General features: G+C 71.9%; 87 protein-coding genes, 4 tRNA genes, 2 pseudogenes and 1 riboswitch. Of the genes and pseudogenes, 30 read left to right on the top strand and 63 right to left on the bottom strand.

Annotated elements, in window-relative coordinates; translation table 11 throughout:
* Window positions 1-279: 279 nt before the first annotated feature.
* A pseudogene (clpX, locus tag ACH0A8_RS12485) lies at window positions 280-1,559 on the bottom strand (ATP-dependent Clp protease ATP-binding subunit ClpX).
* 196 nt (window positions 1,560-1,755) lie between these two features.
* Here clpX and ACH0A8_RS12480 point away from each other — a divergent pair.
* Complete coding sequence (locus ACH0A8_RS12480) at window positions 1,756-2,478, top strand: YcnI family protein (protein WP_251154786.1); 723 nt, start codon at window positions 1,756-1,758, stop codon at window positions 2,476-2,478.
* Window positions 2,479-2,543: 65 nt separating this feature from the next.
* Window positions 2,544-3,167, top strand: coding sequence for a copper resistance protein CopC (locus ACH0A8_RS12475; protein ID WP_406907298.1), 624 nt, complete (start codon window positions 2,544-2,546; stop codon window positions 3,165-3,167).
* Window positions 3,168-3,281: 114 nt separating this feature from the next.
* Here the strand turns inward: ACH0A8_RS12475 and ACH0A8_RS12470 are convergent, their stop codons facing one another.
* From ACH0A8_RS12470 to ACH0A8_RS12450, 5 genes are all read right to left on the bottom strand, one after another.
* Window positions 3,282-3,941, bottom strand: a complete 660-nt coding sequence (locus tag ACH0A8_RS12470; protein WP_066653125.1) for an ATP-dependent Clp protease proteolytic subunit — start codon at window positions 3,939-3,941, stop codon at window positions 3,282-3,284.
* Between the two features lie 26 nt (window positions 3,942-3,967).
* Window positions 3,968-4,594 carry an ATP-dependent Clp protease proteolytic subunit gene (locus ACH0A8_RS12465; RefSeq protein ID WP_066653123.1) on the bottom strand — a complete coding sequence of 209 codons (627 nt, stop codon included), beginning with the start codon at window positions 4,592-4,594 and terminating at the stop codon, window positions 3,968-3,970.
* Window positions 4,595-4,752: 158 nt separating this feature from the next.
* Window positions 4,753-6,096 carry a trigger factor gene (tig, locus tag ACH0A8_RS12460; protein WP_066653120.1) on the bottom strand — a complete coding sequence of 448 codons (1,344 nt, stop codon included), beginning with the start codon at window positions 6,094-6,096 and terminating at the stop codon, window positions 4,753-4,755.
* Between the two features lie 36 nt (window positions 6,097-6,132).
* Window positions 6,133-6,209, bottom strand: a tRNA-Pro gene (locus ACH0A8_RS12455).
* A gap of 53 nt (window positions 6,210-6,262) precedes the next feature.
* Window positions 6,263-6,586 (bottom strand): hypothetical protein, encoded by a 324-nt coding sequence (locus ACH0A8_RS12450; RefSeq protein ID WP_311205901.1) that lies wholly within the window; start codon window positions 6,584-6,586, stop codon window positions 6,263-6,265.
* Between the two features lie 55 nt (window positions 6,587-6,641).
* Here ACH0A8_RS12450 and ACH0A8_RS12445 point away from each other — a divergent pair.
* A tRNA-Gly gene (locus ACH0A8_RS12445) sits at window positions 6,642-6,715 on the top strand.
* Between the two features lie 75 nt (window positions 6,716-6,790).
* Here the strand turns inward: ACH0A8_RS12445 and ACH0A8_RS12440 are convergent.
* The 9 genes from ACH0A8_RS12440 to ACH0A8_RS12400 all read right to left on the bottom strand — a co-directional run bounded on the left by ACH0A8_RS12440 (window position 6,791) and on the right by ACH0A8_RS12400 (window position 21,662).
* On the bottom strand, window positions 6,791-8,503 hold the full coding sequence (locus tag ACH0A8_RS12440; protein ID WP_406907297.1) for a glycosyltransferase: 1,713 nt from the start codon (window positions 8,501-8,503) through the stop codon (window positions 6,791-6,793).
* Complete coding sequence (locus tag ACH0A8_RS12435; RefSeq protein ID WP_406907296.1) at window positions 8,500-9,666, bottom strand: hypothetical protein; 1,167 nt, start codon at window positions 9,664-9,666, stop codon at window positions 8,500-8,502. The genes ACH0A8_RS12440 and ACH0A8_RS12435 overlap by 4 nt, the downstream gene beginning before the upstream one ends.
* A gap of 137 nt (window positions 9,667-9,803) precedes the next feature.
* Window positions 9,804-12,995 carry a GH92 family glycosyl hydrolase gene (locus ACH0A8_RS12430; RefSeq protein WP_406907295.1) on the bottom strand — a complete coding sequence of 1,064 codons (3,192 nt, stop codon included), beginning with the start codon at window positions 12,993-12,995 and terminating at the stop codon, window positions 9,804-9,806.
* A 13-nt stretch (window positions 12,996-13,008) separates the two neighbouring features.
* Window positions 13,009-13,971 carry an endo-beta-N-acetylglucosaminidase H gene (locus ACH0A8_RS12425; RefSeq protein WP_066653112.1) on the bottom strand — a complete coding sequence of 321 codons (963 nt, stop codon included), beginning with the start codon at window positions 13,969-13,971 and terminating at the stop codon, window positions 13,009-13,011.
* A gap of 86 nt (window positions 13,972-14,057) precedes the next feature.
* Window positions 14,058-17,087 carry an alpha-mannosidase gene (locus ACH0A8_RS12420; RefSeq protein WP_400427678.1) on the bottom strand — a complete coding sequence of 1,010 codons (3,030 nt, stop codon included), beginning with the start codon at window positions 17,085-17,087 and terminating at the stop codon, window positions 14,058-14,060.
* A 66-nt stretch (window positions 17,088-17,153) separates the two neighbouring features.
* Complete coding sequence (locus tag ACH0A8_RS12415; RefSeq protein WP_400427680.1) at window positions 17,154-18,533, bottom strand: glycosyl hydrolase; 1,380 nt, start codon at window positions 18,531-18,533, stop codon at window positions 17,154-17,156.
* Window positions 18,533-19,498: a carbohydrate ABC transporter permease gene (locus ACH0A8_RS12410; protein WP_200884135.1), complete on the bottom strand. Its 966-nt coding sequence runs from the start codon at window positions 19,496-19,498 to the stop codon at window positions 18,533-18,535. Before ACH0A8_RS12410 ends, ACH0A8_RS12415 begins: the two co-directional genes overlap by 1 nt.
* Complete coding sequence (locus tag ACH0A8_RS12405) at window positions 19,495-20,367, bottom strand: carbohydrate ABC transporter permease (RefSeq protein WP_058727596.1); 873 nt, start codon at window positions 20,365-20,367, stop codon at window positions 19,495-19,497. The genes ACH0A8_RS12410 and ACH0A8_RS12405 overlap by 4 nt, the downstream gene beginning before the upstream one ends.
* The gene (locus tag ACH0A8_RS12400) at window positions 20,367-21,662 is read right to left on the bottom strand and encodes an ABC transporter substrate-binding protein (protein WP_406907294.1); all 1,296 of its coding nucleotides are present in this window, start codon (window positions 21,660-21,662) and stop codon (window positions 20,367-20,369) included. The genes ACH0A8_RS12405 and ACH0A8_RS12400 overlap by 1 nt, the downstream gene beginning before the upstream one ends.
* Window positions 21,663-21,765: 103 nt before the next feature.
* Here ACH0A8_RS12400 and ACH0A8_RS12395 point away from each other — a divergent pair, with 103 nt between their 5' ends.
* From ACH0A8_RS12395 to ACH0A8_RS12385, 3 genes are all read left to right on the top strand, one after another.
* Complete coding sequence (locus ACH0A8_RS12395; protein WP_251159824.1) at window positions 21,766-22,824, top strand: LacI family DNA-binding transcriptional regulator; 1,059 nt, start codon at window positions 21,766-21,768, stop codon at window positions 22,822-22,824.
* Between the two features lie 48 nt (window positions 22,825-22,872).
* Window positions 22,873-23,190, top strand: coding sequence for a hypothetical protein (locus ACH0A8_RS12390; RefSeq protein ID WP_066653100.1), 318 nt, complete (start codon window positions 22,873-22,875; stop codon window positions 23,188-23,190).
* A gap of 100 nt (window positions 23,191-23,290) precedes the next feature.
* Window positions 23,291-23,443, top strand: a complete 153-nt coding sequence (locus tag ACH0A8_RS12385) for a hypothetical protein (RefSeq protein WP_158407736.1) — start codon at window positions 23,291-23,293, stop codon at window positions 23,441-23,443.
* A 36-nt stretch (window positions 23,444-23,479) separates the two neighbouring features.
* On the opposite strand, the gene ACH0A8_RS12380 is transcribed toward ACH0A8_RS12385, so the two are convergent.
* From ACH0A8_RS12380 to ACH0A8_RS12365, 4 genes are all read right to left on the bottom strand, one after another.
* Window positions 23,480-24,367, bottom strand: coding sequence for a DMT family transporter (locus ACH0A8_RS12380; protein WP_081984730.1), 888 nt, complete (start codon window positions 24,365-24,367; stop codon window positions 23,480-23,482).
* Between the two features lie 22 nt (window positions 24,368-24,389).
* Window positions 24,390-25,052: a response regulator transcription factor gene (locus ACH0A8_RS12375; protein WP_271825946.1), complete on the bottom strand. Its 663-nt coding sequence runs from the start codon at window positions 25,050-25,052 to the stop codon at window positions 24,390-24,392.
* 60 nt (window positions 25,053-25,112) lie between these two features.
* Window positions 25,113-26,738, bottom strand: coding sequence for a sensor histidine kinase (locus ACH0A8_RS12370; protein ID WP_406907293.1), 1,626 nt, complete (start codon window positions 26,736-26,738; stop codon window positions 25,113-25,115).
* 94 nt (window positions 26,739-26,832) lie between these two features.
* On the bottom strand, window positions 26,833-28,239 hold the full coding sequence (locus ACH0A8_RS12365) for a serine hydrolase domain-containing protein (RefSeq protein ID WP_406907292.1): 1,407 nt from the start codon (window positions 28,237-28,239) through the stop codon (window positions 26,833-26,835).
* A 33-nt stretch (window positions 28,240-28,272) separates the two neighbouring features.
* On the opposite strand from ACH0A8_RS12365, the gene ACH0A8_RS12360 reads away from it, so the two are divergent.
* Together ACH0A8_RS12360 and ACH0A8_RS12355 are read left to right on the top strand one after the other, a co-directional pair.
* Window positions 28,273-28,926 (top strand): FMN-binding negative transcriptional regulator, encoded by a 654-nt coding sequence (locus ACH0A8_RS12360; RefSeq protein WP_406907291.1) that lies wholly within the window; start codon window positions 28,273-28,275, stop codon window positions 28,924-28,926.
* Window positions 28,923-30,401, top strand: coding sequence for an amidohydrolase (locus tag ACH0A8_RS12355; RefSeq protein WP_406907290.1), 1,479 nt, complete (start codon window positions 28,923-28,925; stop codon window positions 30,399-30,401). Before ACH0A8_RS12360 ends, ACH0A8_RS12355 begins: the two co-directional genes overlap by 4 nt.
* Window positions 30,402-30,447: 46 nt before the next feature.
* Here the strand turns inward: ACH0A8_RS12355 and ACH0A8_RS12350 are convergent, their stop codons facing one another.
* From ACH0A8_RS12350 to ACH0A8_RS12340, 3 genes are read right to left on the bottom strand one after another with little or no spacing between them, the layout of a single operon-like run.
* The gene (locus ACH0A8_RS12350) at window positions 30,448-31,377 is read right to left on the bottom strand and encodes an Fpg/Nei family DNA glycosylase (protein ID WP_251154770.1); all 930 of its coding nucleotides are present in this window, start codon (window positions 31,375-31,377) and stop codon (window positions 30,448-30,450) included.
* 18 nt (window positions 31,378-31,395) lie between these two features.
* The gene (locus ACH0A8_RS12345) at window positions 31,396-31,884 is read right to left on the bottom strand and encodes a ribose-5-phosphate isomerase (RefSeq protein WP_251154769.1); all 489 of its coding nucleotides are present in this window, start codon (window positions 31,882-31,884) and stop codon (window positions 31,396-31,398) included.
* A gap of 10 nt (window positions 31,885-31,894) precedes the next feature.
* A complete protein-coding gene (locus tag ACH0A8_RS12340; protein ID WP_406907289.1) occupies window positions 31,895-32,548 on the bottom strand; it encodes a helix-turn-helix domain-containing protein in 654 nt (217 codons plus the stop codon).
* On the opposite strand from ACH0A8_RS12340, the gene ACH0A8_RS12335 reads away from it, so the two are divergent.
* The gene (locus ACH0A8_RS12335) at window positions 32,547-33,074 is read left to right on the top strand and encodes a GNAT family N-acetyltransferase (RefSeq protein WP_066653087.1); all 528 of its coding nucleotides are present in this window, start codon (window positions 32,547-32,549) and stop codon (window positions 33,072-33,074) included. The two genes, ACH0A8_RS12340 and ACH0A8_RS12335, sit on opposite strands and share 2 nt — an antisense overlap.
* A gap of 91 nt (window positions 33,075-33,165) precedes the next feature.
* Here ACH0A8_RS12335 and ACH0A8_RS12330 read toward each other — a convergent pair whose 3' ends face one another.
* Window positions 33,166-33,810: a DsbA family protein gene (locus tag ACH0A8_RS12330; RefSeq protein ID WP_066653084.1), complete on the bottom strand. Its 645-nt coding sequence runs from the start codon at window positions 33,808-33,810 to the stop codon at window positions 33,166-33,168.
* 120 nt (window positions 33,811-33,930) lie between these two features.
* On the opposite strand from ACH0A8_RS12330, the gene pepN reads away from it, so the two are divergent.
* The 3 genes from pepN to ACH0A8_RS12315 all read left to right on the top strand — a co-directional run bounded on the left by pepN (window position 33,931) and on the right by ACH0A8_RS12315 (window position 38,132).
* Window positions 33,931-36,510 carry an aminopeptidase N gene (gene pepN, locus ACH0A8_RS12325; RefSeq protein WP_406907288.1) on the top strand — a complete coding sequence of 860 codons (2,580 nt, stop codon included), beginning with the start codon at window positions 33,931-33,933 and terminating at the stop codon, window positions 36,508-36,510.
* Between the two features lie 81 nt (window positions 36,511-36,591).
* Window positions 36,592-37,677, top strand: coding sequence for a mechanosensitive ion channel family protein (locus tag ACH0A8_RS12320; protein WP_251154765.1), 1,086 nt, complete (start codon window positions 36,592-36,594; stop codon window positions 37,675-37,677).
* 44 nt (window positions 37,678-37,721) lie between these two features.
* Window positions 37,722-38,132: a globin gene (locus tag ACH0A8_RS12315; RefSeq protein ID WP_066657907.1), complete on the top strand. Its 411-nt coding sequence runs from the start codon at window positions 37,722-37,724 to the stop codon at window positions 38,130-38,132.
* 267 nt (window positions 38,133-38,399) lie between these two features.
* Here ACH0A8_RS12315 and ACH0A8_RS12310 read toward each other — a convergent pair whose 3' ends face one another.
* A complete protein-coding gene (locus ACH0A8_RS12310; RefSeq protein ID WP_066653078.1) occupies window positions 38,400-39,242 on the bottom strand; it encodes an NAD(P)H-binding protein in 843 nt (280 codons plus the stop codon).
* Between the two features lie 109 nt (window positions 39,243-39,351).
* Window positions 39,352-40,053: a hypothetical protein gene (locus tag ACH0A8_RS12305; RefSeq protein WP_271825956.1), complete on the bottom strand. Its 702-nt coding sequence runs from the start codon at window positions 40,051-40,053 to the stop codon at window positions 39,352-39,354.
* Window positions 40,054-40,096: 43 nt separating this feature from the next.
* On the opposite strand from ACH0A8_RS12305, the gene ACH0A8_RS12300 reads away from it, so the two are divergent.
* Entirely contained in the window at window positions 40,097-40,954 is an 858-nt protein-coding gene (locus ACH0A8_RS12300) for an acyl-CoA thioesterase II (protein WP_209683497.1), read from the top strand.
* 122 nt (window positions 40,955-41,076) lie between these two features.
* On the opposite strand, the gene ACH0A8_RS12295 is transcribed toward ACH0A8_RS12300, so the two are convergent.
* From ACH0A8_RS12295 to msrA, 5 genes are all read right to left on the bottom strand, one after another.
* Entirely contained in the window at window positions 41,077-41,559 is a 483-nt protein-coding gene (locus ACH0A8_RS12295) for a thioesterase family protein (RefSeq protein ID WP_251154763.1), read from the bottom strand.
* A 3-nt stretch (window positions 41,560-41,562) separates the two neighbouring features.
* The gene (gene ettA, locus ACH0A8_RS12290; RefSeq protein WP_400427699.1) at window positions 41,563-43,248 is read right to left on the bottom strand and encodes an energy-dependent translational throttle protein EttA; all 1,686 of its coding nucleotides are present in this window, start codon (window positions 43,246-43,248) and stop codon (window positions 41,563-41,565) included.
* Between the two features lie 216 nt (window positions 43,249-43,464).
* Window positions 43,465-44,175 carry a single-stranded DNA-binding protein gene (locus ACH0A8_RS12285; protein WP_251154762.1) on the bottom strand — a complete coding sequence of 237 codons (711 nt, stop codon included), beginning with the start codon at window positions 44,173-44,175 and terminating at the stop codon, window positions 43,465-43,467.
* Between the two features lie 117 nt (window positions 44,176-44,292).
* Entirely contained in the window at window positions 44,293-44,496 is a 204-nt protein-coding gene (locus ACH0A8_RS12280) for a hypothetical protein (RefSeq protein ID WP_081984725.1), read from the bottom strand.
* Window positions 44,497-44,533: 37 nt separating this feature from the next.
* A complete protein-coding gene (msrA, locus tag ACH0A8_RS12275) occupies window positions 44,534-45,061 on the bottom strand; it encodes a peptide-methionine (S)-S-oxide reductase MsrA (protein WP_066653055.1) in 528 nt (175 codons plus the stop codon).
* A 116-nt stretch (window positions 45,062-45,177) separates the two neighbouring features.
* On the opposite strand from msrA, the gene ACH0A8_RS12270 reads away from it, so the two are divergent.
* On the top strand, window positions 45,178-45,501 hold the full coding sequence (locus tag ACH0A8_RS12270; RefSeq protein WP_066653053.1) for a hypothetical protein: 324 nt from the start codon (window positions 45,178-45,180) through the stop codon (window positions 45,499-45,501).
* Between the two features lie 169 nt (window positions 45,502-45,670).
* Window positions 45,671-46,840, top strand: coding sequence for a hypothetical protein (locus ACH0A8_RS12265; protein WP_406907287.1), 1,170 nt, complete (start codon window positions 45,671-45,673; stop codon window positions 46,838-46,840).
* Between the two features lie 59 nt (window positions 46,841-46,899).
* Here the strand turns inward: ACH0A8_RS12265 and ACH0A8_RS12260 are convergent.
* The 3 genes from ACH0A8_RS12260 to ACH0A8_RS12250 form a co-directional block, all read right to left on the bottom strand.
* Window positions 46,900-46,972 (bottom strand) — tRNA-Arg (locus ACH0A8_RS12260).
* A 461-nt stretch (window positions 46,973-47,433) separates the two neighbouring features.
* Window positions 47,434-47,694, bottom strand: coding sequence for a co-chaperone YbbN (locus ACH0A8_RS12255; protein WP_066653047.1), 261 nt, complete (start codon window positions 47,692-47,694; stop codon window positions 47,434-47,436).
* 29 nt (window positions 47,695-47,723) lie between these two features.
* The gene (locus ACH0A8_RS12250; RefSeq protein WP_066653044.1) at window positions 47,724-48,014 is read right to left on the bottom strand and encodes a hypothetical protein; all 291 of its coding nucleotides are present in this window, start codon (window positions 48,012-48,014) and stop codon (window positions 47,724-47,726) included.
* Between the two features lie 61 nt (window positions 48,015-48,075).
* Here ACH0A8_RS12250 and ACH0A8_RS12245 point away from each other — a divergent pair, with 61 nt between their 5' ends.
* The 5 genes from ACH0A8_RS12245 to ACH0A8_RS12225 all read left to right on the top strand — a co-directional run bounded on the left by ACH0A8_RS12245 (window position 48,076) and on the right by ACH0A8_RS12225 (window position 51,898).
* Window positions 48,076-48,525, top strand: a complete 450-nt coding sequence (locus ACH0A8_RS12245) for a MarR family winged helix-turn-helix transcriptional regulator (protein ID WP_400339350.1) — start codon at window positions 48,076-48,078, stop codon at window positions 48,523-48,525.
* Window positions 48,522-49,760: an MFS transporter gene (locus ACH0A8_RS12240; RefSeq protein WP_066653039.1), complete on the top strand. Its 1,239-nt coding sequence runs from the start codon at window positions 48,522-48,524 to the stop codon at window positions 49,758-49,760. The genes ACH0A8_RS12245 and ACH0A8_RS12240 overlap by 4 nt, the downstream gene beginning before the upstream one ends.
* A gap of 928 nt (window positions 49,761-50,688) precedes the next feature.
* On the top strand, window positions 50,689-51,327 hold the full coding sequence (gene orn, locus ACH0A8_RS12235) for an oligoribonuclease (protein ID WP_066653036.1): 639 nt from the start codon (window positions 50,689-50,691) through the stop codon (window positions 51,325-51,327).
* 75 nt (window positions 51,328-51,402) lie between these two features.
* A tRNA-His gene (locus ACH0A8_RS12230) sits at window positions 51,403-51,478 on the top strand.
* 75 nt (window positions 51,479-51,553) lie between these two features.
* Window positions 51,554-51,898 (top strand): metallopeptidase family protein, encoded by a 345-nt coding sequence (locus ACH0A8_RS12225; protein WP_251154855.1) that lies wholly within the window; start codon window positions 51,554-51,556, stop codon window positions 51,896-51,898.
* Between the two features lie 133 nt (window positions 51,899-52,031).
* Here the strand turns inward: ACH0A8_RS12225 and ACH0A8_RS12220 are convergent, their stop codons facing one another.
* Together ACH0A8_RS12220 and ACH0A8_RS12215 are read right to left on the bottom strand one after the other, a co-directional pair.
* On the bottom strand, window positions 52,032-53,285 hold the full coding sequence (locus ACH0A8_RS12220; RefSeq protein WP_406907286.1) for an acyl-CoA dehydrogenase family protein: 1,254 nt from the start codon (window positions 53,283-53,285) through the stop codon (window positions 52,032-52,034).
* A gap of 65 nt (window positions 53,286-53,350) precedes the next feature.
* Window positions 53,351-54,778 (bottom strand): LLM class flavin-dependent oxidoreductase, encoded by a 1,428-nt coding sequence (locus ACH0A8_RS12215; RefSeq protein ID WP_066653028.1) that lies wholly within the window; start codon window positions 54,776-54,778, stop codon window positions 53,351-53,353.
* 102 nt (window positions 54,779-54,880) lie between these two features.
* Here ACH0A8_RS12215 and ACH0A8_RS12210 point away from each other — a divergent pair, with 102 nt between their 5' ends.
* Window positions 54,881-56,290 (top strand): MFS transporter, encoded by a 1,410-nt coding sequence (locus ACH0A8_RS12210; protein WP_406907285.1) that lies wholly within the window; start codon window positions 54,881-54,883, stop codon window positions 56,288-56,290.
* Window positions 56,291-56,359: 69 nt separating this feature from the next.
* On the opposite strand, the gene ACH0A8_RS12205 is transcribed toward ACH0A8_RS12210, so the two are convergent.
* From ACH0A8_RS12205 to ACH0A8_RS12185, 5 genes are all read right to left on the bottom strand, one after another.
* Window positions 56,360-57,001 carry an ATP-binding protein gene (locus ACH0A8_RS12205; RefSeq protein WP_406907284.1) on the bottom strand — a complete coding sequence of 214 codons (642 nt, stop codon included), beginning with the start codon at window positions 56,999-57,001 and terminating at the stop codon, window positions 56,360-56,362.
* A complete protein-coding gene (locus ACH0A8_RS12200; RefSeq protein WP_406907283.1) occupies window positions 56,994-57,800 on the bottom strand; it encodes an energy-coupling factor transporter transmembrane component T family protein in 807 nt (268 codons plus the stop codon). The genes ACH0A8_RS12205 and ACH0A8_RS12200 overlap by 8 nt, the downstream gene beginning before the upstream one ends.
* A complete protein-coding gene (locus ACH0A8_RS12195) occupies window positions 57,797-59,542 on the bottom strand; it encodes an ABC transporter ATP-binding protein (RefSeq protein WP_406907282.1) in 1,746 nt (581 codons plus the stop codon). Before ACH0A8_RS12195 ends, ACH0A8_RS12200 begins: the two co-directional genes overlap by 4 nt.
* Entirely contained in the window at window positions 59,539-60,288 is a 750-nt protein-coding gene (locus tag ACH0A8_RS12190; protein ID WP_308301832.1) for an ECF transporter S component, read from the bottom strand. Before ACH0A8_RS12190 ends, ACH0A8_RS12195 begins: the two co-directional genes overlap by 4 nt.
* A riboswitch (TPP riboswitch) is annotated at window positions 60,284-60,395 on the bottom strand. Its footprint overlaps the gene before it by 5 nt.
* A 78-nt stretch (window positions 60,396-60,473) precedes the next feature.
* A complete protein-coding gene (locus ACH0A8_RS12185) occupies window positions 60,474-60,794 on the bottom strand; it encodes a hypothetical protein (protein WP_058727630.1) in 321 nt (106 codons plus the stop codon).
* Between the two features lie 129 nt (window positions 60,795-60,923).
* Between ACH0A8_RS12185 and glgX the strand changes: the two genes are divergently transcribed.
* The 3 genes and pseudogenes from glgX (at window position 60,924) to treZ (ending at window position 67,538) form a co-directional block, all read left to right on the top strand.
* Window positions 60,924-63,344, top strand: a complete 2,421-nt coding sequence (gene glgX / locus ACH0A8_RS12180) for a glycogen debranching protein GlgX (protein ID WP_406907281.1) — start codon at window positions 60,924-60,926, stop codon at window positions 63,342-63,344.
* Window positions 63,341-65,787: pseudogene (treY, locus tag ACH0A8_RS12175) on the top strand (malto-oligosyltrehalose synthase). Before glgX ends, treY begins: the two are co-directional and overlap by 4 nt.
* Window positions 65,784-67,538, top strand: a complete 1,755-nt coding sequence (gene treZ / locus ACH0A8_RS12170; protein WP_406907280.1) for a malto-oligosyltrehalose trehalohydrolase — start codon at window positions 65,784-65,786, stop codon at window positions 67,536-67,538. The pseudogene treY and the gene treZ overlap by 4 nt, the downstream one beginning before the upstream one ends.
* 177 nt (window positions 67,539-67,715) lie before the next feature.
* Here the strand turns inward: treZ and ACH0A8_RS12165 are convergent, their stop codons facing one another.
* The 8 genes from ACH0A8_RS12165 to ACH0A8_RS12130 all read right to left on the bottom strand — a co-directional run bounded on the left by ACH0A8_RS12165 (window position 67,716) and on the right by ACH0A8_RS12130 (window position 77,068).
* Window positions 67,716-68,510 carry a polyprenol monophosphomannose synthase gene (locus tag ACH0A8_RS12165; protein ID WP_406907279.1) on the bottom strand — a complete coding sequence of 265 codons (795 nt, stop codon included), beginning with the start codon at window positions 68,508-68,510 and terminating at the stop codon, window positions 67,716-67,718.
* A gap of 45 nt (window positions 68,511-68,555) precedes the next feature.
* A complete protein-coding gene (locus ACH0A8_RS12160) occupies window positions 68,556-69,269 on the bottom strand; it encodes a class F sortase (protein WP_209683529.1) in 714 nt (237 codons plus the stop codon).
* Window positions 69,266-70,417 carry a glycosyl hydrolase family 8 gene (locus tag ACH0A8_RS12155; protein WP_209683531.1) on the bottom strand — a complete coding sequence of 384 codons (1,152 nt, stop codon included), beginning with the start codon at window positions 70,415-70,417 and terminating at the stop codon, window positions 69,266-69,268. Before ACH0A8_RS12155 ends, ACH0A8_RS12160 begins: the two co-directional genes overlap by 4 nt.
* Before the next feature lie 131 nt (window positions 70,418-70,548).
* On the bottom strand, window positions 70,549-71,397 hold the full coding sequence (locus tag ACH0A8_RS12150) for a DUF4397 domain-containing protein (RefSeq protein ID WP_209683533.1): 849 nt from the start codon (window positions 71,395-71,397) through the stop codon (window positions 70,549-70,551).
* 338 nt (window positions 71,398-71,735) lie between these two features.
* Window positions 71,736-73,724 carry a glycosyltransferase family 39 protein gene (locus tag ACH0A8_RS12145; RefSeq protein ID WP_271825969.1) on the bottom strand — a complete coding sequence of 663 codons (1,989 nt, stop codon included), beginning with the start codon at window positions 73,722-73,724 and terminating at the stop codon, window positions 71,736-71,738.
* Window positions 73,721-75,250: a glycosyltransferase gene (locus tag ACH0A8_RS12140; protein WP_144411252.1), complete on the bottom strand. Its 1,530-nt coding sequence runs from the start codon at window positions 75,248-75,250 to the stop codon at window positions 73,721-73,723. Before ACH0A8_RS12140 ends, ACH0A8_RS12145 begins: the two co-directional genes overlap by 4 nt.
* Complete coding sequence (locus ACH0A8_RS12135; RefSeq protein ID WP_235426514.1) at window positions 75,247-75,777, bottom strand: GtrA family protein; 531 nt, start codon at window positions 75,775-75,777, stop codon at window positions 75,247-75,249. The genes ACH0A8_RS12140 and ACH0A8_RS12135 overlap by 4 nt, the downstream gene beginning before the upstream one ends.
* Window positions 75,778-76,063: 286 nt before the next feature.
* Window positions 76,064-77,068, bottom strand: coding sequence for an aldo/keto reductase family protein (locus ACH0A8_RS12130; RefSeq protein ID WP_311205923.1), 1,005 nt, complete (start codon window positions 77,066-77,068; stop codon window positions 76,064-76,066).
* A gap of 659 nt (window positions 77,069-77,727) precedes the next feature.
* On the opposite strand from ACH0A8_RS12130, the gene ACH0A8_RS12125 reads away from it, so the two are divergent.
* The 4 genes from ACH0A8_RS12125 (at window position 77,728) to ACH0A8_RS12110 (ending at window position 81,531) form a co-directional block, all read left to right on the top strand.
* Window positions 77,728-78,393 (top strand): hypothetical protein, encoded by a 666-nt coding sequence (locus ACH0A8_RS12125; protein WP_406907278.1) that lies wholly within the window; start codon window positions 77,728-77,730, stop codon window positions 78,391-78,393.
* A 120-nt stretch (window positions 78,394-78,513) separates the two neighbouring features.
* A complete protein-coding gene (locus ACH0A8_RS12120; protein WP_066652989.1) occupies window positions 78,514-79,074 on the top strand; it encodes a YceI family protein in 561 nt (186 codons plus the stop codon).
* A 526-nt stretch (window positions 79,075-79,600) separates the two neighbouring features.
* Window positions 79,601-80,167: a TIGR03086 family metal-binding protein gene (locus ACH0A8_RS12115; protein WP_406907277.1), complete on the top strand. Its 567-nt coding sequence runs from the start codon at window positions 79,601-79,603 to the stop codon at window positions 80,165-80,167.
* A 380-nt stretch (window positions 80,168-80,547) separates the two neighbouring features.
* Window positions 80,548-81,531, top strand: a complete 984-nt coding sequence (locus ACH0A8_RS12110; RefSeq protein ID WP_406907276.1) for an aldo/keto reductase — start codon at window positions 80,548-80,550, stop codon at window positions 81,529-81,531.
* Window positions 81,532-81,631: 100 nt separating this feature from the next.
* Here ACH0A8_RS12110 and ACH0A8_RS12105 read toward each other — a convergent pair whose 3' ends face one another.
* Window positions 81,632-82,561: an oxygenase MpaB family protein gene (locus ACH0A8_RS12105; protein WP_066652984.1), complete on the bottom strand. Its 930-nt coding sequence runs from the start codon at window positions 82,559-82,561 to the stop codon at window positions 81,632-81,634.
* 59 nt (window positions 82,562-82,620) lie between these two features.
* Here ACH0A8_RS12105 and ACH0A8_RS12100 point away from each other — a divergent pair, with 59 nt between their 5' ends.
* Window positions 82,621-84,303 carry a long-chain-fatty-acid--CoA ligase gene (locus tag ACH0A8_RS12100; protein ID WP_406907275.1) on the top strand — a complete coding sequence of 561 codons (1,683 nt, stop codon included), beginning with the start codon at window positions 82,621-82,623 and terminating at the stop codon, window positions 84,301-84,303.
* Here the strand turns inward: ACH0A8_RS12100 and ACH0A8_RS12095 are convergent.
* From ACH0A8_RS12095 to ACH0A8_RS12060, 8 genes are all read right to left on the bottom strand, one after another.
* The gene (locus tag ACH0A8_RS12095) at window positions 84,290-85,306 is read right to left on the bottom strand and encodes a DMT family transporter (protein WP_406907274.1); all 1,017 of its coding nucleotides are present in this window, start codon (window positions 85,304-85,306) and stop codon (window positions 84,290-84,292) included. The genes ACH0A8_RS12100 and ACH0A8_RS12095 overlap by 14 nt on opposite strands.
* Entirely contained in the window at window positions 85,303-87,204 is a 1,902-nt protein-coding gene (locus ACH0A8_RS12090) for an amino acid permease (protein ID WP_406907299.1), read from the bottom strand. Before ACH0A8_RS12090 ends, ACH0A8_RS12095 begins: the two co-directional genes overlap by 4 nt.
* A 150-nt stretch (window positions 87,205-87,354) precedes the next feature.
* Window positions 87,355-88,200 carry an ABC transporter permease gene (locus ACH0A8_RS12085; protein WP_066652975.1) on the bottom strand — a complete coding sequence of 282 codons (846 nt, stop codon included), beginning with the start codon at window positions 88,198-88,200 and terminating at the stop codon, window positions 87,355-87,357.
* Entirely contained in the window at window positions 88,197-89,273 is a 1,077-nt protein-coding gene (locus ACH0A8_RS12080; protein WP_406907273.1) for an ATP-binding cassette domain-containing protein, read from the bottom strand. The genes ACH0A8_RS12085 and ACH0A8_RS12080 overlap by 4 nt, the downstream gene beginning before the upstream one ends.
* A 59-nt stretch (window positions 89,274-89,332) precedes the next feature.
* Window positions 89,333-90,259, bottom strand: a complete 927-nt coding sequence (locus ACH0A8_RS12075; protein ID WP_271825977.1) for a hypothetical protein — start codon at window positions 90,257-90,259, stop codon at window positions 89,333-89,335.
* A 221-nt stretch (window positions 90,260-90,480) separates the two neighbouring features.
* A complete protein-coding gene (locus ACH0A8_RS12070) occupies window positions 90,481-90,882 on the bottom strand; it encodes a DUF3054 domain-containing protein (RefSeq protein ID WP_209683558.1) in 402 nt (133 codons plus the stop codon).
* A gap of 124 nt (window positions 90,883-91,006) precedes the next feature.
* Window positions 91,007-91,660: a spermidine/putrescine ABC transporter substrate-binding protein gene (locus tag ACH0A8_RS12065; RefSeq protein ID WP_066652971.1), complete on the bottom strand. Its 654-nt coding sequence runs from the start codon at window positions 91,658-91,660 to the stop codon at window positions 91,007-91,009.
* A gap of 685 nt (window positions 91,661-92,345) precedes the next feature.
* Window positions 92,346-93,278, bottom strand: coding sequence for a DUF3097 domain-containing protein (locus ACH0A8_RS12060; protein ID WP_066652969.1), 933 nt, complete (start codon window positions 93,276-93,278; stop codon window positions 92,346-92,348).
* Window positions 93,279-93,373: 95 nt separating this feature from the next.
* On the opposite strand from ACH0A8_RS12060, the gene ACH0A8_RS12055 reads away from it, so the two are divergent.
* Window positions 93,374-94,426, top strand: a complete 1,053-nt coding sequence (locus ACH0A8_RS12055) for a zinc-dependent alcohol dehydrogenase family protein (RefSeq protein WP_066652958.1) — start codon at window positions 93,374-93,376, stop codon at window positions 94,424-94,426.
* A gap of 39 nt (window positions 94,427-94,465) precedes the next feature.
* On the opposite strand, the gene ACH0A8_RS12050 is transcribed toward ACH0A8_RS12055, so the two are convergent.
* The 6 genes from ACH0A8_RS12050 to gatC all read right to left on the bottom strand — a co-directional run bounded on the left by ACH0A8_RS12050 (window position 94,466) and on the right by gatC (window position 100,306).
* Window positions 94,466-94,972 (bottom strand): hypothetical protein, encoded by a 507-nt coding sequence (locus ACH0A8_RS12050; protein WP_066652955.1) that lies wholly within the window; start codon window positions 94,970-94,972, stop codon window positions 94,466-94,468.
* 35 nt (window positions 94,973-95,007) lie between these two features.
* On the bottom strand, window positions 95,008-95,754 hold the full coding sequence (locus ACH0A8_RS12045; RefSeq protein ID WP_268746770.1) for a methyltransferase domain-containing protein: 747 nt from the start codon (window positions 95,752-95,754) through the stop codon (window positions 95,008-95,010).
* Window positions 95,751-96,836, bottom strand: coding sequence for a type III polyketide synthase (locus tag ACH0A8_RS12040; protein WP_066652945.1), 1,086 nt, complete (start codon window positions 96,834-96,836; stop codon window positions 95,751-95,753). Before ACH0A8_RS12040 ends, ACH0A8_RS12045 begins: the two co-directional genes overlap by 4 nt.
* A gap of 121 nt (window positions 96,837-96,957) precedes the next feature.
* Window positions 96,958-98,463, bottom strand: coding sequence for an Asp-tRNA(Asn)/Glu-tRNA(Gln) amidotransferase subunit GatB (gene gatB, locus ACH0A8_RS12035; RefSeq protein ID WP_066652943.1), 1,506 nt, complete (start codon window positions 98,461-98,463; stop codon window positions 96,958-96,960).
* Window positions 98,463-100,010 (bottom strand): Asp-tRNA(Asn)/Glu-tRNA(Gln) amidotransferase subunit GatA, encoded by a 1,548-nt coding sequence (gatA, locus tag ACH0A8_RS12030; protein ID WP_066652941.1) that lies wholly within the window; start codon window positions 100,008-100,010, stop codon window positions 98,463-98,465. The genes gatB and gatA overlap by 1 nt, the downstream gene beginning before the upstream one ends.
* Window positions 100,007-100,306 (bottom strand): Asp-tRNA(Asn)/Glu-tRNA(Gln) amidotransferase subunit GatC, encoded by a 300-nt coding sequence (gatC, locus tag ACH0A8_RS12025; protein WP_058728900.1) that lies wholly within the window; start codon window positions 100,304-100,306, stop codon window positions 100,007-100,009. The genes gatA and gatC overlap by 4 nt, the downstream gene beginning before the upstream one ends.
* Window positions 100,307-100,592: the final 286 nt, after the last annotated feature.

The following is a 100,592-nucleotide window of genomic DNA, read 5'->3' as shown; positions in this document are numbered from 1 at the left end:
CGCCTGGCCTGGTGTGGCGGGGCGCCGCGCCGCGGCGCGCCGCCGCGGCGCCGGGCCAGTGCGTCGGCACAACCGGAAGCACGTCGCGCCGCGGAAGTCCGCGGCGCGACGTGCTTCCGGTTGTGCAGCGGCACGTCACACCGCGGATCACCCCGGTCCGCCTGCGCACCGCTCCCACGAACGCTCCCACGAACGCACCCGCACCCGCACCCCCTCCCGCACACGGCGACGGCCCGGCCCCACGCGGGGACCGGGCCGTCGGCCTGCGGGCGTCGGACGCTACGCGGACTTCTCCACGCGCTTCGCGCGGGGACGCGGCACGATCGTCGGCGCGGCGTTCTCGAGCACGGACTCGCGGGTGATCACGACGCGCGCGACGTCGTCGTCCGACGGCACGTCGAACATGACCGGGCCGAGGACCTCTTCGAGGATGGCCCGGAGGCCGCGGGCACCGGTCTGGCGCAGCACCGCGAGGTCCGCGATGGCCTCGAGCGCCCCGCGGTCGAAGTCGAGCTCGACACCGTCGATCGCGAACATCCGCTGGTACTGCTTCACGAGCGCGTTCTTCGGCTCGGTCAGGATCTGCATGAGCGCCGCCTGGTCGAGCTGCGACACCGTCGTGACGACGGGCAGACGACCGATGAACTCGGGGATGAGCCCGAACTTGTGCAGGTCCTCGGGCAGGACGTCGGCGAACAGGTCCTGCTGGTCGAGCGGGCTGTGCAGCGGAGCGCCGAACCCGATCCCGCGCTTACCGACGCGCGACGACACGATGTCCTCGAGTCCCGCGAACGCCCCCGCCACGATGAACAGCACGTTCGTCGTGTCGATCTGGATGAACTCCTGGTGCGGGTGCTTCCGACCGCCCTGCGGCGGGACCGACGCGGTCGTGCCCTCGAGGATCTTGAGCAGCGCCTGCTGCACGCCCTCGCCGGAGACGTCGCGCGTGATCGACGGGTTCTCCGCCTTGCGCGCGATCTTGTCGACCTCGTCGATGTAGATGATGCCCGTCTCGGCACGCTTGACGTCGTAGTCCGCGGCCTGGATGAGCTTGAGCAGGATGTTCTCGACGTCCTCGCCCACGTACCCGGCCTCGGTCAGGGCGGTGGCGTCGGCGACGGCGACGGCACGTTGAGCCGCTTCGCCAGGGTCTGCGCGAGGTAGGTCTTGCCGCAGCCGGTGGGCCCGATGAGCAGGATGTTCGACTTCGCGATCTCGACGTCGTCGCGGTCCTCGGCAGCGGTGATCTGCCCCTGTGCACGGATGCGCTTGTAGTGGTTGTAGACAGCCACGGCCAGCGCACGCTTCGCCGGGTCCTGGCCGATCACGTACTCCTGCAGGAAGTCGAAGATCTCGCGGGGCTTCGGCAGCTCGAAGTCCCCGCTCGTGGTGTCCTCACCCGCTTCGGCGAGGCGCTCCTCGATGATCTCGTTGCACAGCTCGACGCACTCGTCGCAGATGTACACCCCCGGCCCGGCGATGAGCTGCTGGACCTGCTTCTGGCTCTTGCCGCAGAAGGAGCACTTGAGCAGGTCAGCGCTCTCCCCGATGCGTGCCATGTCGGTGCCCTCCTTGGATGACCGGTGCAGTTCAGCGATGCAGGCTGGTGACCCGCCCGATGTGATCGACTCTAACCGCATCCGGTGACACCCACGGCGACGCCGTCCGGCCTGTCCCCACGCGTTCGCCCAGGGCGTGCACACCTGGTACCGTTGGCACGTTCCTCTACAAGTTGTAGAAAACCGGAAGGACCCCATGACGAAGCGCCTCGCCCTCCTCGGCACCGGAACCCTCGGCGTCACCGCCGCGATCGTCCTCGGCACCGCGGCCGCCGCGAGCGCACACGTCGAGGCGGATGCGACCTCGACGGCGGCGAACTCGTACACGACCGCGACGTTCTCGGTGCCGCACGGTTGCGACGGCTCCCCCACCACCAAGCTCGTCTTCCAGGTGCCCGAGTCCGTCATCGAGGTCACGCCGACCGTCAACCCGAACTGGACGATCACGAAGGCGACCGAGCCCTACACCGCCCCGTCGAGCAGCGCTGCGAGCGACGAGGAGTCCGAGGCCGGCGCCGAGCGCGTCACGAGCGTCACCTACACCGCGAAGACCCCGCTGCCCGCCGACGAGCGCGACACCTTCTCGCTGTCCTTCGCGCTGCCCGACGGCAAGCCGGGCGACCGCGTGGCCTTCCCGGTCGTGCAGACCTGCGAGCAGGGGTCGACCGACTGGGACCAGGTGCAGAAGAGCGGCGAGTCCGAGCCGGAGCACCCCGCGCCGTCGATCGTCCTGACCGCCGCCAGCGCGGCGAGCGGTGACGACGACGACGCGACGACGGCCACCGCGAGCGACACCACGACCACCGCGGCGCAGCCCGACCTGGTCGGTCGCTTCCTCGGCCTCGGTGGCCTGGTGGTCGGGGCCGTCGGCCTGGTCGTCGCCGTCGCCGCCACGCGCCGCCGGGACGCCTCGAAGTGACGCGGACCGCACGGCCGACGCGCGCCCGTCGGTCCCCGGGTGACCGGCGTCCGGTCTGGAGGCCCGTGGCCGCGACCGCCGCGACCCTCGCCGTCGCGGGCGGCGCGGTCCTCGGGCTCGCCGCCCCCGCCAGCGCGCACAACTACCTGGTGTCGTCGACGCCGAAGGTGGGCGGGACGCTCACCGAGCTCCCCGACCGCTTCGACATCACGACGAACGACCGGCTCCTGGCGATCGGCGGGTCGGACTCGGGCTTCGCCTTCCGGGTCATCGGCCCGGACGGTCGCTACCACGAGGACGGCTGCGTCTCCGTGGACGGCCCCTCGATGACCACGAAGGCCGCCCTCGGCGACTCCGGGAAGTACGAGGTCGAGTGGCAGATCGTCTCGGCCGACGGCCACACGGTCTCCGACCGGTACGACTTCACCTGGAAGGCCCCGGCCGGCTTCTCCCCCGACCGCGGCACCGCGACGCCGGCGACCTGCGCCGACGACAGCGGGGGCGGCTCGGGGGCCGCAGCGTCCAGCGCACCCGACGCCGCATCCGGTGACACCGGCGACTCGAGCGCGACCGACGCCCTGTTCATCGGCGCCGGTGGCATCGTCCTCGCCGGCGTCGTCGTCGCGGTCCTGCTGCTGCTCCGACGCCGTCCCGCTGCCCCGGCGACCGACGACCACGACGAGGACTGACACCCTCCCACCGGACCGGCACCGCGCCTCCAGGCCGGAGCCGCATCCTCGACGCCGCACCGGACACGACGAAGGCCCCGCACCGATCGGTGCGGGGCCTTCGAGCGTGCAGCGCTACTTGACGAGCGCCGGAAGGTTCTTGCGGCTCGTGAGGACCTGGTCGATCAGGCCGTACTCGAGTGCCTCTTCCGCGGACATGATCTTGTCGCGCTCGATGTCGTTGTTGACCTGCTCCGGGGTCCGGTTCGAGTGCTTCGACAGCGTCTCCTCGAGCCAGGTGCGCATGCGGAGGATCTCCGCCGCCTGGATCTCGATGTCGGACGCCTGACCGCCACCCTGCTGGACGGCGGGCTGGTGGATGAGCACGCGGGCGTTCGGCAGCGCGAGACGCTTGCCGGGGGTCCCCGCGGCGAGGAGCACCGACGCGGCCGAAGCGGCCTGGCCGAGGCAGACCGTCTGGATCTGCGGACGGATGTACTGCATCGTGTCGTAGATCGCCGTCATCGCGGTGAACGAGCCACCGGGCGAGTTGATGTACATCACGATGTCGCGGTCCGGGTCCATCGACTCGAGCACGAGCAGCTGGGCCATGACGTCGTCGGCGGACGCGTCGTCCACCTGGACGCCGAGGAACACGATGCGGTCCTCGAAGAGCTTCGCGTACGGGTCCTGCCGCTTGAAGCCGTAGGCCGTGCGCTCCTCGAAGCTGGGGAGGATGTAGCGATCGGACGGAGCCGGGACGTTCTGCGCGCCACCGAGCATGGGGAGGTGCATTCTCGTTTCCTTCTCTTCGGTGGTGGTCAGTTGGACTCGGGCTCGGCTGCCGCGGTCGGCGTCTCGCCGTCGCTCACGGTGCCGCCGCCGCCGACGACCTCGACCGACGACGCGCGGAGGTGGTCGACGAAGCCGTACTCCAGGGCCTCCTGCGCCGTGAACCAGTTGTCACGGTCGTTGTCCTTGAGGACCTGCTCGATCGTCTTGCCGGTCTGCTCCGCCGTGAGCTCCGCCATCCGCTGCTTCATGTCGAGGATGACCTTCGCCTGCGTCTGGATGTCGGCAGCGGTGCCGCCGAAGCCACCGGACGGCTGGTGCAGGAGCACGCGGGCGTTCGGGGTGATGTAGCGCTTGCCCGGGGTGCCCGACGAGAGCAGGAACTGCCCCATCGAGGCGGCGAGGCCGATGCCCACGGTGACGATGTCGTTCGGCACGAACTGCATCGTGTCGTAGATCGCCATGCCCGCGGTGATCGAGCCACCAGGCGAGTTGATGTAGAGGTAGATGTCCTTCTCGGGGTCCTCGGCGGCGAGCATCAGCAGCTTCGCTGCGATCTCGTTCGAGTTGTCGTCGCGGACCTCAGAGCCGAGCCACACGATCCGGTCTCTCAGAAGGCGGTCAAAAACACTGGGGTTCAGTGTCGCTTCGGCCATGGAAAAGCTCCCGTTCAGTTGTCGCTTGATGTCGAACTTATCGGGTGCAACGCACCACTTCGCGTCTGTTCGCTCTGGGCGGTCGGATGGTGCCGGGACGACGGACGGGAGGCACGGTGCCAGCTGGCACCGTGCCTCCCGTCCGTCAGCGCGTCGCGTTACTTCGCGTCGGCCTCGGTGACCTCGTCGGCGTCGGCCGACTCGTCGTCAGCCGACTCCTGCGCCACACCGGCGGTGAAGGCGGACAGGTCGACGGCGTCGCCGTTCGTGTCCTTGACGGTGACCTTCGACAGGACGGTCGCGACCGCCTTCGAGCGGGCGACCTCGCCGACCATGCCGGGGATCTGCCCGTTCTGGTCGATCACCTTGATGAACTCGGCCGGCTCCATGCCGTACTGCGACGCCGCCTGGATGAGGTACTGGGTGAGTTCCTCCTGGGAGACCTGGATCTCCTCCTTCTCGGCGATGGCGTCGAGGAGCAGCTGCGAGCGGAAGGCCTTCTCGCTGGACTCGGAGACCTCCTTGCGGTGCTCCTCGTCCTCGAGACGGTTCTCCTGCTCGAGGTGACGGTGCACCTCGTCCTCGATGAGCTGCTCCGAGATCGGGATGTCCACGTCCTCGATGAGCTTCTCGACGAGCTTGTCGCGAGCCGCGGCGCCCTGACCGAAGGTCTTGGACTTCGCGATCTGCTCCTTCAGGTCCGCCTTGAGCTCGTCGATGGTGTCGAACTGGCTGGCGATCTGGGCGAACTCGTCGTCGGCCTCGGGGAGCTCGCGCTCCTTGACGGCGGTGACGGTGACGGCGATCTGCGCGGTCTCGCCCTCGCGGTCGCCACCGACCAGCGTGGACTCGAAGGTGGTCGACTCACCGGCGGTGAGCGACTCGAGCGCCTCGTCGATGCCCTCGAGCAGGTCGCCCGAGCCGATCTCGTAGGAGACGCCGGTGGCCGAGTCGACCTCGTCGTCACCGATGGTGGCGGTCAGGTCGATCTGGGCGAAGTCGCCGGTCTCGGCCGGGCGGTCGACCGTCACGAGCGTGCCGAAGCGGGTGCGCAGGTTCTGCAGCTCCTCCTCGATCTCGTCGTCGGAGACCTCGACGGCGTCGACCGTGAGCTCGTACTGGTCGTACGCGGGGAGGTCGAACTCGGGACGGACGTCGACCTCGAAGGTGAGGACGAGGTCGCCCGAGAAGTCCGCGACGTTCGGGAGCTCGGCGACGTCGGCCTCGGCACGGCCGAGGATGCGCAGCTCCTGCTCCTCCACCGCCTGGCGGTAGAAGGTGTCGATGGCGTCACCGACGGCGTGGTTCAGGACCTCGCCGCGGCCGACGCGCTGGTCGACGATCGCCGGCGGGACCTTGCCCTTGCGGAAGCCGGGGATGTTGATCTGCTCGGCGATGTGCTTGTAGGCGTGGTCGATGCTCGGCTTGAGATCGTCCGGCGTCACGTTCACGGTGAGCTTGACGCGGGTGTCGCTCACCTTGTCGACGGTGCTGGTGGCCAAGGGATGTACTCCTGTTGGTTGACGTTCGAGTGGACCTGGTCGGGGCGACAGGATTCGAACCTGCGACCTCCCGCTCCCAAAGCGGGCGCTCTACCAAGCTGAGCTACGCCCCGTGACTGGGCCAGGTGACCGCGCACGCCCGAGGGCACGCACGACCGCGACGAGTCTAGCGGTCCCCCGCTGCCTGGTTCCCGGGCGGCGTGCCGCGTGTGGACGGTTCCTGCTCGGCGCTGCGCCGCAGGCCCCGTCGCCACCGCACCCCGACGGCGACCTGCACCCCGAGCGCGGCGACCACGAGCGCGACGCCGAGGACGATGCGCCAGACGTGCAGCAGGGCGTGCCAGGGCTGGGCCTGCGGGTCGCCGAAGGCCTCGGGACGGAGCGAGAACACCACGGCGGCGACGGCGAGCAGCGCGAACGAGAGCACCCGGGAGCGCTTGATCCGGCGCGTGTCGGAGCCGTCCGGCTGCGGCAGCACGTTCGATGGCATGTCGGGGGCCGTTCGTCCGCTACGATGGTGGCGCTGCGGACTGGTGCCGCAGTGCGGGGATGTAGCTCAATGGTAGAGCCCCAGTCTTCCAAACTGGCCACGCGGGTTCGATTCCCGTCATCCCCTCCACGTCCTCTTCACGGCTTCCGACCGGCGCTGCGCCGAAACTCGGTTCCCGTCATCCCCTCCACACCGTCGTCGCGATCAGGCGGTCGTCTTCGTCAGGCCGTGCTCGGTCTTCTCCCAGTAGTGCGGCCGGGTGATCAGCTGCCACAGGCCCTTGTACGCGGCGACCGAGTGCAGGATCCAGTACAGCGGGTTGAGGAGCGCCCAGCCCATCAGGTCGAACCGCCCGCGCTTGTACGGTCCCATCATCGTCAGGTAGATCATCGTGGCGTTGCCGAGCAGGAAGTCGAGCACGCAGAGCCACAGCACCGGCGCCGGGAACAGCGGCGCGGTCCAGTCGGCCGGCAGCACGAGCGTCGCGATCGTCACGAGGACGCCGGGCAGCATCCCGAGGAACGTCAGCGGGGTCCCCGCGATGAGCAGGGCGAACGCGGCCGCGCGACGCGGGCCGATCTCGCGGACGAGCGCTCGCGGCCGTCGCGCGTGCACGAGGGCGGTCTGCATGTACCCCTTGATCCACCGGGAGCGCTGCCGGACGAAGTTCGGGATCGAGGTGTTCGCCTCCTCCATCGTCGTGGAGTTGACGACGGCGACGCGGTACCCGACGGCGGACGCGCGGATGCCGAGGTCGGCGTCCTCGGTCACGTTGTAGGGGTCCCACCCGCCGAGCTCGCGGAGCAGCTCGGCGCGGAAGTGGTTCGACGTCCCGCCCAGCGGGATCGGCAGCTGTCGCGCGTCGAGGCCGGCGAGCATGTAGTCGAACCAGTACGAGTACTCGAGCGTGAACATGCGCGTGAGCGCGTTCTCGTCGGCGTTGAAGTAGCTCAGCGCCGCCTGCACGCACACGGTGTCGTCCCCGGCGCGGTCGAAGGTCAGGAACACCTTCTTGAGCTGGTCGGGGTCGGGACGGTCCTCGGCGTCGTAGATGACGACGTACTCCCCCTGCGCGATGGCGAGGCCGACGTTGCACGCGCGGGGCTTCGTCTGGGGTGACCCCGGCGGGACGATGACGATGCGCATCCAGTCCGGCGGGGCTGCGTCGATGACGGCCTCGCGGGTCTCGTGGTCCTCGGCCTCGACGAGCACCAGGACCTCGAGCCGGTCCTTCGGCCAGTCGAGCACCTCGAGGTTCCGGACGAGGTCGTGGACGATGTTCGCCTCGCGGAACACGGGCACGAGCACGGTGTAGGTCGGCAGGGCGGCGTCGTCCAGGGCGGCGACGTCCTCGGCCGAGACCTGCTCGACCAGGTCGAAGCGGGCCCCGACCATCGACACCCAGAACTTGAAGAGGATCCCGGCCAGGAACCCCAGGGAGAGCACCGCCGTCGCGACCGCGACCGTGCTGCCCGGTGCGAGGACGAGGCACACCGCGAACAGGAGCAGGGCGACCGCACCGCCGACCCGTTGTCCTCGTGAGAGGACGGTCCGTGCGGACAGCGCCGGGTTCGTCCGGGCGAGACCGTGGGCGGCGAGGTCGGCGACCTCCTCCTCGAGCTCGTACGCGATGCGCTGCCGGACGTCCGCCTCGGATGCGCTGCGGAGGACGACGGGTTCGCCGAACTCCTCGGTGAGCGCCGCCCGGAGGACGTCCGGGTCCGACCGACCGCTGGTCAGGACGAGGACGCCCTCGCGGATGCGGGCGGACGCGACCCAGCCCTCCTCGACGTGCCGCTGCACGGAGCACCGGTGCCGCGGTCGCCAGTCGACGTCCTCGCCGCGGTGCCGACCGGTCCCACCGACCACGACGGTCGGCTCGGCGTCCACCGGCGGCCGCGCTCCGACGGCGGTCACCGGAGCACCACCGCCACGACGGCGTGCATCCACTCGACGACGACCTGGCGTTCGGAGGCCGCGGCCCACGCGAGCGGGACCTGCAGGACGGCGAGGACGACGACCAGGGTGCTGGTGACCCGGCCGGCGACCGGCGGCAGGATCGCGATCGCGACGCTGAGCATCGTGACGAAGACGTTGCCGGCCGTCGCGACCGGCACGAGCCCGATCGCGTACCCGCCCACGGTCCCGACGAAGAGCGCCGCGACGAGGGCGATCGCGCCGGGCCGGCGGACGAGCAGTGCCAGGGTGGCCCCGGCGACGAGCATCGTCACCAGGAGCAGGCCGTCCGCCGAGGCGAAGAGGTGGCGCAGGCCGTCGAGTCGCTCCTCGGACACGCTGATCGTCCCGCGCAGCGCCGCGAACGGGTCGTGGAGCACCATGAGGTCGAGGACGGCCGTCGAGAGCGCGACGGCGAGGCTCGGGAACACCAGGACGAGCACGTTCGCCCGCCGGATGCCCCGCTGGTCGTGCCGTGCCAGGTCGAGCAACGGGGCGGCGAGCGCCGCGATCCCGACGTAGACGAAGCCCATCGGGTCGACCAGCGTGGACAGCATCAGCGCGAGGCCCGCGCGGAACCCCGCCTGCGTGTCCCCCCACGCGAAGAACCGCACCATGTCGACGACGGCCAGGGCGAAGAGGGCGATGCCGAGGAACGCCTGCAGGTCGTCGAGCGCGAGGAAGGCGTACAGCGGGTTGGCGCCGAGCGCGATCGTGAACGCGACGACCTCGCGCATGCGCAGGCCGCGGCGCAGCATGTCCTGCGCGAGGAGCTGGAGCAGCACGCCGGCGACGATCCCGCCGAGCACCGCGGCACCCTGCACGCCGAAGGGCATGAAGCGCAGGAGCACCCCGGAGAGCAGCGGCCAGAGCTGCCCGATGGCCGGCACCACGCCGCCGTCGAGCGCGGCCGTCGCCCGGTCGAGCGTCACCTGGTTGCCGGTCAGCCCGATGAGCGGCGTCGTCGTGATGCGCGACGCCACGAGCGCGAGGGCCACGTAGGGCAGCGCGAAGGCGGCGCGGAGCAGCCACCGGACGGCGACGGACGGCAGGGGCCGCAGCGGTGCGGGTGCCGGCACCGCACCGGTCGGCGCCGGGTGCGAGCGGGAGAGCGTGACGGTCATGCGGCTCCTCCGGGTGAAGCACGCAGGAGTGTCCTGCACCGTCCATTCCACCCCGTGTCCCCGGAGCGCGACAGCCCACGAACGGGGTACAAGCCGGTCCCCCTCGTGGCGGACCGACCAGCACCGGGTGCGCCGGGTCAGTGCACGTCGGTCCCGTCCGTGACCGTGCTGTCGGCCGCGATCAGCTGCAGCTGCGTCAGCACCACGGGTGTGGCAGCCTCGAACGCCAGCGTCCCGCCGGTCACCCCGCCCGCGAACCGGAAGACCCGGGTCTGCCCGGCCCAGGTGAACGCCGCGTCCCGCTCCTCGACGGCGTGCACCACCGTGCCGTCCGCACTCCGGAGCACCGCACGCCACGAGGCCGTCACCGGCACTGCCGCGGTCACGGTGTACAGGGACGTCCCTGCCGCGGTGACCGGCACCGTCACCGACTCCCCTGCGGCGAGCGCCACCGGGGTCAGTCCGGTGTCGTCGGTCAGGGGCGACGCCCCCACGGGCAGGACGTCGTCGGGGGTGTCCCGGAAGCCGTGCAGCTCGGACGCCGAGACCGGTCGGGTGTCCGCAGCCCACCCCGTCGGGGCCTCCGCCAGAGTGACGACGATCCGCTCCGCGGCGGCGACCACCGTGTGCGGGATGCTGATCGAGTCCCACGGCTCACCGTCGACCGTGACGGACGCGATGAACCGTCCGTCCCCGGCGGTCTCGATGACGGTGGACGCGCCTCCCGGCCGTCGCAGGACCGTCCGCCGGACCGACGGCGGGACGAGCACGTAGGTGCCGGTCGCCGGTGCCAGCGGGTACAGGCCGATCGTGGCGAGGACGTACCAGGCGCTCATCTCGCCGTTGTCCTCGTCGCCCGGGTACCCCTGACCGAGGTCGGAGCCGACGAAGAGCCGGTCGAGGCACTCGCGGACGATGCGGTGCGCGTCGTCGTGCCGTCCGGTGAACATCGGGAAGAACGGGATGTGGTGCGCGGGCTGGTTCGACAGGCCGAGCATCCCCGTGCGGACGTCGCGCGCCTCGGTCATCTCGTGGATGGCGAACCCGTAGGACCCGGACCGGTCGGTGGCGCCGGTCTCGGGCCGCTGCAGGAACCGCTGGAAGGCGTCGTCGAAGCCGGCCGGTCCACCGTGCAGGTCGACGATCCCGGCGCCGTCGTGCGGCGCGGTGAACATCGTGCCCCAGGCGTTGGTCTCGGTGTAGTCGCTCCCCCACACGTCCGGGTCGAAGTCGTCCCCGGACCGCCAGGCGCCGTCCGGCGTGCGGCCGATGAAGAACCCGCGCTCCCGGTCGAAGACGTTCCGGTAGCGGAGCGAGCGGCGTGCGAACCACTCATGCTCGGCCCGGTACCGTCGCTCGCCGCCCGCGTCACCGGTGGCCGCGGCTCGCGTGGCCATCGTGTCGGCCAGGACGGCGACGCCCCAGTCGTTGATCGCGGCGTCGAGGGTCCACGACATCCCCTCGTCGGTCGCCGTGTCGACGTACCCGCGGAGGTCACCCGGGAGGCTCCCCTTCCGCCCGACGCGTCGGTCCGGTGACGGGACGGTCGCGTTGCGCACCGCGGACCGGTACGCCTGCTCGACGTCGAAGCCGTCGACACCCTTCGCCACGAGGTCGGCGAGGACGGTGTCGCTCGTCGTGCCGGTCATCACGTCCTCGGCCCCGGGCGCACTCCACCGCGGAGTCCACCCGCCGTCGGTGAAGTGGCCGACGACCCCCTCGGCGAGGTCGGCGGCGGTGTCGGGCGTGAGCAGCGCGAGCAGCGGCCAGGCGGTCCGGTAGGTGTCCCAGAACCCGTTCGTGGTGGTGAGCGGGCCGTCGACGACCTCGGGCCCGGGCTCGTCGCGGATCGGCACGGTCAGCACGCCGCCGTACGGGGAACGGTGTCGCGGGCTCCCGGTCAGCGCGGTCTCCCCCGCCCGGGTCGGGTGGAGGAACGCCCGGTACAGGCCGGAGTACAGCGAGACGAGCTGGTCCGGGGTGGCGCCCTCGACCAAAAGTGTGTCGAGTTCGGCGGTCCAGCGTTCCTCGGCGTGCTGGTGCATCGTGTCGAAGTCACCGGCGGCGTCGAGGTTCGCGGCCGCGTCCTCGGCGGACACGGTGGAGATGCCGAGGAGCACGTCGGTGTCACCGGCGACCTCGACCCGTCCGCGGAGCTCGCCGTCGACGAACGTCGTCCGGTCGGCGAGGGCGTTCCCGATCCGCACGTGCACGTGGTGCGGCGGCGTCTCGATCCGGTCGTCGAGCAGGGCGTCGACGACCGCGGTGCCGTCCTCGATGCGGACCGTGCACGAGCGGAGGACGCCGTGGTGGTCGAGGACGATGCTGCGGACGCCTGCGAACCGCCACGCGAGGGCGAACTCCCCGGCGGTCATCTCGGCGGTGACGCCTGCGTCGAGGGTGACCCGGTAGCGGTGCGGGCCGTCGGCCTCGTCGACGTGGTCGAAGCCGAGCGCGCGGGCGGTCCGGTCGAGGTCGGGGTCGGCGAGCGGGGAGGGCATGACCTGGAACACCCCGCGGTCGGCCATCCACGGCGAGGGCAGGTGACTCGTCGCGAACGCCTGGATCGTGGGCCGGTTGTCGCTCCGCCGGTTGTGCTCCTGGTAGGCGTACGGCCACCGGCTGTCGGCAGCGTCGGTCATCGGCAGGCCGAAGACACCTCCGTGCGGGAGCCCGACGAGGGGCGCGGTGTTGCCGCGCGAGAACGTGCCGGACGAGTGGGTGCCACGCGTGGTGCGGACGTGGTCGAGCGGTCGGGCACCCTCCGGCAGGTGGCCGGTCGCGCGCCCGGCGGGTCCGATCCGGACGTCGTCGAGCCAACCGCGGACGGCGGTGCCGGGGTCACCGTCGGGCGCGGGCCGGTCCGCCCGGCCGAGCCGGGCCTCCAGACGGTCCACCGTCCGGCCGACGTGCGCCGACAGGTCGACGGTCCGCCGGTTCCACTGGTCGACCCACTGCTTGCGGGCGTCGTCCTGCGCCTCGGGGGTGACGAGGTCGCCGTACTGGTCGCGGGCGCCGCCCGCGCTGAGTCGGGTGCCGTCGGTGAAGACGACGTCGAGTGCGAACGCCGTGGCGGCCCAGAACCGGTCGAGGTCCGTGGTCGTCGGCTCGGTCCGCCCGTCGGGCAGCGACCGCTCCGGGAACCAGACCCAGGTCAGGACGTCGGTCGGCCCGACGTCGTGACCTCGGTGCCCGTCGAGGACCTGCACGGTCCCCGTCGGGTCGGTCTGCTCGATCGGGGTCGCCTGCTGCGAGACGAACCCGACCCCGTTCCGGGCCGCGACCGCGGTCACGGGGCCGGTCGGGCCGCCACGGCGTTCAGCACTCATCGGTCGGTCGTCCTCACTCGTGGGTCGTGCTCTGCCCGTACAGCACGTTCGTCAGCCCGGACACGTACCCGCTGACGTCGCCGTCCGGCAGGTTGTACGTCATGAAGACGCCGTACCCGTCGGCCTTCGAGCGCTGCGCGAGCGACACCGCCGTCGACTGCGGGGTGTTCTGGATGTCGACCGCCGCCGCCGAGAGCCGGTCCTTGCCGAGCCCCGGGATCGACGGCGCCGAGTACGTGCCGTAGTAGGGGTTCCAGGCGTAGTCGAGCTGGGAGCCGATCGCGCTGCTCGACGACGACAGGGCGTCGGACGCCGGGCCGATGTCGTAGAACGAGACGAGCTTGTCGGGCATGTCGGCGCGCAGGGCGCTGACGAGCCAGCCGATCGACTGCTGGTTCGGCTGCGGGGTGCCGTCCGTGCCGTAGTCGGAGTACTCGTCGTCGAGGTCGACCCCGTCGAGGCCGTACTCCGCGACGGTCGCGGAGACCTGGGCCGCGAAGTCCTCGGCGGCGGCCTGCGTCGGGAAGTTCGCGATGCCGGTGCCCTGGTGGTTGCCGAGGATCGACAGCGACACCTTGATGCCCTTCGCCTGCAGCGGCCGGATCTGCGTGGCGGCGTCGTCGAGGGTGCGCTGCACGTTCTCGTTGGCGTACAGCACCGCGTTGCCGTCCGCGTCGCGGTTGATGTTCGCGGCGAAGATGATCGCCACGTCGAAGGCGTTCGCGCCGTTCGCGAGCCGGTAGCGGCCGACGTTCGCGAGCTGGTCGTTGTTGACCTCGACGTAGGCGATGCTCGTCGGGCCGTCCTTCGTGGGGACGTCGTGCGGCTGCTTCCCGTGGCCGACGCCGTGGTACGCGCCGACCCCGTGGGAGAGGCCGGTCGGGGACGGTGCCGCCGACGCTGCGGCCGGCACCATCGGTGCTGCGAGCATCGCGGCGAGCGCCGCCACGATGCCGATCTTCACGGACTGCTTCATGTCACTCCTCATCGAGTGGTGGCCCGGTCGACCGGTGCCGACCGGGGACCGCCGCCGGGGATCCCGAACCCCCGGCGGCGGGGGTCTCAGGCGCGCGGGTAGCGGAAGGTCCGGACCTCGTACGCGTCGACCGGGAAGGCCGCGACACCGTCGGTGAGCGCGGCGACGCCCGGCAGGGCGTCGTCGACCTCCTCGAGCAGCGTCACCTCGACCGGGTCGCCGAAGACGCCGGGCTCGGCCACGGCGATGCCGCCGGTCCCCCGCCGCCCGCTCGGCTCGTACACGCGGACGACCAGGTCGCCCGAGCGGTCGTCGGCGAGCTTGACGCTCGACAGCACGACGTCGCCCGACACCTGCACGAGCGGCTCGAACCCGTGGGCGCCCGTGAGGCGCCGTGCCGGGGCGTTCATCACGATGCCGGCCGCGGTCGCGCCGAGCTGGTCCGTCCCGACGACGATGCCGTACCGGTGGGTCTGCACGCCCTGGTCGGTCTCCGGGTCGGGGAAGCGCGGTGCGCGGAGCAGCGAGAGCCGGACGGTGGTGGTGACGTGGCCGTCGACGGCGTCACGGGTGGTGTCGAAGCCGTGGATGGACGAGTTCACGAGGGCGACCCCGAACCCGGGCTCCTCCACCAGCACGTAGCGGTGCATCGACGTCTCGAACTTCGCGGCCTCCCACGAGGTGTTCGTGTGCGTGACGCGCTTCTGCGCGCCGAACTGCGTCTCGGCGACCGTGTGCTCGGCGCGGACGTCGAGCGGGAACGCCACCTTGAGGAACTTCTCGGTCTCGTGCCAGTCGGTCGTCTGGTCGAACTCGAGCGTGCGGGAACCGGGCGCGAGCACGATCTCCTGCGTGACGGTGGAGTCCCCGAACGAGCGCGACACGACGATGCGCGCGATCCCGGCGGCGTCGACCGATGCGTCGAGCGAGTCGACGGAGACCAGGTCCTCGACCCGGTTCCGGTAGTACCGGTCGACGTCCCACGCGTCCCACATGTTCGGGAAGTCCTGGTGCAGCTGCAGCAGGTTCGCGGCCTGCCCCGGGGCGATCGCGTCGCGTCCGGTGGCCAGGTCGACGGCGCTCGTGACGAGCCCCTGTGCGGTCACGACGATCCGCACCAGGTCGTTGGTGAGCACGTACCCGCCGTCCTGCCGGGCCAGCGAGACCGGCTCCGCGGTGGGCACGTCGGTCGCCGGGAGCGCACCCTGCGCGGGAGCACCGGCCTGGAGGACCGGGGCCGGGTTGACGACGACGGTCTCCGTCCCGGGGCCGGCGAGTGCCGACAGCGCGTCCTCGATGATCGCGGTCAGGGCTGCGGCCGTCTCCGCGTACTTCGCGACCGCCTCGCGGTGCACCCAGGCGATCGAGGTGCCGGGGAGGATGTCGTGGAACTGCTGCAGGAGGACCTGCTGCCAGAGCGCGTCGAGCTCGTCGTACGGGTACACGAACCCGGTGCGTGCCGCGGCGGTCGTGGCCCAGAGCTCGGCCTCGATGAGCAGCTGCTCGCACCGGCGGTTGCCCTGCTTCGTCTGGTGCTGGCTGGTGAGCGTGGCGCGGTGCAGCTCGAGGTACAGCTCCCCCACCCACACCGGCGGGTCCGGCAGCTCCGACTTCGCCCGGTCGAAGAACGCGTCCGGGTGCTCCCACCGGACCTTCGCGCTGCCCTCGAGGTCGGCGAGGCGTTCGGCCGTGCCGGTCATCTCGCGCGTCGTGCCCCCGCCACCGTCACCCCACCCGACCGGGGCGATCGACCCCGTGGCGAGGCGGTTCTCGCGGAACTGGCGGGAGGCCTTCGCGACCTCCTCCCCGGAGAGCCGGGAGTTGTAGGTGTCCATGGACGGGAAGTGCGAGAAGACCCGCGACCCGTCGATGCCCTCCCAGAGGAAGGTGTGGTGCGGGAACTTGTTCACCTGGTTCCACGAGATCTTCTGGGTGAAGAACCACTCGAAGCCCGCGCGGCGCATGAGCTGCGGCAGCGCCGGCGAGTACCCGAAGCTGTCCGGCAGCCAGACGCCCTTCGGCCGGATGCCGAACTCCCGCTCGAAGAACCGCTGTCCCTGCGAGAACTGCCGCACGATGCTCTCGCCCGTCGGCATCACGGTGTCGGACTCGACCCACATGCCGCCGAGCGGCAGGAAACGACCCGCCTCGACCGCGGCCTGCACCCGAGCGTAGACCTCGGGCCGGTGCTCCTTGATCCAGGCGTACTGCTGCGCGCTCGACATGCCGTAGAGGAAGTCGTCGGTCTGGTCGATGAGCTCGGTCATCGTCGAGGTCGTCCTGGCGACCTTCCGGATCGTCTCGCGGACGGGCCACAGCCACGCGGAGTCGATGTGTGCGTGCCCGATCGCCGAGATCGTGTGCGCCGAGGCCTCGGCGGGCGCGGCGAGCACGTCGGCGAGTGCGGCGCGGGCGTCCGCTGCCGTCCCGACGATGTGCTGCAGGTCGAGCCGGTCGAGGGCGTCGTCGAGTGCCTGCAGGATCCGCATCCGCCGCGGGCCGTCGGGCAGCTGGGCCTGGAGTTCGAGGAGGACCTCGAGGTCGAGCGACAGGTGGTGCACCTCGGACGCGAACACCGCGAGGTCCATCCGGCGGCTCGTGTACAGCCGCTTCGACGACGAGGTCTGCACGTCGCCCTCCTGCGTCGGCAGGAAGGGGTGGTAGTCGAGCAGCACCGGGTTCGACGCGGCCTCGACGAAGAGCTCGACGGTCTCGCCGCCCTCGGCCCGCTCGGTGACGAGCACCCACTGGTTCCGCGGGTTGATCGACTTCACCGGCGTGCCGTCGGCCAGGTACACGAGCCCCTCGCACTGGAACCCGGGCATGTTCTCGTCGAAGCCGAGGTCGATCACCGCCTCCACGCGCTGCCCGGCGTACTCCTGCGGGATCGTGCCGGACAGCCGGAACCACGTGGTGCCCCAGGCCGCGCCCCACGGCGTCCCCACCTCGTACGGCGTGAAGTCGAGCTGCAGACCGGCGGCGGGCGGGACCGGCTCACCGGGCAGCTCGTGCCAGGCGGCTCCGAGCGGCACCGCGGTCGCGTGCACCGCGGGCAGGATCCGCTCGTCGAGGACCCGTCGGGCGCGTCCGGTGGTGAGGGGGATGTCGTCGTGCATGGGGTCCTTCCGGGTGGACGGATCGGGGCGTGGTCGGGCGGGGCGGTGGGCCGTGGTGGGCCGGGGTCAGGGCATCGTCGCGGGGTGGGCGATCGACAGCGCGGTGCCGGCGAGGTCGTCCGGCACCTCCACGGTGCTCCTGATGCCCCTGGCCGCGGTGTGCGCGGTGTCGGGCAGCCGGGAACGCAGCACGACCTGGGGTCCGCGGCCGTCCGTGGCGGACTCGGCGCACGCGAGCCACGCGGCCGCGAACCGGCCACCGGGGGCGCAGTCCGCACGCACCCCGTACCGGGGCGAGCCGTCCGGGAGCACGTCGTCCAGCACGACCGCGGTGGTCGGCGGCGCCGCTGAGGCGGGCAGACCGGTCCGGGCCAGGGCGGCGAACGCCTCGCCCGCGGGCTTCAGCCGGCCGTCGTTCGTGAACAGCCCGAGGTCGTACTCGAGCTCCGGGAAGTCGGCGAGCGACCGTGCGACGTCGTGCGAGCACCACCAGGTCACCCCGAGCAGGTCCTGGGCGCCGGCGACGTGCCGGATGGTCCGGTCGGTGAACGCGGCGGCGTCGGCCGGGTCGACGACGTTCGTCGGGGCGCCGACCTCCTGCAGCCAGTTCGGTCGACCGGGCTCACGGTTCCAGGCCGCGGCGAGCTGGAGCAGGTACTCCCCGTGCCGCACCGACCCGGCGCCGAGTGCGCCGTGCAGGGCCGCGGACCCGTTGAACACCCACGAGTGCGTGACCGTCGCGTCGCCGTGGTCCGCCGCGTGGGCCGGACCGAAGGGCTGCGTGTCGTCGTACCAGGCCGCGTCGTACTGCGCGACGGTGACCAGCGGCGCAGGACGCGACCCGGGGGCGGCAGGAGCCGACGAGGCGGACGCGGGTGGTGCCTCCCGGCCGGCGGACGACCCGACCGTGGACCCACCGGACAGCCCGCGCCGCGCCGCCGCGACCATCGCCGCGGCCCACGCGTGTCCCTGTTCCGCGGTGATGTCGTGCGGTGCGGGGTGCGGTGCGTGCGCGAACTGGTTGACCTCGTTGCCGATCGAGATGCCGAGCAGGTTCGGCTTGTCGGCGACCGCCGCGGCGAGTGCCTCGACGTACGCGGCCGTCGACGCGACCACGTCCGGATCGGTGAACATGTTCCGGCGGTGCCAGCTGTCGAGCCACGACGGCACGAAGTCGAAGCTCGACAGGTGCCCCTGCAGCGCGTCGACGTTCACGTCGAGCCCGAAGGAGCCGGCGATGTCGACGACGGTGGCGACGTCGCGCAACGCCGCCTCCCGGATGAGCGTCCGGTTCGGCTGGACGACCGGCCACAGCGGGAAGATCCGCACGTGGTCGGCACCGAGCGAGGCGATCTGCTCCATGTCCCGCGCGGTGTCCGCCGGCGAGAAGTCGAGCCACGAGTGGAACCAGCCGACCGACGGGGTGTGGTTGACACCGAAGCGCATCAGCCCTTCACCCCGCCCTCTTCGACGCCCTTGAAGAAGAAGCGCTGCAGGACGGCGAAGATCACGGCGATCGGGATGAAGGCGATCATGGTGCCTGCGGCGATCATGCGCTGGTCGGTCGCGAACGTGCCCTGCAGGTACTGGAGTCCCACCGTCAGCGTGAGGTTCTCGGGCGACTGCAGCACGATGAGCGGCCAGAGGAAGTCGTCCCACGCACCGATGAACGAGAAGATCGCGATCACCGCGATGGTCCCCTGCACGGCGGGCAGGGAGATGTACCGGAGGCGCTGCATCGCGTTCGCGCCGTCCACCACCGCGGCCTGGTCGATCTCCTCGGGGATCTGCCGGAACGCGTTGAACATGAGCAGCACGTTGAGTGCGGCGATCATGCCCGGCAGCGCGACGCCGACCAGGTTGTCGGCGAGCCCGAGGTCCTTGACCGTGACGAACTGGCTGATGATCGTCGCCTCGCCCGGCAGCACCAGGGTGGCCAGGAAGAGGCCGAGCACGAGCTTCCGGAAGCGCCACTGCAGGCGGGCGAGGGCGAACCCGGCGAGGGTGGCGAACACGATGTTGCCGAACACGTCGATCGCGGCGACGAGCAGCGAGTTGCCGATGTACCGGAAGACCGGGATCGCCGCCGCCACCTTGAGGTAGTTGTCGAACGTCGGCTCGCTCGGGATGAACGACGGGTTCGCGGTGTAGATGTCCTCGCCCGCACCCTTGAGCGAGGTGGAGAACTGCCAGAGGAACGGGCCGATCGTGATGAAGAGGACGACCACGAGCAGGACGTAGCGGACGACCTTCTCACGGGTGGACATGACGCCCCAGACCCGGCGGCGCTTCCGCGGTGTCGGACCGGAGGCGCGTCCGCGTGCCGTCGCGCCGGTCACGTCCGGTGCGGGTGCGGCGACGCCGGCGGCGCCCCCGATCACGGGTTCCGTGGTGCTGGTCGTGTTCGTCACTTGTCCGCCTTGCTGTTCATGCGCGCCAGGGCGAGCATCGGCACCAGCGTCACCACGAAGAGCAGCAGGCTGAGCGCGGACGCGTAGCCGAGGTTGCCGGTGAAGCCGCGGGCGTACTGCTGGATGAGCATGACGAGCGAGTTGTCCTGCCCGCCGGGTCCGCCGGTACCGTTGGTGAGGATGTAGAGCTCGCTGAACACGCGGAGCGCGCTGACGCACACCAGGATGCCGACGAGCGTCATGGTGCCGCGGACACCGGGCATGGTCACGGACCAGAAGCGGCGGACCGACCCGGCACCGTCGAGGGCGGCGGCCTCGTGCAGGTCCTTGCCGACGTTCCCGAGCGCCGCGAGGAAGATGATCATGTAGTAGCCGAGGCCCTTCCAGACCGTCAGGCTGATCGCGCTGATGAGCAGCAGCCATCGGTCGGTGAGGAACGGGATGCCCGCGCCACCGAGCGCCTTCACGATCTCGTTCACCACGCCGCGGTCGTCGAGGATCCACGTCCAGATGAGCCCGACCACGACGGCCGAGGCGATCACGGGCGTGTAGTACGCCGTACGGAAGAACGCGATCCCGGGGAGCTTCTGCTGCACGAGCACCGCGATGAGCAGCGGCAGGACGGTGAGCAGCGGCAGGCAGATCGCCATGTAGATGACGCTGTTGAGCAACGCCTCCCACACCTGCGGGTCGGCGAGCAGGGTCTGGAAGTTGCGGACGCCCACCCACTGGCTCACGCCCCCGAGCGGGCTGGCGTTCGTGAACGACAACCGGACGGTGTTGATCGACGGCCAGAGGCTGAACGCGAGGAGCCAGACGAGTGCCGGCAGGACGAGCAGCCAGGGCGTGAACCAGCGGTTGGCGCGCATCAGCCGTTGGCCAGGAGCGAGTTCATCTTGTCCTGCGCGGTCTGCAGGGCCTTCTCCGGCGAGACCTGCCCCTTCATGGCGAGGGCGATCTGCTGGTCGAGGAAGTCCGTCATCGCGGAGTTCGCCTCGACCGGGTTGAGGACCTTCGCCTCCTCGAGCGCCTCGTTCGCGAGCACGCGGGCCTTGCCGTTCACGGTGCCGTCGTCCTTCGAGAAGTACGGGTCGGCCTGCGACGAGACGGTCGACGGGAAGATGTTCACCTGGTGGGCGAACGCCTCCTGGTTCTTCGCGTTCGTCATGTACTGCGCGAACGCCTCGGCGGTGGCGAGGTGCTTCGACTTGCTGGACACCGACAGGCCCTGCACGTACAGCGGCGGGGTGTCGAGCGCCGGGCTGACGGTGACGTTGCCCGTGAGCGACGGGTTGCTCTTCTCCATGTCGGCGAGCGCGGTCGCACCACCGGTGGTCCAGGCGACCTTGCCCTGGGTGAAGAGCGTCGAGTTGCCGAGGTAGTCGCTGTTGAGGACGTTCGACGGCATGTAGCCGTCCTGGTACGCCGTCCTGTACCGGTCGATCAGGTCGGCGGCCTTCGACGAGTCCGCGAACGTGAACTTCGTCCCGTCCCCGTTGACCACCTTGACGCCGGCGAGCGTGAAGTCGCCGAGCCCGGGCTTCCGGCTCATCAGGTAGTCGTCCGGGCAGTTCTCGTGCATGGTCTTCGCCTGCGTGAACAGCTCGTCGGTGGTCTTCGGCGGGTTGTCCGCGTCGAGCCCGCACTTCGCGAACATCGTCGAGTTCCAGTAGTCGACGTCGGTGTTGAGGTACCAGGGGTAGCCGTAGGTGCCGTCGAGTCCCTTGTACTCGTACGAGTCCAACGCGCCGGCGACGTACGTGCTGCTCAGCGTGCTGTCGTCCTTCGAGACGTCCTGCAGGAACCCGCGCTTCGCGAGCGGCAGCGCGATGTCCGGCGGCAGGTTGATGACGTCCGGCAGCGAGTTCGACGACGCCTGGCTGAGCACCTTGTCCGCGTAGCCGTCGCCCGGCTGGTCCTGCAGCTTCACCTTCGCGTCGGGGTGTTCCTGCTCGAAGCCGTCGATGACGCCCTGCAGGTAGTCCGTGTAGGTCGGCGTGAGCGCCCAGGTCTGCAGGGTGATGGTGCCCTCGACCTTGCCGTTCCCTCCGCCGGTCGCGCCGCTGCTGCCGCTCGAGCAGCCGGTCAGGACGAGGGCGGTGGCCGCCGCGGTCGCGAGCAGCGCTGCCGCGCGGCCCCTCGTCGGTCGTGGTGTGGTCCTCATGGCGTTGTGACTCCTTCGTCATCCTGCTCAAGCGGTTCAGCCGTCGTGTGCTGCAACCGGGTTGCGTGCCACTGTGCGGGACTAAAGCGTTATAGTCAACCCCGTGCAACCGAAGCGTCGGACGACGATCGCCGACATCGCCGCCCGAGCCGGCGTGTCCATCAGCGCGGTGTCGTTCGCGCTCAACGACCGACCGGGCGTCTCCCCGGAGACCCGTCGACGGGTGCAGGAGATCGCGCGCGAGCTCGACTGGCAGCCGCACACCGCGGCGCGCGCGCTCGGTGGAGCCCGGGCGGGCTCGATCGGGTTCGTGCTGAACCGGCCCGCACGCACCCTCGGGACGGAGTCGTTCTTCGGCGACCTGATCTCCGGGATCCAGCTCGGTCTCGCGGGCACCCACGTCGGCATGACCCTGCTCGTGGCGCGGGATGCGGACGAGGAGCTCCAGACGTACCGGGACTGGTGGCGAGGCCACCGGGTCGACGGCGTCGTCGTGATCGACCCGAGACAGGACGACGACCGCCTGGCCCTGCTCGCCGAGCTCGGGATGCCGGCCGTCGTCGTCGGGTCCCACCCGTCACCGGCGGGTGCGGCGCCGAGCGTCTGGATCGACGACTCCGACGCCACCGAGACCGTCCTGCGCTACCTGCACGCCCTCGGTCACCGCCGCATCGCCCACGTCGCCGGTCCTCCGGAGTTCGAGCACACGGCGATGCGCACGGCGCGCCTCGAGACGTTCGCCGCGACCGAGGGGCTCGAGCGGACGGTGTCGATCCCGACGGACTACTCCGCGGAGGCCGGCGCCCGTGCGACGCGGACGCTGCTGTCCGGCACCGACCGGCCGACCGCGATCGTGTACGACAACGACGTGCTCGCCGTCGCCGGCCTCGGCGTCACGAGCGAGATGGGGATCGCGGTCCCCCGCGCGGTGTCGATCGTCTCGTTCGACGACTCCGCGATGATCCGCCTCGTGCGACCCGCGATCACGTCCCTGACCCGCGACACGGTCGAGCTCGGGCAGCGGGCCGCCGTGCTCCTGCGCGAGCAGATCGACTCGGGCGCGGTCCTGCCCTCACGCCCCGGCCCCTCGTTGACCCTGAGCGTGCGCGACTCCACCGGTCGCGCACCGACACGCCCGCACGGCGGCCGTTCCACACGCTGACCGCGCGGCTGACTTGACGCCGGTTCGAACACACGTTCGAATACCCCTGTGGGACGGCGTCGCGAGAACCGGTGGCAGCCCCCGGAACACCCGGAGGTCGAACGCCCGCGCGCCTACTCCCTGTCGGAGGATGCCCGCGGGCCCGACGTCTGCCACGCGGTCACCCCTGCACCCGTGTGGGCGTGGATCCAGTTCCCCACGTTCCACATCCGTGTGAAGGGCTTCGCGAAGAGCTGGACCCGTGACGCCGTGCTCGTCGAGTGGGCGCAGTTCGGGCAGCAGGCCGACGCCTGGGTCTGGCGGTCGGCCGTGAAGCACCGCACGCTCCGCGCCGACCCACGGCATCCGGGGAACGCACCGCATTGACTTCCACCCGCATCACGAGGATCGTTCTGCCCGTACCGCTTCGTCGAACTACACGATCATCGAGAAGTTCGACGGCCACGACCCGACGAGAGGAGGCACTGTGAAGAGGAACGAGGTGCCGTCCTGGGTCGCCCACGTGCTCACCCCGCCGGAGGTCATCGCGGCCTACGTCGAGCGCCGGATCAACGATCCGGCCCTGCTGTCGGGTGTGCAGTCGGAACCCACGTACGCGGACTTCCTGCGCGCCGAGTAGGCGGTCGGCCGGGAGGCACGACGGACGTCCCCGACGTCAGGGAACCTGCCCCGCGCCTCCCGTCCGACCCGCGTCCGGTCGCGCGCGACCGCGTCGCGCCGACAGGGTGACCCCGACGCTGGCGACGCTCACGCAGGCCAGGGCGACGACCTCCTGCACCGCGAGCTCCTCGTGCAGCACCACGAGGCCCGCCAGGGCCGCGATCGCCGGACCGAGGCTCTGCAGCACACCGAACACCCGGGTGGGCATCCGGCGGAGCGCGAGCATCTCGAGGGCGTACGGCAGCACGGTGGAGAGCAGCGCGACACCCGCGAACACGAGCAGCAGCGACGGGTCCCCGACCACGCCGTCGACGGCCGGACGGAGTCCGGTCGGCAGCGACACGAGCATCGCGACGACCATCGACACCGCCAGCCCGTCGACCCCGGGGATGGCGGCACCGACCCGCCGGTTCATCACGATGTAGCCCGCCCAGCACGCGGCAGCGGCGATCGCGGCGACGACGCCCCCGACCGCGGTGACCGCGGCCGGACCGACACCGAGCAGCACGACCCCGGCGAGCGCGAGGGCCGCCCACGTGACGTCCCGCCACCGTCGGGTGTGCGCGAGCGACAGGGTGAGCGGCCCGAGGAACTCGATCGTCACGGCGACGCCGATCGGGATGCTCGCGAAGGCCACGTAGATGAAGACGTTCATCCCGCCGAGCGCGAGGCCGAGCAGCACCGCGGCCGTCCACTGCCCGCGGGTCCAGTGCCGGACGCGCGGGCGCACGACGAGCAGGAGCACGAGCGCACCGATGACGAGCCGGAGCGCAGCGGCACCGACCGACCCGACCTCGTCGAAGCGGGTCTTCGCCAGCGCGGCACCGATCTGCACCGAGAGCATCGCGGCGAGGGCGAGCACCGGTGCGGGGACGCGGGTCACGGTGCGGTCGCCATGCGTCGGGTCAGCCGAGGTACGCGAGCACGGCGAGGACGCGGCGGTGGTCCTCACCGGTGTCCTCCAGGGCGAGCTTGCCGAAGATGCTCGACACGTGCTTCTCGACGGCTCCGGTGCCGATCACGAGCGCACGGGCGATGGCGGCGTTCGTGCGCCCCTCGGCCATCAGCCCGAGGACCTCGCGCTCGCGGGGCGTCAGGGCGGCGAGCGGGTCCCGCCGGCGACCCATGAGCTGCGTGACGACCTCGGGGTCGAGCACGGTGCCACCCGCGGCGATGCGCCGGACGGCGTCGTCGATCTCCTCGAGCCGGGTCACGCGGTCCTTGAGCAGGTACCCGATGCCGGTCGCCCCGGCGGCCAGGACGTCCTCGGCGTAGGTGGCCTCGACGTACTGGGACAGCAGCAGGACCCCGGTGCGGGGTGCGAGGCGGCGGGTGGCGACGGCGGCGCGCACACCCTCGTCGGTGAAGGTCGGCGGCATCCGCACGTCCATGACGACCACGTCGGGGGCACCGTCGGGCAGCGTGGCGAGGAAGGCGTCCGCGTCGGCGTACTGGCCGACGACGTCGATGCCGGCCTCGTCGAGCACGCGGGCGAGCCCCTCGCGCAGGAGCACCGCGTCGTCGACGACGACGGCCCGGATGCGTGCTGCACCCGGGCCGTCGCTCATGCCGACCAGCCTAGTGGGAGCGGGTGCGCCGACGGTGGCGCCGGGCCGCTCCCGACGCCGTCACCCGCGGACGACGGGGACGCCGTTCAGGGCTCCGAGCGGGATCCGGGCGGTGGCCTCGGTCGGACCACCCTCGGGGCTGTTCACGACGAGTTCGCCGTCGAGGGCGCGCATCCGACCCATCAGGCCCTCGATGCCGTGGCCCTCCTGCGGTCGTGCGCCACCACGGCCGTCGTCGGTGACGCTGACCGTCAGGTACCAGAGGCCCGAGGCGTCGACGATGAGCCCGAGGTACACGCCGGCCGTCGAGGCACCGGCGTGCTTCGTCGTGTTCGTCAGGAGCTCGCTCACCGTGAAGTAGACGTTGCGCTGGATCTCCGTCGCGAGCTCGAGCCCCTCGGGCAGGCGGACGTCGAGCCCGACGGTGATCGGCGTCCGGGCAACCAGTGCCTCGAGCGCTGCCACGAGTCCGCGGTCGAGCAGGATCGGCGGTGCGAAGCCGCGGGACAGGGCGCGGAGCTCGTCGAGGGCGTCCTGCGCGTGCTCGGTCGCCTCGCCGATGAGCCGCTTCGCCTTCTCCGGGTCGCGGTCGAAGGCGCGCTCGGCAGCGGCGAGGTCCATGCGGAGCCGGACGAGCCGCTGCTGCGGACCGTCGTGCAGGTCGCGCTCGATCTGGCGCAGAGCCTGGCCCTCGGCCGTCACGGCACCCGCGCGGGAGGCCTGCAGCCCGGCGACGCGCTGCTCGAGCTGCTCGGCACGGAAGCCGCCGAGCAGACCGAGGTCGATCCAGTAGTGGGCGAGCACGGAGCCACGTGCCCAGAGGGGCAGGAGCGCCACCGACGCGGCCATCGACAGCAGGCCGAGGAGTCCGATCGCGAGCAGCGCACCACTGTCCGAGCTGGGCAGGTACATGCCGCCCACGCCGAGGAAGCCCCAGGCGACGGCGACCACGAACGGCCAAGCGAACCCGGCGAGGAGCACGACACCGGCTCCCACGGTCACGAGTGCCGCGAGCGGGTAGACCACGGCCGCGTGCAGCAGGTAGAGCCAGTAGTGCGGGTTCGCCACCGCGGACCCGGTGCGCGTCCACCAGTTCTGCTGCCACCGCGGCGTCCAGTCCACCGGACGGATCGGCCGGGGGTCGGCCCAGCCGATGCGGGTCTTCTCGAACTGGCCGAGCCACCGCGCCACGAACAGCGCGATGAAGAACATCAGGAGCACGAACGGGTTGAACAGGTCGCGCAGGCCCCGCCCGAACAGCGCCGCGGGGAACGCCGCGTACAGCGTGCAGAGCAGCACGGCCGTCAGCGCCATGTAGCCGAAGTCGCGCGGCAGGCGACGCCAGGCCTCGCGGTAGAAGCGACCGGCGGTCATGCCGGAGCCGGCACCACCCCCGCTCCCCGGCGCGCCCGCGGCGGCGAAGGGTTGCTGCCCCGCTGCACCCGCTGCACCCGCGGCGGCGAAGGGCTGCTCCCCCGGAGCGGCCGCCCGCCCCGTGGTCGGTGTCGCACCCCATCCCGAGGGCGCCGAGGACGGGCCGCCGTCGGGCGTGCGGGGCTGTTCGGGCATCGGCTTCGTGGCTCCCTGGGGCACGGCTCCGTCGAGCGGGACGGTCTGTGCACGATCGGCGGCGTGGTCGTCCAGCGGGACGGTCTCGGCCTGGTCGAGGCGGTCGGTGTCGGTCATGGGTCCAGCCTCACGGAGCCCGTCCCCGCGTCCCATCCTGCCGTCTCCCGGATCGGGGGTGGGGTTGTCCCCACCCCCTGTGCCCGTCGCGCCGTCAGACCAGGGCGGCGGCGACCTCCGGGGACTCCTCGGGGACCGACCACGGGCGGTGCGTCATGCCGCTGTCCCCGCGGAACGACACGACGGCGCCGGTCTCGTCGCGCGCGTAGGTGATCCGCTCGTCCACCGAGCCGAAGCGGTTCCCCGACGCCATCAGGAGCGTGTCCTCGTCGACGACGGCCAGGCGCACCGGGGACTCGGTCGGCACCGGCTGCGTCGGGTCGATCGCGAGCAGCCGGTCCCCCACCCGTGCGACGTCGGTGATGCCCTCGAACGTCGTGAACCGTCCCGTGTACCGGTCGGTGTCGACGCCCTCGGGCAGCTCGGGACCGGGGGCGTGCTCGTCGGCCGCGGCGTCGAGCAGGTGCACGATGCCCGTCGCGAGCATCCCCGCCGGGCCGGTCGCGCTGCTCGTCAGGACGGAGACGACGAGCGACGACGCCGGGTCGAACACCGTCTGGGTGATCTGGCCGGGGAAGCCGCCGGAGTGCCCACGGACCTCGCGCCCGCCGATCCGGTCGACGATGAAGCCCGCGCCGTAGCCCCGCGCGGCCGGATCGGTGTCGAGCGCGCTCCAGGCCTTCCGCTGCGCCAGGCGCTTCGCGTGGTCGGACAGCAGCGAACCCCGGCCGGGCACGTGCGCCGAGAAGTACCGGACGAGGTCGGACGCGGTGCCGTGGAAGCCCGTCGCCGCGGCGAGCGCCCCGGTCGTGACGTGCGGGACACGCTGGCGGGTGCGGGCGGTGTGCAGGCCCGTGTAGCCGACGACGAACTCGTCCTCGCGCGCCGGGTCGTACTCCGGCCCGGTGCCGGTGAGTCCGAGCGGCTCGACGATCGCACGCCGCACGTGCTCGGCGTAGGTCGTGCCGGTGACGGCCTCGATGACGAGTCCGAGCAGGCCGTAGCCGAGGTTCGAGTAGTTGAAGGCCGAGCCGACGGGGACCTTCGCGCCGCCCTCGACCACGAGCGCGACGAGCTGGTCGGCGTCCGGGAACGGGTGGTCGAGCGCCCAGTGGTCGCCGTCGGCACCGTCACGCACGACACCGCCGCCCATCTCCATGAGCTCGCGCACCGTCGCGTCGGCGATCGGCGACCCGGCGTCGACGAGGGCGGGCACGAACGACCCGACGGTGTCGTCGAGCCGCAGCGCGCCGGCGTCGGCGAGCTGCAGCAGCGCGGTCGCGGTGAAGGTCTTCGAGTGCGACGCGATCCGGAACAGGTCCGTGGTCGTCAGGCGCCGTCCGGCCTCGACGTCCGCGTGACCCCAGGCCTCGGAGAACAGCACCTCGTCCTCGAATCCGATCGCGACCTGCACGCCCGGGAGCCGGAGCTGCCACACCTTGTAGTCGATCCACTCACGGACGTAGGGCAGGACGGACTCGTACGCGGCGCGCTTCTCCATGCCGACCAGCCTCGCATGTGCCACGCTCGTCGCATGCGGCACACACCCCACTTCCTCATGACCGACGTCGACGAGGTGCGACGTCTGATCGACGGGTACCCGTGGGCGACGATCGTGTCGCACACCGCCCAGGGGCTCGTCGCCTCGCACTACCCGTTCCTGCTCGAGGCGCCGGGACCGGACGACGATCCCGACGCGCTCGTCCTCGTGTCGCACGTCGGCCGACCGGACGAGGTCGCGCACGAGCTCGGCCAGCACGAGGTCCTCGTCGTGTTCCAGGGCCCGCACGGCTACGTCTCCCCCGCCTGGTACCCACCGGAGCAGTTCGTCCCGACCTGGGACCACGTGACGGCGCACTGCTGGGGCACGCCGGAGATCCTGTCCGACGAGGAGAACTTCCGGGTGCTCGGCGAGCTGGTCGACCACTTCGAGCGCGTGATGCCCGAGCCGGTGTCCCTCGACGTCGACCCCGCGACCGCCCGCCGCGCGGCGAAGGGCACCGTCGGCATCCGCATCCGGGTCACCCGGTTCGACGCCCGCGCGAAGCTCTCGCAGAACAAGGCTCCCGAGGTCGTCGAGCGGATCGTCGCCGGGCTCCGCGGCGACGGCCCGTACGCCTCGCCAGCGCTCGCCGACGCCGTCGAACGCGCCCAGGTGGCGCGCCAGGATGACCGGGAGGCATCGTGACCGACGTCCTGCTCCGCACCGTCCGCCGGGTGGGCACCTCCGGCGCGCCGTGCGACGTCCGCATCGTCGGCGGCCGCGTCGACGCGGTCGCCCCCGCCGGCACGCTCGACCCGCCCACGGGCGCCGACACCGACGTCGTCGAGACCGACGGCGCGTGGCTCGGTCCGGGGCTCGTCGACCACCACGTGCACTTCGACCAGTGGGCCCTCGTCCGCCGGCGCGTCGACGTGTCCGCCTGCACGTCGGCGGAGGCGACGGCCGAGGCGCTCGCCGCGGTCGCGCGCACCGGGGTGTCGGACCTGGTGCTCGTCGGCCACGGCTACCGCGACGGGACCTGGCCGCGCCCCGCACGACGCGAGCTGCTCGACGGAGCCGCACCGGGCCTCCCGGTCGTCGTCATCAGCGCCGACCTGCACGCCGTGTGGTGCAACGCGCTCGCGCTCGCCCACTGCTCGGCGCTCGTCGGACGGCCGCTCGCTGCCGGGGACGACGGGGTCCTGCGCGAGCAGGACGCCTTCGACGTGACCGCGGTGCTGTCCCGGGTGCCGGACGACGTGCTCGACGACTGGGCGGCGGAGGCGGTCGACGCAGCGACCGCCCGCGGCGTGACGCGTGTCGTCGACCTCGAGATGGTGTCCGGACTCGACCGCTGGACGCGACGGGTCCGCGCCGGCACCGACGGCCTGCGGGTGGACTGCGGGGTGTACCCGGGCGACCTCGACGCGGCGATCGCCCGTGGTCTCCGGACCGGCGACGTCGTGGACGGTACCCGTGGTCTGGTCCGGACGGGTCCGTTCAAGGTGATCACCGACGGCTCGCTCGGCACCCGGACCGCCGCGTTGACGTCGGGCGAGGGGGTGCTCGCGTACCCGTTCGAGGACCTCGTCGCGATGGTCCGGCGCGCGGTCGACGCCGGACTCGTCCCCGCCGTGCACGCGATCGGCGACCGGGCGAACACCCTCGCGCTCGACGTGTTCGAGGCCGTGGGCGCGCGGGGCAGCATCGAGCACGCCCAGCTGCTCGTCGACACCGACGTCGACCGGTTCGCCCGGCTCGGGGTCGCTGCGTCCGTCCAGCCCGAGCACGCGATGGACGACCGGGACATCGCGGACCGGTACTGGGCGGGCATGACCGACCGGGCCTTCCCGTTCGCGTCGCTGCACCGGGCCGGTGCGGAGCTCCGGCTCGGGTCGGATGCTCCCGTGGCGCCGCTCGACCCGTGGGTGTCGATGGCGGCCGCGGTCGGGCGGGACCGCGACGGACGCACACCGTGGCACCCGTCCGAGCGGCTGGCGGCGCTGACCGCGTGGCGCGGCTCGACCGAGGGCGGTCGGGTCGGGGTGTCCGTCGGCGACGTCGCCGACCTGGTGCTGCTCGCCGCGGACCCGCTGGCGGTCGCCGACTCGGCGTCGCTGCGGCACGCCGAGGTGCTCGGGACCGCGATCGCGGGACGGTTCACGCACCGCGACCTGTAGCGGCCCCGGCTCGTCCTGGTCCCCTGGCTCCTCCTGGTCCCCGGCGTTACTCCTGGTCCTTCGGGCACCAGTAGAGCTTGCGTCCGGCCATGTCCGCCATCCGGATCTCGGTGCCGCACACCCGGCAGGGCTCCCCCTCGCGGTGGTACACCCAGTGGCGGTCCTTCCGCGAGCGCACCGCCTTGGCGTGGTCGGCCTCGGACAGGTCGTCCATGGTCAGCATGAGGCCGTCACGGACCCCCGCGTGCAGCAGCTTCGACCAGTCCTGCCAGAGCGCCTTCGCCTGCTCGACGGTGATCTTCCTGCCGGGCTTGTACGGGTCGATGCGCTGCCGGAAGAGCAGCTCGGCCCGGTAGATGTTGCCGATGCCCGCGACGACGGCCTGGTCCATGAGCAGCTGCCCGATCGCGACGTTCCGCTTCCGGACGTTGTCGACGAAGGTCTGCTCGGCCTCCGGGCCGTCGTCGTTGATCGGGTCCGGCCCGAGCTTGTCGAGCGCGCGCTGCACCCCGGCCGGGTCCTCGACGACGCAGGCCGTCGGTCCGCGGAGGTCGGCGACGGTGTCCTCGGTCAGGATGCGGACGCGCACCTGGCCGACCGGGTCCGGCGGGAAGGACTCGATCGGGTCCTCCGACTTCTCCTGCTCGGCCATCCGGTACCGGGCGAGCCGCGGGGCGCCGATCGACGACAGCGACTCCTCGCCGTCGCCGTCCTCGGACAGGGCCTCGGCCGACGAGATCACGCCCGCGAAGTCCCACGCCCCGTAGAGCCCGAGGTGGACGCGGAGGAACAGGTCGTCCTCGAACTCGAGGAACATCTGCTTCGCCACGGCCCGGGCGGCGACCATGCGCTTGCCGTCGAGCTGGGCGGCACCGGCGGCGAACCGCCCCTGCGGACTGGAGACCTCGCAGCGCTTGCCGACGAAGTGCCGGGAGAACTGGTTCGCGATGCGGTGGACGGAGTGACCCTCTGGCATCGGTCCTGTCTACCCGGACTACTCGTCGATCTGCCGACCGGCGATGTGCCCCGTCGTCTCGTACTCGGCCAGCTGCGCGATGCGGCGAGCGTGACGCTCCTCGCCCGAGAAGGGCTCGGCGACGAAGAGGTCGACGAAGCGCATCGCTTCCTCCTCGGTGTGCTGGCGCGCGCCGATCGAGATGACGTTCGCGTCGTTGTGCTGGCGGGCGAGGAGCGCGGTCGACTCGTTCCAGACCAGCGCGGCGCGGATGCCCTCCACCTTGTTCGCGGCGATCTGCTCGCCGTTGCCCGACCCGCCGAAGACGACGCCGAGCGCCTCGACGCCCGCGCGCTGGTCCTGCACGACGGCGTGCGCGGCGTTGATGCAGAACGAGGGGTAGTCGTCCAGCGCGTCGTACTCGGTCGGCCCGTGGTCGACGACCTCGTGCCCCGCCTCGGTGAGGTGCTGGGCGAGGGTCTTGGTGAACTCGAGGCCGGCGTGGTCCGTTCCGAGGTGGATGCGCATGGCTCCGATCCTATTCCCGGCCCCGAGGGGCCCGGACCACCACGACGAAGTACCGCACGGGCTCCGCGCCGGGGTTCCGGTAGACCACGTCGGCGGGCTCACCGAGCTCGATGCGGTCGCCGGCACCGAGCCGGGTGGGCTCGTCGCCGACGACGACCTCGAGCACACCGTCGACCACCCAGATGCAGTGCCGCAGGAACGCGTAGGCGGACGCCGGGTACGCCACCTGCGCACCGGCCGGGAGGCGCACCTCGGTGACGTCCGCGGGGAAGTCGGCGCTCGAGACCGGACGACGGCGGTACCCGGTCTCGGGATCGGTCCAGGAGTCGGCGGTCACCCCGCGCTGGACGCCACGCGCCTCGTCCGGGTCGGTCGCCCTGGGCACCTCGTGGTCGAGTGCCTCGTCGAGGAGCTGCGAGATCGTGAGTCCGAACGCCCCGGACAGCCGCCCGAGGATCGTCGCCGTCGGACTGGACACCCCGCGCTCGACGCGGTTGATCATCGCGCGGGAGACGCCGGACTCCTCGGCGAGCTCGGTCAGGCTCCACTTCCGCTCGGTGCGGAGGCGCTGCAGTCGCTCCCCCAGGCGACGCTGGTCGGCGTCGTCCGGGTGCTCGGTGACCGGTTCCACCGTCGCCGAGAAGTCGTCTACGATCTGAGACATGGCGACAGCATATGCGACGGGGTCGGCGTCCTCGGTCACGGTCCGCGACTGCGAGCCGCGTGACCTCGACGTCGTCCACGCCCTGCACGTCGACGCCGTGCTGCACTCGACCGCGATCTGGCAGGAGGAGCCGCACCCGCGGGAGTACTTCGACGGCTGGCTCGCGGAGCGCCGGGCTGCCGGGCTGCCCGTCCTGGTCGCCGAGGTCGACGGCGCCGTCGCCGGGTACGTCACCTACAGCGCCTTCCGGCCGCACCAGGGGTACCGGCACACCGTGGAGCACAGCGTCTACGTCGTCCCGGCGTTCCGCGGTCGGCGCATCGCCACCGTGCTCATGGACGCGCTCGTCGCGCACGCCCGCTCGGCCGGCGTGCACGTCCTGATGGCGGGCATCTGCTCGACGAACACCGGCTCGATCGCCCTCCACGAGCGACTCGGCTTCACCACCGTCGGCGTGCTGCCCGAGGTCGGGCGGAAGTTCGACCGGTGGCTCGACCTGACCCTGATGCGGTTGCCCCTGTCCTGACGGGGCGTCGGACGGACGGCAGGCGCGGGGCGGAGCCGCACCGCGCCTCCCGTCCGTCCGTCCACCGGTCGCGTCGTGGACGCCGGCCGGGCTACTCGACGGTGTCGAAGATCGGACCGACCGTCCGCGAACGCTTGAGCTCGAAGAAGCCGGGGACCTTCGCGACGGCGACGACGCCGTCCCACAGGTCGAGCGCCTCCTGGCCCTTCGGCGCCGGGGAGATGACCGGGCCGAAGAACGCGGTGCCCTCGACGGCGATGACCGGGGTGCCGACGTCCTGACCGACCCGGTCGATGCCGTCCTGGTGGCTCGCACGGACGGCCTGGTCGACCTCGTCGGTCCACGCGTACTCGAGCAGGTCCTCGTCGAGGTCGAGCTCGCGGAGCACGGCGGGCACGACCTGGTCGGGGTCGGACTCCTGGCGGTGGTGGACGTGCTCGCCGAGCGCGTCGTACAGCGGCTTGACGACGTCCTGGCCGTGACGGAGCAGCGCGGCGGTGACGATGCGCGGGTAGAGCTGTCCCGTGTGGATGCGCTCCCGGTAATCGTCCGGGATGTCCTGGTCCTCGTTGAGGACGAAGAGGCTCATCACCTTCCAGGTCACGTCGATCGGGCGCTGGCGCTCGACCTCGCCGACCCAGCGGCTCGTCATCCAGGCCCACGGGCAGTTCGGGTCGAACCAGAACTCCACGGCGGTGCGGGCGGTCTCGGTGTTGTCCACAGTCGTCTCGGTCACGCTGCGAGCGTACGCGCGCTCGCTAGGCTGATCCCATCGTCCCGACGGCGCACGACGCCTGCCGGGATCCCCTCACCGCGGACATCGATCGTCCGCGCCGCAAGCGAAGTTGGAGCGTCCGTGCCCGGAGAGAACCTCACCAGAACCGAAGCCCAGGAACGCGCCGCGATCGTCGACGTGCAGACGTACGACGTCGAGCTGGACCTGACCCGCGGGGCCGAGACCTTCGGCAGCACCACGCGCGTCCGGTTCACCGCGACGCCCGGCGCCTCGACCTTCATCGACGCGATCACGAAGACCGTGCACTCGATCACCCTGAACGGCTCGGCGCTCGACGTCGCCGCGGTGAACGACGGCGTGCGCATCCAGCTCGACGACCTGCAGGAGCAGAACGAGCTCGTGGTCGTCGCCGACGCGATGTACACGAACACGGGCGAGGGCCTGCACCGCTTCGTCGACCCGGTCGACGACGAGGTCTACCTGTACTCCCAGTTCGAGGTCCCGGACTCGCGCCGGATGTTCGCGGTGTTCGAGCAGCCCGACCTCAAGGCCGAGTTCTCCTTCACCGTCACGGCACCGTCGCGCTGGCAGGTCGTCTCGAACTCCCCGACGCCCGAGCCCCACGTCGACGGCGAGATCGCCACGTGGGCGTTCAGCCCGACCGCGACGATCTCGAGCTACATCACCGCGCTCGTCGCCGGCCCGTACGAGGTCGTCCGCGACGAGCTCACGAGTCGCGACGGTCGGACCATCCCGCTCGGCGTCTTCGCGCGGCGCTCGCTCGCCGAGTACCTCGACCCCGAGTACGTGTTCGAGACGACCAAGAAGGGCTTCGCCTACTACGAGGAGAAGTTCGACGTCCCGTACCCGTTCGAGAAGTACGACCAGCTCTTCGTGCCGGAGTTCAACGCCGGCGCGATGGAGAACGCGGGCTGCGTGACCTTCACCGAGACCTACGTCTTCCGCTCGAAGGTCACCGACGCCATCAAGGAGCGCCGGGTCGTCACGATCCTGCACGAGCTCGCGCACATGTGGTTCGGCGACCTCGTCACCATGAAGTGGTGGAACGACCTGTGGCTGAACGAGTCGTTCGCCGAGTGGGCGTCGACCATCGCCACCGCCGAGGCCACCGAGTGGACCGAGGCGTGGACCACCTTCCAGGCGATGGAGAAGTCCTGGGCCTACCGCCAGGACCAGCTCCCCTCGACGCACCCGATCGTCGCGACGATCAACGACCTCGAGGACGTCCAGGTCAACTTCGACGGCATCACGTACGCCAAGGGCGGTTCCGTCCTCAAGCAGCTCGTGGCGTGGGTCGGCATCGACGCGTTCTTCGCAGGCGTCTCGGCCTACTTCACGAAGCACCACCACGGCAACACCGAGCTCCGCGACCTGCTCGTCGAGCTCGAGGCGACCAGCGGCCGCGACCTGTCCGAGTGGTCGCAGCTGTGGCTCGAGACCGCCGGCGTGAACACGCTGCGCCCCGAGATCGAGGTCGACGAGTCCGGCGTGATCACGTCCTTCGCCGTGCTGCAGGAGGCTCCGGCCGACCACCCGACGCTCCGCCCGCACCGTCTGGCGATCGGCGTCTACGGCTTCACGACGGACGAGTCGGCGCCCTTCGGTGCCGACACCGCGTCGGCCGGCGGCAAGCTCGAGCGCACGCACCGCGTCGAGATCGACGTCGACGGCGCCCGCACCGAGGTCCCCGAGCTCGTCGGCGTGCACCGCGGCGACCTCGTGCTCCTCAACGACGACGACCTGGCCTACGCCAAGATCCGTCTCGACGAGCAGTCCCGCCGCACCGCGATCGAGCACCTCGCCGCGATCGCGAACCCGCTCGCCCGCTCCATCGTCTGGGGCGCGATGTGGGACGCCACGCGCGACGCCGAGTCGCCCGCGAGCGACTACGTCCGCCTGGTGCTCGGCAACATCGCGACCGAGACCGAGTCGACGACGATCCGCACCACGCTCTCGCAGCTGCTGCTGACCGCCCGGAGCTACGTGGCACCGGCGAAGGTCGACGCCACCGTCCGCACCGTGGGCGACACCCTCTGGCAGCTGGCCTCCTCGGCCGAGGCCGGGTCCGACGCCCAGTTCCAGTTCGTGAAGTTCTTCGCGCAGATCGCCTCGACGCCGGAGCACGTCACGACCCTGCAGGGCCTGCGCGACGGGTCCGTCACACTGCAGGGCCTGGAGATCGACACCGACCTGCGCTGGGAGCTGCTCGAGGGCCTCGTCCTCGCCGGTGCTGCCGGTGACGCCGAGGTCGACGCCGAGCTCGCCGCCGACAAGACGGCCTCGGGCGAGCAGGCCGCCGCCCGGGCGCGTGCGACGATCCCGACCGCCGAGGGCAAGCTCGCGGCGTTCTCGTCGCTCGTCGACTCGTCCGAGGCGCCGAACGCCATCGTCCGCCAGACGACCGTCGGCTTCCAGCACACCAACAGCCCGGTCGTCCTCGAGGGGCTCGTGTCGCGGTACTTCGACGTGCTGACCAGCATCTGGGCCGAGCGGAGCTACCACATCGCCGACACGATCGTCAGCGGCCTCTACCCGGCGCCGCTCGCGTCGGTCGAGCTCCGCGACGCCGCGAACGCGTGGCTCGAGGCACACCCGGAGACCCCGGCGCTCCGCCGCATCGTGTCCGAGAACCTCGCGGGCACCGAGCGTGCGCTGCGTGTCCAGGCGGCCGACGCCTGATCCTCGTCCGACGGCAGTGCAGGGGCGGGGCCTCGGTGATCCTCAAGGGTCGCCGAGGCCTCGCCCTCTAGCATCGTCCGGATGATGAACTCGGCAGCGAACACGACCGACGACGTCTCGAAGTGGGCGTCGAACGCATTCACCCAGTTCGTCGACACCTGGCAAGCACCGATCACGATCGTCATCACGGTGATCGCGGCGATCATCCTGCGGCTGATCCTCCGGCGCGTGATCAAGGGCGTCGTCGACCAGGTGGTCAACGGGGCGAAGCGCCGCCAGAACGTCGATGACACCCAGGCACTCATCGCCTCGCCGGTGCAGACCGCCCGCGTCGTGCAACGGACCCGGACCCTCGGCAGTGTGCTCGAGAACCTGGCGACCGTCGTCGTCGTGGTCATCGCGCTGATCGTCATCGTCACCGCCGTGTGGCAGGGCGCGGCCGTCGGGATCGTCGGTGGCGCCTCGCTGATCGCCGCGGGCCTCGCCGTCGGTGCGCAGAGCATCGTGAAGGACCTGCTGTCCGGCGTCTTCATGATCCTCGAGGACCAGGCCGGCGTCGGGGACGTCGTCGACACCGGGCAGGCCACCGGCGTCGTCGAGAACGTCGGACTCCGCGTCATGCAGATCCGCGACGTGAACGGCATCCTGTGGTTCGTCCCGAACGGGCAGATCCTGCGCGTCGGCAACCTGTCCCAGGGCTGGTCGCGCGTGCTGGTCGACATCACCGTCCCGTACGACACCGACATCGACGCCGTGCAGGACGCCCTGCTGCGTGCCGCGGTGACGATGTCCCAGGAGCCGCGCTGGCGTCAGCGGATCGTCGAGAAGCCGGAGATCTGGGGTCTCCAGTCGATCTCCGACGCCGGGATGGTGTTCCGTCTCGTCGTCAAGACCCGCGCGTCCGAGCTCGACGTCGTCGGGCGCGAGATGCGCGTGCGGCTGAAGCGCGCCGTCGACGAGCTCGGCGTCACACTGCCCGCCATGGCGATGATCATGCCCGAGGGGTGGGAGAACGCCACCTCGATCAACGGCCTCCGGTCGGTCCGGACGCAGCCGACGCCCGCACCGACGAAGTCGCGCGGCGGGAAGCGTGGGAACCTGTTCGGACGGGCGATCCGCACCGACGACACCGACCGCGGCCAGGACCCCGGGAAGGACCACCAGTGAGCGACCTCACCCCTCCGGACCGGGGCGGCGTACCGGCGCAGCCGATCACGCTCCGCGTCGGCGAGCACGGCGCCAGCGCGACCGGCTCCCTGTACGAACGCATCGGCGGTGCTCCCACCTTCGACCGGCTGGTCCGACGCTTCTACGAGGGGGTGCAGCAGGACGAGGTCATCTGGCCGATGTACCCGGCTGACGATCTCGACGGTGCGATCTGGCGGCTGTCGGCGTTCCTGCAGCAGTACTGGGGCGGCCCCGGCACGTACAGCGAGGAGCGCGGGCACCCCCGGCTCCGGATGCGTCACAACCCGTTCCGCATCACCTCCGAAGCCCGGGAACGCTGGCTCCACCACATGCACGAGGCCGTCGAGTCGCTGGGGTTGGCGCCCCTCGACGAGGCCGAACTGTGGGCGTACCTCGACCGGGCGGCACACGCGATGACGAACACGTTCGACTGAGCGTCCTCGCCGCTCGATGCCGAGCCGGTCCGCTCGAACCCGGGCCGGTCCGCTCGGTAGCCGGCCGGTCCGCTCGGTAGCCGGCCGGTCCGCTCGGTAGCCGGCCGGTCCGCTCGGTATCCGGCCGGTCCGCTCGGTGTCCGGCTGGTCCGCTCGATGCCGAGCCGGACAGCGGGTTCGTCCTGTGGCGGTCGCTGCCGGGCGGGACGCGGACGGGAGGCCCGTGGCGGGGCCGCCACGGGCCTCCCGTCCGCCCCGCACCTGGGTTCAGCGGGCGGAGGACCCGCTGGCGAGGTCCTCGACCAGTGTCGGTCGGGTCGGGTTCCAGCCGAAGGCGGCGCGCGCGTGCGCGCCCGACGCCTCCTGGTGCAGCAGCAGGGCGTCCGCGTACGCGCGACCGAGCCGCTCCCGACTGTCGTCGGCACTCTCGGCGACGACCGGCGACCCGTGCGCGCCCGCTTCGGCGATCTCGCGCACGGTCGGGTTGTCACCGGTCGCGGCGACGACGTAGCCGTCCTGCTCCCCGCGCTGCACGGCGAGGACGTACAGTTCGCCGAGGTCGTCGACGTGCACCGTCGTCCACCGCTGTGACCCGTCGCCCACCAGCCGGACCTCGTGCTCCCCGTCGCCGACGAACATCGCCGGGATGCCCGCGCCACGGCCGTACACGATGCCCGGTGCGACGATCGTCGTCCGTGCGTCGCTCGCGCGAACCCGCGCCTCGATCGGGGCGCGCCACGCCGTGAGCTCCGGCGGGTCGACGGGCGACTGCTCCGAGATGTCGGTCGAGTCGCCGAACGTGAAGATGCCGCCCGTGTGCACGAACGGCTTCGACGTCCCCGAGAACGCCTCGGTCACCGTCGCCGTGAAGTCCGGGTCCACCGACTCGGCCGACGCGGTGTGGACGACGGCATCGCTCTCGTGCGCGAGTCGGCGCACGAGCTCGGTGTCGGACAGGTCGCCGACGACCGCCTGGCCGCCGGCGTCACGGACCGCCTGCGCCTTCTGGTCGGAACGGACGACCGCGGTGACCTGGTGCCCGTGGGCGAGGAGTGCGCGGAGGACTGATGACCCGATGTACCCGGATGCGCCGGTGAGGAAGACGTGCATGACGCAACCCAACCATGCCGCTCACGGCGTTGACCGGGTGCCCGTCGGAGGTGTGGACGGACGAGGGCTCGTGCGCGACCGTGCAGGGATCGGCAGTGCCGCGGCGGCACTAGTGGTCGAGGCTCCAGGCGCGTCGCTTCACCAGGATGTGCCCGCGCGACGTCGTCAAGCGGCTCCAGGGGCCGGTCTCGAACAGCCGGACCGGATCGTGCCCGAGGAAGCCGAGGCTCTCCCCCGCGAACCCGGCTGCTGCGGGGACGTGCTCGATCCCGGGGACGGGACGGCCCCAGACCTCGGCGCGGATGCGGCGGACGATGGCGTCACCGGCGTTCGACGGGACGGCGTCCGCGACCTCGGCGATCCCGTCGCGGGCAGCGCGGCGGAGCAGCTCCGGCGAGACATCGGGCAGCGGCACCCATCCCCCGCGGGGCGGCGAGATCGCGGCCCACGTCACGGTGTTCACCTCGTGCGGCAGCCCGACCTCGATCGGGGTCGGTCGCGTCGGGTCGGCACCGTCGGCACCGGCGGCGTCCTGTTCCTCGGCCAGCACACGGAGCCGCTCCCGCAGGGAGGCGAGCGGGACGACCGCGTCGATCGTCGCTGGCTCGGTCAGCGAGAAGGTGCGGAGACCGAGCACGGTCGGCAGCTCGTCGAGGAGCCCGACCGGGTAGAGGATCGCGGCGTAGACGGCGAGGACGCCGGAGTCGGCGATGAGCCGCACGGAGCCGTCCTCGATCCGGGCAGCGCGTCCGAGGTAGGTGCGGAGGTCGCCGAGCGAAGCGGCGTCGGGAAGCGTGAACGAGGTGCCCATGTCGACACCGATCCTACCGGCGACGGGTTCGTAGACTGCGGGGGTGAACGGCGAACCCGACTTCCTCAGCACCCTCCGCCTGCAGGACACCGGCGCGAGCACGGGCGAGACGATCCTCACCGGTGCCAGCCACTGGTCGCCCGGCGGCCGGGTCTTCGGCGGACAGGTGCTCGCGCAGTGCATCGTTGCCGCGCAGCACACGATCGAGGACCGCGACATCCACTCGATGCACGGGTACTTCCTGCGTCCCGGTGACATCGACGTGCCCATCACCTTCGCCGTCGAGCGCATCCACGACGGCCGCTCGTTCGCCACGCGCCGTGTCCAGGCCTACCAACGCGGTGTGCCGATCTTCTCGATGATCGCCTCCTTCCAGCGACCGGACGACGGACTCGAGCACCAGGACCCGTTCCCCGTCGGTACCCCCGATCCCGAGTCGTTGCCCTCGGCTGCGTCGATCCTGTCCGCGATCGACCACCCCGTGGCGCAGGCCTGGGCGGAACGCTCGATCGACCTGCGGCACGTCGAGGGCCCGGTGTTCGTCGACGTACAGGGCGAGCGCGTCCCGCACCAGGCGGTGTGGTTCCGCGTCGACGGTGACCTGCCGGAGGACCCGTCGCTGCACCGGGCCGTGCTCGGCTACGCGAGCGACATGTCGATCCTGGAGCCGATCATGCGGCGGCACGGCGTCGCCTGGGGCACGCCGGGAGTGAAGAGCGCGAGCCTCGACCACGCGATGTGGTGGCACCGCGACGGCCGTGCCGACGACTGGGTCCTGTACGCACAGGAGTCCCCGAGCGCCCAGGGCGGCCGGGGACTGGCGTTCGGGCGGATGTTCGCGCGCGACGGTCGGCTGCTGGCCTCGGTGGCGCAGGAGGGGATGCTGCGCGTGCCGCGCTGACGGCTGCCCTGCCCGCTCCTGGCGGACACACGGTGCCGCCCGTCCTGGCCGCCACGGGCTCGAGAACTGCGCCGGCGGTCCAGCCGGCTACGGGCTCGAGAACTGCGCCGGGGGTCCCGCCGCTACGGGCGGGAGAACTGCACGGGCGCTTCGACGAACGGCGCACAGGCGGCGCGCTCGGCCTCGGACAGGCGCCGAGGCCGGTTCGAGGCCGCGTCGACCATCACCAGGGCGGTCGTGGCGCGCGTGTAGAGCACCTGCGGCTCGACACCGACGGGTGACCAGATCTCGTACGACACGTCGATGCTCGCGCCACCGATGCGTCCGATCCACATCTGCACGTCGAGGGGCCGGCGCAGGTACGGGATCGATGCGAGGTACTCGAGACGTTGTGCAGCGATGACCGTCATCGTCCCGGAGCCGGGCCGGCCGTCGATGATCGGGTCCGGCAGGTCGTCCTCCGGCGCGACGTCGGCGGGGTCGTGGCCCCAGAACCCCGCGATGCGCGCCTCCTCGAGGAGGCGCAGCATCGCGGAGTTGTTGACGTGGCCGTACGCGTCGATGTCGCTCCACCGGATGCGGACGGGAGCGTGCAGCCTCGCCACGGGTCAGTCGCGGGTGAGCTTGCGGTACGTCGAGCGACCGGGCTTGTTCGCGTCCGGGCCGAGGCGCACGACCTTGTTCTCCTCGTAGGCCTCGAAGTTGCCCTCGAACCAGTACCAGTTCGGGGTGCCGTCCTCGTTCACGCCCTCCCACGCGAGGATGTGCGTCGCGATGCGGTCGAGGAACCACCGGTCGTGGGTGATGACCACGGCACAGCCGGGGAACTCGAGCAGGGCGTTCTCGAGGCTGCCGAGGGTCTCGACGTCGAGGTCGTTGGTCGGCTCGTCGAGGAGCAGGAGGTTGCCGCCCTGCTTGAGCGTGAGCGCCAGGTTCAGGCGGTTCCGCTCACCACCGGAGAGCACACCGGCCTTCTTCTGCTGGTCCGGGCCCTTGAACCCGAACTGCGAGACGTAGGCGCGGGACGGGATCTCGGTCTTGCCGACCTGGATGAAGTCCAGGCCGTCGGAGACGACCTCCCACAGGTTCTTGTTCGGGTCGATGCCGCCGCGGCTCTGGTCGACGTACGAGATGTCCACCGTGTCGCCGATCCGCAGCTGGCCGCCGTCGAGCGGCTCGAGGCCGACGATGGTCTTGAACAGCGTGGTCTTGCCGACGCCGTTCGGGCCGATGACCCCGACGATGCCGTTGCGGGGCAGCGTGAAGGACAGGCCGTCGATGATGACGCGCTCACCGAACTGCTTCTGGAGCTTCTCGGCGTCGATCACCTGCGAGCCCAGACGCGGGCCCACGGGGATGACGATCTCCTCGAAGTCGAGCTTCCGCGTGCGCTCGGCCTCGGCAGCCATCTCCTCGTACCGGGCGAGACGGGCCTTCGACTTCGCCTGGCGGCCCTTCGAGTTGCTCCGGACCCACTCGAGTTCGCTGGACAGACGCTTGGCGAGCTTGGCGTCCTTCTTGCCCTGGACCTCGAGACGCTCGCGCTTCTTCTCGAGGTAGGTCGAGTAGTTGCCCTCGTACGGGTACAGGCGGCCGCGGTCGACCTCGGCGATCCACTGTGCGACGTGGTCGAGGAAGTACCGGTCGTGCGTGACGGCGAGCACTGCACCGGGGTACTTCGACAGGTGCTGCTCGAGCCACAGCACGGACTCGGCGTCGAGGTGGTTGGTGGGCTCGTCGAGGAGGAGCAGGTCGGGCTTCTCGAGGAGCAGCTTGCAGAGCGCCACGCGGCGCTTCTCGCCACCCGAGAGGTTGGCGATCTGCGCGTCAGCCGGCGGGCACTGCAGCGCGTCCATGGCCTGCTCGAGCTGGGAGTCGAGGTCCCACGCGTCGGCCGCGTCGATCTCCTCCTGCAGGGTGCCCATCTCGGCCAGGAGGGCGTCGAAGTCGGCGTCCGGCTCCGCCATCAGCGCGGAGATCTCGTTGAAGCGGTCGAGCTTGCCCTTGATCGCACCGACGCCCATCTGGACGTTCTCGAGCACGGTCTTGGACTCGTCGAGCTCGGGCTCCTGCATGAGGATGCCGACGGAGAAGCCCGGCGTGAGCTTCGCCTCGCCGTTGGACGGCTGGTCGAGACCCGCCATGATCTTCAGGATCGTCGACTTGCCCGCGCCGTTCGGCCCCACGACGCCGATCTTGGCGCCGGGGATGAACGACATCGTGACGTCGTCGAGGATCAGCTTGTCGCCGACCGTCTTGCGGGCGCGGACCATCTGGTAGATGTACTCAGCCATATCGGCGCAAGTCTACTGACCCGGGCACGTCACCGCTCCCCCCTGCGCCGCGGCGCAGGGCTCGCGGGTCGGCGGCGCCGACAGGACCACGGTGGGGCGCGCGCCGAGGCGGCCGGCACCGGCAGGACGCGTGTGCCTCGCGCCGGGACGGCCGGCATGGGCAGGGTGCGGTTGTCGTGCGCCGCCGACGGTCCCGGTGATGAACCGTGCGACGACTCATGCGACGGCACGGGCGTCGGCGTCGGCGTCTGCTCCCGGCTCGGGCTCTCGGGATCCGGGCACGACCGGGGCGACCCCTCCGGCTGCCCGCGCGCCGCTGTCGCCCGGGTCGCCGCCGTGCGCGACGCCGTCGCCCGGGATGCCGTCGCGCAGGACGCCGCCGTCCCGGACGCCGTGGCGCGCCAGCACGGTCCCGTCTGCTGCCCCGGGCAGCGCATCGTCGCCGTCCCCGCCGAGCACGGGCGTCGCGTGGTCGTCCTCGGGCACCGTGCCCGTCACCTCGCCGGTGTCCGGGTCCACCGTCGGCACCCCCGGCGGCACCCCGGGACCCGCGTTGGAGTCGCCGACGTGCCGCGGGACGCGGATCCAGTTGCTGATGCCCCAGGCGAGGTCGTGCCCGATGCCGTCGGCGTCGATCTCGACCGCGGTCCCGTTCCGTCCGTCACGCTCCCAGGTGCGGATCCGGACGCGTCCGGTCACGAGGATGCGATCGCCCTTCTTCAGCGACTTGTGGACGTTCGCCGCGAGGGACCGGAAGGCGGTGACCGTGTACCAGTTCGTCGGACCGTTCGTCCATGACGACGTGCTGCGGTCCCAACGACGGGAGGGGGACGCCAGGCGCATGCTCGAGATGGCGATGCCGGTGTCGGTGACGAGGTGCCGGGGTTCGGTCGCGACGATGCCGCAGACGGTGATCGTGTCGTTCATGACTCGATCGTCTGCGAGCCCCGGGCCGCACTTGCGACCCGGGGCTCGATCTGTGAGCAGCCGACTCGTCGAGGTGGGCTGTGGAGGAAGACTCCCCCGAACCTCCGGGCTGGCGGGTCAGTGCGCGCGGAACTCGGGTCGGTCGGCGAGAGGCCCGAGCGCCGCGTGGACCGCACCCTTCGCGGTCTCCAGCGACGGGTAGGTCCCGCCTCGGCCCCGTCGACCGTAGAGCTCGACGTGGAAGCCGTCCGACGCGCGGCGGATGCTCCCGACCGCGCCCGCCGGACCGACGGCCACCCAGGTCCCGGTGTTGTCCATCATCGTTCGACCACCTCCTCGTGGCCCCGACGTCCGTGCCTCAGGACGCCAGGATGTACTGACTGTAGGCCTTGCGGACCTTGTTCACCTTGGGCAGCGCGACCGCGAGGCAGTAGCCCTGACCGGGGTTCTTCGCGAAGAAGTCCTGGTGGTGCTCCTCCGCACGGAAGAACGTACCGAGCGGCTCGATCGTCGTCACGATCCCGCCGTCCCAGATGTCCGCAGCGCGCTGCACCGCGTGCTCGAACAGCGCTCGCTGCTCGTCGTCCGCCGGGAACATCGCCGAGCGGTACTGGGTGCCGACGTCCGCGCCCTGGCGGTTCAGCTGCCGCGGGTCGTGGAGCGTGAAGAAGACGTCGAGGACGACGTCGGCGGGGATGACCGACTCGTCGAAGGTCACCGCGACCGCCTCGGCGTGACCGGTCGCACCGGTGCAGACCGCTTCGTACGTCGGGTCCTCGACCACGCCGCCGGTGTAGCCCGACACCACGTCCTGCACACCCTGCAACGTGCGGTACACCGCGTCGAGGCACCAGAAGCATCCACCTGCGAGCACGAACGTCGTCATGCGCGCCACCGTACCCTCCTGCGCTCACGGAACACGGGGCCGGGGTACGTCTCCTGCACAGCATCGCCCTCGCCGTGAGCGCTCCCCTGACGCCACTGCACGGCCGTGGAGTGTCAGTGGTCAGCCGTACCGTCGAGGCAACGAAGACCACGACGAACCAGCAGGAGGCACCCGTGCAGACCAGCACCGAACCAGCGTTCCGGATCCGTTCCACGCCGGTCGCACGCAGCCGTGGCGACCTGCGCGTGCTCGACGTGCGGGACGACCTCAGCCGGGTCACCCGCACCAACGGCGAGATCGTCGGGTACGTCGACCGCGTGGACGTCGCGGGCGGCACGGCCTACCGCGCCCGTCGCTACGTGGCGGTCGAGCGACGGTTCGTCGAGCTGCCGAACGTGTGGTCGGCGGACGACGCCGTCGACTGCCTGCGCTGGGGCTGACCAGCCGCCCGCGCACTTCGACCGCGCCGCTCGAAGGAACACCGCTGCGCGTGAGCGAACGCCGCCCCGATCGACGGAGCGCAGCCCGGCTCGACGGAGCGCAGCCCGGCTCGACGGAACGCCGTCCGACCTCCGCGGTTCTGCGTCGCACGCTGCGTAGGGTTCGCCCATGGACTGGTGGAACGACCTGACCGACTGGACGGCATCCGACGAGGGATGGCGCGTGCTGTCCGGCGCGATCATCCCCTTCGTCGCGATCGTCGTCGCCGGAGTGATCGCCGCGCTGATCGGACGCGCGGCAACGAAGCGCGTCGTCGCGCTCCACGACCGCGAGAGCCGGAACGCAGCGGTGGCGGGCGTGGTCACCGCGGCGCGCAAGGCCTCACGCTGGGGAGCACTCGGACACGAGGAACGTGCCTACGCCGACCACCTCGCCGAGGACGCCGACGTGCGGCTGCGCCTCCTGCCGGTGAGCGGTGCTCCGCTGGCCGCCGACTGGGTGCAGCACGAGATCGCCGACATCAAGCGGAACTCCTCGACCTTCACCTCGCAGGCAGACCAGTCGCTCGGCGAACTCCGCGACCGTCTGCTCGAGTGGAACGGCAAGCCAGGTCGCGCGAAGAAGCTGTTCAAGGCCGATCTCGAACGCTGGAAGTTCGACTCCCCGGACCCCGACGCCGACCTCATCGCCCGCCAGCAGGACTGGAACGCCGGTCAGCAGCAGCAGCGGTCGGCCGAGGCAGACGCCGGCACGGCCCCGTCGCGCCTGACGCCGACCACCACCTCGCTCCGTCCTGCGCCGCAGCAGTCTCCCGTCGGTTCCCCTGCGGCCGCGACGTCGGCGGGCCGCACCTCGGGTCCGACCGTTGCGCCGGCGGTCGACCAGGACGCCACCACCCCCATCGACGACGTCCGAGGTGCTGCCGACAACCGGACGCGCCCCTACGGCGACCGCGAGACGGTCCAGCTCGACGGCACGCCGGTCCGCCCTCCGCTCGGGTCGCCGATCGCGTCGGCGCGTCCGGGGAGCGGCACGACTCCGAGCGCTCGGAACGACCTCGGCTCGCACAGCGACGACTCCTCGGACTCCGGCGAGGTCGACGTGACCGATCGTGGCGGTGATGCCCGCTCCGACGACCGGCCGACCTCCGCGCCCCGGGTCGCGAGCCCGACGTCGGCTGACGCCCACGTGAACCGTGCCGCAGCGTCAGCGACCGGGCTCGACCGGCCCGGGGCGGCGAACGCGACGCCGGGTGCTCGAGAGGACGACGACGCCTCGCCCTACACCCAGCCCATCAGCGCGAGCGAGCTGCGACGCCGAGCAGCCGAGGACGACTGAGACCTCCCCCGTTCGACGAGAGGCCGCCATCCCGACGGATGGCGGCCTCTCGTCGCGTGTGCCCCCGGCAGGAATCGAACCCGCGACACGGAGGGTAGAAACCACCTGCTCTATCCACTGAGCTACGGAGGCGAGCGGCGACGATTCTACCGCCGTCGGTCGTCGGGGCGCTGCACTGCCACGCACGAGGCCGGTGCTCGGCGATCGCCCCCCGACTGCTCCGTTAGTCCCGAGCGGGCGGAAGGGGTGCGGCGCGTGCCGCCGGTGAGCACGAAGAGCCCGCCCGCCGGGGTCGCACCGGTCAGCCCGGACGACCGACGCACCGAGCGGGCGGAACCGGTCCGTTCGGCTCCACTGGACAGCAGGGAACGCCCGCTCGCGCGGAGAAGCCCGGCAGCCCGGACGACCGGCGCACCCAGCGGGCGGAACCGGTCCGTTCAGCTCCACTGGACAGCAGGGAACGCCCGCTCGCGCGAGGGCGCGCGCTGCCGGCGCGACCGACGTGGCGGACATGCACCGCGCCTCCTGGCCGAGCACGGCTCCACGGTGACCGGACGAGGCGGACGTGACCCGTGCCTCCCGACCGGGTCCGCTCAGAGCGCCTTCGCGACCGCCACCAGCAGCTGGTCCCGCGAGGGGACGCCCGGCGAACGGAAGACCTCGGCACCGTCGTCCCGACGCACGATGATCGTGGGGGTCGAACGGATGCCGAGGTCCTCTGCAGTGTCAGGGTGTGCCGCGACGTCGCGTTCGGTGACCCGGAGCCCGGGGACGAGCGCCGCTGCCTCACCGCTCACACGGCGGGCGGCTGCGCACGGGGCGCAGAAGGCGGAGGTCCAGAGGTCGAGCTGCACGGGACGGTGCAACGTGCGCGGCGCGCGATCTACTCCCGGTCGAACTCGCCGCTGCGGTCCCCGCGGTCCTGCAGGTCGTCGACCGGATCGGAGTCCGCGGCGTCGTACTCGTACTCGACCGAGGTCTGGTCGAGCACCTGACGGGTCTTGGTGGCCTTGTAGGCGAAGGCCGTCTGCAGGCCCTCGACGTCCGCGTACACCGTGACCTCGTCGTCGACCGCGTCGCTCGTGGCGGTGCGGGTGTCGGTCGTGCCGTCGAAGGGACCGCCGTGGAAGATCGCGGTGTACTCGTCGCCCTCGTGGATGGTGATGTCGCTCATGCGTCCCTTCTACCAGGAGCGCCCTGTTGACGGATGCATAGCACTGCTATATAGTTCAGACATGGAAGCATCGCGGGCGCAGGCGCTGGAGACGCTGATCATCTCGGTCAACCGCTTGGTCCGTGCTGCGGCGCAGGCCTCCGGCGACGCCACCTCGGCCGCGGTCTGGCGCACGCTCGGCATCCTCGAGACCGAGCAGCCGCTGCGCCTCGGTGAGCTCGCCGCCGCGTCCCGTGTGGCACAGCCCACGATGACCCGGATCGTCGCCGGCATGCTCACCGACGGTCTGCTCTCGCGCACCGTCGACCCCGACGACTCACGCGGACAGCTCATCGAGCTCACCGACGCAGGGCGCGAGCGGCTCGCCACCTGGCGCGCAACGATCGCCGACTCCGTCGGACCGGTCTTCGCTGACCTCGACGACGACGACTGGGACGTCCTGCGCGACGCCGCCGCCATCATCGCCTCGCGCACCACCACGAACCCCACCAGAACGGAGATCCACGCGTGAACGCCCACGCACCCGCTGCGTCCGGCAGCATCCTCAAGCAGTCGTCCGCCGTCTGGGCGATCGCGTTCGCCTGCGTCGTCGCCTTCATGGGCATCGGCCTGGTCGACCCGATCCTCCCCGCGATCGCGACGTCGCTGCACGCCACCGCCGCGCAGACCGAACTGCTCTTCACGAGCTACCTCGCGGTCACCGGCGTCGCCATGTTCTTCACCAGCTGGGTGTCGAGCCGCATCGGTGCGAAGAACACCCTGCTCATCGGGCTCGCGCTCATCGTGGTCTTCTCGGTGCTCGCAGCGACCTCGGGCAGCGTGTGGAACATCATCGGCTTCCGCGCCGGTTGGGGCCTGGGCAACGCGCTCTTCATCTCCACCGCACTCGCGACCATCGTCGGTGCAGCGTCCGGCGGCACCGCGTCGGCGATCATCCTCTACGAGGCAGCGCTCGGCCTCGGCATCGCCGTCGGGCCCCTGGTCGGCGGACTGCTCGGGTCGGTGAGCTGGCGCGGTCCCTTCTTCGGCGTCACCACCCTGATGGCGATCGCGTTCATCGCCGTCGTCGCGCTGCTCAAGACCTCCGGACTCGAGAAGCCCACGCCGACGAAGCTCTCGGCACCGTTCCGCGCCCTCGGACAGCCGGCGCTCGCGGCCCTCGCGGTGACCGCGCTCTTCTACAACATCGGCTTCTTCGTGCTGCTCGCGTACACGCCGTTCCCGCTCGGCTTCGGCGCACTCGGCATCGGTTTCACCTTCTTCGGGTGGGGTGTCGGGCTCGCGATCACCTCCGTGTGGGTCGCCCCGATGCTGACCGCGCGCATGCGCCGCACGACCGTGCTGAAGATCGCGCTGCCGCTCCTCGCCCTCGACCTGTTCGCCGCGGCGGTCGTCGTGACCTCGCAGGCCGGGCTCATCATCTGCGTGGTCATCGGCGGCCTCGTGCTCGGTGTCCTCAACACGGTGCTCACCGAGTGCGTGATGGAGGCGACGGACCTCCCCCGCTCGGTGGCATCGAGCGCGTACTCCGCGGTGCGCTTCATCGGCGGTGCGATCGCCCCGCCCGTCGCGACGCTGCTCGCCGACTCGTTCTCGCCGTCGGCGGCCTACGTGTTCGCCGGGGTCTCGGTGGCGGTCGCGTTCGTGGTCGTGGTGCTGACCACCAAGGTGCTGCGGCGGGTCGACGACGGGGCCGAGCCGGAGCGTGTCGAGGCAGAGGCGATCTCGGCGGGCGAGATGGTCTGAGTCGACACGAGCGCGGGTGGGCGGTGAGCCCGCTCGCGCTCGGTGCGAGCGCGGGTGGGCGATGAGCCCGCTCGCGCTCGGTGCGAGCGCGGGTGGGCGATGAGCCTGCTCGCGCTCGGTGCGCTTCGCTGCGGGCGAGGGCTGCGGTCGGGACTCCGGTCCGGTCGCGGGTCTCGCCCGTTCGTCATGTGCGGACGCGCGTGGGCGAGTGGATGGAGATCCAGGGGTGGACCCCTCGGGCGCACGGGGGGGGTCCTCGGGGCCGAGTGCGCTCGGCAGGCCGCGCGAGCGGGCAGGACGCGCCGGGCCGGCGCCGTCCGCCCGACCGGTTCCGCCCGCTGGGCAACCGGAGGACGGGCTGGAGCGGACCGTCTGACGCGGGTCGAGCCTCCAGACCGGTGGTGAGGGCAGCCGCGTGAACGCGAGCGGGCGGAAGGCGCGCCGTGATGATCGCCCGGTCGACGATTCCGCCCGCCCGCCTGGATCGGCCGACCGGGAGGCGCGCCGTGACAGCGCAGGGACGGCCCAGTCGCCAGCGGGCGGATCCTGCCGCCGTTCCGGATCGCGGCTGCGGGTTCCGCCCACTCACGGATCGACCGGGAGGCACGGTGCACGTCGAGCCGCACCGCGCGCCGCGAGCGGGCGGATCCTGCCGCCGTTCCGGATCGCGGCTGCCGGTTCCGCCCGCTCACGGACCGACCGGGAGGCACGGCCCACCTGGATCCGGACCGCGCGCGCCGCGAGCGGGCGGATCCTGCAGACGGGTCGTCTCGCGGCGGCGGGTTCCGTCCGCTCGGCCAGGAGCAGCCGTGCGGCCACAGCGCCCCGGCGTCGCCTCGAGCGGAGCCGGCACGGTGCCGACCGTGATCGCTCCACAGCCTCGGGACCCGGCGCGGGAGCGTCACCCGTCCGGAATAGGATCGAGGACATGGCAACTGCGAACGACCGCCTCGTCTGGATCGACTGCGAGATGACCGGCCTCGACGTCGAGGTCGACCAACTCGTCGAGGTGGCCGTCGTCGTCACGGACTTCGACCTCGTCCCGGTGCACCCCGGGTTCGACATCGTGATCAAGCCCGACCAGTCGGCGCTCGACAACATGAACGAGTTCGTCACGAACATGCACGCGACTTCGGGCCTCGCCGAGGCGATCCCGGACGGTGTCTCGCTGGCGGACGCCGAGTACCAGGTGCTCGAGTACATCCTCCAGCACGTCCCGGCCGAGGGCAGCGCGCCGCTGGCCGGCAACACGATCGGCACGGACCGCGCCTTCCTGTCGAAGTACATGCCCCGCGTCGACGGGCACCTGCACTACCGCAGCGTCGACGTGTCGAGCATCAAGGAGCTCTGCCGCCGCTGGTTCCCGCGCGTGTACTTCAACGCGCCGGAGAAGCACGGCGGCCACCGTGCCCTCGCGGACATCCTCGAGTCGATCCGCGAGCTCGAGTACTACCGTCGCGCCGGCTTCATCCCGGAGCCGGGCCCGACGACCGAGGACGTCCGCGCCGTCGCGGCCGAGGTGGTCGAGAAGTGGGAGCCGCGGCTCGGGCAGCCCACGGCGGAGTAGCGACACGCCTGGTCGTCGCGGCCTCCGGCATGTACTACTATTGAGTGGTCGCGCCGGTCAGCCGGTTCGGACGTGGTGGATATAGCTCAGTTGGTAGAGCGCCTGGTTGTGGTCTAGGAGGTCGCGGGTTCGAGACCCGTTATTCACCCCAGAAGTCGAAGGCCCCGTCCCGCAGGACGGGGCCTTCGCAGTTCTCGGATGGTCGTGTGCCACCATCGAGTCCGTGATGGAGATGTCCGCCGACGAGTTCGAGCAGCTCGTGACCGACGAGCTCGACCGGCTGCCCGACGAGATGGTCGACGGGCTGGACAACGTGGTGTTCGTCGTCGAGGACGAGCCGGAGGACGGCTCCGACCTGTTCGGGTACTACGACGGGGTCGCCGCGACCGAGCGCGGGCAGTACGGGTTCGGTGAGCTCCCCGACCGGATCGTGGTGTTCCGGAAGCAGCACCTCGAGGAGTGCGACACCGTCGAGGATCTCCGGGACGAGGTGCACACCACGCTCGTCCACGAGATCGGGCACTTCTACGGCATCGACGACGCTCGGTTGCACGAGCTCGGCTGGGCGTAGAGGCGCCCCGCTGCCGGCTGTCGGCTCCGGCTCCCGCTGAGCCGAGACTCGCGCTGGCGGACGGTTTCGCGGCTCCGAAGACGCGAACGTGTCCGCGGGGCCGAGACTCGCGCTGGCGGCACGCGCGGCGCCCTCAGAACCGCGTCGGCCCCACCTCGTGGTACCGCTCCCACGCGTCCACCGGCCCCCGCCCGTGCAGCACGTACTCCCCCACGAGTCGCTCCTTGTAGACGGCAGGGTTGTGCGACGCCACCACCCGGGCGTTCCTCCAGTGCCGGTCGAGCGCCCGCGTCCGGTCGGCCGCCGAGGCCCCACCGACCTCGAACAACTCCGTGGCCGCCTGCAGCACCCGCGGCCCGACCTCGACCTGCGCCTGGTAGACGGCGTTCTCGGCGGCATCGAGCAGTGCGTGGTCGACGCCCACCCCGGGCTCGTTCGTCGCCACGACCCCGTCGAGCAGCCCTGCCGCCGCGACGACGAGCGACCGCGCGGTGAACGCCCCCGCCGACAGCCGTCCGAGCACGGCCAGCACCTGCGGGTCCTCCCCCGGTACGGCGGCGTTCGCGTGGATGTACGTGCGGGTCCGCGGCCGGACGAACGCCACGGCGTCGTCGACGACGGCCTGTCCGATCCCGGCGAGGACCGCCAGCAGGTACAGCTGGTAGAAGGCCTGGATGTGCGAGAGCGGCGCGTCCCGGTACGCGGAGACGACCGACTCGTCGACCGCGACGCCGTCGAAGACGGTCGTCCCCGAAGCGGTGAGGCGCTGCCCGAAGCCGTCCCAGTCGTCGACGCCGGTCACACCCGGTGCACCGGTCGGCACGGCGAAGGTCACCCGCTCGCCGTCGCGGTCGGCCGCCAGGTAGATCCAGTCGGCGTAGAGCGTGCCGGTCGAGTAGAACTTCCGCCCGTCGAGCCGCCACGTGCCGGAGTCGTCGGGAGCGACGGTCGTCGAGATGTCCGCCAGCGTCGTGCCGGTCCGCTCCGAGGTCGCGTTCCCCACGATCGCCCCGTCGACGATGCGCTGGAGCCACTCGTCCCGAGCGGGCGAGTCCGGACGCAGGAGCACGAGCTCCGTGTACCCGAAGTGTCCCCGCCACAGGTGCGCGATGTTCGAGTCCGCCGCCGCGAGGTCCGCCACCAGGTGCGCGAGCTCGACGAGCGTCACGCCGAAGCCACCGCGTTCCTCGGGCACGCGCAGCCGCCCGAAGCCCGCGTCCGCCAGCGCGCGCACCTCGGCGTGCGGGAGGTCGCGGTCGCCAGGGGTGCCGGACGCCAGCTCGCGCGCGACCGCGCCCTCGCGGATCGCCTCGACGACCGGCGCGAAGCGCGCACGCAGGACTGCGAGACGGTCGGCCGGGAGGCGCGGCTCACCCCCGGCGCTCACTGTCACGTCCTCCGGACGGTCGCTCGGGAGGCCCGGCGCACCCCCGGCGCTCGTCGTCACGTCCGTCATGCGGTCACCTCCACGGCGTCGCGCGCCTCGTCCGCACCGGTCCCGGCCGCGCCGCCGGAGAACGCGCCGCGCCACCGCCTCGCCGGGTGCGAGTCGGGCAGCTGCGCGTGGCCGAAGAGCTTCTCGCGGAGGGTGCCCTCCCGGTACTCCGACTGCATGAGTCCGCGCTCCTGCAGGGTCGGCGCGATGTGGTCGACGAACTCCTCGTACGAGCCGGGCAGCGTCCAGTTGATGACGTTCACGCCGTCGACCCCGACCCGCTGCCACGCGGCGAGCTCGTCCGCGATCTGCTCGGGCGTCCCGACGACCCGTGCGCGGAGCTTGGCGGAGAGCCGGGCGAGGTCGGCGATGGTCGGCTCGCGGTCGCCGGCGGCCTCGCGGAGCCACTGCAGGTGCGACTGCCCGGCCTGGGTCCGGACCTCGGACAGCGGCGTCGCCGGGTCGAGCGGCTCGCCGGTGTCCGGGTCGAAGCCGAGGTTCGAGTGCACGAGGAAGCCGTCGGCGGCCAGGTACTCGTCGATCTCCGCTTCCTTCGCCTTCGCCTCGGCCTCGGTGGATCCCGTGACGAAGGTCAGGCCGAGGAAGAACGCGATGTCCTCGCGGCGTCGGCCCACGGCGGCAGCGAGGTCGCGGGTCTCGCGGATGAGCTGCTCGGTGGCGTCCCGGTTCGAGGTGAGGATGAACTGCGCCTCGGCGTTCCGCGCGGCGAAGGCCCGGCCGGCCGGCGAGGACCCGGCCTGGAACAACACGGGCGTCCGCTGGGGCGAGGGCGCGCTGAGGTGCGGCCCCTGCACGTCGTACCGCTTGCCGTGGTGGTCGATGCGGTGCACCAGCTCCGGGTCCGCGTAGCCGCGCACCGGGTCCTTGAGCACGGCACCGTCCTCCCACGACCCCTCCCACAGCTTGGCGCAGACCTCGAGGTACTCCTCGGCCCAGGCGTAGCGCTCGTCGTGCTCCTCGAGCCGGTCGGCGCCGAAGTTCCGGGCGGCGCTGTCGAGGGCGCTCGTCACGACGTTCCACCCGATGCGGCCGCGGGTGATGTGGTCGAGCGTCGACACCTTGCGGGCGAAGTCGAACGGGTGCGCCTGGATGACGCTCGAGGTGAACGCCAGGCCGAGGTGCTCGGTCGACACGGCGAGCGCGGAGAGCAGCACGGACGGGTCGTTCGAGGGGATCTGCAGCCCCTCGCGGAGGTTCGTCGCGTAGTCGCCGCGGGCGGGGCCGTACGTGCCGACGACGTCCGCGAAGAACATCGCGTCGAACTTCCCGCGCTCGAGCGTCCGGGCGAGGTCGGTCCACAGTGTGACGTCGTCGAAGTCCGCCTGCCGGGCGTCCGGGTGCCGCCAGAGGCCGTGCTGGATGTGCGACGTCGTGTTCATGACGAAGGCCGCGAAGCGCAGCGGACGGGTCGGTGCATCGCTCATGCCCCCCATGGTGTCCGGGGAGCCACCGCCGACGGTCATGACGTGACCTCGCGTTACGGGCGCGGTTCCGCGGCGGCCGGGCGGCGACCATGCTCCTGAGGCATGCCGACCCAGACGACCGCAGCCGCGCCTCCCGTCCGTCCCCCGTCTCCGTCCACGAACGCGACCCGACGTCGGGTCGCGCTCGCGTCGTTCGTCGGGACGACCGTCGAGTACTACGACTTCTACCTGTACGCGACGGCCTCGGCGCTCGTGTTCGCCCCGACGTTCTTCCCGTCCGTCACGCCGGCCGTCGGTGTGATCGCGTCCTTCGCGACCTACGGTGTCGGCTTCGTCGCACGGCCGCTCGGCGGCATCGTGGCGGGGCACCTGGGCGACCGGATCGGGCGGAAGAAGCTGCTCGTGGCGTCCCTCGTGCTGATGGGCATCGCGTCGACGCTCATCGGGGTGATCCCCTCGGCGGCGACGATCGGGGTCGGCGCGGTGGTCGCACTCGTGGTGCTGCGACTGCTCCAGGGCGTCGCAGCCGGCGCGGAGTGGGGCGGGTCGGCGCTGCTGTCGGTCGAGCACGCGCCGGCGCGGCACCGGGGACTGTTCGGGGCGTTCACGCAGATGGGGTCCGCCGGCGGCATGCTGCTGGCGACCGGGGTCTTCACGCTCGTACGGACCCTGCTCGGCAACGAGGCGTTCCTGGCCTGGGGGTGGCGCCTGCCGTTCCTGTTCTCCGCGGTCATCGTCGCGGTCGGACTCGTCATCCGGCTCGGCGTGCAGGACGCCCCGGTGTTCCAGGCGCTGCGCGCGTCCGGCGGTGTCGAACGGTTCCCGGTGTGGCAGGCGGTCCGTCGGCACCCGCGGTCGATCCTCGTCACCGCAGGGCTGCGGCTCGTCCAGCCGGCGCTCTACTCGATCCTGACGACGTACTCGCTGACGTACCTCGGGGCGAAGCGCGGCGAGGAGGGCTCGGCCGCCGGGCTCCAGGCGGTGCTCGTGATCTCGGCGGTGTCGCTCGTGTCGACGCCGTTCTGGGGGTGGCTGTCCGACCGGGTCGGGCGCCGGCCGCTCGCGATCGGGTCGGCGATCGGGATCGGCGTGCTGATCTGGCCGTTCTTCGCGTTCCTCGACGCCGGGCCCCTGGTGCTGCTGCCGTTCGTGGCGTTGATCGGCATGAGCGTGTTCCACGACAGCATCTACGGTCCGCAGGCGGCGTGGTTCGCGGAGCAGTTCCCGACCGGGCGGCGCTACTCGGGCATGAGCCTCGGGTACCAGATCGGGTCGATCTTCTCGGTGGGGCTGACGCCGTTGCTCGCGGCGGTGTTCGTCGAGGTGGGCGGGGGCTCGCCGTGGATCCTGTGCGCGTACCTCGGCGTGTACGCGGTGCTGTCGGTCGTGGCCGCGGTGTTCGCGGTCGACCCGGTGCGCGACGCGCGGCGGGCGGACGCCCGGGCGGCCGGTGCCGGTGCCGGTGCCGGTGCCGGTGCCGGTGCCGGTGCCGGTGGGCCAGTCTCGGGCTGAGCGACGGGGCTCGGGCTCCGAGCCGCGAGGGACGCCGGTCAGCCCGGGTCTCGCCGGCGACCACACCGACTACGTCCTGAGCACCAGGTCCGCGAGCTCCGCGGGCGCCTCGGCGGCGATGAAGGCGCGCTCCTGGGCAGCCCAGCGCTCCCACTCGCGGGCGAACACCTCGCCGTCGCGGCCGATCGCCCGGTCGCGTCGGACGTCGTCGTCCGCCTCGAGCCACACCCGGAGGGTCGCTTGTGGAGCAGACCCCCGGGAGAGCGCCCCGCACCCCTCGACCACCAGCGGCACGTGCGACTCGATCGACACCCACTCCGCCGGCTCGGACCGCTCCCAGTCCCAGCGCCGGTACCCCGACGGCGTCCCGAGCACGTCGGACACGACCGCGTCGGCGGCCGCGCGCAGGCCGTCCCACCCGGGGTAGACGTCGTCGAGGTGCACGACCCGTGCGCCGAGCCGTGCCGCCACGGCGTCGCCCAGCGTGGTCTTCCCGGTGCCCGAGCGCCCGTCGACCAGCACGACGAGCCGTCGACCGGTGGCGGCAGCAGCGCCGACCGCAGCCGCGGCGATCCCCTCGGCGAGCGCCGCGTCCGGTGCCGCTCCCCCGGCAGTCAGGTCCGGCTGCGCACCCTCGGCGGTCACGTCCGGCACCGCTTCCCCGGCGACCGCTCCCCCGGCGGTCGTGTCCGGCCGCGCGCGCTCAGGCACGCCACGTCCCCGCAGCCACGGCCACCCCGATCGATGCGACACCGATCCCCACCAGCACGGCGATCATCGCCCACTCCGGTCCCGCGAACCGCGCCTGCCGCGCCCACGTCCGGGGACCGGGAGCGCCGAAGCCGCGCGACTCCATCGCCACCGCCAGCGTGGTCGCCCGGCGGAGTGCGAGCACGAGCAGCGCGAAGGCCATCGACGCTCCGCGCCGCAGTCGTCCGTGGTCGGCGAGCCCCCGTGCGCGGCGTGCCATCGCGAGCTGGCGCCAGTCCTCGCCGAGCAGGCTCGTCATCCGCACCGCGGCCAGGGCCCCGAGCACGAAGCGGGCCGGCAGCCGCAGCAGCTGTGCGAGTCCGTCGGCCAGGTCGGTCGGGTCGACCCCGACGAAGAGCACGACGGCCGGCAGCCCGACCGCGAGGACCCGCAGCGCGGTCGCCAGCGCGAGCGTCAGCGACCCGTCGGTGACGTGGACGAAGCCGAGGTCGAACCACTCACGCCCGGAGGGCCGCCCGTACAGCGCGATGCTCAGCGCCGTCAGGGGCACGGCGACGAGCACCGGTGACGCCCGCAGCAGCAGGGTCCGCGGCGGGATCCGGAGCACCGGGAGGAGCAGCAGCTCCAGCGCGAGCGCGACGGCCGCGGAGACGACGTCGAGGCTCGTCACGAGGCACAGGCCGAGTGCGAGCACGCCGAGCATCGCGGCGACGGGCTGGACGCCGGCGACACCGCGGCGCGTCCGGCAGGGAGGCTCGGCTCGCCCGCCCGCACCGGCGCCGGTCGTCGGGGTGGTCACCGGTGCACCTCCGTGGTCGGTCGGGGTCCGCCGGGTCCGGTCGACGGGGCGTCCGGTCCGGCCGACGGGGCGCCGGGTCCGGCCGAGGGGCCACTGCGTCCGTCCGGCGGGACGGCGGTTCCGGCCGGCGGGACGGCGGTTCCGGCCGGCGGCACGGTCCTCGCACCGTCGGCGGCGAGCACGACCTCGTCGGCGTCGAGCGCACGGACGAGGTCACGGTCGTGCGTCACCACGACGAGCGCCGTCCCCGCGTCCGCCAGCGCCCCGAGCAGGTCGACCACGGCCTGCCAGGTCGCACGGTCCTGGCCCGAGGTGGGTTCGTCGAGCACGACCACGGGCGGTCGCGAGGCGACGACGGCACCGATCGCGAGCCGCCGCTGCTCACCGCCGGACAGCGTGAAGGGGTTGGCGTCGGCGAGGTGCCGGAGCCCGAACGCGTCGAGGAGTTCCTCCACCCGCGCGTCGGCGTCCGACAGCCCGAGCGCGCGCGGTCCGGCACCGAGCTCCTCGCGGACACTGCGCGCCACGAACTGGTGTCCGGGGTCCTGGAACACCGACCCGATCCGGGCCGCGAGCTGCCGGCTCGTCCACCGGATCGGCGTGTCACCGGCCTCCCCGGCCAGGTCGGGCGTCGCGAGGAGTGTCCCTCCGGACGGCCGCAGGAGCCCGGCGAGGGTGAGGCCGAGCGTCGACTTGCCGACGCCGTTCGGACCGGTGACCGCGAGGACCCGACCGCGACGGACCCCGAGGTCGATGCCGCTGCCGACACGGGTCCCGCCGGCACGTCCGAGGATGCCCCCGCGCGCGGTCGCGAGTCCCCGCGCCTCGAGCAGCGCCGTCTCATCGTCGCGCGGGCGGAAGGCGCCCCCGGCCACCGGCGCTCCCGGTGCTGATCCGCCCGTTCGCTCGGTCGACGGCGCGACCGGACGTCCGCCGCCGGCCCGGGACGATCCCCGCGCCGGCTCGGCACCGGGCACCCACACGCCGGCCGCCGTCAGCGCCGGACCGTGCTCGGCGAGCACCGACGCGGGGGTCCCGTCCGCGACGACCCCGCCCCCGGGTTCGAGGAGCACGAGTCGATCGACCAGGTCGAGCCAGGTGCCGATCCGGTGCTCGACCACGAGCATCGTCGCACCGCTGGTGTCGAGCAGCGCCCGCACGGCGTCGTGGACCTGCGCCACGCCCTCGGGGTCGAGGTTCGCGCAGGGTTCGTCGAGCACGAGCACGCCGGGCCGCATCGCGAGCACGCCCGCGAGCGCCAGACGCTGCCGCTGCCCGCCGGAGAGCCGGCTCGTGGACCGGTCGAGCGGCAGGTCGAGGCCGACGACCCCGAGCGCGTGCCGGACGCGTTCCCACGTCTCGGCCCGCGGGACGCCGGTGTTCTCGCATCCGAAGGCCACGTCGTCGCCGATGCGCGACATCACCGTGTGGGCCTCGGGATCCTGCATGACGAGGCCGACGCGCCCGCGGACTGCGCGGGGGTCGGCGCCGTCGACCAGGACCGAGCCCTGCACGGCTGCGGCGGTGTCGTCGTCGGGGTCCGGCTCGTCCGCCAGCACCGCTGCGACCGCGCGGAGCACCGTCGACTTGCCGGCGCCCGAGGGGCCGACGACCGCGACGCGCTCACCCGGCTCGACGACGAGGTCGAGACCGCGCACCGCCCACGCGTCGCGCCCGGCGTACCGCCAGCCCCAGTCACGGAAGGCGATCCGCGCCGCCCCCGAGGACGACACGGCCGTCACCGGGCGGCGCGGGACCCGCGCTCGGCCTGCTCGGCAGCGGGCGTCGCGGTGCCGGACTGCGCGCCGTCGAGCGGAACGGTCGCGCCGGTCGGGGCGGACGACTCCTGCGGGGTGGTCGCGTGCGTCCGTCGGGCGTGCTCACGCCCTGCGGCGAACGAGGACAGTACGCCGGTCGCGGCGAGCGCCCGCACGAGCAGCCACGAACCGAGCCCGGCGATCACGGCTCCGGACACCACGGCGGACACGACGTAGACGGTCTTGAACGCCGCGTCGAGCCCCGGGTACCAGAGCACGGTGTCGTTGATGCCGAGGGCGAGCCCCGCGGCGGCACCGGCGAGCACGACGACCGGCAGCCGGTAGGCCCGGTAGAGGAACAGTGCGAGCACGACCTCGGCCCCGAGGCCCTGCACGAGACCGGCCTCGAGCGTCAGCCACCCCCACTGGGTACCGAGCAGTGCCTCGACGCTGGCGGCGACCATCTCGGCGTAGAGCGCGGCCCCGGGCTTCCGGACGACGATGGCGACGAGCGGCCCGGCGAGCAACCAGACCCCGCCGAAGAGTGCCTGGGTGCCGGGGAGGACCAGGGCTGCGACGGCGCTGATCGGCTCGTAGCCGAACTCCCAGAGCTTGAAGACGACACCGATCGCGACGGCGAGGACGCTCGCGACGACGATGTCGACGACCCGCCAGCGCAACGAGCGCCTGACGGTGGTGGACGGTGCTGCGGACTGCGTGGTTGCAGGCATGGTTGCTGACTCCTCCCTGCGCCGGCATGACCCGGATCAGGTTCGACGGTCGGAGCGCCGTTCGCTCCCTCTCAGCCCGGCGGTCCCGGACTCCCGTGTGTGTGGCAGCAGTCTAGACGCGGTCGCGACCGCGTGACGGACGGGAGGCCCGTGGCGGCCTCGCCACGGGCCTCCCGTCCGGTGGGTCACTTCTTGAGGGCGCGGATCACCTTGCTCAGGGCCTTGCCGGTCACCCAGATGGTGGGGATGCTCACCGCGAGCAGCGAGATCAGGTTCGGCTCGAACTGCAGGTCCTGCCCCGGGCGACGCACGTAGGCACCGACGGGGATCGACGCCCCGCCGCCACCGCCGCCGCCGTTCTCGTCGTCCCCACCGGCGCCGAAGCCGAACCAGCCGATGGACACCGGGATGAGGGTCTGGTCCCCGACCTCGACCGGTTCGCCGTAGTTGGTCGAGACGCCCACGGGGCGCACCTTGTCTGCGATCTGACTCACGATGTTGGCCATGCGCGCGAGGCTACTCGGCGGTTCCTCCACAGGCCGGCGAGCACCTGCGGCCGTCCACCCCTGGGGCTTGTCTGCGGACGCGGACGGCCCGCGCCGATACCGTGGCGGAACCCACACCTGGAGGACTGTTTGCACACCTGGCCCGGCAACCCGTACCCCCTCGGGGCGACCTACGACGGCAGCGGCACGAACTTCGCCCTGTTCAGCGAGGTCGCCGACCGCGTGGAACTGTGCCTCTTCGACGACGCGGGGAACGAGGAGTGCGTCGACCTGGTCGAGGTGGACGCACACGTCTGGCACGCCTACCTGCCGAACGTCGCCCCGGGGCAGGAGTACGGCTTCCGCGTGCACGCCCCGTACGACCCGGCGAACGGACTGCGCGGCAACCCGCACAAGCTGCTCCTCGACCCGTACGCCAAGGCGACCAGCGGGGACATCGACTGGGACCAGGCGCTGTTCTCGTACACGTTCGGCGACCCGGACTCGACCGACGACCAGGACTCGGCGTCCCACATGATGAAGGGCGTCGTCATCAACCCGTTCTTCGACTGGCAGGGTGACCGGGCTCCCCGGGTCCCCTACGGCGAGACGGTGATCTACGAGGCGCACGTCAAGGGCCTCACCGAGACGCACCCCGACGTGCCCGAGGAGCAACGGGGCACCTACGCCGGTGTCGCGCACCCGGCGGTCATCGAGCACCTCAAGCGCCTGGGGATCACGACGCTCGAGCTCATGCCGGTGCACCAGTTCGTCAACGACTCCACGCTGCAGGAGAAGGGGCTGTCGAACTACTGGGGCTACAACACGATCGGCTTCTTCGCGCCGCACTCGCACTACTCGTCGTCCGGCGACCGCGGGCAGCAGGTGCAGGAGTTCAAGGCGATGGTGCGCGAGCTCCACCGTGCCGGCATCGAGGTCGTCCTCGACGTCGTCTACAACCACACGGCAGAGGGCAACCACCTCGGGCCGACGCTGTCCTTCCGCGGCATCGACAACGCGGCGTACTACCGCCTGGTCGAGGACGACAAGCGGTACTACATGGACACCACGGGCACCGGGAACTCGCTCAACGTCGGGCACCCGCACTCGCTGCAGCTCATCATGGACTCGCTGCGGTACTGGGTCACCGAGATGCACGTCGACGGGTTCCGCTTCGACCTCGCCGCGGCCCTGGCCCGCGAGTTCTACGAGGTCGACCGGCTCGCGGCCTTCTTCGAACTGGTCCAGCAGGACCCGATCGTGTCCCAGGTCAAGCTCATCGCCGAGCCGTGGGACGTCGGGCCCGGCGGGTACCAGGTCGGCAACTTCCCGCCGCAGTGGTCCGAGTGGAACGGCAAGTACCGCGACACCGTGCGTGACTTCTGGCGGGGCGAGCCCTCGACGCTCGGCGAGTTCGCCTCGCGCATCTCCGGGTCGGCCGACCTGTACGAGCACGACGGCCGGACGCCCAAGGCGAGCATCAACTTCATCACCGCCCACGACGGCTTCACGCTGTACGACCTGGTCGCGTACAACGAGAAGCACAACGACGCCAACGGCGAGGACAACAACGACGGCGAGAGCCACAACCGGTCGTGGAACTCGGGCGTCGAGGGGCCGACGGACGACCCGGAGGTCGCCGCGCTCCGACTGCAGCGCCGGCGGAACTTCCTCGCCACCCTGCTGCTCAGCCAGGGCGTGCCGATGATCGCCCACGGCGACGAGCTCGGCCGAACTCAGCACGGCAACAACAACGTGTACGCGCAGGACTCCGCGATCAGCTGGATCGACTGGGAGCACGCCGACGACGAACTCGTGCAGTTCACCGCCGACGTCGTGAAGCTCCGGCACGACCACCCGACCTTCCGCCGCACCCGGTACTTCAACGGTCGTCCGGTGCGCCGGGGCGAGGGCGAGCCACTGCCCGACGTCGTGTGGCTGACCCCGTCCGGCGACGCGATGGACCCCGAGGACTGGGACTCCGGCTTCGGCAAGAGCGTCGGCATGTACCTGAACGGCGAGGGCATCCGCGGCCGCGACCGCTGGGGCGAACGTGTGACCGACGTGGCGTTCCTGACGTACTACAACGCACACGACGACGTCGTGACCTTCACGCTGCCGCCCGAGGAGTACTCGCCCGGGTGGACCGTCCGGATCGACACGGCCGAACCCGGTGCCCGCGAGACGGTCCTCGACGCCGGGACCCCGCTCGACGTGCCGGCGCGCTCGATGATCGTGCTCCGTGCCGAGCCCGACCACGAGGTCACCACCACGCAGGTGGAGTCGGTCGAGGGCGGGCGGCAGTCCACCCCGACCAACCCCGCGGCGTCCACGGCGGCGTCCGCCACCGACCCGGAACCGTCCGGGGCGGAACCGTCCGACGCTGCACCGTCCGACGCTGCACCGTCCGGCGCGGAACCGTCCGACGCTGCTCCGTCCGGGGCGGAACAGCCCCTGGCGTCCGCCGAGGGCACGTCCGCAACGGACTCGGTCAGCGACACCGACGCCGGCCCCGACTCCCCTGACACCGAACCCGAACCCGAACCCGATCCCACAGGAGCCACCGCGTGAGCGCTCGCCGCGTCCCCACGTCCACCTACCGGCTGCAGGTCACCGCAGACTTCGACCTCGACGCCGCCCAGGGCGTGGTCGACCACATCCGCACCCTCGGTGCGGACTGGGTCTACCTCTCCCCCGTGCTGCAGGCCGAGCCCGGGTCGCAGCACGGCTACGACGTCGTCGACCACTCGCACGTCGACACCGAGCGCGGCGGCGACGCCGCGCTCCGAGCCCTCGCCGAGGCCGCGCACGCCGCCGGGCTGGGCGTCCTCGTCGACATCGTGCCGAACCACGTCGGCGTCGCCACACCCGAGGCGAACCCGTGGTGGTGGTCCCTGCTCGAGTCCGGTCAGGGCTCCCCCGTCGCGTGGGCGTTCGACGTGGACTGGCAGGCCGGTGACGGGCGCATCCGGATCCCGGTGCTCGACGACCGGCTGCTCGACGCGGTCGAGCTGCGGGACGGCCGGCTGTACGTCGGCGAGACCGCCTACCCGACGGCCGAGGGCACCGTGCAGGACGGCGACGACGTCGCAGCCGTGCACGCCCGTCAGCACTACGAGTTCGTGCACTGGAAGCGCGCGGACCACGACCTCAACTACCGTCGCTTCTTCGCGGTGAACACCCTCGCGGCGATCCGCGTCGAGGAGCCCGAGGTGTTCGCCTCGTCCCACGCGACGATCGGCGGCTGGTTCCGCGACGGGCTCGTGGACGGCCTGCGCATCGACCACCCGGACGGCCTGTACGACCCCGCCGGGTACCTGCAGGACCTGCACGACCTCACCGGCGGCGCGTACACGCTCGTCGAGAAGATCCTCGAGCCCGGCGAGCAGCTCCCGTCGTCGTGGCCGGTCGACGGCACCACCGGCTACGACGCCCTCGCCGTGGTCGACCGTGTCTTCGTCGACCCCGCGGGTGAACCGGCGCTCACCGCCGCGTCCGGTGCCGAGCCCGCCGACTGGCAGCAGCTCACGCACGACACCCGGCGCGGGATCGCCGACGGCATCCTCGGCAGCGAGGTCCGCCGGCTCGCACGGCTCCTCGCCCCCGTGGCACCCGACGTGCCCGAGGACCGCGTCGTCGACGCCGTCGCCGAGATCGTCGCGTCCTTCGAGGTCTACCGGACGTACCTGCCCGAGGGCGTCCACCACCTCATCGACGCCCTCGAACGCGCCGCCGAGGCCCGCCCGGACCTCGACGACGTGATCGACCGCATCGCACCGGCGCTCGTCGACCCCGGTCACGCCGCGGCCGTCCGGCTGCAGCAGACGTCGGGCATGGTGATGGCGAAGGGCGTCGAGGACACCGCGTTCTACCGCACGTCGCGCCTGACCACCCTGAGCGAGGTCGGCGCAGACCCGAGCCTGTTCGCCGTCTCGGTGGAGGACTTCCACCAGGCCCAGCGCGACCGCCAGGGCAGCTGGCCGCACACCATGACGACGCTCACCACGCACGACACGAAGCGCAGCGAGGACACCCGTGCGCGCATCAGCGTGCTCGCCGAGCTCGGCTCCGAGTGGGCCGACGCGCTCGCGCGGCTGCGATCCCTGGCCCGCTCGACGACGCCGTGATGGCGGACCTGTTGTGGCAGGCCATCGTCGGTGCACGTCCTGCGAGCCGCGATCGCCTGCACGCCTACGCCGAGAAGGCGTCGCGCGAGGCCGGCGACAGCACGACGTGGACCGAGCCGGACGAGGCGTTCGAGGAGCAGATGCACGCGCTCGTCGACGCGTCGTTCGACGATCCGCAGGTCGTGGCCGTGCTCGACGAGCTCGACCAGGTCATCAACGCTGCCGGGTGGTCGAACGGGCTGGCCCAGAAGCTCGTGCAGCTGACGATGCCCGGCGTGCCGGACGTCTACCAGGGCACCGAGGGCTGGGACCGGTCGCTCGTCGACCCCGACAACCGCCGACCGGTCGACTACGCCGAGCTCCGGCACGTGCTCGCCGGGCTCGACGGCCCCGAGGACGACGGCCCCGAGCGGCTGCCGGCCGTCGGACTCGACGGTGCCGTGAAGACCCTCGTCGTCAGCCGGGCCCTGCGCCTGCGCCGCGACCACCCCGAGCTGTTCACCCGCTACCTGGGGCTCGAGGCCACGGGCAGCGCCGCCGACCACGTCCTGGCGTTCGACCGTGGCGGTGCCGTGACCGTCGCGACACGCCTGCCCGTCGGACTCGAGCGGGTCGGGGGCTGGGGCGACACCCTGGTGCACCCGGTGCCGCTCGACCGGGTCGACCTGCTCACCGGTCGACGGTTCCCGGCGTCCCGCGGCATCGCGCTCGCCGAGCTGCTCACGGACCTGCCGGTGGCGCTCCTCGTGCCCGCCGACCTCGCCGACGCCGGGGCGGCCGCTGCCTCCTCGTCCACGTCGACGACCACCCCCGCGGCCGCTGGGTCGGGCGGCACCGCCGTCTCCGACCAGCAGGCCGAGATCGAGATCCTGGAGGGTCACGCATGACCGTTCCCGCCCGCTACGCCGTCTGGGCGCCGAACCCCGAGCGCGTGCGCCTGGTCGTCGACGACGTCGAGTACGCCCTGACCCGCGGTGACGACGACTGGTGGAGCACCGACGAGGTCGCCCCGGTCGTCGGCGCGCGCTACGGCTTCCGTATCGACGACGACGAGGACGTCCGCCCGGACCCCCGCAGCCGGTACCAGCCGGACGGGGTGCACGGCACGTCCGAGGTCGTGGACCCGGAGCGCTTCGCGTGGACCGACGAGGCCTGGACGGGCCGTCCCGCCCGCGGCGGTGTGATCTACGAGATGCACATCGGCACCTACACGCCCGAGGGCACCCTCGATGCGGCGGCCGCGAAGCTCGACCACCTCGTCGAGCTCGGCGTGGAGTTCGTCGAGCTGCTCCCCGTCAACGCCGTCAACGGCGAGTGGAACTGGGGCTACGACGGGGTCGGCTGGTTCGCCGTGCACCACCCCTACGGCGGTCCCGACGCCTACGACCGCTTCGTCGACACCGCCCACGCGCTGGGCCTCGGGGTCATCCAGGACGTCGTCTACAACCACCTCGGCCCGAGCGGGAACTACCTGCCGCTGTACGGTCCGTACCTGCTGCAGGGGCTCGGGAACACCTGGGGCGACTCGGTCAACGTCGAGCACCCCGAGGTCCGCCGGTACGTGCTGGACAACGTGCGGATGTGGTTCCGCGACCACCACGTCGACGGACTCCGGCTCGACGCGGTGCACGCGATCCGGGACACCACGCGCCCGCACGTGCTGCAGGTCATGGCCTCCGAGACCGAGTCGTACTCGGAGTTCGTCGGGCGCCCGCTCTCGCTCATCGCCGAGTCGGACCTCAACGACCCGGTCATGTTCCGTCCGCAGGAGGCCTCCGGGTACGGCCTGACCGGACAGTGGTCGGACGACTTCCACCACGCCGTCCACGTGGCGCTCACCGGCGAGACGAACGGCTACTACGCCGACTTCGCACCGCTCTCGGCGCTGGCGAAGGTCCTGGAGCACGGGTTCTTCCACGACGGCACCTGGTCGTCGTTCCGCGGGAAGCGGCACGGTCGACCGATCGACCGCGGGACGTCGCCCGCGACGGCGCTGGTCGTCGCGAACCAGAACCATGACCAGATCGGCAACCGCGCCGCGGGCGACCGGCTCGCGGCGTCACTCGACGACGAGTCGCTCGTCATCGCCGCGGCGCTGACGCTGCTCGGCCCGTTCACGCCGATGCTGTTCATGGGCGAGGAGTTCGCCGCGACCACGCCGTGGCAGTTCTTCACCTCCCACCCGGAGAAGGCGCTGGGCGAGATCACGGCGAAGGGTCGGATCGCCGAGTTCGCGGAGCACGGTTGGGACGAATCGGTCGTCCCGGACCCGCAGGACCCGACGACGTTCTCGAACTCGAAGCTCGACTGGGCCGACCTCACCTCGGAGCGGGGTGCGCGGATCCTCCGGGCCTACCGCGTGCTCGTCGCGCTGCGCCGCACCGAGCAGGCCTTCGTCGACCACCGCTACGAGGCGAACGCCGTCCGCTTCGACGGGGACGACCGCTGGCTCGTGCTGACCCGCGGTCTGCTCGGGCCCGACGCGGCGCCGGTGCACGTCGTGGTGAACTTCGCCGACGACGCTGCCGAGGTGTCCGTCCCGGACGCGACCGGTGAGGAGCTCTACCGCTTCGGTGAGGCGAGCGTCGACGCCGGTGTGGTCCGGTTCGCGTCGCGCGGCGTGGTGGTCCTGCGCTGACGGACGCGCCCTGACCGATCGGCGAGAGCGACAGTCCCCCGTGGAACGCCCACGGGGGACTGTCGCTTCCGCGGACCAGAGCGGCCACGACACCGGCCGGGCACGGCGCGGCAGTACCGGCACCGGTACCGGGCCGTCACCGGGCCGTCACCGGCACCGGTTCCGGGCCGTTGCAGGTCAGGCGGACTGGTCTCCGACCGCATGCGCGTTCTTGCGCACCGAGGGCAGTCGGCGGTGGTCCTTCACGACCGAGCGCACCTCGCGCGCCCGCCGGTCGATGCCCCACTTCGTCACGAGCGTCAGGCTCTCGCGCACGATGTTCCCGCTCATCTTCGAGACGCCGAACTCGCGCTCGGTGAAGGTGATCGGCGTCTCGACGACCCGCAACCCGGCCTCGAGCGCTCGCCAGCACAGGTCGACCTGGAAGCAGTACCCCTTCGACGCGACCCCGGCCAGGTCGATCCGCTCGAACGCCTTCGACGTGAACACCCGGAAGCCGCCGGTCGCGTCACGCACCGCGATGCCGAGCGCCATCCGCGTGTAGAGGTTCCCGCCGCGGGACAGCAGTTCGCGGTACCACGGCCAGTTCTCGACCTCGCCGCCCTTGATCCAGCGGGAGCCGAGCACGAGGTCGTTCGAGTCGGCGAGCTCGAGCATCCACGGGAGGTACTCCGGGTGGTGCGAGCCGTCCGCGTCCATCTCGACGAGCTTGTCGTAGCCGTGCTCGAGGCCCCAGGCGAACCCCGCGAGGTACGCGCCGCCGAGCCCGTCCTTCACCGTCCGGTGCATCACGTGGACCCGGTCGGTCTCGCGCGCGATCTCGTCCGCGATGTCGCCGGTGCCGTCCGGGGAGTTGTCGTCGACGACGAGCACGTGGACGCTGTCGTCGGTCGCGGCCAGGGTGCGGGCGACGATCGGGCGGACGTTCTCCGCCTCGTCGTAGGTCGGGATGATGACCAGGGACGTGCTCATGGTGCTCCTCGCGGTTCGCATCGAAGGGTATCGGGTCGCCCTGCGTCAGCCCGACGTCAGGTCTGCGAACACGATCAGATTGTCCGTGTAGTGCCCGGTCGCGGTGTCGAACGTGCCGTCGCACGTGATCAGCCGGAGCTGCGGGGTCGGTGCGCTGCCGTACACGTCGCTCGTCGGGAAGGCCGACTTCGCGGCGCGCTCCGAACGGTCGACCGTGAAGGTGCGGGTCGTGCCGTCGGACATCGCCACGTGGATCTCGTCCCCGGCCACGAGTTCGTCGAGCCGGAAGAAGACGGCTGCGCTCGTCGGGCTGTCGACGTGCCCGGCGATCACGGCCGGCCCGACCTGCCCCGGCACGATGCCGTCGGCGAACCAGCCCGCGCTGTCCCAGTCCTCCGGCGGGTCGAGCTCCCCAGCGGCACCGCGGCCGAGGTCCTCGAGGCCCGAGGACACACCGATCGCCGGGATCTCCACCCGCACCGGCGTGGCGGTCGAGCGTGCCGCCGGGGCAGCGGGGTCCTGGAAGCCCGACGTCTCGCCTGCCCCGGAGCCGTTCGCCGCCGCACCCGGGTCAGTCCTCGCGGACGGGCTGCTGGTCGCCGCCGTCCGGGTCCCCGCGGCGTCGGTCCCCGTGGTGGCGACGGCCACCCCGGCGATGCCGCCGCCGACGAGGACCGCCGCCACCGCTCCACCGACGAGCACGCCGGGGCGGCCGGACCACCACCGGCTCGGTCCGGTCGCGGTTCGACGCCCGGTCACGAGGCGCCTCCCGCGTCGGTCGCGCAGCCACCGAGGACGTCGGACGTGAGCATGGTCGCGCCGAGCGCTGCCCACGCGTCGCCGTAGTAGGTCGGGGTGGTCGCCGAGGTCCGGTCCATTCGCCGCAGGTCGGCCGACGCCGCCGCCGACGAGCCGGCCGCGTGCTCGGCCGCTGCCCGTGCGGCGTAGGCGAGCGCGCTGGTGTCCCCGGTCACGGCCGTGCCGCCCAGGTCGAGCTGGGCTGCGAGCTCGGTGCTCCGGCGCAGGGTCGGCGCGATCGACCCGGCGAGCGTGCGGTCCTCGGCCGAGCACGCCTCGGCGTAGCGCAGCGGCAGCCGCATCGCGTCCCACCCGTAGACGACGCTGCCCTGGTCGCCGTTCGCGGGCATCGGTTCGACCGTGCCGTCGGCGTGCACCTGGGACCAGTCGCTCGGCAGGTCGCTGACGTCGAGCACGGCGGCGGTCGCCGCACGGGAGCCCTCGGTGAGCTCCGCCCAGCGGCGGTCTCCGGTCGCCCGTTCCAGGATCCGGAACGCGGCGGGTGACGCGTAGGACGCGTCGTACCGGTACGGCTCGGTGTCCGCCCACGGCCCCGGCAGCAGGATCGTCCCGAGGTCGGTCTCCGCCGTCTCGTGCTCGAGGATCGCCGACGCCATGGCCCTGCCCGCGGCGGTGTACCGCTCGTCGCCCCACCGGTCGCCGGCGAGCACGAGTGCCCGGGCGGCGTCGAGGTCGGCATCGCTCGCGGACTGGCCGTCGACGACCCCGTCCTCCGGCGTCCACCGCCACGCGAGCAGGTCGTCGTCGGTCACCAGGTGCCGCTTCGTCCACGACCAGATGTCGCCGAAGGTCGCACGGTCGTCGTCCGCGTAGGCGATGAGCAGACCGTAGGCCTGCCCCTCGCTGACGGTGTCACCGCCCTGGTCGGTGCGGACGACCCGGCCGTCCTGCACGTAGTCGTCGAGGAAGTCCTGCCGCAGCTCGGCGGCGCTGCGGTCGACGTCCGGGGCGGGCGACGAGGTCACGCTCGAGGTCGCTCCTGCCTGCGGTACGGCGTCGCTCCACGGACGGACGGCGACGAGGGCGGCGCCGACGGCGACGACGACCGCCGCTGCGGCGGTGATGGGGATCCAGGTCCTGCGGGTCATGCCGGCACCTCTTCCGGGGTGGTCGGGGACGGTCGGACGGGAGGCGCGCACCAGGTGGGCGCTCGGGCTGCGGTGATCCGCGCCTCCAGGCCGGGCCCGACGGGTCACGCGACCCGTCGGCTGCCCGTCGGTCAGTGGAACAGCGAGCGGAACGCCGCGACGATCGCGTGCGTGAACTCGGTGACGGGGCGGTCGGCGGCTGCGCCGCCACCACCGGTCTGGACCCCACCGGACGGGGTCGTTGCCGTGGCGGCCGCGTCGGTGACGGGCACGACGGTCAGGTCGCCCTTGCTGTCGTCGAGGACGAAGAGCGTCGAGACGGTGTTGCCGGCGAGGTCGACCTCGGCGGTCCCGCGCTGGCCGCTGCCGGAGACGTCGAGCGACCACTTGCCGGCGCCGACCGTCGCGTACCGGGTGGCCGTGCCGAAGGAGGCGTCCTCGGCGATGGCGGTGCCGTCGGTCGTGCTGACGTCGACCTCCTTCGCCGTGGTCGCGGCCTGGACGAGACGGAGCTTGGCCTTGCCGTCACCGGGCTGCTGCAGGTCGTCGGTGAACGCCTTGGTCTGCAGGTCGTCGTTCTTGCCGTAGGCGACGACGGTGTTCGCGTCGCCCTGCTGGACCTGGACGTCGGTCGAGATCACCGGGGTGGAGTCGGGGGCGTCGGCAGCGCGCATCGAGAGGACGTAGGTGCCGACGGGGAGCTCCTGGTAGGGGCTGACCTGGCCGTACGTGACGTCGTCGAGCTCGAACACCGTCTTGCCGCCGGACAGGCTGGTCAGCTCGACGTCGACGCCCTTGGTGTCCGGGGAGAGGTGGCCGACGCGGAGCCAGCCCTCGTCGGAGCCGGTCGCGGCCGAGGCGGTCTGCGGTGCGGCGAGGCCGACGGTGGCGGCGACGACGGCGGCGGCGATCCCGGCGACGACGACCGGGCGGCGGGTGGCGCGGCGGGTGACGGTGGGCGCGGAGGTGCGTGCGTGCATCGTGGTGCTCCTTCGGTTCGGGTGGTACAGGTGCTGGTGCTGGGGCTGGTGCTGGGGCTGGGGCTGGGGCTGGGGCTGGGGAGCAGGTGCGGGTGTGGGTGTGGGCGGACCGTGGGGCTGGGCAGCGTGTGGGGGGTGGAGGTGGGGAGCGGGGCTGGTGGCCGGTGGCGGTGCGCGAGCGGGCGGATCCTGCTCGGGGCTGCCGGTTCGGCTACCGGTTCCGCCCGCTCACGACGGGGCCGGGGTCGGGAGGCGCTCGCCGTTCCGCGAGCGGGCGGATCCTGCTCGGGGGCTGCCGGTTCGGCTACCGGTTCCGCCCGCTCACGACGGGGCCGGGGTCAGGAGGCGCTCGTCGGCGTCGTCGTGGGATCGGCCGGGGTGTAGGTCACGACGACCCGCTCCCCGTCGCGCTCGACGTCGGCCGGGCGGATCCCGTCGCTCATGGCATCGAAGGTGGCGACGGCACGAGCAGCATCCGCCCGGTCGGCGGTCTGCACGACGAGCCGGCGGAAGGGCTGCCCGTCCTCCCCCGTGAGCGGGCGGAATCGTTCGACCGCCACCGACTGGTCAGCGAGCACCTGACCGAGGGCGAGCATCGCGCGCGAGTCGACCTGACCCGCTCGGAACTGCGACTTCGTGCCGGCGTCGGCACGGAGCGCCGGGTTCTGCGCGAGCTCGGTCCCCATCGTCTTCCGCCCGTTCGTCGCGGCGGTGATCGCGTCGTTCGCGGCCGCCTCGCCCTCGGAGTGGATGCGACGGACGTCGACCTGCTGGTCGCCGGTGCCGAACGTGGCCACGCTCGTCGAGTTCCGGATGGCGAGCGACACGTCCTGCGAGGAGTTCCCGCCGGTGCGCATCGAGTCCGTCGTGACCACGTAGTCGGAGTCCTTCCACCCGTTCGGCGACTGGCGCTGGACGGCGGCGTCGGTGTCGAGCTTGTAGTACCAGATGACGTTGTTGCGGGCGTACCCGTCGCGGACCAGGTCGACCCACATGGCGTCGTCCACGAGCAGCCGCGAGGACTTCGGGACGTTGTCGCCGACCCACTGCTCGGCCTGCTGCATCGGCAGGTCGAGGTTCGCCGACGTGAACCCGCGCAGCTGCGCGCCCCAGAGCGGCACCGCCACGACGACGGCCGCTGCGGTGACCACGGCCCAGGCGGCACCGAAGCCACGTCGAGCGAATCCGTGCACGCGGGTCCGGGCGTTGGACCGGATCCGTCCGGCGAGCGCGAGGACCGCTCGCTCGGCGGTGTACGCGACGAGCAGCGCTGCGAAGGGCACGAGCACGATGACGTACGGCACCGGCAGGTACCCGTTCGGGCGGAACATCATCGCGAGCAGGAAGACGAGCATCGCGGCGATCGGGCGGACCCGGCGCAGGAACAGCCCGACGAACGCGGCGGCCGAACCGAGCACGATGAAGACGGGGTCGAGCGCCCACCACTGTGCGGCGGCCTGGTTCGCCAGGCTCCCTCCGTCGAAGATCGATCCCGACGCGGTGCGCGAACCGAGCTGGTAGGTGATGCCCTCGAAGAGGCTCACCCGGCCGGCGCCGGGCAGGAGCTCACCCTTGACCGCGGCGAGCAGCAGGTAGCCGCCACCGATGACGACCAGGACGGCCCCGGCGACGCTCAGCGTGTACCGACGGGTGCTCCTGTCGGCCCGGCGGACCGCGATCCAGATCAGGAACGGCAGCGCGAGCAGGTACGTCTCCTTGGAGAGCACCGCGACGCCGAGGCACGCGGCGGCTCCGGCGAACCCGGCGAGCTGCTGGCGTCGGCTGAGCGCCAGCACGAACGCGGCGAGGAGCCACGGCGTCGCGACGTTGTCGATGTAGACCGTGCGGTGGTACTGCAGGGCCAGCGGCGAGAGGGCGAAGACGAGCCCCGCGACCGCGGCCGTGACGCGACCTGCGCCCAGTCGACGCGCGAGGACGAAGAGCAGGACGCTGGAGACGGCGGCGAAGAAGACCATCGCCTCGCGGGCGGCCTCGACGGCGAACGGGTAGCGCGCGAACGCCCCGGTCAGCGACGTGTACGCCGCGATCTGGATCCACCCCAGCGGCGGGTGGTCGTACCAGTAGGTGTAGTGGGTGATCTCCCCGAGGTTGGCGATCGCCCACGCCTGGGCGGTGTAGGTCCCCTCGTCGTCGATGCGCTGCGGGGTACCGGTCATGTTCCACGCCTGCACCACGACGGTCACGATGAGGACGGGCACCAGCCAACCGATGCTCGCCGCGTGGACACGGAACCAACCGCGCACGCCGGACAGGGAGGCGGCACCCCGGACGGGGATCCCGGTGGTGTGGGTGATGGTGGCGGTCATCGGGCACCTCCTGCAGACGAACCGGCGAGCGCACGCTCAGACGAGGACGAGGACGAGGACGCAGCCGATGATGCGGACGCAGCCGAGCCGGTCAGCTCGGACGCGAACCCGACGACCTCGGGCTGGGCGCCACCGGTGCGGTGCTGGCCCGTGTGCTCGGTCTTCTCCCACCCGTTCTGCCCCTTGACGTGGCGGACGACGGCACGGACCGCCGCTGCGGCGAGGAACACCTGGTACGGCACCAGGCCGAGGACGAGCTTCACGTAGTCGCGGATGCGGACCTTCTCCTTGTAGATGCGACCGAACTCGTTGAGTCCGACGACCTCGACGGCGAGCAGCATGAGCGTGGGCGCCACCGGGATGAACGAGACGAGGGCGATCGCCGTCGGCACCTTGACGAAGAGGATCATCAGGACGCTGAGCGGGATGAGCAGACCGGTCGCCGCCTGGATGAACGGCATGGTCAGCATGTAGCGGGCGAAGAAGCGCTGGCGGAAGGACGGCAGCTTCTTCCACTCCCCCTTGCCGAGCACCTGCAGGAAGCCCTGGTTCCAACGGGTCCGCTGCTTGAGCAGGGACGCGAACGTGGGCGGCGTCTCCTCGCGGGTGACGGCCTCGGGGCTGTAGGCGACGACGACCTTCGCGCCGTCGGCGGAGAGCCGGACGCCGAGCTCGCAGTCCTCGGCGAGGCAGTGCGCATCCCAGCCGTCCGACCACTCGAGGCGCTCCTTCGTCACGAAGACGGTGTTGCCGCCGAGCGGGATGAACTTCGAGCCCGCGTGGAAGTGCAGTCGCGAGCGGAACCAGAAGTAGTACTCGAGCACGTTGCGGAGCGACCACCAACTCGACTTGAAGTTCATCAGCTGGACGCCGCCCTGCACGACGTCAGCGCCGGTCTCCTGGAAGCGCGAGTCGACGAGCGACAGCAGCTTCGGGTAGACCTCGTCCTCGGCGTCGAACACCCCGACGATGTCGCCCGTCGCGTACTGCAGCGCGAGGTTCATCGCCTTCGGCTTGTTCTTCGGTGCGGTGTCGTCGACGACCACGCGGATCAGTCCCGGATGACGCTCCGCAGCCGCGCGCACGACGGCGTCCGTCTCCGGGTCGTCCTCGCCGACGATCGCGATGATCTCGAAGTCCGGGTGGTCCTGCGTCGCGAGCATGTCGAGCGTCTCGCCCATCACGTCCTGCTCGTGCCGACCGGGCACCAGCAGGGTGAAGCGGTGGGCGGCCGGCAGCGGGGTCTGGCTGAAGCTCGTCGACTTCAGCGCGTCACGTGAGCGCCAGGCGTGCAGCATCCACCACAGCGTGGTGAGCGCGATCACCGTGAGCAGCACGGAGACCGCGATGAGCGCCGAGTAGCCGACCCACTCGCCCAGCGACCAAGCGACCTGCGGAGCCTGCCCCGAGCCTCCCGTCGGGACGTCCGTGGTCCCGCGGTTCGGGAGGTCCCCGGCGGGACCGGTCCCCTCGTTCGGCTGCAGCAGCGGCCCGGCGGCCGTCAGCAGCGTGGTGGTGATGGTCATGCGGCGTGCTCCTTCGCGTGAGCGTCGGTGGAACGGAAGACGAGGGCCTTGTACGCGGCGAACCGGAAGACGGTGCCGAGGACGAGACCCACCCCGTTGCCGGCGACGTTGTCGGCGAGGGTCGAGGTGAAGCCGAGGACGTAGTGCGAGACGAACAGGCAGGCCGCGGCGATGCCGAGACCGATGACGTTCGTGACGGCGAAGAGGAGTCCCTCGCGGAGGGTCTCCTTCCGGCCGACCTGCCGCTGCGAACGGAACGTGATCGAGCGGTTCGCGAGCCACGCGACCACCGTGGCGATGACGGCGGAGACGATCTTCGCGGCGATCGGACCGTCGGGCAGGACGGTCGCGCGCAGGAGGTTGTAGACGCCGAGGTCGATGAGGAAGCAGATCGCTCCGATGGCGCCGAACGACGCGAGCTGCGTCATGGTGGCGCGGAGCCGCGGGCCGAGGGCCGGTCGTGCGACGCTCGCCGCAGGGACGCCGGTCGCCGCTGGGTGGGCGGTCGAGGCGGTGGAGGTCGGCACCGAGCCTGTGCCTGGTGGCACCAGAACGGGGGTGACGGTTCGGGTCATGCCCCCTCTTCGGGGGAACGTTGCGGAGTGGTTTGGTCGGGGTACAGCCCCTGCCAGGACTCTGCCAGTTCCGCGACACCTGCCGTTCATCAGTGAACATCCTTCAGCGTTTTTGCTGATCAGGTGCCAGAAGGGCAGTCCGTCCGGACGGTCGCGCTCGTCGTGAGCTTGCTGTACGACGGACGGGAGGCACGGTGCCAGCTGGCACCGTGCCTCCCGTCCGTCGGTCGGTCGCGCGCTACGCGGGGCGCTGCTCCGGGCTGACCGTCTTGCTGGCATCGCGCTCCGGGATGTCGCCGAGCGCCTCGTCGATGGCGGCGAGCGCGTCAGCGTCGAGCGTCACGCCCGCGGCCTTCACGTTGTCGGTGACCTGCTCGGGGCGGGACGCGCCGACGATCGCCGAGGCGACGTTCGGGTTCTGCAGCGTCCACGCGATCGCGAGCTGGGCCAGCGTGAGGCCGGCCTGGTCGGCGACGGGCTGCAGGCGCTGCACGGCTTCGAGGACCTCGTCGCGCATGAACCGCTTGATCATGTCCGCGCCGCCCTTCTCGTCCGTGGCGCGGGACCCCTCGGGGGCCGGCTGACCCGGCTTGTACTTGCCGGTGAGGACACCCTGTGCGATCGGGGACCAGACGATCTGGCTGAGACCGAGCTGTTTCGAGGCGGGGACGACCTCGCCCTCGATGACGCGCCACAGCATCGAGTACTGCGGCTGGTTCGAGATGAGCTGGAAGCCGAGCTCCTTCGCCAGCGCGGCACCGGCGCAGATCTGCTCCGCGTTCCACTCGCTGACGCCGATGTAGAGCGCCTTGCCCTGACGGACGACGTCCGCGAAGGCCTGCATGGTCTCCTCGAGCGGCGTCTCGTGGTCGTAGCGGTGCGCCTGGTAGAGGTCGACGTAGTCGGTCTGCAGGCGCTCGAGCGAGCCGTCGATCGACTCCATGACGTGCTTGCGGGAAAGGCCGACGTCGTTGTGCCCCTTCGGCCCGGTCGGCCAGTAGACCTTCGTGAAGATCTCGAGCGACTGGCGACGCTCGGCCTTGAGCGCCTCGCCGAGGACCGTCTCCGCCGCGGTGTTGGCGTACGTGTCGGCGGTGTCGAACGTGGTGATGCCGGCGTCGAGCGCTGCCCGCACGCACTGGGTGGCGACGTCGTTCTCGACCTGCGAGCCGTGCGTCAGCCAGTTGCCGTAGGTGATCTCGGAGATCTTGAGTCCGGAGTTGCCCAGGTACCTGAATTCCATGCTCCTGACGCTAGTGGAGTGAGCGCTCTCGTGAGGGGGTGTGCGAGTACCTGTGGAGAGGCGCGGGCGCCGCCGGCACGGGCGCCGCCGGCGTGGGCGCCGCATGCGTGGGCGGGCGGAACACGCGACGCGGTGTGGTCGGGTGGAATCGGATCGGGTGCTGGCGCGAGTGGGCGGAACACGCGACGCGCGCCTCCCGACCTCATCCGGATCCGCCCGCTCGGGGTGAGAGCAGCAACAGACCGGATCCGCCCGCTCCGGGCCGCACGCACCGGTCCTCGGCAAGGCACGAGTCCTGCACACCTCGCTCCGTCCGGCGCCCATCCACAGCTCGACAGCACCCGCCACGGCCGACCTGGACGATCAGGCACGCTGCCCGCATGTCCCTCGCCGACCACTTCCCGCCGCCGCTCCGCGGACGCCCCTTCCGCGTCCGCGAGGCACTGCACCGCGGTGTCCCGGCGAGCCGACTCCGCTCACGACGGCTCTGCCGCCCCTTCCACGGCACACGGTGCTGGACCCCACCCACCTCCCACGCGGACCGTGCACGCGCGGTCGCTCCACGGCTCCGGTACGACCAGGCGTTCAGTCACACGACCGCAGCGCACCTCCTCGGCATACCGCTCCCACGCAGACTCGAGGCAGACCGACGCATCCACGTGACCACCATCGGCAAGGACCAGGCCATCCGCGTGCGCGGGACCGTCGGCCACCGAACCAGGGCACACCTCGCGAACGTCGTCCGTTCCGGGACCACCCCGATCGTGGACCCGGCCACCACCTTCGTCGTGCTGGCAGCGTTCCTCACGGTCGACGAACTCGTCATCGCCGGCGACGCGTTGGTCGGATGGCTGAACTGGTGCACGGTCGACGAACTCAGGGCCGTCGTCCGCCGCCACCGCGGCGGGCGGCACGTCCGCAAGGCACGCGCCGCGCTCGCCGAGGTGCGCCCGGGCTCGCGGAGCCCGGGCGAGACACGTCTCCGACTGGTCCTGGTCCGGCGCGGACTCCCCCTTCCGTCGCGCAACCACGACGTCGTCGTCGGAGGCAGATGGGTCGCCTGCGTGGACCTGGCCTACCCGGACGCGAGGGTCGCGATCGAGTACGAGAGCGACCTCCACCGATCCGACCCGCAGGTGTTCCGCAAGGACCTGACACGCGGCGAGCGACTGAAGGACGTCGACTGGTGGCTGATCCGGGCCACAGCGGATGACGTCGGTCCGCTCGCCGACGACTTCGTGGAGCGCATCCGGCGGCTGCTCACGACGGGCACGGCCGGGAGGCACGACACGCGGTCCCGACATCCCGTTGCGACGTTCACGTGAACATTGGTTGACGCTTCAACCAAACAGGTGCACAATGGGCTACAGTTCGAATCGATGCAGGCGCATGAAGATGCTCGCCTGGTCGGGAACCGCAGACCAACGCTCTCGTAAGGAGTCACCATGACGCTCAACGCCTCCGCCATCCCGGGCTACCAGACCGGTACCTGGAAGATCGACCCGACCCACTCCGAGGTCACCTTCTCCGTTCGCCACCTCGCGATCAGCAAGGTCAAGGGCTCCTTCGAGCGCTTCGACGCGACGCTCGTCACCGCCGAGAACCCGCTCGACACGACCCTCGAGGCCTCGATCGATGTCGCGAGCATCAACACGAACCAGGCGCAGCGCGATCAGCACCTCGCCACCGGTGACTTCTTCCTCACCGAGGAGCACCCGCAGATGACCTTCAAGTCGACCGGCATCCGCGAGGACGGCGACGACATGCTCATCGACGGTGAGCTCTCGCTCCGCGGCGTGACCAAGAACGTCACGCTGAAGACCGAGTTCGGTGGCGTGACCACCGACGGCTACGGCCAGGTCAAGCTCGGCGCCGAGGCGACCACGAAGATCGACCGCACCGAGTTCGGCGTGAACTGGAACGCGGCGCTCGAGGCCGGCGGCTTCACGCTCGGCAACGACGTCACCATCAACCTCGACGTGCAGTTCGTCCTCCAGGCGGCCTGACCTCCGGGTCACTGAACCACGGCTGTCGCCCCGCCCGAGCGCGGGGACGACGGCCGCGGACACCGAACGAAGTACCTGCAGTACCCGGCGAACGGCCCGGCTCCTCCCCCACGGAGCCGGGCCGTTCCGCGTTCCCGATGGCCCGGTCCGTGATCGGTGAGCCGGCCGGACGCCCGCCCGTGAACTCGAGCGGGCCATTCCTGTGACCACCGTTGCCCTGCATGCGCCGATCCCGTCCGCTCGGGCACGAGCGGGCCGTTCCCGCAGCCGTCCCCGCCGCCGCGTACCGATTTCGCCCGCCCGAGCACGAGCGGGTGTTTCCGTCGCTGCCGGCTCGACCTCGACGCCGGATCCGCCCAACCGTCGCGATGACCGCGCTTTCGGCCCGCAGACGACACCGAGCGCTGCCCCGCACGCGCACAGAGCTAGCGAGCGGGCGTAGCGTGTCGCCTGTTCAGCGCGGGAATCGCCCGTCCGTCGGTCCCGTTGCACCTCGCACCCGCCCCGACCGAAGAGGAGCACCACCATGGCCATCGACTGGATCGCGCTGCAGTCCCTCGCCGCAGCCGAGTTCGGACGCCGCGTCGCTGCGGTGACCGACTGGGAAGCGTCCACTCCCGACTCGGAGTGGACCACGCGCGACCTGGTGACGCACGTCATCGACGAACAGCGATGGATCCCCAAGCTCCTGACGGGGTGCGACTACGCGCAGGCCGAGGCGGACCTCGAACCCATCGGGCAGGACCTCGTCGACGAGTGGGCGAAGTTCGCGGCGGCAGCTCCGAGCGCATGGCAGAACGCGCCCGCTGACACTCCCGTGCACCTCAGCACCGACGTGGTCCGTGCAGACGAGTACCTGACCGAGCAGACCAGCGACATCACCATCCACACGTGGGACCTCGCGCGCGCGACGGGGACCGACGAAGCGTTGCCCGACGAACTCGTCCGCGCTGTGTGGGAGTACTTCGAGCCGCAGATCCAGGACCTCGCGGCGACCGGGCTGTACGCCGCGCCGGTCGAGGTCGACGACGATGCGCCGCTGCAGGTCCGCCTGCTCGCGGTCACAGGTCGCGATGCCAGGGTGAACGCCTGACGCGTCTTTCCGCCCGTTCGACACCGAGGGACGGAATCGGCGGCAGCACGCCAGTGGGCGGAACCAGCGGCAGCGTGAGCGCACGCGAGGAATATCCGCCCGTTCGTCGTTCGGCAGGCCGGACGCCTGACGCCTGGCAGCCCGACACGACGACGATGACAGCACTCATCCAACAGGAACCGCCCGCCGGACACCCGGCGGGCGGAATCGACGAAGGAGCCATCACGAACGCAGCAGACAACGCCCGCTCGACCGCCTCGACCGACGCCCACGGACGCCACGGAGCCGCCGAAGAGACCGCAACCCCCGGAACGACCGGAACCCCCGGAACCGCCGGAACCACCGCCTCGACCGACGCCCCCGACGCCGCCGGGTCCTCGGTGCGCACGACCCGCCTCGGGCGCACGGGCCTCGAGATCAGCCGCGTCGTCCTCGGCATGATGTCCTACGGCAAGCCGGACCAGGGTGCCCACCCGTGGAGCGTCGACATCGACGACGCCCGCCCGTTCGTCCGCCGTGCCTACGAGGCCGGCATCACCTCGTTCGACACCGCCAACGTCTACTCGGCCGGCTCGAGCGAGGAGATCACCGGCCAGCTCCTCAAGGAGATCGCCCCGCGGGAGGAGGTCCAGGTCTTCACCAAGGTCTTCAACCGCATGCGCCCCGGTCCGAACGGCGCCGGGCTCTCCCGAGCCGCGATCATGCACGAGATCGACGCCTCGCTGACCCGGCTCGGCACGGACTACGTGGACCTGTACCAGATCCACCGGTTCGACCCGCACACGCCGATCGAGGAGACCATGGAGGCGCTCCACGACGTCGTCAAGGCCGGCAAGGCGCGCTACATCGGCGCGAGCAGCATGTGGGCGTGGCAGTTCGCGCAGATGCAGCACACCGCCGAGCTGCACGGGTGGACGAAGTTCGTCAGCATGCAGGACCAGTACAACCTCCTCGAGCGTGAGGAGGAGCGCGAGATGCACCCGTTCGCGCAGGCGACCGGCGTCGGCGTCATCCCGTGGAGCCCACTGGCCCGCGGCAAGGTGACCCGCCCGTGGGACGCCGAGGGTTCGGGCAGCCGCTCGGACACGGACGAGTTCGGCAAGACGCTGTACCGCCAGGACGAGGACGCGAACCGTGCCGTCGTCGACGCGGTCCAGCAGGTCGCCGAGGCCCGCGGCGCGAGCATGGCGCAGGTCGCCCTGGCGTGGGTGGCCGGCAAGCCCGCCGTCACCGCGCCGATCATCGGCGCGACGAAGGAGCACCACATCGACGACGCGGTGGCGGCGGCCGCGACGGAGCTGACGCCCGATGAGGTGTCGCGACTCGAGTCCGCCTACACCCCGCGGGTGCCGTCCGGTTTCTGACGCGACCCGACGACGGACGGGAGGCGCGGTGCCAGCCGGCACCGCGCCTCCCGTCCGTCAGGTCAGTCGGTCCGGGAACGCCGCACGGACGGCGCACCGCTCAGGCGGTCGCGTCCTGACGCGACTCCTGCTCCAACCGGGCGATCCGGACGAGTGCCGCGCGCTCGGTGCCCGGGGTCGTCCCCAGCACCGCGCCGATGCCGTCGAGCACCACGCCGGCGACCTGCCGCACCGGCAGCTGCACGGGCCCGACCCCGGGCGTCCGCAGCGCGAGCATCGACCGGTGCCGCGGGTCGAGCGATGCGACCGCTCCGTCGAACAACGCCCGGTAGCCCGGTCGGAGGAGCCTGGCGAGCGGGGGGTCCTTGATGAACCGGACCACGTCGTGCGTCCGGGCGTCGGCCTTGAGTTCGCCGCGGTCGAGGTACCCGTTCATCTGTGCCCGGAGTTCGGCGTCCGACTCCGGAGCGTCCTCGACCCCCATCAGTCGCCCGGCGACCGCCCACTCGCGCACGTAGGCGTCGGCGCCGCCCGGGATGGGCTTGCCCCACACCTGGGCGCTCCGCAGGAAGGCATCGGTGAAGGCGAGGTGCACCCACCGCGCCAGGTCCGGGTCGTTCGCGGCGTACGGCTTCGTCACGCCGTGGCCGTCCACGTACTCGCCGACCACCCGCTCGTGGAGCTTCCGCACCCACTGGCTGGCGTGCGTCGCCTGCTGCGTGTCGCCGTGCGAGACCGTGTAGATCCACCGGATGGTGCCGGCGAGGCGGCCGAACGGGTCCTCGCGGTAGCGCGAGTGGTCGGCCACCCCGGCGAGGGCCCCGGGGTGCAGCGCCTGCACGAGCAGCGCCCGGACCCCCGCGAGCACGGTGTGGTTGCCGCCGTGCACGGCCCAGGTCGCGGAGCCCGGGCCGAAGAAGCCCGCGTCGGAGCCCTGTTCGAGCTCGTCGATCCAGGCGGGACGCTCGGTCGCGCCGTTGGTGAAGGTGTCGTTGAGGCGGGAGCGGAACGCGTCGGACACGGAAGCCATGCACCCATCGTCCGTCGTGCCCCTGACAACGAGCACGGCTCCGCCGGTAGGTTGGCCGAGTGAGCATCGACACGCCTCGTCCCTGGCTTGCCTCGTACGCCCCGGGGGTCCCGCACGACATCGACGAGCCCACGGGATCGCTCTCCGACATCGTGGAGCAGTCCGCGGACCGCTTCCCGGGGAAGGTGGCGCTCGAGTTCTTCGGCAGGACGACGTCGTACGCCGACCTGCAGGAGCAGATCCTGCGGGCCGCGAACGGCCTGCGGAAGCTCGGCGTCGGCGCCGGCGACCGGGTGGCGATCGTGCTGCCGAACTGCCCGCAGCACGTGGTGGCGTTCTACGCGGTGCTCCGGCTCGGGGCGATCGTCGTCGAGCACAACCCGCTCTACACGGCGCGCGAGCTCCGGCACCAGTTCGAGGACCACGGCGCGAAGGTCGCGATCGCGTGGGACAAGTCCGTCTCCACGCTCCAGGACTTCCCCGCGGACCTGCGCCTCGACGCGATCGTCTCCGTCGACCTGACGCGCGCGATGCCCCGTGCGACCCGCATCGCCCTGTCGCTGCCGGTGGCCAAGGCCCGCGAGTCGCGCGCGAAGCTCACCACGAGCGTGCGTGGCACGACGAAGTGGGACGGCCTCGTCTCGACGCGCAAGCTGTCGAAGCGCCACCCGCGCCCGGGCACCACCGACGTCGCGCTCATCCAGTACACGTCCGGCACCACCGGGGTGCCGAAGGGTGCGGTGCTGAGCCACCGGAACCTGCTCGCCAACGCCGCGCAGGCACGGGCGTGGGTCCCGACGATCCGCCGGGGCGACAACACGGTGTACGCGGTGCTCCCGATGTTCCACGCCTACGGTCTGACGCTGTGCCTGACCTTCGCGATGAGCATGGCCTCGCGGCTGGTGCTCTTCCCGGCGTTCGACCCGGCACTCGTCCTCAAGGCGATGAAGAAGCACCCGCCGACGTTCCTGCCGGCCGTGCCGCCGATCTACACCCGACTGCAGCACGCGGCGGACTCGGCGAAGGTGTCCCTGCAGGGCATCGAGATCGGCATCTCGGGCGCCATGCCGTTGTCGCAGAGCGTCGTCGAGCCGTGGGAGACCCGGACCGGCGGCTACCTCGTCGAGGGCTACGGCCTGTCCGAGTGCTCCCCCGTCCTCATGGCCAACCCGGTCTCCCCGGAGCGTCGCCTCGGCGCGATCGGACTGCCGCTGTCGTCCACCGAGGCCCGCGTGGTCGACCCGGACGACCAGACGAAGGTGCTCGGCACGGGCGAGGCCGGCGAGCTGCAGGTCAGGGGCCCGCAGGTGTTCCGCGGCTACTGGGGCAAGGCCGAGGCCACCGACGAGGTCTTCACGCCCGACGGCTGGTTCCGCACCGGTGACGTCGTGTCGATCGACGCGGACGGCTTCGTCAGCATCGTCGACCGGCTCAAGGAGCTCATCATCACCGGCGGCTTCAACGTCTCGCCGTCCGAGGTCGAGGACGCCCTGCTCAAGCACCCCAGCGTGCGCGAGGTCGCCGTCGTCGGCATCACGCAGGGCGGCAACGAGCAGGTCGTCGCGGCGGTCGTGCCGAAGGACCGGGAGTCGTTCGACGCCGAGGCGCTCCGCGCGTGGTCGCGCGAGCAGCTCGCGGCCTACAAGGTGCCGCGGCGCATCGTCGTGGTGGAGGACCTGCCACGCTCGATGATCGGCAAGGTGCTCCGCCGCAAGGTGCGGGACCAGATCACCGCGAAGTAGGCCGGCCGCTCCGTCGCGGGACCGCGAGCAGCGCGAGGCCGACGACGACGAGCGCGATCCCGAGCCACCCGGCACCGCCGAGGTGTTCGCCGACCACGAGCACGGCGAGCACCGCGGCGACCACGGGCTCGAACAGCGACAGCAGTGTCGCCACCGAGGCGCTGACCCGCCGCAGCCCGACCGCGTACAGCGAGTGTCCGAGCACCGTCGGCACGAGCGCGAGGTACACGAACACGGGCCAGTTCGCCCCGACGACGAGCGCGTCACGTCCCGCGACCGCCGCGAGCACGACGAGCGGGACGGCAGCCAACCCGAACACGGCGCCGACCACCCCGCGCCCGCCGGCACCGGCCGCACTGCCCGACACGGCGGTCGGCAGTGCCGGCGGCACCGGGGCCGGACGGCTCGCCGCGTGCATCCCCCGCGCGACCGCCCACGAGTAGGTGGCGTACGTCAGTCCGGCGAGCAGTGCGCTGCCGAGCCCGAGCAGCAGGGACCCGTCGCCCGGCGCCGCCGACCTCGCGAGCGTCACGACGACCATGCCGACCACGCCCACCAGGGTGGCGACGACCCAGCGACCGGTGACGCGCCTCCCGTCCGCCGCCCACTCCACGATGCCCGCGAAGAGCGGCGACGACCCGATGGCCACCGTCGTGCCGAGCGCGACCCCCGCGTCCGCGAGCGCTGCGTAGAACGCCACCGCGTACACGACGAGCGAGACCGCGCCGAGCAGCACCCAGCTCCGTGCACCGGGTCGGACGACCGCGCGCAGCGCGGAGCGACCCGTCGTCGCGGCGAGGACGAGCCCGCCGAGACCGAACGTGACCGCACCGAAGACGAACGCGGGAACGCCGGGTGCGAAGTGGGTCGCGGTCCCCGTCGTCCCCCACACGGCGGCGGCGACGAGGACCGCCACGGGGCCGCCCACCGGACGGGAGGCACGACCCACCGCCGCCGGGTCGGGCACGACACGTGGACCGTCGGCCGCCGCCGGGTCGGTCACGACACGTGGACGGTCGGCCGCCGGTGCACGTCCGGCTCCGCCTCGCGCAGGACCTCGCGCGTCACCGGGGCGACGTCGCCGACCCCGGTGAACACGAAGCGCAGGGCGTTCTGGATCGGGCTGCCCTCGTTCCACTCGAAGTAGATGCTCGGCACGACGCCGGCGATGTCCCGCACGGCGAGCAGCGTCGACGCGATGGTGTTCGGCACGTTGCCGGACCGGACGCGCAGGACGCGGTGGCCCTGCACGACGTGTCCCTCGACGACCAGGTCCTCCTCGAAGTCGGACGAGTCGGCTGGCAGCACCTCGAGGAACATGGTCGGCACGCGCGCGGGGATGCCCGAGTCGCGGCGTTCCTCGCGTCCCTTCGACCGGTAGGCCTCGGCGGTCCCGGCGCCCGGCTCGTTGGCGATGATGCAGACGGAGCTGAACTGGTCGGCGTCGGCCTCGATGAACTGCCGGGCGGTCGCGTCCAGCTCGATCGACGACGCCCGGAGCTCGAACGACCGCCGCACACGGGACACCAGCGACACGACGACGATGGCGATGATGAAGACCGCGGCGATGCGGACACCGTCCGGACGTTCGATGACGTTCGCGACCGTGGTGTAGACGAACACCACCGCGATGACCCCGAAGCCGATCGTCCGCTTCTTCTGCTGCCGCCGCCGAGCCGACAGCGTCACCGCGACGGCCGCGCTGGTGATGAGCACGAGGACACCCGTGGCGTAGGCGCCGCCCTGCGCGTCGACGTTCGCCTCGAAGATGATCGTGATCGCGAAGGCGATGAGCGTGAAGATGATCACGAGCGGCCGGGTCGCACGCGCCCACTGCGGCGCCATGCCGTAGCGGGGCAGGAAGCGCGGCACGAGGTTGAGCAGACCGGCCATCGCGCTCGCGCCCGCGAACCACAGGATCGCCACCGTCGACACGTCGTAGACCGACCCGAAGACGTTGCCGAGGTACTCGTGCGCCAGGAACGCCAGGGCGCGACCGTTCGCGCCGCCGCCCGGCTGGAACTCCTGCTGCGGGATGAGGAAGGTCGTGGCGATCGAGGACGTGATGAGGAACGTGCTCATGATGATCGCGGCGGTCGTCAGCAGGCGCTTCGTGCCGCGGATCCGTCCCTCGGGGCGGCCGTCCGAGTCGTCACCGGCCCCGCCGCGCACCTGCGGCATCACCGCCACGCCCGTCTCGAAGCCGGAGAGGCCGAGCGCCAGCTTGGGGAACACGACCAGCGCGATCCCGATCATCACGAGCGGGTTGCTGTGCTGCGCGGTGAGGTTCGACCACCAGTCGCTCGCGACGACGGGACGCTCGAACACGTGCCACAGCGCCACGACGACGACGACCGCGTTGAGCAGGAGGAACACCGCGACGAGCCCGACGGCGATGCCGATGGCCTCCTTGAACCCGCGGAGGAACACGACGCCGAGCAGGAGCAGCAGCACGAGCGTGATCGGCACCGGGATCTCGGTGAACCAGTGCGGCGTGAAGGGGTTCTCGGCGATGTGCGCGGTGGCGTCGGCGGCCGAGAGCGTCATCGTGATCATGAAGTCGGTCACGGCGAACCCGAGCAGCACGAGCACGAAGAGCTTGCCGGCCCACCACGGCAGCAGCTTCTCGAGCATCATGATCGAGCCGGCACCCTTGAAGCTGTCCGACGCGACCCGTCGGTACACGGGCAGGGCGCCGAACAGGGTCACGAGCACGAGCACGATCGTCGCGACGGGCGACAGCAGCCCGGCGGCGAGCGCCGCGATGGCGGGCTGGTATCCGAGCGTCGAGAAGTAGTCGACGCCGGTCAGGCACATGACCCGCCACCACGAGTGGGTCTTCTCGACCTCGACCTGGTGGGGGCCCTGGTGCGAGGCACCCTGGTCGGCTCCGTGCAGCATCCAGCGGCGCAGCCGCTCGCTGCGGTCGGAGGGTCGCCCGGTGGCGCCGCCCTGGGCGGCACGCTCGGCTTCGGTCGCGGTCACGAGAGTCGATGGTAAGCGGTCCCGACGACCCTCGGGCACCCCACGACCGGGTCTGTGGACGGCGCCTCAGCCCGCGCTGATCCTGGTGTACTTCCGCACCGACAGCGGCACGAACACCACGAGCAGCACCACGATCCCGATCAGCACCGTCACGACCGGGTGCTGCATCGTCCAGACGTCGGGGACGGGAGCCGTGCCGACGTTGCCGAACAGCTCCCGTGCGGCCTGCACGAGCGACGACACGGGGTTCCACTCGGCGAACACCCGCAGCACGAGCGGCATCGTCTCGCTCGGCACGAAGGCGTTCGAGATGAACGTCAGGGGGAACAGCACCATGAAGGACGCGTTGTTGATGACCTCCGGCGTCCGGACGCTCATCCCGAGCAGCGCCATCACCCAGCTGAACGCGTAGCTGAAGAGCAGGAGCAGCCCGACCCCGGCGAGGAACTCGTGCGGTGCGGACCCGACCCGCCACCCGACCGCCAGCCCGGTCAGCATCATGATCACCATCGAGATCGCGTTGAGCACCAGGTCCGAGTTCGTGCGCCCGACGAGCACCGCCGACGCCGACATCGGCAGGGTCCGGAAGCGGTCGATCAGGCCCTCCTTGAGGTCCTGCGCCATCGCCGACCCCGAGAAGGTCGCCCCGAACACGACGGTCTGCGCGAAGATCCCCGCCATCAGGAACTGCGTGTAGTCGGTCCCCCGCACCTGGATCGCCCCGCCGTAGACCTGGCTGAAGAGCAGCACGAACATGATCGGCTGCAGCACCGCGAAGACGAGCATGTCCGGGGACCGCTTGATCTTCGTCAGGTTCCGTCGCGTGACGGTCCAGCCGTCCTCGAACCAGATCGCGACGGGCGAGGTCACGACCACCGGCAGCTGCTGCCGCGACGCGCCGACGGCGGTCACCGGACACGCTCCGGGGTGCTGTCGTTCGTCTCCCCCGTGGCTCCCACCGTGTCGCGTCGCCCCGGCCGGGAGGAACTTCCCGCGCCCGCCCCGCCGCCACCGTCCGGCGCGTCCTCCTCGTCCGCCGTGGCGGCGTGTCCCGTGAGGCGCAGGAAGACGTCGTCCAGCGTCGGGCGTCGCATGCCGGCGTCGTGCAGCCGGATGCCCGCCTCGCCCAGGTCCGCGAGGACCCGCTGGAGCGCCTGCGGTCCGGCCTCGACCGCGATGCCGGAGGTGCGCCCGTCGGCCGACGTCTCCACGTCCCCGACGCCGTGGCGGCGCAGGGCGGTGACCACGGCCTCCCGGTCGTCCTCGTCCACCAGGGTGACCACCACACGGTGTCCACCGACCTGCGCCTTGAGCTGGTCGGCGGTGCCCTCGGCGATCACCCGTCCGTCGTCGATCACGGCGATGTCGTCGGCGAGCTGGTCGGCCTCCTCGAGGTACTGCGTCGTGAGCAGCACGGTGGCGCCGTCGCCGACCAGGCCCTCGATGATCGCCCAGAGGGCCAGGCGACTCCGGGGGTCCAGTCCGGTGGTCGGCTCGTCGAGGAACAGCACGCGCGGGTTCGTGACGAGCGCACCGGCGAGGTCGATGCGCCGACGCATGCCGCCGGAGAAGCCCTTCACGGGTCGGTCTCCGGCCTCGGACAGGTCGAACACCTCGATGAGTTCGCGCGCCCGCTGCCGCGCTGCCCGTCGACCGAGGTGGTACAGCCGGCCGATCATCTCGAGGTTCTCGGCCCCGGTGAGGTTCTCGTCGACCGCGGCGTACTGCCCCGAGACACCGATGGACCGCCGGGTGGCCTGCGGATCGGCGACCACGTCGACGCCGTCGATCGTCGCCCGGCCGGAATCCGGGGTGACGAGCGTCGTGAGGACCTTCACGGTGGTGGTCTTGCCCGCGCCGTTCGGACCGAGCAGCGCCGTGACGGTGCCCTCCGGGACGGACAGGTCGAGCCCGGCCAGCGCGTGCACCGGACCCGAGCGCGATCGGTAGGTCTTGGTCAGCCCGGAGGCTTCGATGATGGCCATGTCGCTCCCTCGTCGGCCACGTCGGTGTGGTGTGGGGTCGGAGGGAGCGACGACGTCACTCAGACGTCGAAGTCACCACCGAAGTCGCCGAAGCCGCCGCCGCCGAAGTCTCCGCCGCCGTCGTCCCAGCCCGCGTTCTCGTACCCGCCGCCGTCGGACGCGCCCGCATCGGACGCCCCGCCGTCACCGGAGTCGGCACCAGTGTCCTCCGAACCGCCGTCGCCCGCAGCATCGGTACCGCCGTCGAACGATCCGGCGTCGGGCAGGAAGGCGCTCATGATCGCCGAGCCGATGACGTACCCGGCGACCGTGCCGAGGATCGAGGCGCCGATCATCCGGCCGAACGACGGACCACCGCGCTGGCCCATCGCTCCCGCGCCGCCGTTCATGCCGCCGAGCGAGCGCTCCATGAAGCCGGGCTGCCGGATCTCCGAGCGGGTCGCCGCCTGGGCGAGGGACCGCGGGTCGTCCCCGCGGGGGGCCTCGCCGTCCGGGGCGCTGCGGGTGAACTCGTCGTAGACCATCCGACGCTGCTCGGGCGTCAGGGTCGCGAAGGCCTCGGCGTGGACCTCCTCGATGCGCTCCGGCGGCGCCGTGCGGAGCAGGTAGCGGTAGCGCTCGACGGCGCGCTCGTCGTCGGTGGACGCCGCACCCTGCGGTCCGCCCGGCTGCTGTCCGCCGTACTGCTGGCCGCCGTACTGCTGTCCGCCGTACTGCTGTCCGCTGGGCTGAGCGGGACCGCCCCACTGCGGGGTCCCGTACTGCTGGCCGCCGTACTGCTGGCCCTGCTGGGTCCCGTACTGCGGGGTTCCGTACTGCTGGTCGCCGTCCTGCTGTCCCTGCTGGACGGGCGGCACCTGGTACGACTGCTGTCCGTACCGGTAGCCCTGCTGCTGCTGCTGCGGCTGCTGCTGCGGCTGGCCCCACCCGCCCTGCTGGTCGCGGTCGCGCTCGGGACGGCCGAGCAGTCGGTCGAGGAATCCCATGTCGTTGCTCCTTCGGTGCGGTCCGCCCCGGTCGGGAGGGTCCGTCGGTGCCACCCTAGGGAGCGCCGGCGACCGCTGACTGTGCGACCGCACAGAACTGGCCGAGAGCGGTGTCAGCGCGCGCCGAGCGCCGTCGACCCGGCCGTGGAGCGCGCGTCGGCGGCACCCGGGCGGGCGACGAGGACGGGGCTCCCGCCACGGCCACGAGCGCCGGCGACTGCTCAGGCGCGCCCGCGACCCCGCCGCCCGGTGCGGAGGACGAGCCCGACGAGCAGCCGCCACCCCAGCAGGAAGACCGCGAGCGAGATCGTCGCGACGATGACGAACGACAGGGGCAGCGGATCCCCCGCGACGTCGCCCTGCCCGGTCAGCACGCGGAGCAGCATCCCGATCGCGACCGTCGCCACCCACACCACCACACCGGTCGGCCACACCCTGAGCGGACGCCGCCAACCGCGCACGACCAGGTACCCGACGAGCCAGCCGGCCAGGAACGGGTACGCCGTCGTCCACAGTCCGGTGAGCGACGAGGCCTCGGCGTGGGAGGACCGCCCGATGAGCGCGAAGGCGACGATGAGGACGATGTCGACGACGGCTGCGAGCCAGCCCCAGGTGCGAGTCACCCGACCATTCTCGCGCGGTCGGAGCGCTGCTCGTGACCCCCGCCCGGTCGTCGCACCCACCCCGTCGTGACCCTGCGCCGTCGTTGCCCTGCCCGTCGTGACCCAGTCCTGCCGGGGCCCGCGCTCAGAACAGCCCGGGGCGACCGTTCTCCTCCGGCAGGTCGAACCCGCGGAACATGTCGGACACGAGCGCCGCGATCTGCGGTTCGACCAGGCGTTCGACGGCCTCGGCGATCCGCGGACGGTGCTCGACGAGGGCCAGGCACACGGCCGTCCCCGTGGCGCGCGCACACTCGTCGGACAGGGCGATCTCGTGCCGCAGTGCGGCCTTCGCCTCGTCGGACAGCGGTTCGCGCGGCGTCTGTTCCCCCGCCCCCGTGCCGGTCATCTCGTCGAGGGTGAACAGGAACGGCTCCCCGGGCGACGGCTCCGGGTCCACGTCGAGTCCCTGGAACTCCGGCGACAGGCCCTCGGTCGGCTGGTAGCCCGCGTGCCGCTTCCGCGCGGCGGCCCGTTCGAGCTCACGGTGCAGCAGCGGGAGGTTCTTCGCGGTGTACTCGTCGACGGCGTCCTCGACGATGGTCGAGATCCGACCGATCAACGCGTGCTGGACGGCGTGCGGCACGTCCGGGCCGAAGCCCGCTGCCGAGGCGATCGGAGAACCGGTGCACTTCCGGCAGATCCGCGTCCGCGGGCGGGCGGTCCCGATCTGCCAGCGCGGCAGCCAGCGCAACCACACGTCGACCGCGCTCCGCACGCGACCGTCGATGCCGTCCATCCCTCAACAGTAGGCCGCGCGGCGCGGTTGCCCCCGGAGCGCGCCCGAGCGGGCGGAAACGCGCCGCGCTCGCCGAGCGGCCCGCACGTTCCGCCCCCTCGTCGGCCCGGCGCGGTGCGGCGAGCGGCCAGGTGTGCCGCGAGCGGGCGGAAACGCCTGCCGGACCGGTCGCGCAGGTGCGAGTTCCGCCCGCTCGGGTGAGCGTCCGGCACCACCCGGCGAGCGGGCGGAACGGCCGAGCAGCCCTGCGCGGACCTGCGCGTTCCGCCCTCTCGCGCTCGGTACCGGACGCGCGAGCGGACACGTCGCGCGAGCGGGCGGGACCGGCGACCGGACCGGGCGCGGGAGTACGCGTTCCGCCCGCTCGCGATGGCCGCCGGACGCGGGGGCCGGCGAACGGGCGGAACCGGCGACCGGACCGGGCGCGGGAGTACGCGATCCGCCCGCTCGCGATGGTCGCCGGACGCGGGGGCCGGCGAGCGGGAAGGAACCGGCGACCGGACCGGGCGCGGGAGTACGCGATCCGCCCGCTCGCGATGGCCGCCGGACGCGGGCGCCGGCGAGCGGGAAGGAACGGCAGCAGGGGTGGTCCGCCCCCGCCGGTTCCGCCCGCTCGGCGAACGGGACGGACGGGAGGCGCGGGTCGGCCCCGCCTCGGTCGATCCGGCCCCGGGTGGTGCCGTGCTCAGGCCCGCGGCTCGGTCACGAAGTCGATGAGCTCCTCGACGCGCCCGAGCAGCTGTGGCTCCAGGTCGTTGAAGGTCCGGACCTGCCCGAGGATCCGCTGCCATGCACGGGCGACGTCGGCCTGCTCCGCCGCGGGCCACCCGAGGTGCTGCAGGATGCCCTTCTTCCACTCGATCGAGCGCGGGATCGTCGGCCACGCCTCGAGCCCGAGGCGCGCCGGCTTCACCGACTGCCAGACGTCGACGAACGGGTGCCCGACGACGAGGACGTGCGCGCCCCACTTCCCGCGCATCACGGCGTCGGCGAACCGGGACTCCTTCGACCCCGGGACGAGGTGGTCGACGAGCACCCCGACGCGACGCTCTCGGGTGGGCCGGAACTCGTCGAGCACGTCGGCCAGGTTGTCGACGCCCTCCAGGTACTCGACGACGACGCCCTCGACACGGAGGTCGGCGCCCCAGACCTTCTCCACGAGCTCGGCGTCGTGCCTGCCCTCGACCATGATCCGCGAGGGCAGCGCCACTCGTGCCCGCTGCTGCTCGACGGCGAACGAACCCGACGCGGTCCGGAGGCGACCACCGTCGGTCGTGTGCCGCACGGCGGCCGCGGTCCCGGGCCTCCCGTCCGCACCGGCGGCGCGAGCCGGGGGTGCAGCCGCGGCGGAGCGACCGACCGGCGCCTGCGGACGACCGAGGGTGACGAGTTCGCCCTCGAGCAGGAACTGCCCGGTGAAGGGGAAGGCGCGGGTGCGACCCTTCCAGTCCTCCAGGGCGACGTTGCCCGCCTCGAGCCCGACGACGGCGCCCGCCCACCCGGAGTCGGGGTCCTCGAGCACCATGTCGCGTTCGAGCGGCACCTGCCGCACCTTCTTGACGCCCTTCGAGCGCCAGTCGCCCGAGAGCACGTCACTGCCGTACCGGTCGTCGTCCACCCGGGAAGCGTAGTGTCGACGGGTCCCGCAACGGCGCCGGCACCCTGGCGCGTCACGGTACGCGCCGCGTCCACCCCCGATCGGAAGGCCACACCGTGCGCGCAACCGTCATCCACGCCCCTCGCGACATCCGCGTCGAGGAGCGCGACACCCCCGTCCTCATCGAGCCCACCGACGCCGTCGTCAAGGTGACCGCGTCCTGCGTCTGCGGATCGGACCTCTGGCCGTACCGCGGCGTCCGCGGGACCGAGCAGGCCCACACCATCGGGCACGAGTTCGTGGGCGTCGTCGAGTCCGTCGGCGCCGACGTCACGGGCCTGTCCGCCGGCGACTTCGTCATCGCGCCGTTCACGACGAACGACGGCACCTGCCAGGCGTGCACGCACGGCATGACGAGCGGCTGCGAGCACAGCTCGATCTTCGGCGGCACGACCGACGCCTACGGCCACCCGATCGGCGGCGCCCAGTCGGAGTACGTCCGGGTACCCGACGCCGCGGCGACGCTCGTGAAGGTCCCGGGCCCGGTGGACGACGACCTCGTGCCGTCGCTCCTCACGCTCTCCGACGTCTTCTCGACGGGACACCACGCCGCCGTGTCGGCCGAGGTCGGCCCGGGGAAGACCGTCGTGGTCGTCGGCGACGGCGCGGTCGGCCTGTCCGCGGTGCTCGCCGCCGCGCGCCTGGGCGCCGAGCGCATCATCGCGATGAGCCGGCACGCGGACCGCCAGGCACTGGCGCGGGAGTTCGGGGCGACCGACGTCGTCGAGACCCGCGGCGAGGAGGGCATCGCCGCCGTGCGCGAACTGCTCGGCGGGGAGCTCGCCGACTGCGCCCTCGAGGCCGTCGGTACCGCGGAGAGCATGGACCAGGCGCTGCGGGTCGTCCGCCCCGGCGGCAACGTCGGCTACGTCGGGGTCCCCGCGGGTGCACCCGAGCTGCCGATGCCCTTCCTGTTCGCGAAGAACATCACCGTGGGTGGCGGGATGGCCCCCGCCCGCGCGTACATCGAGGAGCTGCTGCCCGACGTGCTCTCGCGGACGATCGAGCCGGGCCGGGTGTTCGACCTCGAGCTGCCCCTCGACCAGGCCGCCGAGGCGTACGCGGCGATGGACGAGCGGCGCGCGATCAAGGTGCTGCTGCGTCCGTAGCACCGGCCGCGTCGCAGGTCCGGTCCCGCCGCTCGGTGCTCAGTCGCCGGGCGGCGGGACCGTGATCTGCTGGACGTCCGGCGCGAACTCCCGGAGGCACGCCGATGCCACCTCCGTGAACTCCGGCTCGTCCTCACGGTCGAACCGGCCGCTGCCGTGCTGTCCGGGGAAGTCCGGGTAGCCGCGCTCGCGGATGCAGGCGTCCGCGGCCTCGTACTGGCGATCCCACTCCCGCAGCTGCGCCTCGTCCGCACGCGGGATCCCCACTGCCGTCGAGCAGGCTCCCGCTGCCTCCGAGAACGCCGCTTCGTCGGCTCCCGAGGGTACCTTCGACAGACCGGACTCGGCCTGACGGTCGGTGACGTCCTCGACGTCGTAGCCCTTCCCGCGCATGCAGGCGGACCACCGTTCACCGGCCCCGGCGGTCGCGCGATCGTCCGGCGGAGGGGCAGTGCCCGCACACGCGGTCAGTGCGGCCGACGCCGCGATGATCGAGGTCAGCAGGACGGCGTCGCGCGCAGCGCGGCGGAACAGCGAGGGAGTCACGGGTCGAGCGTCCCGCAGCGGCTGTTTCGCGAGCGTTACGCGTCGCGGACCGCGAGCACACGGTGCGGCGCCGCCCGCTCGGCCCTCCACCCCGCGGGGAGCGCCTCCTGCAGCTCCGGCACGGTGAACGACCGGCGGATGGAGCGGAGCCCGTCCACCCGGACGAACGTCCCGGCGGACACGAGCGGGGATGCCAGCGCGTACGCGCGGTAGGCCTGCCGCGACCGACGGATGTCCGAGTGGAGGCTCCGACCGGTGGCCAGCTGCTCGGAGTCCGACAGGAAGGCCGCTCGGGCGTCGTCGTCCAGGTGGTGCAGCACGTGGTTCGACACGACGACGTCGAACCGCTCCCCCGCGGCGACGAGGTCCGTGCTCGACGCCTGCCGGAAGGTCACCCCGCGCGCTGTCGATCGTCGGGCTGCAGCGATGGCGCGGTCGTCCGGGTCGACCCCGACGACCTCGAGCGAGAGCCCGTCACTGCCCGCCCACCGCACGAGCGAGCGTGCCAGGTCGCCGCCACCGCAGCCGAGGTCGAGCACCCGCGCACGACCGCTCGGTGGCAGCGCGGGGACGACGTGCGTCCGCCAGACCGCCCGCCACCCGCTGACCAGCGCGTTCACCACGGCGAACCGCCGGAACGTCCGGTCGAGCACCCGCGGGTCGCACCCGGGGTCGTCCATCAGCTCCTGCAGGACCGTGTCCCGCTGTCGGAGGTCGACCGCTCGGGCGCCGGGCTCACGTCCGCCGTCCGTGCCGCGCACGGTCCGTGGCCGGTCCGTCACGCCTCGACCGCCGTGAGCCTCGCGCTCTCCACCGTCAGCCCGGGACCGAACGCGACGGCCGCGACCGGCGATCCGGGCGCGAGGCCCTGCTCGACGGCGTCGCGGAGCACGAAGAGCACCGTCGCGCTCGACATGTTGCCGTGGTCGCGGAGCACGGCGCGGCTCGACGCGACCGCGCCGTCGGGCAGCTCGAGGGCGTCCTGCGCCCGGTCCAGGATCGCCCGTCCACCGGGGTGCACCGCCCACACCGGCACGTCGGCGAAGGTCTCGCCCTCGCCGAGCAGCGCGGTGACGGCAGCCGGCACGTGCACACCGACGAGCTTCGGGACGGCGGTGGAGAGCACCATCTCGAAGCCCTCGTCACCGATGTTCCACGCCATCTCGGACGCACCCTCGGGCACCGTCGCCGTCGCGAACCGCTCGATGCGCAGGCCCGGCCCGCCCGCCGCGACGACCGCTGCCGCCGCGCCGTCGCCGAAGACGCTGTTCGCGACGATCTGGTCCGGGTCGTCCGACGCGCGGACGTGCAGGGTGCAGAGTTCCGCGCAGACGACGAGCACGACCGCGTCGGGGTCCGCCTCGGCGAAGGCCGCCGCGATCCGCAGCGCCGGGAAGGCGGCGCAGCACCCCATGAAGCCGATGTGGTGTCGGAACACCCCGGCGGGCAGTCCGAGCTGGTCGACGACGTCGATGTCCGGTCCGGGCTGCGTGAACCCCGTGCACGAGACGGTCACCAGGTGGGTGACGTGGTCCGGTGCCACCCCGGCGCGCTCGACGGCGTCACGGGCGGCCGCGACGAAGAGCGCCGGAGCGAGGTCCCGGTAGCGGTCGTTGCGTGTGCCGGTGGACGGTGAGACGAGCGTTCCGGAGTCCTGTCGGAAGAGGCCGCCGGGCCGCGAGGCGTCGAGCTCCTCGATCACCGTGTGCCGGTGCTCCACGGCGGATGCGTCGAACGCCGCGGGCACGATCCGTGCGCCGAGGCGGCCGAGGCCGGGCTGCCCGGCGAACAGGTCACGCACCGAACCCTGGTCGAGGGTGGTGTCGGGGACGGCGGTCCCGATGGCGCGGATCGTTGCGGTCACGACCCATCCTGTCACCGGGTCGCTGACACGTCCCCAGGTTGGTCCGGTCCGGTCGGTGCCGCGACGGACGGGAGGCACGGTGCCAGCCGGCCCCGTGCCTCCCGTCCGTCGCGCCCGGACGCTACGACTGCTGCGCGCGCTCCAGGACCAGCTCGCGGACGCGGGCCGCGTCGGCCTGTCCCTGCATCGCCTTCATGACCGCGCCGATGATCGCGCCGGCTGCCTGGACCTTGCCGTCCTGGATCTTGGCGAGGACGTCCGGCTGGGCGGCGAGCGCCTGGTCGACCGCTGCGGTGAGGGCCGAGTCGTCGGAGACGACCTTGAGCCCACGGGCCTCGACGACCTGCGCCGGCGACCCCTCGCCCGCGATGACCCCCTCGAGCACCTGGCGCGCCAGACGGTCGGTCAGGTCACCGGACTCGACGAGCGCGATCGTCTCGGCGACGTGCTGCGGCGACACGAGGTCACCCGCTGCGGCGTCCTGCGCGTTCGCGACGCGGCTGATCTCGCCCGTCCACCACTTGCGCGCGGCCTGCGGGGAGGCACCGGCGGCGACCGTCGCCTCGACCTCGTCGAGCAGCCCGCCGTTGACGACGTCCTGGAACTCGAGGTCGCTGAAGCCCCAGTCCCCCTTGAGACGGCGGCGACGTGCGACGGGCGCCTCGGGCAGGGATGCCCGGAGTTCCTCGATGACCGCGGGGTCCGGCACGACCGGCAGCAGGTCGGGCTCCGGGAAGTAGCGGTAGTCGTCGGCGTCCGACTTCGGGCGGCCGGCCGAGGTGCGCCCGGTGTCCTCGTGCCAGTGCCGCGTCTCCTGCGTGATCGTGCCACCCGCGGCGAGGATCGCGGCCTGGCGCTGGATCTCGTAGCGGATGGCGCGCTCGACGGCGCGGAACGAGTTGACGTTCTTCGTCTCGGTGCGGGTACCCAGCTTCTCCTGACCCCAGGGGCGCAGCGAGATGTTCGCGTCGCAGCGCAGGTTGCCGCGCTCCATGCGGGCCTCGGAGACGCCGAGCGCGCGGACCAGGTCACGGATGACCTGGACGTACGCGGCGCCGAGCTCGGGAGCACGGTCCTTCGCGCCGAAGATCGGCTTGGTGACGATCTCGACGAGCGGGACGCCGGCGCGGTTGTAGTCGACGAGCGAGTACTCGGCGCCCTGGATGCGACCGGTGGCACCACCGACGTGCGTCAGCTTGCCCGCGTCCTCCTCCATGTGGGCGCGCTCGATCGGCACCTGGAAGATGGTGCCGTCGGCGAGCTCGACCTCGACCTCACCCTCGAACGCGATCGGCTCGTCGTACTGCGAGATCTGGTAGTTCTTCGGGTTGTCCGGGTAGTAGTAGTTCTTCCGGGCGAACCGCGAGGACTCCGCGATCGAGCAGCCGAGCGCGAGCCCGAGCTGGATCGAGTAGCGCACGGCCTGCTCGTTGACGACCGGCAGCGACCCGGGCAGCCCGAGGTCGACCGGGGTCACGTTCGTGTTGGGCTCGCCACCGAAGAAGTTCGGGGCGTCCGAGAACATCTTGGTCTTCGTCGCGAGTTCGACGTGGACCTCGAAGCCGAGCACCGGCTCGAAGCGCTCGAGCGCCTCGTCGAAGTCCATCAGCGCGTCCTTCTGCGCCATCAGATCACACCTTCCTGCGCAGCGGACTGCTGAGACTGGTCGAGGTCCGGGATGCTGTCGATGAGCGGGCGGCCCCACTGCTGCTCGAGCAGGCGCTCGAGCGCGGCGCCGTACCGGTAGAGGCGGGCGTCCTCGCGCTGCGGCGCCATGAGCTGCACACCGGTCGGCAGCGAGTCCTCGGGCGCGAGGCCGTTCGGGATGCTCATGCCGGGCACGCCGGCGAGGTTCGCCGGGATCGTCGTGAGGTCGTTGAGGTACATCGACAGCGGGTCGTCGAGGCGCTCCCCCAGCGGGAAGGCGGTCGTCGGCGCCGACGGGCTGATGAGCAGGTCGACCTGGTCGAACGCCGCCGCGAAGTCGCGCTGCACCAGGGTGCGGACCTTCTGCGCGGACCCGTAGTAGGCGTCGTAGTAGCCGGCGCTCAGCGCGTAGGTGCCGAGGATGATGCGGCGCTTGACCTCGGGGCCGAAGCCCGCTTCACGCGTCGCGGCCATGACGTCCTCGACGGTCGCACCGTTCTCGGGCGTGACGCGCAGGCCGAAGCGCACCGAGTCGAACTTCGCGAGGTTCGACGACGCCTCGGCCGGCAGGATCAGGTAGTACGCGCTGATCGCGTACGCGAACGACGGCGCGTCGATCTCGACGACCTCGGCGCCCGCCTGCTCGAGGATCGCGACCGTCTCCTGGAAGCGCTGCGTGACGCCGGCCTGGAAGCCCTCGCCCCCCGCGAGCTCCTTGACGACGCCGACCTTGAGCCCGCGGAGCGTGTCGGCCTGCAGGCCCTCGCGCGCAGCGGCGGCCATCGACGGCCAGGCGTCAGGGATCGACGTCGAGTCCTTCGGGTCGTGCCCGCCGATGACGTCGTGCAGCAGCGCGGCGTCGAGGACCGTGCGGGACACCGGACCGATCTGGTCGAGCGACGACGCGAGTGCGATCGCGCCGTACCGGCTGACCCCGCCGTAGGTCGGCTTCACACCGACCGTGCCCGTGACGGCACCCGGCTGGCGGATCGAGCCACCGGTGTCGGAGCCGAGGGCGAAGGGGGCCTCGTGCGCGGCGACCGCTGCCGCCGATCCCCCGCCGGAGCCGCCCGGGATCCGGTCGAGGTCCCACGGGTTGCGCGTCGGACCGTACGCCGAGAACTCGGTCGTCGAGCCCATCGCGAACTCGTCCATGTTGGTCTTGCCGAGCGGCACGAGGCCGGCGGCGCGGAGCTTCGCGACCGGGGTGGCGTCGTAGGGCGGCCGCCAGCCCTCGAGGATCTTCGACCCCGAGGTGGTCGGCATGTCCTGCGTGCACAGGACGTCCTTGATCGCGATCGGCACACCGGCGAGCGCGCCGAGGTCGTCGCCCGCGGCGCGACGCGAGTCGATCGACCGCGCTGCCGCCAGGGCGTTCTCGTTGACGTGCAGGAACGCGTGCACGTCGCCGTCGACCGCTGCGATCCGGTCGAGGTGGGCCTGCGTGGCCTCGACGCTCGAGACGTCGCGCGCCACCAGGGCGTCGGCGAGGGCGGCCGCGCTGAGGCGGGTCAGGTCGTCGGTCACTGCTCTTCTCCCAGGATTGCCGTCACGCGGAACCGTTCGCCGTCGGAGTCGGGCGCGCCGGAGAGCGCCTGCTCCTGGGTCAGCGTCTGCCCCACCACGTCGGGTCGGGTGACGTTGCCGAGCGGCACCGGGTGGCTCGTCGCCGGGACGTCGTCGGTCGCGACCTCGGCGACCTTGGCGACGCTCTCGACGATGTGCGACAGCTCCCCGGTCAGCTTCTCGATCTCGTCGGGCGTGAGTGCGATACGTGCGAGGTTCGCCAGGTGGGCGACCTGCTCGCTCGTGATGTCAGGCATGGTGCTCCGTCGATCGGTTCGTGGAATGCGCACCAGTCTATTGGCCGCGTCCAGCGGCGGCACCACGGTCACCGGGGCTGTGGAGAACCGGTACGCCAGGCCCGGTGCCGGTCCGGCGGACCGGCACCGGGCCTCCAGCCCGTCGCGTGCTCGCCGTCGCCGCCTACCCGTGCGACGGTGGCTGCTGGGTCGCCTCGCCCGTTCCGGTGCCCTGCGCGCCGCCGCCGGTGCCCGTCCCGGTCGACGTCGCGTCGGCACCCGCGCCCGGCTGCGAGCCGGCCCCGGC

The sequence above is a fragment of the Curtobacterium sp. 179-B 9B NHS genome (genome assembly GCF_045370965.1).
In the GTDB taxonomy this organism is placed as follows: Bacteria; Actinomycetota; Actinomycetes; order Actinomycetales; family Microbacteriaceae; genus Curtobacterium.
The sequence above is the reverse complement of the archived record's forward strand: the minus strand, read 5'-3'. Positions and strand labels throughout refer to the sequence as shown.

Coding starts and splice junctions, on each gene's coding strand:
- ACH0A8_RS12480 (WP_251154786.1), top strand. CDS start 1,756: ATGACGAAGCGCCTCGCCCTCCTCGGCACCGGAACCCTCGGCGTCACC.
- ACH0A8_RS12470 (WP_066653125.1), bottom strand. CDS start 3,941: ATGCACCTCCCCATGCTCGGTGGCGCGCAGAACGTCCCGGCTCCGTCC.
- ACH0A8_RS12465 (WP_066653123.1), bottom strand. CDS start 4,594: ATGGCCGAAGCGACACTGAACCCCAGTGTTTTTGACCGCCTTCTGAGA.
- ACH0A8_RS12450 (WP_311205901.1), bottom strand. CDS start 6,586: ATGCCATCGAACGTGCTGCCGCAGCCGGACGGCTCCGACACGCGCCGG.
- ACH0A8_RS12435 (WP_406907296.1), bottom strand. CDS start 9,666: ATGACCGTCACGCTCTCCCGCTCGCACCCGGCGCCGACCGGTGCGGTG.
- ACH0A8_RS12430 (WP_406907295.1), bottom strand. CDS start 12,995: ATGAGTGCTGAACGCCGTGGCGGCCCGACCGGCCCCGTGACCGCGGTC.
- ACH0A8_RS12425 (WP_066653112.1), bottom strand. CDS start 13,971: ATGAAGCAGTCCGTGAAGATCGGCATCGTGGCGGCGCTCGCCGCGATG.
- ACH0A8_RS12420 (WP_400427678.1), bottom strand. CDS start 17,087: ATGCACGACGACATCCCCCTCACCACCGGACGCGCCCGACGGGTCCTC.
- ACH0A8_RS12415 (WP_400427680.1), bottom strand. CDS start 18,533: ATGCGCTTCGGTGTCAACCACACCCCGTCGGTCGGCTGGTTCCACTCG.
- ACH0A8_RS12405 (WP_058727596.1), bottom strand. CDS start 20,367: ATGCGCGCCAACCGCTGGTTCACGCCCTGGCTGCTCGTCCTGCCGGCA.
- ACH0A8_RS12400 (WP_406907294.1), bottom strand. CDS start 21,662: ATGAGGACCACACCACGACCGACGAGGGGCCGCGCGGCAGCGCTGCTC.
- ACH0A8_RS12375 (WP_271825946.1), bottom strand. CDS start 25,052: ATGAGCGACGGCCCGGGTGCAGCACGCATCCGGGCCGTCGTCGTCGAC.
- ACH0A8_RS12370 (WP_406907293.1), bottom strand. CDS start 26,738: ATGACCGACACCGACCGCCTCGACCAGGCCGAGACCGTCCCGCTGGAC.
- ACH0A8_RS12365 (WP_406907292.1), bottom strand. CDS start 28,239: ATGGAGAAGCGCGCCGCGTACGAGTCCGTCCTGCCCTACGTCCGTGAG.
- ACH0A8_RS12360 (WP_406907291.1), top strand. CDS start 28,273: ATGCGGCACACACCCCACTTCCTCATGACCGACGTCGACGAGGTGCGA.
- ACH0A8_RS12350 (WP_251154770.1), bottom strand. CDS start 31,377: ATGCCAGAGGGTCACTCCGTCCACCGCATCGCGAACCAGTTCTCCCGG.
- ACH0A8_RS12345 (WP_251154769.1), bottom strand. CDS start 31,884: ATGCGCATCCACCTCGGAACGGACCACGCCGGCCTCGAGTTCACCAAG.
- ACH0A8_RS12335 (WP_066653087.1), top strand. CDS start 32,547: ATGGCGACAGCATATGCGACGGGGTCGGCGTCCTCGGTCACGGTCCGC.
- ACH0A8_RS12340 (WP_406907289.1), bottom strand. CDS start 32,548: ATGTCTCAGATCGTAGACGACTTCTCGGCGACGGTGGAACCGGTCACC.
- ACH0A8_RS12320 (WP_251154765.1), top strand. CDS start 36,592: ATGATGAACTCGGCAGCGAACACGACCGACGACGTCTCGAAGTGGGCG.
- ACH0A8_RS12310 (WP_066653078.1), bottom strand. CDS start 39,242: ATGCACGTCTTCCTCACCGGCGCATCCGGGTACATCGGGTCATCAGTC.
- ACH0A8_RS12305 (WP_271825956.1), bottom strand. CDS start 40,053: ATGGGCACCTCGTTCACGCTTCCCGACGCCGCTTCGCTCGGCGACCTC.
- ettA (WP_400427699.1), bottom strand. CDS start 43,248: ATGGCTGAGTACATCTACCAGATGGTCCGCGCCCGCAAGACGGTCGGC.
- ACH0A8_RS12285 (WP_251154762.1), bottom strand. CDS start 44,175: ATGAACGACACGATCACCGTCTGCGGCATCGTCGCGACCGAACCCCGG.
- ACH0A8_RS12280 (WP_081984725.1), bottom strand. CDS start 44,496: ATGATGGACAACACCGGGACCTGGGTGGCCGTCGGTCCGGCGGGCGCG.
- msrA (WP_066653055.1), bottom strand. CDS start 45,061: ATGACGACGTTCGTGCTCGCAGGTGGATGCTTCTGGTGCCTCGACGCG.
- ACH0A8_RS12265 (WP_406907287.1), top strand. CDS start 45,671: ATGGACTGGTGGAACGACCTGACCGACTGGACGGCATCCGACGAGGGA.
- ACH0A8_RS12250 (WP_066653044.1), bottom strand. CDS start 48,014: ATGAGCGACATCACCATCCACGAGGGCGACGAGTACACCGCGATCTTC.
- ACH0A8_RS12245 (WP_400339350.1), top strand. CDS start 48,076: ATGGAAGCATCGCGGGCGCAGGCGCTGGAGACGCTGATCATCTCGGTC.
- orn (WP_066653036.1), top strand. CDS start 50,689: ATGGCAACTGCGAACGACCGCCTCGTCTGGATCGACTGCGAGATGACC.
- ACH0A8_RS12225 (WP_251154855.1), top strand. CDS start 51,554: ATGGAGATGTCCGCCGACGAGTTCGAGCAGCTCGTGACCGACGAGCTC.
- ACH0A8_RS12215 (WP_066653028.1), bottom strand. CDS start 54,778: ATGAGCGATGCACCGACCCGTCCGCTGCGCTTCGCGGCCTTCGTCATG.
- ACH0A8_RS12210 (WP_406907285.1), top strand. CDS start 54,881: ATGCCGACCCAGACGACCGCAGCCGCGCCTCCCGTCCGTCCCCCGTCT.
- ACH0A8_RS12190 (WP_308301832.1), bottom strand. CDS start 60,288: ATGCCTGCAACCACGCAGTCCGCAGCACCGTCCACCACCGTCAGGCGC.
- ACH0A8_RS12185 (WP_058727630.1), bottom strand. CDS start 60,794: ATGGCCAACATCGTGAGTCAGATCGCAGACAAGGTGCGCCCCGTGGGC.
- treZ (WP_406907280.1), top strand. CDS start 65,784: ATGACCGTTCCCGCCCGCTACGCCGTCTGGGCGCCGAACCCCGAGCGC.
- ACH0A8_RS12165 (WP_406907279.1), bottom strand. CDS start 68,510: ATGAGCACGTCCCTGGTCATCATCCCGACCTACGACGAGGCGGAGAAC.
- ACH0A8_RS12155 (WP_209683531.1), bottom strand. CDS start 70,417: ATGACCCGCAGGACCTGGATCCCCATCACCGCCGCAGCGGCGGTCGTC.
- ACH0A8_RS12150 (WP_209683533.1), bottom strand. CDS start 71,397: ATGCACGCACGCACCTCCGCGCCCACCGTCACCCGCCGCGCCACCCGC.
- ACH0A8_RS12145 (WP_271825969.1), bottom strand. CDS start 73,724: ATGACCGCCACCATCACCCACACCACCGGGATCCCCGTCCGGGGTGCC.
- ACH0A8_RS12140 (WP_144411252.1), bottom strand. CDS start 75,250: ATGACCATCACCACCACGCTGCTGACGGCCGCCGGGCCGCTGCTGCAG.
- ACH0A8_RS12130 (WP_311205923.1), bottom strand. CDS start 77,068: ATGGAATTCAGGTACCTGGGCAACTCCGGACTCAAGATCTCCGAGATC.
- ACH0A8_RS12120 (WP_066652989.1), top strand. CDS start 78,514: ATGACGCTCAACGCCTCCGCCATCCCGGGCTACCAGACCGGTACCTGG.
- ACH0A8_RS12115 (WP_406907277.1), top strand. CDS start 79,601: ATGGCCATCGACTGGATCGCGCTGCAGTCCCTCGCCGCAGCCGAGTTC.
- ACH0A8_RS12105 (WP_066652984.1), bottom strand. CDS start 82,561: ATGGCTTCCGTGTCCGACGCGTTCCGCTCCCGCCTCAACGACACCTTC.
- ACH0A8_RS12090 (WP_406907299.1), bottom strand. CDS start 87,204: ATGCTGCACGGAGCCGACCAGGGTGCCTCGCACCAGGGCCCCCACCAG.
- ACH0A8_RS12080 (WP_406907273.1), bottom strand. CDS start 89,273: ATGGCCATCATCGAAGCCTCCGGGCTGACCAAGACCTACCGATCGCGC.
- ACH0A8_RS12075 (WP_271825977.1), bottom strand. CDS start 90,259: ATGGGATTCCTCGACCGACTGCTCGGCCGTCCCGAGCGCGACCGCGAC.
- ACH0A8_RS12065 (WP_066652971.1), bottom strand. CDS start 91,660: ATGGACGGCATCGACGGTCGCGTGCGGAGCGCGGTCGACGTGTGGTTG.
- gatB (WP_066652943.1), bottom strand. CDS start 98,463: ATGGCGCAGAAGGACGCGCTGATGGACTTCGACGAGGCGCTCGAGCGC.
- gatC (WP_058728900.1), bottom strand. CDS start 100,306: ATGCCTGACATCACGAGCGAGCAGGTCGCCCACCTGGCGAACCTCGCA.